Origin of the sequence: Massilia sp. METH4 (assembly GCF_037094685.1) — a bacterium.
Taxonomy (GTDB): domain Bacteria; phylum Pseudomonadota; class Gammaproteobacteria; order Burkholderiales; family Burkholderiaceae_D; genus Rugamonas.
Genome location: NZ_CP146614.1, coordinates 1019595 through 1134937, shown reverse-complemented (window position 1 = coordinate 1134937; position 115343 = coordinate 1019595). Strand labels below are relative to the sequence as shown.

Below are 115343 nucleotides of genomic sequence, written 5' to 3'. Positions count from 1 at the left end.
AACGCGCGTCTCGTCGACCGAGGGCGTGGTGTAGGAGCGCATCAGGATGTGCGGCAGCGCTGCCGTGCCCAGCATCAGGCAGAACGCCAGCGCGATGAAGTTGCGGCGCTTGATGTCCGACTGTTCCTCGGTGGCGCCGGGGAAGGGCACGGCATGCGGCGTGAGGGGGCGGGCGCGGCGCAGGTTCTCGTCGCGCGCGGCGGTCCACTTGGCCACCGCTTCCTCGGCATTCTTCGGATAGGCGATCAGCGCCCGCTCGGCCGCGCGGATATCGAGCAGCGAGGCGTTGCGCAGGCGGACATTGTCCAGGTGGTGCTGCAATTGCGCGCGGCCCGATTCCCACGACGCCGGCAAGCCGTCGAGGCGCTGCTGGTATTGCGCGGCGCGCGCGCGGAACACGTCACGCACGGCCGTTTCCTTGCCGTCGGCTGCCAGCGCCGCCTCGCGCGCCGAGAGCTGGGGGAGGAGCTTGCCATAGGCCACCTGCGGGATGGGGTTGCCGCTGTGCTTGGCCGACAGCCACATGGCCGGGATCAGGAAGGCGACCACGATGATGATGTACTGCGCCACCTGCGTCCACGTGATGGCGCGCATGCCGCCCAGGAACGAGGAGACGAGGATGCTCGCCAGGCCAAGGAAGATGCCGACCGAGAAATCGACGCCCGTGAAGCGCGAGGCGATCAGGCCCACCGCGTAGATCTGCGCCACCACATAGGTGAACGAAATGAGGATGGTGGCCGCCACGCCGCACAGCCGCACCGCGCGACCGTTGGCCGGGCCGCCGTAGCGCTCGGCGAGGAAGTCGGGAATCGTGTACTGGCCGAACTTGCGCAGGTAGGGCGCGATCAGCAGGGCCACCAGGCAGTAGCCGCCGGTCCAGCCCATCACGAACGCCAGGCCGTCGAAGCCGTTCAGGTACAGCGTGCCGGCCAGGCTGATGAAGCTGGCCGCCGAGATCCAGTCGGCCGCCGTGGCCATGCCGTTGAACAGCGCGGGCACGCGCCGCCCCGCCACGTAGTACTCGGACACGTTCGAGGTGCGCGACACCAGCCCGATCGACGCATACAGCACGATGGTGGCGAACAGGAACATGTAGCCGATCCACACGCGCGGCATGCCTTCGCTTTCCAGCACGGCCAGCGCGAGCAGGAACGCGGCGAAGCACGCGGCAAAGGCTAGGTAGTAGCGCGTGAGGCGCTGTTTGAACGACCGTTTCAAGCACGCCCCCGGTGCCGGCGGTCCAGCCGGCGCATGCGCCAGGCATAGATGCCGGTGATGGCGAGGTAGACCAGCGAGGCGCCCTGCGCGGCCATGTAGAACGACAGCGGCCAGCCGAACAGCGTGAGGTCCGCCAGTTCGCGCGCGAAGTACACGGCGAGGAAGCCGGTGGCGATCCAGGCCAGCAGCAGCGCCACCGTCAGGCGCCGCGTGCGGCGCCAGTAGTCGTCCGGATGGTCGTCCGGGTGGTCGTCTCGGTGATCGTCGTGGTCAGCCATAGTGCGGCGTTTCCTCTTCCTCGTCGGGTTCGGCCGGCCGGGCCGGGAAGGTCAGCCGGAACAGGCTGCCGGGGTATTTCGGGTTGGTGGCGCGCGGGTTGCCGAGGATGTCCACTTCGGCGCCGTGCTGCTGGGCGATCTCGCGCACGATCGCCAGCCCGAGGCCGCTGCCCTCGGCGCTGCTGCCCAGGATGCGGTAGAAGCGCTCGAACACGTGCACCCGCTCGGCCGGCGGGATGCCGGGGCCGGTATCTTCCACTTCCAGCGTGGGCGCCGCGCCCTCGTTCACGCGCACCGTCACGCTGCCGCCTATCGGCGTGTAGCGCAGCGCATTGTCGATCAGGTTCGACAGCAGCTCGCGCAGCATCACCGGATCGCCCTCGATGAGAACGGGTGCCTCGGGCCCTTCGTAGCCCAGGTCGATCCGGTAATTGAACGAGGCGGGCACCCAGTCGCGCACGGCATTGCGCGCCAGCTCGGCCAGGTCGAGCGGCGCGAACGCCATGCCGGCCTGCGGCTGGTTTTCCGCCCGCGCCAGGGCCAGCAGCTGGTTGACGAGGCGCGTTGCCGCCTCCGAGCTCTTGGCCAACTGCTCGAGCGAGCGGTGGATCTCGTTCTGATCGGTCTGGCGCAGCGCCAGCTCGGATTGCATGCGCATGCCGGCCAGCGGCGTCTTCATCTGGTGGGCGGCGTCGGCGATGAAGCGCTTTTGCATGTCGATCGATTGCGACAGCCGCGCCAGCATTTCGTTGAGCGAGCTGACCAGCGGCGTGATCTCTTCCGGCACCTGCTTCGGCGGGATCGGCGACAGGTCGTCGCTGCGCCGGGCGCGGATGCGTTCCTGCAGCTCGGCCAGCGGCAGCAGCCCGCGCGACAGAGCGAACCACACGAGCGCCAGTACCACGGGCAGGATGATGAACTGCGGCAGGATCACGCCCTTGATGATCTCGTTGGCCAGCTTGGCGCGCTTTTCCAGCGTCTCGGCCATCTGCACCAGGGCCAGGCGGGGCGGATGCTCGCTGTTCTCTTCCAGGTTAACGTAGGCGTAGGCCACTCGGATGGGCGTGCCGTGCAGCGTGGCGTTGCGAAAGCGCACCGCGCCGGCGGAATCCATCTCGTCGTCGGGTTCCGGCTGGGGGCGGGGCAGGTCGCGGTCGCCGTCCACGTAGCGGCCTTGCGGGCCCAGGATCTGGTAATACACGCTGTCGACGTCGTCGGCGCGAAGGATGTCCCGCGCGGCTCCGGGCAGTTGCTGCTGGAGCTTGCCGTCCACCTCGCGCACCTGCTGCGACAGCACGGTGAGGGAATCTTCCAGCGCATGGTCGAACGGCTGGTTGGCGATCGACTTGGCCACCAGGTACGTGATGGCGATGCTCATCGGCCACAGCAGCAGCAGCGGGGCCAGCATCCAGTCCAGGATCTCGCCGAACAGCGAGTGCTGGATCTCGCCTTCTTCCTCGAGGGCGGGGCTCCAGGCGGCTTCCGCCTGGGCCTGGTCGACCGGCTGGGTCACTTCACGTCGGCCGCCGCGCCGGGGAATTTCTCGAGGCAGTAGCCGAGGCCGCGCACGGTGGCGATGCGTACGCCGCCCACCTCGATCTTCTTGCGCAACCGGTGCACGTAGACTTCGATGGCGTTGTTGGAGACTTCCTCGCCCCATTCGCACAGGTGGTCCACCAGCTGTTCCTTGGAGACGAGGCGGCCGGCGCGGGCCAGCAGGATCTCGAGCAGGCCCAGCTCGCGGGCGGACAGGTCCAGCATCTGCTCGTTGATGTAGGCGCTGCGGCCCACCTGGTCGTAGGTGAGCGGGCCGTGCTTGACGATGGCGGAGCCGCCGCCCTGGCCGCGGCGGGTGAGCGCGCGCACGCGCGCCTCGAGCTCGGAGAGCGCGAAGGGCTTGGCCATGTAGTCGTCCGCGCCCAGGTCCAGCCCCGTCACGCGCTGCTCCACGGAATCGGCGGCGGTGAGGATCAGCACCGGCAGCAGCGAGCCGCGCGAGCGCAGGCGGCGCAGCACTTCGAGGCCGGGCAGCTTCGGCAGGCCCAGGTCCAGGATCAGGAGGTCGAATTCCTGGGTGGAAAGGGCGGTATCCGCTTCCTGCCCGTTTTTTACGCAGTCGATGGCATAGCCGGACTGGCGCAGCGAGCGCGTGAGTCCGTCCGCCAGGACGCTGTCATCTTCGGCTAGTAAAATACGCATGTTGGCTATCGGGCATGGTGGCTGTTTCATTGTACTCAATGTGCGGCGCCCGATGGAAAGGCGTAGATTCCGCTTGCATAAACCACTGGATGCATATACAGTACTGTTTGTACCGGAGAGGTACGTGTACTTAAACAGGAATCCCCTAGGAATCATTCGGAATCACTGAAACGTAAAGGTTAAGGAAATCATGGACGACAAGAAAGCGGCAGTACCTGCATCCGAAAAAGCCAAAGCGCTCGCCGCGGCGCTGGCTCAGATTGAAAAGCAGTTCGGCAAGGGCTCCGTCATGCGCATGGACGCTAGCGCCCCGCTGGAAGAAGTCCAAACTGTTTCCACCGGCTCCCTGGGGCTGGATATCGCACTGGGCGTCGGCGGCTTGCCGCGCGGCCGCGTCGTGGAAATCTACGGCCCGGAATCGTCCGGTAAAACCACGCTGACCTTGCAGACCATCGCCGAAATGCAAAAGATCGGCGGCACCTGCGCGTTCATCGACGCGGAACACGCGCTGGACGTGACCTATGCGCAGAAGCTGGGCGTGAACCTGCACGAATTGCTGATTTCGCAGCCGGACACGGGCGAACAGGCACTGGAAATCTGCGACGCGCTGGTGCGCTCCGGTTCGGTGGACATGATCGTCGTCGACTCCGTGGCCGCGCTGACGCCGCGCGCCGAGATCGAGGGCGACATGGGCGATTCGCTGCCGGGCCTGCAGGCACGACTGATGTCGCAGGCGCTGCGCAAGCTGACCGGCACGATCAACCGCACCAACACGCTGGTCATCTTCATCAACCAGATCCGCATGAAGATCGGCGTGATGTTCGGTTCGCCGGAAACCACCACGGGCGGTAACGCGCTGAAGTTCTACGCGTCGGTGCGCTTGGATATCCGCCGCACGGGCTCGATCAAGTCCGGCGACGAGGTGATCGGTAACGAAACGAAGGTCAAGGTCGTCAAGAACAAGATCGCGCCGCCGTTCAAGGAAGCACACTTCGACATCCTGTATGGCGAAGGCACGTCCCGCGAAGGCGAGATCATCGACCTGGGCGTGGAAGCGAAGATCGTCGAGAAGTCCGGCTCGTGGTACAGCTACGGCGGCGACCGTATCGGCCAGGGCAAGGACAATGCCCGTACGTTCCTGAAAGAGCGCCCGACGCTGGCCCGCGAAATCGAGAACAAGGTCCGCGCTTCGCTGGGCGTGCGCGAACTGCCGCCGGCCGAAGGCGACGCACCGGCACCGAAGCTGAAGGCCGTCGACTGATGGCCAATGGCGGGAGACCCCGGTCTTTCGCCTTGCCGCGCGAGAAGCGCGGCACGTATCGATCGATCCTGGGCTTGTAGAAGCTCTTCGTCGCCACCAGCCGCTTTGCGGCGGTGGCGATGTTTTTTTATACTGCTCATTTCTCCTTTTTCATCCTTTATCCCGCTAGTCGCCGATGCCCGCACCACCCGTCAGCCTGAAAGCCCGTGCCCTGCGCCTGCTGTCCACCCGCGAGCACAGCCGCATGGAGCTGGCCCGCAAGCTGGCCCGCCATGCGGAAGAGGGCGACGACGTCGACGCACTGCTCGACTGGCTCGAGAAAAACAGGTGGCTGTCCGAGGAACGCTTTTCCGAATCGCTGATCCACCGCCGCTCGGCCCGCTACGGCAACAGCCGCATCCTCGCCGAGCTGCAAAGCCACGGTGTGAAAGGCGAAGCCTTGCAGGAGCTGAAGGCCGGGCTCGTCGAAGACGAAGTGGCGCGCTGCTGCGATGTCTGGCGCCGCAAGTTCCGCGGCAAGGTCGCCGAGGATGCCGAAGAGCGCAGCAAGCAGATGCGCTTTCTCATCGGCCGCGGCTTCTCCCAGAAAGCCGTGCGCGCCGCGATGAAGGGCGCGGACCTGGATGACGAGTTCTGAAATATCTGATATTCACAACGCTTAGAGCAGCCCGCGGGCTGCTTTTTTTACGCCGCATGTTTCCTGAAAAATGGGGACGTACCCCATTTTTCGAGCAATATTTCCCGAAATTCGGGGCCTGTCACCGGTTTTTTGTCTTGGCGGCGCTCTGGGCGCTCCCAAAGTCGTACGATCACTTTGCTATCCAGCCCCTGATCGGTGTGCTACACTTTTGTAGTTTTATGCAGCACCGCGGGTGCGGTGGTTGTCCGTAGAAGCTGCGGCAACGTACGAAATCAGTACATGGCTGCTTACTAATTTGGCCGCGCAAGCGGCATCGGTGTTATGTTCCTGTCAAATTCTTTCCGAAGTGCGCTTTCCCCACTGCGCGCCATGGACATCCGGGCGATCGCGCCTGGCGGTGAACCATGGGATTTGACCAGTCATCACGCCGACATCTCAGTCAACGACACCCTGCTGGCTTCCAAGATTCCGGTTGCCGCCAGCGCCACGCACCCGCATGTAACACGTTTCAACCCGACACCTGTCGCGCCATCGTCGAAGGGGGCGCGCCATTCGTCGGGTCTCGACCCACGCTGGGGGGCTCATGCCGCCACCACAGCCCAGGTGCCGCAAGACTGAAGCAGCAAAACATTTCAAACCCCATTTCATATTCAGCATCAGAAGGGAAGCCAGCATGAAGATCCATGAGTATCAAGGCAAAGAAATCCTCCGGAAGTTCGGAGTGACGGTTCCGCGCGGCATTCCGTGCATGTCCGTGGAAGAAGCAGTGAAAGCTGCCGAAACCCTGGGCGGCCCGGTCTGGGTGGTCAAGGCGCAGATCCACGCCGGTGGCCGTGGCAAAGGCGGCGGCGTGAAGGTCGCCAAGTCTTTGGCCCAGGTCAAGGAATACTCCGAACAGATCATGGGCATGCAGCTGGTGACCCACCAGACCGGTCCTGAAGGCCAGAAAGTACGCCGCCTGCTGATCGAAGAAGGCGCGGACATCAAGAAGGAACTGTACGTTTCGCTCGTGACCGACCGCGTTTCGCAGCGCGTGGTGCTGATGGCTTCCTCCGAAGGCGGCATGGACATCGAAGAAGTGGCTGAATCGCACCCGGAAAAGATCCACAACGTGATCATCGATCCGGCCGTGGGCCTGACCGACGCGGAAGCCGACGACGTCGCCCGCAAGATCGGCGTGCCGGAAGGTTCGATCGCCGACGCGCGCGCCAACCTGCAAGGCCTGTACAAGGCCTACTGGGAAACCGACGCATCGCTGGCTGAAATCAACCCGCTGATCCTGACCGGCGACGGCAAAGTGATCGCCCTGGACGCCAAGTTCAACTTCGACTCCAACGCCCTGTTCCGTCATCCGGAAATCGTCGCCTACCGCGACCTGGACGAAGAAGATCCGGCCGAAGTCGAAGCATCGAAGTTCGACCTGGCCTACATCTCCCTGGACGGCAACATCGGCTGCCTGGTGAACGGCGCCGGCCTGGCCATGGCCACGATGGACACCATCAAGCTGTTCGGCGGCGAGCCGGCCAACTTCCTGGACGTGGGCGGTGGCGCCACGGCCGAGAAAGTGACCGAAGCCTTCAAGATCATGCTGAAGAACCCGGGCCTGAAGGCGATCCTGGTGAACATCTTCGGCGGCATCATGCGTTGCGACGTGATCGCCGAAGGCGTGATCACCGCATCGAAGGCCGTTTCGCTGCAGGTACCGCTGGTCGTGCGCATGAAGGGCACCAACGAAGATCTGGGCAAGAAGATGCTGGCCGACTCCGGCCTGCCGATCATCGCCGCCGACACCATGGAAGACGCAGCCAAGAGCGTTGTTGCCGCTGCAGCCGGTCAAGCTTAATTAAGGAACCAACATGTCTATTCTGATCAATAAAGACACCAAAGTCATCACCCAGGGCATCACCGGCAAGACCGGCCAGTTCCACACCCGCATGTGCCGCGACTACGCGAACGGCAAGAACGCTTTCGTGGCAGGCGTGAACCCGAAGAAAGCCGGCGAAGACTTCGAAGGCATCCCAATCTTCGGTTCCGTGAAGGAAGCTGCTTCGGAAACCGGTGCAACCGTTTCCGTGATCTACGTGCCGCCCGCAGGCGCCGCCGCCGCGATCTGGGAAGCGGTCGAAGCCGAGCTGGAACTGGCGATTTGCATCACCGAAGGCATCCCTGTCCGTGACATGATGGAAATCAAGGATCGCATGGCCAAGGCCGGTTCGAAGACCCTGCTGCTGGGCCCGAACTGCCCAGGCCTGATCACCCCGGACGAAATCAAGATCGGCATCATGCCTGGCCACATCCACCGCAAGGGCCGTATCGGCGTCGTGTCCCGTTCGGGCACGCTGACCTATGAAGCCGTGGGCCAGCTGACCGCGCTGGGCCTGGGCCAATCGTCGGCAGTCGGCATCGGCGGCGACCCGATCAACGGCCTGAAGCACATCGACATCATGAAGATGTTCAACGACGATCCGGAAACGGACGCCGTGATCATGATCGGCGAGATCGGCGGTCCGGACGAAGCCAACGCCGCGCGTTGGGTCAAGGACAACATGAAGAAGCCGGTCGTCGGCTTCATCGCTGGCGTGACCGCGCCTCCGGGCAAGCGCATGGGCCACGCCGGCGCGCTGATCTCCGGCGGCGCCGACACGGCTGAAGCCAAGCTCGCCATCATGGAAGAATGCGGCATCAAAGCGACGAAGAACCCGTCGGAAATGGCTCGCCTGCTGAAGGCAATGCTGTAATTTCGGACGTTGTTCGATAATGACGGGGGCTGCGGCCCCCGTTCTTTTTTGTGGCTGGGGTGAGCTCCCTGCTGAGCTGGTCGCAATACAACACAGGGGCTGCCGGAGCGCCGTACCGCCCCGATTTTTACAACAGGGACAGTCCCCGAATTTTTACAACAGGGACAGCCGGAGCGCCGTACCGCCCCGAATTTTTACAACGCCGGGGTGCGGGACCGCCGTACCGTCCCGGACCTCGCAAACAGTTGGCTTCCGGAGGTGGTTGGTTGGCAAAAATCCTGATTTCCCGCGACGGGGTGCTGGAAAAGACCGTGCAGCTCACGAAGGAGCGCATGACGATCGGCCGCCACCCGCACAACGACATCGTGCTCGAACATCCGACCGTCAGCGGCGACCATGCCGCGATCACGACCATCCTCGACGATTCCTTCCTGGAAGACCTGTATTCCACGAATGGCACGTTCGTGAACGGCCAGCGGGTAAGCAAGCATCACCTGCGCCATGGCGACACGGTCAAGCTGGCGAAATACAGCATCGAATTCGTGGCGGACGGCATCCGCCCCATCAGCGGCCTTCCCGCTACGCCGGCCACGCTGCCGACGGCCCGCATCGAGGTGCTGAACGGCAGCAATGCCGGCCGGGTACTGGAATTGACCAAGATGCAGACCAGCCTGGGCCGCGCCGGCGTGCAGGTCGTGGTCATCAACCGCACGGAAGCAGGCTACGCCGCTGTCCATGCCGAGGGCGAGCGCATTCCGCTGCTGAACGATGCGCCGCTCGGCAAGTTGCCGCAGGCACTGGCGGACGGCGACGTGCTGGACCTGTCCGGCACCCGGATGGCGTTCCGGTTGGTCTGACGAAAATCGTCAGATGACGCTTTTTGCAGGTCCATGTGACAATCTACGAACATGCAAGTGACGAAAAATGTCACTGTTTCCTAACGGAACTGCCACAAACGGCGGATTTCGGGTAGGAAGCGGCGCAAACCGGGCTGGCACGCGGATTGCTCTACATCAATCATCCCAACCCGTTACGTTTCTTTTGAAGGAGCAACACCATGAAATCCATGAACCAGAAAGCCCAAGGCGGTTTCACCCTGATCGAACTGATGATCGTCGTGGCGATCATCGGCATCCTGGCTGCCGTGGCAATTCCGCAGTACAGCAACTACTCGACGAAGGCCAAGCTGGGTAACGCCGTGACCGCCGCCGATTCCCTGAAGTCTTCCGTTGCCCTGTGCATCCAGGAAGCTGGCGGTACCACGACCGATTGCGACACCGGCGCAAACGGCATCCCGACCTTCGCCGCCACCAAGGAAGTCGCTTCGGCCGCCGTGACCGACGGCACCATCGTGCTGACGCTGGCAACCGGCATCCACACCGATGTCGACAGCCGCACGATCACCTTCGCACCTGCAGTCACCGCCACCGCAGTGGGCTGGACCGTGACGACGAACATCGCCAACACCACCTTCGCCAGCGCACTGACGAAGAACAGCGCTCCGGCCGCTCAGCAGGCTCAGCAACAGGCACAGCAGTAATCTGCCTCCAGCAGTACAAGAAACCGGGCTATCGAGCCCGGTTTTTTTTACGGCTTCTTACACGATCTTTTGCCGATCCGCGATCATCGCCTGGTACGTCAGGTTCTGCAGCATCATGTAATGCCCCGGATCGACATCGATGAATTGCATGCCGTAGGCATACCTTGGCCGCCCATCCGCCGCCGCTTCCGCCGCACTGACATTCTTGATCGACGCCTTGACGGTGACGATCACCTGCCGCTTGTCCGGCTCCGTGAGCAGCGTGAACTGCACGACGACGGGTTCCGGCGCCTCGGGAATGGGCCGCTTCGTATGCATCAGCGCCCCCGAAACGCTCAGGTTGACGAGGAAGCCGACCTGCTCGTGCCCGCTCGCCGTCTTCACCTGCGCCGGAATATCGACCTTGACGCGCATCGCCATCCGCAGGCTGGTACCCTGGATCTGCTTGGGGAAGGCCACGTGCGCATACAGCAGCGGCCTGCCGAAGATGCGTTCGACGATGGTATCGAACGAGCACACGTTCACGCCGGAGAACACCCGCAAGGTCAGCTTGTCGCCCTCGTACAGCGCGATCGGCGCCCCTTGTTCGAACGGGATCTTGATGATCAGGTACTCATCCTTGACCCACCCGATCACGCTGGAAAAATTCTGCGCGGGGCGCAGTGCCCGGTGGGTGATGACCTGCAGCCGCATGCCGACTTGCAGGTTCATCTGGTCGAAAGTGTACTGTTGAGGTGTAAGGTCGCGCTGCGTGGGGCCTGACATTGCTTGTCCTGGTCAAGGTAACAGGACGATTATAAGATTAATTGCCAGAAGGGAATGACTTTCTGGCATAAAATAAAGTGTCCGGACCGAGCCAGCGTACGGCCTCGGGGGCGCGGTTCACGTGCGGCGACTGGTGGCCAGTTCACCCAAGACGAAAAAAACCGGCAAGCTCCGGCGTGAACGACACATTCGCTTCGCCCACCGAACCCACGATCCCCTTTCGGACGGCATCATTGGGCGTTCCATATACTTCCATGCTGCGAACCACGCAGTACTTCATGACCTCCGCAATGTTCGCATCCGATATTTGCCAGTGACGAAGAATCGCATCCGAATCCTGGTACAACTGAAAGCTGTAGCAGAGACCCTTCTCATCATCGATATACGTCTGGACCATCAGCTGTGGAGCGTGCTTCTGCGCAAACGCGACTGCGTCGACGACCGCTTTCTTGAAGTCATCCGCATGCTGGCGATCGAACGCCATCGTATTGCGCAGCAGAATCGGCCCAGTTGTCTTGTCGTTGCTCATTCGAACCTCTACTCTGTCAACAGTGGAGGAACTGCGTTGATCGATCTCGAACGGAATCCTTATGCCGGCTCATGGATCAAGCCGACCAATCCCCGCTCTTCCCACCATGCTTTTCCCGCACGCGGATCTCGCTCATCACCATCCCGCGATCCACGGCCTTGCACATATCATAAATGGTCAGCAACCCGACCTGCACGGCCGTCAGCGCCTCCATCTCGACCCCGGTCTTCCCATACGTCTCCACCTGCGCCCGGCAATGCACGGACGAATTGGCCTCGTCGGTCTCGAAATCCACGGTCACCCGGGTCAATGCCAGCGGATGGCACAGCGGAATCAGATCGCTGGTACGCTTGGCACCCATGATTGCCGCGATGCGGGCAATGCCCAGCACGTCCCCCTTCTTGGCGGTTCCCGATAGAATGATGGCCAGCGTTTCCGGTTTCATCCGGATGCTGCCGGTGGCGATGGCGATGCGGTGGGTTTCGGCCTTGGCGCCGACGTCGACCATGTGGGCTTGGCCGGTGGTATCGAAGTGAGTAAGTTCGTGGGTGAGCTCGGACATACGCGGCATACTTAGTGACTGAATGAACAGGTATCATAGCACCGTGAACGCCACCCGATTCCCCCGCCGCCTGCTGGCCTCCCTCGCCGTTTCGCTCGCCGTTTCGTCCTTTGCACCCGCCGTGCAGGCACAAGCGCCCACCAACGTGCCGAGCCTGCCGAGCCTGGGCGATACCTCGCGCGAGGCGCTGTCGCCCGTCATCGAGCGCAAGCTGGGCGAGGAAATCATGCGCGATATCCGCTTCAACCGCGATTACCTCGACGATCCACCGATCATCGATTACCTGAACACCCTGGGCAACACGCTGGTATCGGCGCGGCCGGGGGCGCGCGGCGAGGCGAACTACGATTACTTCTTCTTCGCCGTGCGCGACCCGCAGCTGAACGCCTTCGCGCTGCCGGGCGGCTTCATCGGCGTGCACTCGGCGCTGCTGCTCGCCGCGCAATCGGAGTCCGAGCTGGCGTCGGTGCTGTCGCACGAGATCGGGCACGTGGCGCAGCGGCACATCGCCCGCCAGCTGGGCGAGCAAAAGACCGATGCGCTGATTCCGCTGGCGGCGATGATCCTCGCGGCGCTCGTCGCCAAGGATAGCCCGGACGCGGCGATGGGCGTGATGATGGGCGGGCAGGGCGTGGCGATCCAGCGCCAGCTGAACTTCGGCCGCGAGGCCGAGCGCGAGGCGGATCGGGTGGGCTTCCAGATCATGGGCGCGGCCGGCTTTGAAACGAACGGCATGGTGGCGTTCTTCCAGCGCATGCAGAACGCCACGAAGATGTACGACACGTCGATGCCCTGGCTGATGAGCCACCCGCTGACGACGGAGCGCATCGCCGACATCCAGGCGCGCATCCGCGAAGCGCCTTACCGGCAGCGCGTGGATTCGCTGGACTTCTTCCTGGTCCGCTCGCGCGCCCGCGTGTTGCAGGACAAGTCCACCAAGGGCTACGCGGAATCGGAAGAATTCTTCCGCAACCAGATGGCGCAGCAAAGCCGCCACCAGATCGCGGCCGGCCAGTACGGCATGGCCTTCCTGGCCTTGCAGCGCGACGATTACAAGGGTGCCGAGAACTGGCTCGCCAAGGCGAAGGAAACGATCGAGCGCCCGCCGGCACCCGGCGCATTCAGTTCGCCGCTGCCGAAGGGGCTGTCGGAAAGCATCCTCGCCTACACGTCGCTGGAGATCAAGGTCGACCAGGAAAAGAATCCCGAGGTACTGGCGCAGGCGATCGCCGAGGGGGCGGCCGCGCATGCCAAGTTCCCGCTCTCGCGCGGCATCGTCTGGCAGTATGCCGACGCGCTGATCAAGGGCGGCAAGCCGGAACAGGCCGAACGCTTCCTGCGCGACCAGCTGCAGTCCTACCGCAGCGAGGCGGAATTGCAGGACCTGCTGGCCCAGGCTTATTCGAAGATGGGCAAGCTCGCCTTGCAGCATATCGCGCTGGCCGAATCGTATGCGCTGCTGGGCGGCACGATGGCCGCGCTCGACCAGCTGCAACTGGCGCGCAAGGCGCCCGACGCCTCTTTCTACGAGCACGCCGTGATCGACGCGCGCGAGCGTGAATGGCAGGCCAAGCGCCGCGAAGCGATGGGCGAGAAGGGCAAGGACAAGGATTTCGGCAGTGCCTCGTTGCGCGTCAGCGCCGGTTCCACTAGCAGCGCGGCGAAGGACGACCCGTTCAAGCGCCAAAGCTTGACCGATGAGGACAAGGAATGCGACGTCGCCCGGCCGGGCTGGGCGTTCTCCGGAAGCCGAATCGATCCGCTACAACGGCCCGATCCATTCGCTGCAACGGCACGGAACTGCCGCTGACGTGCAGGGCAGGGGCCAACCGGGCGTTCCCTTCGAGCCAGGCCAGCAGCGCTTCATCGCTCACACGCTGGCCATCGGCTTCCAAGGCGCTCAGGGCCTCGGCCACGTCCCGGTCGTCCAGCTGGGCGACGATCTCTCCGCTTTTCAAAATCAGTTCGCCAGCTTCGGTGATGAAGGCCGCGTCGACCTTCTCCAATGGCGCGCCCGTGTGCAGCACGAAGCCGTGGGCCGGATCGGTGCGGGCAACGAAGGGCGTGGTTTCCAGGTTCACGTACACACGCTGCGGACCGTTCTGGAAATACCAGTTGCCCTGTTCGTCCCGCTGGTAATTGCGGGCAATGAAGGCCACCAGCGCGGCATTGGTCAGCTTGTCGCCGGGGAGGGCATTGCGCTGTGCGTGTTCATCGCGCATGCGCCAGTTGCCGCGCGCATCGAGCGCAAGCCAGCCGTAGCAGTAGGGCACGTTCGGCCACTTGGCCATGGCCTGTTTGACGATATCATCCATGCGCCGAAGCTTCCCATAACGGTGCCGATTGCGGCGCGCCGATGCTGTGGCCGCCTTCCAGGAAATGGATCATCCGCCGGGGCAGCCACATCAGGTTGCCCGGCAGCCGGCCGGTGGCGAAGCCCACGTGGCCGCCTTCCTCCGGATAATCGAGCACTACATGCTTCGACGCATGGCGCGGCAGATGGATGCCCGGCAGGAAAGGGTCGTTCAGCGCGTTCAGCACGAGCGTGGGCACGGTAATGTCCGGCAGCACGTGCCTGGCGCTGGCGCGGTTCCAGTAATCGTCCGTGTCGCGGTAGCCGTGCAGCGGGGCCGTCACCACGTTATCGAACGAATAAAGGTCGCGCGCCGCCAGCAGCGCGTCCAGGTCGAACAGGCCGGGGAACTGCTTCAGCTTGGCCGCGGACTTGGGCTTGAGCGTTTGCAGGAACATACGCTGGTACAGGCGGTTGAAGCCGCGCGACAGCGCTTCGCCGCCCCGCGCCAGGTCCAGCGGCGCGGACACCGCGACGGCCGCCTCCACGAATTCCGCCTGATGCTGGGACTCCCCCAGCCAGCGCAGCAGCGCATTGCCGCCCAGCGAAACACCGCACGCGTAGAACTTGCCGGTCGCGCGCGGATGCAGGCGGCGCAGTACCCAGTCCACCTCGGCCGCGTCGCCCGAATGGTAGAAGCGGGGTGCCAGGTTCGGTTCGCCCGAGCAGCCGCGGAAATGGGGAATGGCGCCGGACCAGCCGCGGTCCATCAATTCCTTGCCGAGGGCGCGGCAGTAGTGGCTGTCCGACGAACCTTCCAGCCCGTGGAACAGCACCACGAAGGGCTTGCCCGGTGCGCCGTCGACAAAGTCGACGTCGACGAAGTCGCCATCCGGGGTATCCCAGCGCTCGCGGCGGAAGGGCACGGCCGGCTTGGGCAGGCAGGTGGCGGGGTAGATCGTCTGGAAATGGCCGTTGGGGAGCCAGAGGGGAGCTGGGTAGTTCATGGTGCTGGGCGTCGGTGAGGAAAACCGGTGTCCAACACTATTTTTCTGCGAAAAATAGTGTTGGACACCAAGCGCAAGCCGCTTAGTGAAGCACCTGGCTGTGTGTATCGCTGGGCGTGGGGCCCGGCGCGACCGACACGTGGTGCGCGACGATGCGCCAGCCTTTCGGCGTCTTCAGGTAGACATTGGTGGCGACCAGGTGACCCTGGTCGCCCCGCAGCACGGTGGTGCCTTCGACCACGGTGTGCACGGCGCTCATCAGATTATGCATCTCGTGCAGTTGCGTTGGCTGGATGTGTACGCCGCCATGCTCCAGCAGCATCTCGTACGACTCGCGGATGGCACGGTGGCCGAGCAGCCGCAGGCCGTTCGGCTGGATGCAGACGATTTCCTCGTCGTCCGCCCACAGCGCCATCAGCGCGTCCACGTCGGCGCGGCTCATCGCGTCGTAGAAGGCCGCTTCCACCTCGGCGGGGCTGCCGTTGTGCTGTTTCTTTGGCATGACGCCTCCGCCTCGTTCAGTGCATCAGATCAGTGGTGGCCGACCACGGTGCCCGGCTTCAGGCGATACGTGGTACCGCAGTAAGGGCACTTCGCTTCCTGGTTCTTGGCGAAATCCAGGAACACGCGCGGGTGCGAGGACCACAGCGGCATGGCCGGGTTCGGGCAGTATGCCGGCAGGTCCTTACCTTCGAGTTCGACTGGCGTGGTGGCTTGGGTCATCTTCTGGTGCTCCGGAGTTCAAAAAACACGATTTTAACGGATTAACACGTGCAACAAGAATCGCCAGTACAATGGCCGGCTGTTTACCGTACCGCACGTGTTTCCCGATGTGTGGCAACCGCACCACATGAACGACCAGGACCTTGCCACCCACGATGAAGCCGCCTGGCGCGATGGCGTCCGCACCGGCTTGCCCACGCTGTTCGGCATCGGTGCCTGGGGCGTTGTCGTGGGCGTTGCCATGATCAAGTCGGGCCTGACGCTGCCGCAGGCGCTGGGCATGACCCTGCTCGTGTTCGCGGGATCGGCCCAGTTGGCGTCGCTGCCGCTGATCGCCGCCAATGCGCCGGTCTGGGTGATTTTTGTCACCGCCCTCGTCATCAACCTGCGTTTCGTGATCTTTTCCGCGCTGCTCGCGCCCCATTTCGCCGCGCTGCCGTGGCGCAAGCGCCTGGGCCTGGGTTTCGTTTCCGGCGACATTTCCGTGGCGCTATACCTGCAACGCTATCCCGATCCCGAGCCTGCTCCCGGCAAGGTCTCGTTCCTGAAAGGGCTGCTGTATCCGAACTGGGCGGCGTGGCAGGCCGGCTCCGTCGTCGGCATCCTGGCGGGCAACGCCGTGCCTACGGAATGGGGCCTGGGCTTTGCCGGCACCCTGGCCATCATCTGCGTGCTGGTGCCGATGGTGGCGAGCCGCCCCGCGCTGTGCGGCGTGCTCGTGGCGGCCGGCGTGTCCGTGCTCGCCGCCGGCCTGCCTTATAAACTGGGTTTGCTGGCGGCCGTGCTGGTGGGTATGGCGACGGCGATGATCGTCGAGGAAACGGGCGACAAGCTGCGCCTGAAGAAGAAGGAAAGCCGTGTCTGACCTGGAAATCTGGATCGTCATCGGGTCGCTGGCGGTGGCCACCGCGATCACGCGCAGCGGCTTCTGGCTGGTCGGGCACAAGATCACGATCCCCCAGCGCGTGCAGGAAATGCTGCGCTACGCGCCGTCGTGCGCGCTGGCCGCGATCATCGGACCGGACTTGCTCACGGATGGCGGCGTGATGAACCTCGATCCACTCAACGCCAGGCTTCTCGCCGGCCTGGCGTCGGTGGCCTGGTTCGCCTGGCGCCGCCGCATGCTCGAGACCATCGTGTTCGGCATGCTGGTGTTCACGGCGCTGCGCTTATTTCACTAGCTGTTGCATATATGCTAATAAGGCCGGGCGCCCCCGGGCATGCGGTAAAATAGTGATTTTTCTACCACTTGTCCCTTTGGAAGCCATGTCCTTCATTCGTCTCCAGGATTTGATCGCGCAGAATGCGCTGCAAGGCAAGCGGGTGTTCATCCGCGCCGACCTCAACGTGCCGCAGGATGATGCCGGCAATATCACCGAGGATACGCGCATTCGCGCATCCGTCCCGGCCATCCGGGATGCCGTGAAGGCTGGCGCGAAGGTGATGGTCACCTCCCACCTGGGCCGCCCGACCGAGGGCGAGTTCAAGCAGGAAGACAGCTTGGCCCCGGTGGCGGCCCGCCTGTCCGAGCTGCTCGGCCAGCCGGTGGAACTGAAACAGAACTGGGTCGACGGTGCCGGCCTGGAAAACCTGCAGGATGGCCAGGTCGTGCTGCTGGAAAACGTGCGCGTCAACAAGGGCGAGAAGAAGAATGCCGACGAACTGGCGCAGAAGATGGCCAAGCTGTGCGACGTGTACGTGAACGACGCCTTCGGCACCGCCCACCGCGCCGAAGCGTCCACGCACGGCATCGCGAAATTCGCGCCCGTCGCCGCCGCCGGCCCGCTGCTGGCCGCCGAACTGGATGCACTGGGCAAGGCGCTGGGTGCGCCGGCCCGTCCGCTGCTGGCCATCGTCGCCGGCTCGAAAGTCTCCACCAAGCTGTCCATCCTGAAATCCCTGGCCGACAAGGTCGACAACCTGATCGTGGGCGGCGGCATCGCCAATACCTTCATGCTGGCCGCCGGCCTGAAGATCGGCAAGTCGCTGGCCGAACCGGATCTGCTGGAAGAAGCCAAGGCCATTATCGAGCTGATGTCCAAGCGCGGCGCGCAAGTGCCGATCCCGGTGGACGTGGTGTGCGCCAAGGAGTTCTCGCCGACCGCCGCCGCCACCGTCAAGGACGTGGCGGACGTGGCCGACGACGACATGATCCTCGACATCGGCCCGAAAACGGCCGAGCAATTGGCCGAGCAGATTGCCGCCGCTGGCACGATCGTGTGGAACGGCCCGGTGGGCGTGTTCGAGTTCGACCAGTTCGGCGAAGGCACGAAGACGCTGGCGCTGGCGATTGCCGAATCGAAAGCCTTCTCCATTGCTGGGGGTGGCGATACTTTGGCGGCGATTGCAAAATACGCCATTACCGATAAAATTGGTTATATCTCCACCGGCGGCGGGGCCTTCCTGGAATTCCTGGAAGGCAAGACCCTGCCGGCAGTGGAAGTGCTTGCCCAGCGTAGTGGGCAGTAATTAGAAAGAAGCGCAGCGCACCATCGCTGCGCTTTTCTCTTTCAACGACACGAGCTTCAACCACCTACTTCGAGGAACCCTCAATGTCCCGTGGCACCAAAATCGTTGCAACCATCGGCCCCGCTTCCACCGACCTGAACGTTCTGATCCGCATGATCCGCGCCGGCGTGGACGTGGTGCGGCTGAACTTCTCGCACGGCAAGGCGCAAGATCATATCGATCGCGCCAACCTCGTGCGGCAGGCGGCGGCGGAGTGCGGGCGGGAAGTGGCGATCATGGCCGACATGCAGGGTCCGAAAATCCGCGTCGGCAAGTTCGAAGGCGGCAAGATCGACCTGGCCAACGGCGACAAGTTCATCCTCGATGCGAAGTGGGGCGAGAACGGCGAACTGGGCAACCAGGAGCGCGTGGGTCTCGACTACAAGGCGCTGCCGAACGACCTGCGCGGCAATGACGTGCTGCTGCTGAACGACGGCCTGATCGTGCTGGTGGTCGACAAGGTCGTCGGCCATGAGATCTACACCACGGTGAAGATCGGCGGCGAGCTGTCGAACAACAAGGGCATCAACCGCCAGGGCGGCGGCCTGACGGCGCCGGCGCTGACGGCGAAGGACATGGAAGACATCAAGACGGCGATGAGCTTCCAGGCCGACTATCTCGCCATCTCGTTCCCGAAAAGCGCCACCGATATGGCGATGGCGCGCCAGTTGGCCAATATTGCCGGCGAGCCGTACGGCCACAAGCCGCAGATGATCGCCAAGATCGAACGCGCGGAAGCCATTCCTGCGCTGCAGGAAATCCTCAATGCCTCCGACGGCATCATGGTCGCCCGCGGCGACCTGGCCGTGGAAGTGGGCAATGCCGCCGTGCCCGCGCTGCAAAAGCGCATGATCCGCATGGCGCGCGAATCGAACAAGTTCGCCATCACCGCCACGCAGATGATGGAATCGATGATCTTCAACGCGGTTCCCACGCGCGCCGAAGTGTCCGACGTGGCCAACGCCGTGCTCGATGGCACGGACGCCGTGATGACTTCCGCCGAAACCGCGTCCGGCCGCTACCCGGTCGAAACGGTGGAAATGATGGCCGCCGTGTGCGTGGATGCCGAACAATCCGAATACAACAAGCTGGACGCCGACTTCCTCAATGCGCGCTTCACCCGCATCGACCAGTCGATCGCCTACGGCGCCCTGTTCACCGCGCACCACCTGCGCGTGAAGGCGATCGTGGCGCTGACCGAATCGGGCTCCACGCCTCTGTGGATGAGCCGGCACAATATCGACACGCCGATCTTCGCGCTGACGCCTAGCGTGTCCACGCAGCGCAAGGTATCGTTGTACCGCAATGTGCGCGCGCACTACCTGGTGCAGCAGGGCACCAGCCGCGAAGTATTGAAACAGGCCGAAGACCTGCTGGTCGAATACGGCATCGCCAAGAAGGGCGACATGATCGTCGTAACCTGGGGCGAGCCGATGGGCAAGGTCGGCGGCACGAATGCACTGAAGATCGTCAAGATAGGCGAATTCTCATAAAAAATTCTGGCCGGCGCGCTGGAGCCAAAGGGAGCTCGCGTACTGGCCGCATCGGTTTTTATTTGATTGGAGTACTACCATGTCCCTCGTATCCATGCGTCAACTGCTGGACCACGCCGCCGAACACGGCTATGGCTTGCCGGCATTCAACGTCAACAATCTGGAACAGGTGCAGGCCATCATGGCTGCCGCCGACGCCGTCAACAGCCCGGTGATCATGCAGGCTTCGGCCGGCGCCCGCAAATATGCCGGCGAAGCCTTCCTGCGCCACCTGATCGACGCGGCGGTGGAAGCCTACCCGCACATCCCCGTGGTGATGCACCAGGACCACGGCCAGTCGCCTGCCGTCTGCATGGCCGCGATCCGTTCCGGCTTCTCGTCCGTGATGATGGACGGCTCGCTGGAAGCGGACGGCAAGTCCGTCGCTTCCTATGAATACAACGTGGAAGTGTCGCGCGAAGTCGTGAAGTTCGCCCACTCGATCGGCGTGACCGTCGAAGCGGAACTGGGCGTGCTGGGCTCGCTCGAAACGATGAAGGGCGACAAGGAAGACGGCCACGGCGCGGATGGCACGATGACCCGCGAACAGCTGCTGACCGACGTGAACCAGGCTGCCGACTTCGTCCAGCGTACCCAGTGCGACGCGCTGGCGATCGCCATCGGCACCTCGCACGGCGCCTACAAGTTCACCCGCAAGCCCACCGGCGACATCCTGGCGATCGACCGCATCAAGGAAATCCACGCGCGCATCCCGAACACGCACCTGGTGATGCACGGTTCCTCGTCCGTACCGCAGGAACTGCTGGCGATCATCCGCGAATTCGGCGGCGACATGAAGGAAACCTATGGCGTGCCGGTAGAAGAGATCCAGGAAGGCATCCGCCACGGCGTTCGCAAGATCAATATCGACACCGACATCCGCCTGGCGATGACGGCGGCGATCCGCAAGTTCATGTTCCAGAACCCGTCCAAGTTCGACCCGCGCGACTACCTGAAGCCGGCCCGCCTGGCCGCGGAAGAAGTCGTGAAGGCCCGTTTCCTGGCATTCGGCTGCGAAGGCCGCGCCTCGCAAATCAAGCCGATCCCGCTGGAAAAGATGGCGGAACGCTACAAGGCCGGTGAATTGGCGCAGATTGTGCAGTAAAATCCTGTCTTTCGGGCGGAATTCGAACGAATTCGCGCCCGGAGACTCTCGATCGGCGGGCGGGAGATTTCTCCTCCCCGCCGATTTCGCTTTAGCTTTGTCAAGATCGCCCCCTCTATGAAAAGCCTCTACCAATCCTCCATTTCCTCCCTGCCACTGTTGGGTCACGGCAAGGTCCGCGATAACTATGCCGTCGGCGACGACAAGATCCTGATCGTCACCACCGACCGCCTGTCCGCCTTCGACGTCGTGATGAACGAGCCGATCCCCGGCAAGGGCATGGTGCTGAACCAGATGAGCGACTTCTGGTTCGAGAAGCTCGGCCACATCGTGCCGAACCACCTGACCGGCGTGGCGCCGGAATCGGTCGTGGCACCGGAAGAAGTGGAACAGGTAAAGGGCCGCGCCGTGGTCGCCAAGCGGCTGAAACCGATCCTGGTGGAAGCCGTGGTGCGCGGCTACATCATCGGTTCGGGCTGGAAGGATTACCAGGCCACGGGCAGCGTGTGCGGCATCGAACTGCCGGCCGGCCTGCGCCAGGCCGATAAACTGCCGGAACCGCTGTTCACGCCGGCCGCCAAGGCCGACCTGGGCGAGCACGACGAGAACATCAGCTTCGCCGAGATGGAAAGCCGCATCGGTGCCGAACTGGCCGCCAAGATGCGCGACATCTCCATTCAACTGTACAAAACCGCTGCCGATTACGCGGCAACGCGCGGCATCATCATCGCCGACACCAAGTTCGAGTTCGGTCTGGATGAAAATGGCGTGATGCACCTGATGGATGAAGTGCTGACGGCCGATTCCTCGCGCTTCTGGCCGGCCGATTCGTATGCGCCGGACATGTCGCCGCCGTCGTTCGACAAGCAGTTCGTGCGCGACTACCTGGAAACGCTGACGGAATGGAAGAAGACCCCGCCGGCGCCGCCGCTGCCCGCCGAAGTCATCGAGAAAACGCAGGCCAAGTACTTCGAAGCGATCGAACGCCTGACCGGCGAGAAGCTGAAGGTGGAATAATGGCCGACGTCCAGACTCAAAAGGCAAACGTGAAGCCGCTGGTCGGCGTGATCATGGGGTCGTCGTCGGACTGGGATGTGATGCAGCATGCCGTTTCGATGCTCAAGCAATTCAACATTCCGTTCGAAGCGCAGGTGATTTCCGCGCACCGCATGCCGGACGAGATGTTCACCTATGCCGAAACCGCCCGGTCGCGCGGCCTGCGCGCGATCATCGCCGGTGCCGGTGGTGCCGCCCACCTGCCGGGCATGGTCGCCGCGAAGACCGTGGTGCCCGTGCTGGGCGTGCCGGTGCCGTCGAAATACCTGCGCGGCGAGGATTCGCTGCTGTCCATCGTGCAGATGCCGAAGGGCGTGCCCGTGTCGACGTTCGCCATCGGCGAAGCCGGCGCCGCCAATGCCGCGCTCACCGCCATCGCCATCATCGCCACGGTCGACGATGCCCTGGCCGCCCAGCTGGAAGCGTTCCGCGCCCAGCAGACGGCCGCCGCGAAAGCCATGATCCTGCCAGTCAATGAGTAAAGAGAAGTCCTTCCTTCCTACCGCGAACCCGGCCGCCTGGCTGGGCGTGATGGGTGGCGGCCAGTTGGGCCGCATGTTTGCGCAAGCGGCCCAGAGCATGGGCTACCAGGTGGCGGTGCTGGAACCGTCCGACGACTGCCCCGCCGGCCAGGTTGCGCAGCGGCTGGTCAATGCCCAGTACGAAGACCATGCCGGCCTCGACGCACTGGCCGCTCAGTGCGTGGCCGTCACCACCGAGTTCGAGAACGTGCCGGCGGACAGCCTGTCGCGGCTGGCGCAATACGTGTTCGTGGCGCCGAATGCACACGGTGTGTCCGTCGCGCAGGACCGCATCGCGGAAAAGTCGTTCTTCGTGTCGTGCGCGCCGAAGTCCGGCGTGATGCCGGCGCCGCACAAGGTGATCGCCTCGTTCGAGGATATCGACGCGATCGCCGACGATCTGCTGCCGGGCATCCTGAAGACCGTGCGCATGGGCTACGACGGCAAGGGCCAGGTGCGGGTGAAATCCCGCGACGAAGTGCGCGCCGCCTTCGAAGGCATGGGTGAAGTCACCTGCCTGCTGGAGAAGATGCTGCCGCTGGCGTATGAAGTGTCGGTGCTGACCGCGCGCGGCGCCGATGGCGAATCGGTCGTCTACCCGATCGCCGAGAACGTGCACCGCGACGGCATCCTGTTCACGACCACCGTGCCGGGACCGAATGTGTCCGCGGATAGCGCTCGCAAGGCGCAGGACGCGGCGCGCGCGATCGTGGCCGAACTGGGCTACGTGGGCGTGCTGTGCATCGAGTTCTTCGTGCTCACCGACGGCACGCTGGTCGTCAACGAAATGGCGCCGCGGCCGCATAACAGCGGGCACTACACGATCGATGCCTGCGTCACCAGCCAGTTCGCGCAGCAGGTGCGGGCAATGGCGAAGCTGCCGCTGGGCGATTGTCGCCAGCATTCGCCGGCCGTGATGCTGAACATCCTGGGCGATGTGTGGTTCGATGGCGAGTCCCAGAGCGAACCGCCGTGGGACCGCATCGCTGCGCTGCCGGGTGCCTGCCTGCACCTGTACGGCAAGGACGATCCGCGACCGGGCCGCAAGATGGGCCACGTCACCTTCGTCGCGCCCACGCTCGACGAGGCGCAGCGCCAGCTGGCGGCGGCCTGCGCCATCCTGGGAATTCCACTGTGACGGACCAGGCAATCCTCGACGCCGCCGCGCGCCTGGAGGCGGGCGAGCTGGTGGCCTTTCCGACCGAGACCGTATACGGCCTCGGCGCGGATGCGGAAAACCCCGCCGCCGTCGCCGCGATCTATGCGGCGAAGGGCCGGCCGCAGGACCACCCGGTGATCGTGCACGTGGCGCCCGGCGCCGACCTCGATTACTGGGCGGCCGATGTACCGGAAGAAGCGCGCAAGCTGGCGCAAGCTTTCTGGCCCGGGCCGCTGACGATGATCGTCAGGCGCAATGCCCACATCCCCGATGCCGTTTCCGGCGGCCAGGATACGGTGGGCATCCGCTGCCCGTCGCATCCCGTGGCAATGGCGCTGCTGGGCGCGTTCAAGGGCGGCAAGGGCGGTGTCGCGGCACCGTCGGCGAACAAGTTCGGCAACGTCAGCCCGACCACGGCGCAGCATGTTCGCGATGAATTTGGCGATGGCACGTTGACGGTGCTCGATGGCGGTTCCAGCCAGGTCGGCATCGAATCGACGATCGTCGACCTGTCGCGGCTGGACACGCACGGCCCCGTGCTGCTGCGCCCCGGCCATATCGGTGCCGCCGAGATCGCCGCGGTGATCGGCTCCATGCCGGCCGCGCCCGACGCCGCCGCGCCCCGCGCATCGGGCACGCTGGAATCGCATTACGCGCCGAAGGCGCCGGTGGCGCTGGCCGACACGGCCAGGCTGCCGGGCCTCTTGACGACGCTGGCCGGCCGAGGCCGCCGCGTGGCCGTCATCCGCTATTCGCCCATGCTCGTGCAGGCCAGCGCGCAGGAGCTGCTGCCGAACGATCCGGCCGGCTATGCCTTCGGCCTGTACGCCGCGCTGCGCACGATGGACCGTGCCGACGTGGAATTGATCCTCGTGGAAACTCCGCCGCAGGACGATGCGTGGCTGGGGATCAATGACCGGCTGCGGCGTGCCGCGTTTGGCTCGGCCGGCGTGATCGACCGTTTCCTGACTGCCTAGCAACCGGGCTCGTATCGGCGTCGGCACCGAGGTAGAGCGCCTGACAGCACCCCCATGGCTGCGTTGCAGCGTCCCCCCGTACCGGTGGACTGTCTTCGACGCCGCGCCTTGCCCTGAGGATTTTGTCAGGCGCTCTTATACGAGCTCAGCCACAATTTGCCTGCGCACAGTTTGATCCGCGCCACACCCCGGCCTGCTTTATCTCCTACCATGGTTGCATCATGCCCTGGAGGTCGCCATGTCCCGTCTGCCGCTTGCCGCACTGCTGCTCTGGATTGCCCTGTTGACGTCATGTGGCGGCGGCAGCGATGGCGGCGACGATACTCCTCCGTACACGCCGCCGCCGCCCGGCCGGGGCACGGTGGTGACGGCGGCGGCGGCGGTGCCCGTCACGCTGCCTGATGGCAGCCGCGTGCAGACCGTTACCGCCGCCCAGCTGGCGGCGCTGATGAGCGACGAAGTCGAGGCCGTTACGGGCGAGCCGCGCTGCAGCGTTACCATGTGGTCGGTCCGCTACCGCACGGCAGCGCCCCGCGATGCGCTGACCGAGAGCTCGGCCGCCATCATGGTGCCTGGAGGCACGAATACCGCCTGCAGCGGCACCCGCCCGGTGCTCGTTTACGCCCATGGCACCGCGCTCGACAAGCGTGCGACGATGTGGGACGTCGCGACGACCGAAGTGCAGCTCGTCGCGGCCATGTTCGCGGCACAGGGCTATATCGTGGTGGCGCCGAACTACCAGGGCTACGAAGGCTCGACGCTCGATTACCATCCTTATGTCGACGAGCAGTTGCAGGGTGCCGACATGGTCGATGCGTTGCGCGCGGCGCGCGCGTCGTTCGCGGCGGTGGGCGCGAATCCATCGAGCCGCCTGTTCGTCACCGGCTATTCGCAGGGCGGCCACGTGGCGCTCGCCGCCCAGAAGGCCATGCAGGCATTGCCGGCAGAATTCACCGTTACCGCCGTCGCCGGGCTGTCCGGCCCGTATGCGCTGGTCAGGTTCGCCGACCAGGCGATGGCCGGCTACCTCACGCGCGACATCACGATTTTCCTGCCGATGGTTACGACGGCCGGCCAGCGCGCCGGCGCCGGGATCTATGCCGCGCCGGGGGACCTGTACGAGGCGCGCTATGCGCCCACGATCGAGAACCTGTTGCCGAGCCTGCTGTCCGGGGAAGAGCTGGTCGGCCAGGGCAAGCTGCCCGCCAGCGCGATGTTCGCCCGCGACTCGCAACCACAGCCGCAAGGCCCGAACGCCTTCTTCGGCGACAATCCGCTGGTGCGCACGAGCTACCGGAATGCCTACCTCGCCGACGTCGCGGCGCGCCCCTGCGCGGGCGACCCGCAAGCCTGCGCGCCAGAGAACGGCTTGCGCAAATGGCTGGCCCGCAACGACCTGCGCCGCTATCGGCCGGCGTCGCCGCTGCTGCTCTGCGGCGGCAATGAAGATCCTACCGTCCCGTTCTTCAACTCCACGGCCGCGAGCGAGTACTACACGGCGCAGGGCAGCGCGCCCACCTTGCTCGACCTGGACGGCGACCCCTTCAGCAACGATGGCTGGCGCAGCCAGCGCCTTGGCTTTGCGGCGGCCAAGCAATCGGTGCAGCTGGAGGCGCAGGAAGATGGCGAGGATCCGGACGTTGCCGTCGCGGAGCGTTATCACCGCCTGCTGGTGGCGCCGTTCTGCCTCTCCGCCGCGCGGCAATTCTTCAACGACCGCCTGCCGTGACCCGCCGGGTAAACCGGTAGTGTTGTTTTCAGCAAATTTTTCTTGTATCGGAGCGGACAGAGCTGGCATATTGGCTGGGTTGTAAATAGTACACATGTGCTATTACAAAAAGAACATCAACCCAGGAGACCCCATGCGAACCACAAAACTCGCGCTGGCCGTGATGGCCGGCGCCATCCTTGCCGCTTGTGGCGGCGGCGACAGCGGCAAACCCCAATCGGGCGCGCAAGTCAACAAGGTGCAGTTCGCATCGCAGGTGAGCTTCGGCGACAGCCTGTCCGACCTCGGCACCTACAATGTCGGCACCGTGAAGGCCATGGGTGGCGGCAAGTACACCATCAACGGCGACAGCACGGCCATCAACGCGACTTTCACCGGCAAGAACTGGACCGAGCTGATGGCCGCCCAGTTCGGCCTGCCGGCACCGTGCCCGGCCCAGACCGGCCTCGATGGCGACGCCTCGAAAGGCTTTTCGGTCCCGGTCGTCGATCACGCCCAGTGCTTCAGCTATGCGCAGGGCGGCGCGCGCGTCACCGATCCGATCGGCGCGGGCCACAAGCTGACGGGCAGCGCCCTTGGCGCATTGACCGTTCCGGTCGTGACGCAGGTGAAGAACCACCTGGCCAAGACGGGCGGCAAGTTCAAGGGCGATGAAGTGGTGTTCGTGATGGCCGGCGGGAACGACGTGCTGGTCAACCTGGCCCAGCTTTCCGCCGGTGCCACCGCGGCCGGCAACACGGCCGGCCAGCAGGCGTTCGCCACCAGCCTGGCCACGCAACTGGCGGCCGGCGCCACCAATCCCGCCACCGCCGCGCCGGCGATCGGCCTGGCCATCGCCACCGAGAGCGCGCGCAGCGGCAGCACGCAAACGTCGATCGTGCAGGCGGCCGTGACGGCGGCCGTCATGGCCGGCAACACGACGGCTCCCGCCAATGTGACGGCGATCGTCGACACCGCGACCAAGGGTGCGACCGCGGCTGGCACCAAGGCCGGCGCCGACTACGTGACGGCGCAAGCCCCGGCCATGGTGGCGGCACTGACCACGGCCGGTGCCGAGCTGGCCGCGCTGGTCAAGTCGCAGATCGTCGGCAACGGCGCGAACTACGTGGTCGTCAACAACCTGCCGGACGTGGCCAGCACGCCGGCCGGCCGGTCGCGCGACGCGAACGTGCGCGCGCTGATCGACAAGATGGTGCAGGCGTTCAATGCGCAGCTCACGTCCGCCTTGTCTTCCGAGAGCAAAGTCGTGATCGTCGACGTATACGCCGTCAGCCACGACCAGGCTACCAATCCGGGGCCGTATGGCTTGACCAACGTGAGCGAACCGGCCTGCGATCTCGGCGCCGCGAAGAACCCGCTGGGCAGCTCGCTGGGATGTACGGCCGCGAACCTGAAGTCCGGCGACGTGAGCCATTACTCGTATGCCGATGAAGTGCATCCGACGCCGTTCAACAACCTGCTGCTGGCCCGCTACGTCTCGCGCTCGCTGGTCACCAAGGGCTGGCTGTAAGCGAAGAAGAACAAGGAGAACCTCATGAAGAACAAGACGATGGTAAAGCTGCTGGCCATGGCTGTGGCGCTGGGTGCCGGCCTGGGCACGGCGACGGGCGCCGCCGCGCAGGCGCGGGGCGACTGGACCGTGAAGGTCGGCGTCAACAAGATCACGCCGAAGGTGGAAAGCGGCAATGTGTCCGCCCCGGCGCTGCCGAACACGAAGGCCGATGTGGGCACGGACACGAAGCCGATCCTGAACCTGGCTTACTTCATCACCGACAATATCGCCGCCGAGCTGGACCTGGGCGCGCCTTACCGCCACAAGCTGTTCGGCGCGGACGCGATCGCCGGCACGGGGCAGCTGGGCACGGTGGACGTGCTGCCGCCCACGCTGTTCGCGCAATACCGCTTCTTCGGGCCCGACGCCGTGTTCCGCCCCTATGTCGGCCTGGGCGTCACGTATGCGTATTTCCGCCGCGAGCGTGGCTCGGCGCAGTTGACGGCGGTGCTGAACACGGGCGGCCCGGCTTCCACGTTCTCGCTGGAATCGAAGTGGGCGGCCAGCGCCCAGCTGGGCGCCAGCTTCCGGCTGAACGAGCGCTGGTCGGTGGACGGGGGCGTGATCAAGACCCGGCTGCGCACCACGGCCACGTATTCGACCGGCCAGACCCAGGCGATGAAGCTCGACCCGGTGGCGATCAACCTGGGACTGACGTTCAAGTTCTGATCCGCCACCGCCCCCTGGAAAAGCTGGCCGCCGGCCAGCTTTTCTTTATTGGAAGAGCGGCGCCGCCGGGCGCGCCCCTTCGCTATACTCGGCCCACCCGGAGCGAACAGGAGAGCTTGCAGCATGCCGCGTAATCCCGCAGCGTTTTTGACCGAAGGCGGAACGATGGGTGCGATGATGCGCGGCCATGACTGGTCGACGTCCCCGCTTGGCGCGCCCGCGGGGTGGCCTGCGGCACTGCGCACAGTCGTCGGGCTCATGCTCAATTCGAAATTCCCCATGTTCGCAGCCTGGGGGCCGGAGCTGGCTTTCCTGTACAACGACGCGTATGTGGACATCCTCGGCCGCAAGCACCCGCAGGCGCTGGGCCGGCCATTTCGCGATGTGTGGGCCGATATCTGGCACGATATCTCGCCCATCGTCGACGAGGCGATGCAGGGCCGCGCCACGTACCACAAGAACCTGCTGTTGACGATGCACCGCCACGGCTACGACGAGGAGACCTGGTTTACCTTTTCGTATTCGCCGATGCGCGACGAGGAGGGGCGCGTGCATGGCGTGTTCTGTGCCTGCACGGAAACGACCGAGCAGGTGCTGTCGGCGCGCCACCGCGCGGAGGAAGTCGAGCGCATGCGCCTGTTGTTCCAGCAGGCCCCCGGCATCCTCGCCGTCGTGCGCGGGCCGGAGCACGTGTTCGAGATCGCCAACGACGCCTACCTGCGGCTGGTGGGGCGCGACGACATCGTGGGCCATGCGGTGGCCGAGGTGTTGCCGGAAGTGCGCGACCAGGGCTTCATCGCGCTGCTGGACGAGGTTTTCCGCACCGGCGAGCCCCATGTGGGCCATGAAATGCCCGTGCTGCTGCGGCGCGGGGCGGACAGCGAGCTCGAAGAGCGTTTCGTCAACTTCATCTACCAGCCGATCCGGGACCATCGCGGCGCGGTCTACGGCATCTTCGTCGAAGGCAGCGACGTCACCGAGGCCGTGCAGGCGATGCGGGCGCTGCAGGAAGCCAATTCGCGCAAGGACGAATTCCTGGCCATGCTGGCCCACGAGCTGCGCAACCCGCTGGCGCCGATCGCCGCGGCCGCCGAGCTGCTGCGGCTGGGCATGCCGGACGCGGGGCGCATCGAGAAGACGGGTGCCGTCATCACGCGGCAGGTCGAGCACATGCGCAAGCTCGTGGACGACCTGCTGGACGTCTCGCGCGTCACGCGCGGCCTCGTCACGCTGCGCCGCGAAACGCTCGACCTGTGCGCCATCGTGGGCGAAGCCGTCGAGCAGGGGGCCGCGCTCATGCAGGCCAAGCGACACCGCGTGCACGTGGAACTGCCGGACCAGCGGCCGTGGGTCAACGGCGACCGCACGCGGTTGATCCAGGTGCTGTCGAACCTGCTGAACAATGCGGCCCGCTATACGCTCGATGGCGGGCAGGTCACGGTGGGCGTGGCGGTGGAAGGAAACGATGTGCGGGTCACCGTCGAGGACACCGGCATCGGCATCCCGCCCAGCCTGCTGCCCCATGTGTTCGACCTGTTCACGCAGGCGGAACGTTCGCCGGACCGCTCCCAGGGTGGCCTGGGCCTCGGGCTGGCATTGGTGAAGTCCCTCGTCGAATTGCAGGGCGGCCGCGTGAGTGCGCACAGTGCCGGGATGGGGCAGGGCAGCCGCTTCACGATCTGCCTGCCGCGCGTGGAGCGACCGGAAGGGGCCGCGCGCGAGCAGGCCGAGGGCGAGCAAATACGCGGCACGCTGCGGCGCCACCTGGTGGTGGTGGACGACAATGCCGATGCGGCGCAGATGCTGGCGCTGCTGCTGGAAACGGCCGGGCATTCGGTGAACGTCTGCAACGATGCGCGGCAGGCGCTCGATGCCGTGGTGACGAGCCCGCCTGCACTGCTGTTCGTGGACATCGGCCTGCCCGGGATGGATGGCTATGAACTGGTGCACCGCCTGCGGCGCATGCCGGAAACGGCCAAGGCATGCATCGTCGCCATCACTGGTTACGGTACACCGCAGGACCGCGCCAGGGCGCTGGACGCCGGGTTCGACGAGCACCTCGTCAAGCCCGTGGACCCGAAGGCGCTGTATGGGATTCTCGCCCGGCTGAGCGGGCAATAAAGGGGTCAGCCCGGTACGTGCAGCCCGCCCAGCTTACCCGCGTGGAACAGCAGCGGCTCGCGCGGGGAGCATTCGCAATGCTCCACCTCGCCCACGAAGATCACGTGGTCCCCCTCCGGATAGCGGCTGCGGTTGTGGCACTCGAACCAGGCCGTGCAACCCTTCAGCACCGGGTGGCCGGTGCGCGATAGTTCGAACTCGACCTGACCGAACGGATTTTCGGTGCGCGTTGAAAACAGCTTGGCCAGGTGCGCCTGGTCGGCCGCCAGGATATTGATCACGTAGTGCGAGTTGCCCGAGAAGATGGGCATGCTGGACGCCTGCGATTTCAGGCTCCACAGCACCAGCGGCGGGTCGAGCGACACCGAATTGAAGGAGCTGGCCGTGAGGCCGCGATAGCTGCCGTCCGCCAGCCGGGTGGTGATGACGGTGACGCCGGTGGCGAACTGCGACAGCGCCTGCCGGAAATGCACGCTGTCGAACGCGGGCGTGGCGGTGCGTGGAGAACTGGTATTCATGCGGGCATTATGCCAAAGTTTCCCAGCGCCGAGCGCGGCGCCGGAAAAACGATTACCCGTGCGCACCACCATCGCCGATGGGGGCGAAGTTCGGCAGCGCGGCGGCAACTTCGTTGAGATTGAATAAAGCCATTTTTCCTCCTGTCAGGTTCCAGTATATGGCCCCTGGCACGCGAACTGCATAGCCTCGTCATTTGCGTTACAGTAGGCCTTGACGAATGACAGCGAGGATCGTATGGCACAAGCCGAGATCGCCGTGCTGGGCGGCGGGTGTTTCTGGTGCACGGAAGCCGTGTACCTCGAAGTGAAGGGCGTGAACAAGGTGGAGTCGGGTTACACGGGCGGCCAGCAGCCGGACCCGACGTACGAGCAGGTGTGCGCCGGCACGACCGGCCATGCGGAAGTGGTGCGCCTGGAATTCGATCCCGGCGTGATCAGCTACCGCGACATCCTGGAAATCTTCTTCACGATCCACGATCCCACCACGCTCAACCGCCAGGGCAACGACGTGGGCACGCAGTACCGTTCGGTGATCTATTACCAGTCGCCGGAGCAGGAAGCGACGGCGCGCCAGGTGATGGCTGAAATGGCGCACGTGTGGGATGCGCCGATCGTCACCGAAATCTCGCCGGCCCAGCCGTTCTTCAAGGCCGAGGAGTATCACCAGAATTATTTTGCCCAGCACCCGCTGCAGGGCTATTGCGCTTTCGTGGTGGGGCCGAAGGTGGCCAAGTTCCGCAAGATGCACGGCGCGCGCCTGAAGTAAACGCGGCACCAGCACGAGTAAACGCGGCACCAGCACGACGAGGTGCTGCCAGCGGCACCGCCTTGTTCATCTCTTCTCGTACATATAGTTCCTCGACCAGGGCAGCCCGCGCGGATGGCGGCCCCCCTTGCCGCACACGATCTGGTACAGGCTGATCCAGTCCTGGTCGAACGCATACGAGCAGCCGGCCAGGTACACGTGCCAGATCCGGAAGCGCTTTTCTCCCGCCAGCTCCTTGACCCGCTCGGCCCTGGCCTCGAAGTTGTCGGTCCAGATCGACGTGGTGCGGGCGTAGTGGCGGCGCAGGTTTTCCACGTCATACGCTTCCAGGTTCCCCTGCTGCATCGCCCGCAGTACGGTGCCGATATGGGCCAGCTCGCCGTGCGGGAACACGTATTTCTGGATGAACTCGCCGCCGCCATACGGTGTCTCGCCATTGTCCGGATCGGTCGACGTGATGCCGTGGTTCATCGCCACGCCATCGTCGGCCAGCAGCCGGGACATGATGCCGAAATACTCCGGCAGGTGCTTGATGCCCACGTGCTCGAACATGCCCACGCTGGTGATGCGGTCGAAGGTGCCGCGCACGTCGCGGTAATCCTGCAGCCGGATCTCCACGCGGTCGGCAAGGCCGGCGGCCTTCACGCGCTCGACGGCCAGCGCATGCTGGTTCTCCGACAGCGTGATGCCCACGCAGCGCGCGCCGAAGCGCTCGGCGGCGCGGATCACCAGCGCGCCCCAGCCGCAACCGATGTCGAGCAGCGTCTGGCCGGGCTGCACGCGGATCTTGGCGAGGATGTGGTCGATCTTCTTCAGCTGCGCGGTGGCCAGGTCTTCGTCGCCGTTCTCGAAATAGGCGCACGAGTACACCATGTTCGGATCGAGGAACTGCTGGTAGAACTCGTTGGAGACGTCGTAGTGATAGCGGATCGCTTCCGCATCCTTGCCGCGGTCGTGCGTGAACGTGCGCACGATGCGGGCCAGCTTGCCGTCCATCGACAGCGAGCTCCTGGCCAGCGCGTTGACGATGGCGATCATGTCGTGGGCGGCGCCCCTCACCTCGATATCGCCTTCGACATAGGCGGTGCCGAGGTTCGACAGCGAAGGCTGCAGCAGGTAGCGCGCCGCCGATGCCTTGGGCAGGCGGATCGTGACGCGCGGCGTTTCGCCGGAAAAGTCGATCTTCTGGCCGTTCCACAGCTCCAGCCGGAGCGGGAGCTCCACCTTGCCGGTCACGCCTTCCACCCAATTGCTCAGGCGGTGCTGCACACTCAAATGATGTTGTACGAACAAGATAGCCTCCGGTCGGTACGTCAAGATTTCGACTGTGCTGCCGGGGCGGGGGTTCGTCCCGGGTTACGGCTGGATTCTTCCCTTCGTCCAGCTCCCGTCCGCCTGCAGCGAATAAACGATGCGGTCATGGAAGCGCGATGCGCGCCCCTGCCAGAATTCCACCCGCTCGGGCACCAGGCGGTAGCCGCCCCAGTGCGCCGGCCGTTGCGGCTTGCTGCCTGCCGCCGGGTCATTGGCCCGTTCGACGGCTGCGTAATTCTCTTCCATCTCGCCCCGGCTGCCGATCGGCGCGCTCTGTTGCGAGGCGATCGCGGCAAGCTGGCTCTTCACGGGACGGCTGTAGAAATACGTGTCGCTTTCCTCGGCCGACGTGCGTTCCACGCGGCCTTCGATGCGCACCTGGCGCTCCAGCTCCGGCCAGAAGAACAGCAGGGCGGCATGCGGGTTCTGCGCGAGCTGGCGGCCCTTCTGGCTGTCGTAGTTCGTGTACCAGGTGAAGCCGCGCGCATCGAATTGCTTGATCAGCACGATGCGCGACGCCGGCCTGCCGTCGCTGCCCACCGTGGCCACGCTCATCGCATTCGGCTCGTTCACCTGGGCCTTCATTGCCTCGTCAAACCATTTGCCGAATTGCGCGATCGGGTCGCCCAGCGTGTCTTCCTCGGAGAGGCTGGCACGCCCGTAGTCCATGCGCAGGTCGGCCAGCGCGATGCCACCCACGGTATTGTCGTTGCTGGTGCCGCCGGCAGGCGCGATGCCGCGGCGGCGCTGCATCGCTTCGCCCAGAACCTGCATCTGGTGCGCATTGAAGAGGCGCTTGGCCATCGGCGCGATATGGCCTTCCTCGATCTCCATGTGCGCCGTGTACATCTGCACGAAGGTATTCACCGCGTCCGGCGCGAGCTCGCTGCCGGTGCCGTTGGAAATCTTGTCAAGTTGTGCATCGATTATATGCCAGGCATCGTCCATGCGCTTGTGTTGTAAAAGGATATCCGGGCGCAACCGGCGCACCGTTTCCAGGTCCGCGCCCGTGGCCGTCGCGTCCAGCATCGGCAGCAGGTCGATCTCCTCGTCCGCATGGTGGATGTGGGCAGCCGTGTTGAAGTACTTCTGCACCGCCTGCGCCGCCTGTTGCGCCGACGCGTCCGCCCCGTGCCGCGGCAGGTGTTCCAGCAGCTTTTGCAGGGTAGCCAGCTGCTTGCGGATCTTGTCGTGGCAATGCTTGAGCATCGCGATCGGCTGGTCGAAGCCGGGGGCGGGAGCGAGGAGGGAATCTGTCATGGCGGCATCCTTGGTTCTGATCGACGGATTGTAGAATAATCCTTCGGGCCGCGTCCGTTAAAATGGCCGGATGAACGACACCACCGCACTTTCTTCCGACGACGCCGGGCACGACGTCGACTTCGACCGCCGTTTCGGCGGCATCGCCCGGCTGTATGGCGAGCCGGCCCTGGCGCGCTTTCGCGGCGCGCATATCTGCGTGATCGGCGTCGGCGGCGTCGGTTCCTGGATCGTCGAGGCGCTGGCCCGCAGCGCCGTCGGCCGCCTCACGCTGATCGACCTGGACAACGTGGCCGAATCGAACATCAACCGCCAGATCCAGGCGCTGTCCGGCACCGTCGGCATGGCCAAGGTGACGGCGCTGCGCGAGCGCATCGCCCAGATCAATCCCTATTGCCAGGTCACCGAAATCGAGGATTTCGTCACCCCCGACAATCTCGAGGAAATGATCGGCGGCCACGATTACGACTATGTGATCGACGCCATGGACAACACCCAGGCCAAGACGGCCCTGGTGCACTACTGCCGCACGCGCGGCATCCGCCTGATCCTGATCGGCAGCGCCGGCGGCCAGACCGACCCCACCAAGATCGAGGTGCGCGACCTGGCCCGCACCGAACAGGAGCCGCTGCTGAAGAAGGTTCGCCGGCGCCTGCGCACCCAGTACAACTATCCGCCGAACGGCAAGAACAAGCTGGGCGTGGATGCCGTGTTCTCGATGGAGCCGCTGAAGTTCCCGGACACGGGCGATGTCTGCGAAGTCGATCCGGACGACGCACCGCCCGCGAAGGCCGGCCTTACCGGCATCAATTGCGCGGGGTTCGGGTCGGCGATGGTGGTGACGGCCACCTTCGGGATGGTGGCGGCGGGGCATGTGCTGATGAAGCTGGCGGAGGAAGTGGCTGAACAGGCCGGGTAGGCGAGACGCAGGGGAAAAGTGTCAGGCACCTGCGGCATCGACAGCCACGTAGCGCCCGCCCGGCAGCGACTCCACCAGCACCACGCTATCCACGTCCCACACCACCGGCGTCCCTGGCGCGTCCGGCGGCGCATGCCTTGCCTCGCGCGCCAGGGTCACGTGCGGCTTGAACGAGCCGTGCGTGGCGGCGGAAAAGCCGGCCGCATCGAGCTCCCGCACCAGCTCCTCGTGCAGCGCCACGAGTCCGGCCGGCACCTGCGTCATGCCGGCCCAGGCGATGCGCGGCCGCGCGAAGTAGCCGTAGCAGTCGATCACGAGCCGCAGCGGCGGCACGGCGAGGCGGTCGCGGACGGCGAGCAGCGCCGGTACCCGGTCCGCCGGCACGTGGCCCAGGAAGGCCAGCGTGAGGTGCAGCTTGGCCGCCGCCGTTAGGCGCCCGGCCACGGGAGCCTGCAGCGTGGCCAGCGCGGCGCGCGACGCCGCATCGGGCCACAGCGCGAAGAACAGCTTGCGCCCCGGCGCCGCCGGCTGCTGCTCCGCCGTTTGCTGCTCCGCCGTTTGCTGCCCCGCCGTTTGCTGCCCCGCCGTTTGCTGCCCGTTTGGCATCTCTTCAGGTTCGTTTGCTATCATGTTGCCGCCTCAACACCCAGTACAGAAAGAATACATGATGACCCGTCTGTCCGCTCCAGTGCTGTCCCTCCTGCTGTGCGCCGCCGCGTTCGCGCACGCCCAGTCCCCAAGCCAACCGGCGCCGCAAGAAGCGCAGCCGCCGGTCCAGCAAGCCGCGCCGGCCCAGCCGGCCGCCCAGGCGGAAGCGCCGGCCGCGCCCGTGGTGCCCGGCTCCGCCACGATCGGCCCCGCCGCCGACAAGCTGATCGTCAACGATACCAAGGCCGGCACCGGCACCGAAGCGACCCCCGGCAGCACGGTGTCCGTGCATTACACGGGCTGGCTGTACCGTCCGATGGCCAAGAACCACAAGGGCCGCAAGTTCGACTCGTCGCGCGACCGCGGCGACCCGCTCGAGTTCCGCCTCGGCTCCGGCCAGGTCATCAAGGGCTGGGAGCAGGGCGTGGCCGGCATGAAGGTGGGCGGCAAGCGCACGCTGATCATTCCGTCCGAGCTGGCCTACGGCTCGCGGGCCATGCCCGGCATTCCGGCGAACTCGGCACTGATTTTCGACGTCGAACTGCTCGACGTGAAATAAGCCGCGGCGTTACACTGGTCTCCCATTCCTCGTGCGGAGACCTCGATGAACGTTGCGAATGATGTCACGGCGCTGATCGGCAATACCCCGCTGGTCCGCATCAATCGATTGACTCAAGGCGGCTTGAGCCAGGGCGCGCCCGCGCAACTCCTGGCCAAGCTGGAGTTCTACAATCCGGCCCACAGCGTGAAGGACCGGATCGGCCTGTCGATGATCGCCGCGGCCGAACAGGCCGGGCAGATCAAGCCCGACACGATCATCCTCGAACCGACCAGCGGCAATACCGGCATCGCGCTGGCGATGGTGTGCGCGGCGCGCGGCTACAAGTGCACGCTGGTGATGCCGGAAACGATGAGCCGCGAACGCCGCATGCTGCTGCGCGCGTATGGCGCCGAGCTGGTGCTCACGCCCGGCAGCGAAGGCATGGTGGGAGCGATCCGCCGCGCCGAGGAAATGGCGCAGTCCGACAGCCGCTACCTGATGCCCCAGCAGTTCAACAATCCCGCCAACCCCGAGATCCACCGCCGCACCACCGCCGAGGAAATCTGGCGCGACACGGACGGCAAGGTGGACATCCTCGTGGCCGGCGTGGGCACGGGCGGCACGATCACGGGCGTGGGCGAGGTGATCAAGGAACGCAAGCCGTCGTTCCAGTGCATCGCCGTGGAACCCGAGGCGTCGCCCATGCTGTCCAAGGGTACCAAGGGACCGCACCCGATCCAGGGCATCGGCGCCGGCTTCGTGCCGGGCGTGCTGAACACCCATGTCTACAGCGAAGTGGTGGCGGTGAAGAACGACGACGCGTTCGACTACGCACGCCGGGCGGCGCGCGAGGAGGGCCTGCTGGTGGGCATCTCGGCCGGTGCCGCGCTGTGGGCCGCCGTACAGGTGGCGCGCCGGCCGGAAAACGAGGGCAAGCTGATCGTAACGATCATCCCATCGTTCGGCGAACGCTACCTGAGCACGCAGCTGTTCGCCGGGCTGGCCGATCAGTGATGCTGGGCATGGCCATGTGAATGGCCGTGCTGGTGGCCATGATCGTCATGGTCATGGTCGTGGTCATGCGCCTGCTCCTCTGCTTGCTCTTGCCCGTTCCCCGCGAGGCAGCAGGCATGTTCCGTAGTGCCCATTTCCGTCTGCAGCGTGCTGTGATGAATGGCGAACTGCTCGCGCAGGCTGCGCGCGATCTCGTCCATCGCAACGTCGCCGGGGTAACCGCCCGGCATCACCAGGTGCGCAGTCAGCGCCGTTTCCGTCGTGCTCATCGACCAGATGTGCATGTCGTGCACGTCGGTCACACCCGGCCGGGCGCGCAGGAACTGCTCCACTTCGCGCGAATCCACATTGCCCGGCACGGCGGCCAACATCATCCGCAGCGAAGTCTTCAGCAGCGACCACGTGCCGGCCACGATCATGACCACGATGCCCAGGCTGACCACCGGGTCGAGCCAGCTCCAGCCCGTGAACATCACGACCAGGCCGGACACCAGCACGCCCAGCGAGATCGCGGCGTCCGCCGCCAGGTGCAGGTAGGCGCCGCGGATGTTCAGGTCGTCCTTGCTGCCCTTCATGAACAGCCAGGCCGAGAAGCCGTTGACGAGGATGCCGATGCCGGCCACCGCCGAGACCGTGACGCCGTGCACGGGCACCGGGTGGATCAGTTGCAGCACCGCTTCCCAGGCGATGGCGCCGCAGGCGGCCATCAGCAGCATGCCGTTGAACAGTGCGGCGAGCATCGAACTGCTGCGCCAGCCGTAGGTATAGCGGCGCGACGGTTCGCGCTTGGCCAGGATGGCGGCGCCCCACGCCAGCATCAGGCCCAGCACGTCGGACAGGTTATGGCCCGCATCGGCCATCAGCGCCGTGGAATTGGCCAGGAAACCGTAGCCGAATTCGACGGCCACGAAGACCGCGTTCAGCGCGATCGCGATCGCGAACGCGCGCCCATGGTCGGCCGGATCGCCATGATGGTGGTGGTGGCCATGGTGTCCATGGTCGTGCCCGTGGTGGTGGTGGCCGCTCATACGTCGTTACCTGGAGTGGAGGGTTCGGCGATATGCTCGAGCATGTCGCGCAGGACACCGCTGATATGCGCATCGGCGGTCGAATAGAACACCTGCTTGCCCTGCCGCTCGGCCTTGACGATGCGGGCCGCGCGCAGCAGGCGCAAGTGGTGGCTCACCAGCGAGCTGGATAGCTCGAGCGTGGCGGCGATGTCGCTGACGGCGATCGGCGCGGCCACGCACGCGAGCACGATGCGCAGGCGGGTCGGGTCGCCCAGCAGGTGGAACAGATCGGCTAGCTGGGCGACCGATTCCTCGTGGATGGAGGCGGGCAAGTTCATCTCATCTATAACATTTGAATAGCTGTTCACATATTAGACTCATGTGGACGAGGACGCAAGCCGGCCGAGGCCGGAAGTTGATGAGGGATAAGTTTCGGGAAGGGAATGCGGATGCGGGAGAGCAAAGGCGCTCGGGCAGGCCGAGCGCCCAGGACGTCGGGTTACGTCGCTTAATTGATGAAACGCAGCAAGCCCTGGAGCGCGTGGACCACGGTCTGCTCGCGCACCGCGCGGCGGTCGCCGGAAAACACCAGGCGTTCCGTATGCACGGTATCGCCGTTGGCCCAGCCGAAACAGACCGTGCCGACCGGCTTGCCCGGCACGGCGCCGGTGGGGCCGGCGATGCCGGTGGTGGATACGGCCACATGCGCGTTGCTGTTGGCCAGCGCGCCCTGGGCCATCGCGGCCGCCACTTCCTCGCTGACGCTGCCGAACTGGGCGATCATCGCGGCCGGCACTTCGAGCAGTTCGGTCTTCGACGCATTCGAATAGCAGACGAAACCGCAATCGAACCAGCCGGTCGACCCGGCGATCTCCGTGATCGCCTGCGACACGCCGCCCCCGGTGCACGATTCGGCGGTAGCCAGAAGCAATTCCTTGTCCTGCAAGGCGCGGCCCACCTGGGCGGCCAGTTCGTTGATGTCCGTACTCACTTGTGTCTCCTTCGGCAAAGAATGTCCGGTTCCATTCTAGCGCGGGGCTCTGGCCGCTGGCCACGCGTGCGGAAAAAATTGTCGGGATCGGGTGCGCCGCGCCAAGCTGGCGGCGCGCGCCCAAACTGAACGATAGAATAAGGGTGTTCAAGCTACGCGGGCCGCCAACTTGGAACCTCGAAAGATCACCCGGAGGCATTGGCTCGCCGCAACCCTTGCCGCGGGCTTCGTTCCCGGGCGGGCGGACGGCGGCCGCGAACGCCCAATTGCGGCGGCGTTCCCGCATGGGCAAGCCGGCGCGGGACGGCGGAGGGGCGCGCCATGATCAAGCTGCGCTCGCTGCGCAACAAGCTGCTCGGCGTGATCGCGCTGGTGATGCTGCCGGCCGTGCTGGTATCGATCGGCACGATCGTCGTGTACGACCTGCACATCTACGAGCAGACGATCACCGACGACATGACGACCCAGGCGGAGCTGATCGGCCACATGAGCGCGCCGGCCCTCTCATTCGACGACGACCGGCTGGCTCACGAGAACCTGGCGCTGCTGCGCCTGCGCCCGAAGGTGAATGCGGGCGCCATCTACGACGCCGGCGGCCGCCTGGTCGCGCAATACGCCGCGCCCGGCGACAAGGCGGGCGTGCCGCGGGCGCCGGGGCGCGAAGGGTTCCGCATCGAGGATGGCAAGCTCTACCTGTTCAAGCCCATCCGCGACAACGGAGAAATGCTGGGCACGGTCTACCTGCGCGCCGACTATGAAGTGCTGGCGCGCTTCCTCGACTACATCGTGATCGGCATCGTGGCCGGCCTGCTGGCGCTGATGTGCGCGTGGCTCGTCAGCCGGCGCCTGAACGACGTCATCACGCGGCCCATCCTGTCGATCGCCGACGTGGCGCGCGAGGTGATCGCCACCGGCGACGTGTCGCGCCGCGCCGAGCGGCTGGGCGAGGACGAGGTGGCCGAGCTGGCCGGCTCGTTCAACAAGATGCTGGCCGATATCGAAAGCCGCAAGCGCGAGCTGGAAACGTCGAACCGCGAGATCGCCCGCGAATCGGAGCGCCGGCGCGAGGCGCAGCAGGAAGTGATGCGGCTGAACCAGGAGCTGGAGCAGCGCGTGCACGAGCGCACGCTGCAGCTGGAAATGGCGAACCGCGAGCTGGCCATGGCGATGGAAGAGGCGAAAAGCGCCAACCAGGCCAAGTCGGCATTCCTGTCGTCGATGAGCCATGAATTGCGCACGCCGCTCAACGCCATCCTCGGTTTCGCGCAGATTCTCACTTCCGACAAGCTGCCTTCCACGCTGGCGCAGAAGAAGGAGTTCGCCCAGCACATCCTCAAGTCCGGCCGCCACCTGCTCACGCTGATCAACGAGATCCTCGACCTGGCCAAGATCGAATCGGGCGCCGTCGCCTTGTCGATGGAACCGGTGGCGCTACCGGAGATCCTGGAGGAGTGCGAGGCGATGATGGCGCCGCTGGCCACCGCGCGCGGCATCCGGCTGCTGTTCCCGGAACGCTGCACGACGAACGTGACGGCCGATCGCACGCGCCTCAAGCAGGTGTTGCTCAACCTGCTCTCGAACGCCATCAAGTACAACCGCGAGGGCGGCGCCGTGGTGATCGACTGCACCCCATCCGGCCCGGGCCTGGTGCGCGTCTCTGTGCAGGATACCGGCATGGGCCTGCGGCCGGAGCAGGTACGCATGCTGTTCCAGCCGTTCAACCGCCTGGGACAGGAAGCGGGCGTGGAAGAGGGCAGCGGTATCGGCCTCGTCGTCACCAAGCGCCTCGTCGAGCTGATGGGCGGCACCATCGGCGTCACCAGCAGCCCCGGCGTGGGCAGCATGTTCTGGGTCGAGCTGAAGACGACCGAGCCGGTGCCGCTGCCGCCGCCGCGCATGCTGGCGCCAGCCGGTGCCGGCATGCCGGCACCCGCACGCGACAGCATCACGCTGCTGTACGTGGAAGACAATCCAGCCAACCTGAAACTGGTGCAGGAGATCATCCGTTTCCGCCCCGAGCTGCGCCTGCTGTCGGCGCCCGACGGCCAGCTGGGCCTGGAGCTGGCGCGCGCCCATTTGCCGGACGTGGTGCTGCTCGACATCAACCTGCCCGGCATGAGCGGTTTCGAGGTGCTGCGCCAGTTGCGCGCCGATCCCCGCACGGCCGGGATCCCCGCGATCGCCCTGACTGCCAACGCGATGCCGCGCGACGTGGAACGGGGAATTGCGGCAGGATTCTTCCGTTACCTGATCAAGCCGATTAACATCGACGAGTTTACCGAGGCGATCAACGCCACGATCACCGCGGTCGGTACCACTGGTAACGAAGAAAATGCTACCGCCGAGCGGCAGGCCCAGCCGCTGACGGAGAAGAAGGAGGAGTCATGATCAGCCGGGCCGATATCCAGAATGCGAGCATCCTGATCGTGGACGACCAGCCCGTCAATGTGCAATTGCTGGAGTATCTGCTGCAATCGACGGGGTATGCGCACGTGAGTTCCACCACCGATCCGCGCGTGGTGGCGCCCTGGCACGAGCAGTACAACTACGACATCATCATCCTCGACCTGCAAATGCCGGGCATGGACGGCTTTGCCGTGATGCAGGCGTTGCGCCCGCTGGAGCCGGAAGGTTACCTGCCGGTGCTGGTGGTGACGGCCGAGCCGGACAAGAAGCAGGCCGCGCTCGATGCCGGTGCGCGCGACTTCGTCAGCAAGCCGTTCGACCCGGTCGAGGTGCTCACGCGCATCCGCAACCTGATCGAGGTGCGGCTGATGCAGCGCGAGGCGAAGTTCCACAATATCGTGCTGGAGCGCACGGTGCGCGAGCGCACCGCCGACCTGCAGCGCTTTCGCACGGCGATGGATGCGACGGCCGACGGGATCTTCCTGATCGATGCGCAAACGATGCGCCTGGTGGACGTCAACGACGGCGCCTGCCGCATGCTGGGCTATACGCGCGCGCAACTGATGGCGCAGGAGCCGGCGCGCATCGGCCTTGGGGGGCACGAATCCCTGCGCCAGCATGCCGACGCGGCGCTGGCGGCCGGTGGCGATGCCCGCGCGCCCATGCTGCTGGAAATGGAATTGCTGCGGCACGACCACGCCACGGTGCCGGTGGAGATCTACTGGCAGCTGCAGCACGGCGGTCCGGACGCCGAAGCGCAGCGCACGCTGATCTGCGTGGCGCGCGACATTTCCGAGCGCCGCGTGGCCGAGGAGCGGCTGCGGCACGCGGCCCATTACGACAGCCTCACGGGCCTGCCCAACCGCACGCTGTTCTACCGCACGCTGGGCGATGCGATCGACCTGGCGCGCGACAAGGAGTGGCGCATCGTGGTGCTGTTCATCGGCCTGGACCGCTTCAAGAACATCAACGATTCGCTGGGCGCCGCGATGGGCGACGAGATGCTGCGCGAATTCGCCAGCCGGCTGGTGCAGTCGGCGCGCATCCGCGATACCGTGGGCCGCCTGGGCGGCGACGAGTTCGGCCTGATCCTCACGATGACGCGCGACCAGCAGGATGCGGTACTGGTGGCGAACGAAGTGCGCGACGCGCTGCGTGCGCCGTTCCAGCTGGGCGAGCACCAGGCCACGATGACGGCGTCGATCGGCATCGCCGTCTACCCGGACGACGCGGCCGATCCGGAAACCCTGGTCAAGTACGCCAACACGGCGATGGGCCAGGCCAAGGAGGCGGGCAGCGACGCCTACCGCTTCTTCACGGCCGGCATGAACGTGCAGGTGCTGGCGCGGCTCGACCTCGAAATGGCGCTGCGCCGCGCGCTCGATCACAACGAACTGGAGCTGCACTTCCAGCCGAAGGTGAACCTGCTGACGGGCCGCGTGTCCGGCGCGGAGGCGCTGCTGCGCTGGAACCGGCCTGGGCAGGGCATGGTGTACCCGGCGGAATTCGTCGGCGTGCTGGAGGACACGGGCTTGATCGTCCGCACCGGCAACTGGATCATCGATGCCGCCTGCCGGCAGATCGCCGAATGGATGGCCTCGCCGGTCGGCCCCGTGCAGGTGGCCGTCAACGTGGCATCGCGCCAGTTCGCCGAGGGCGACCTGGAGAAGGAAGTGAAGGACGCGCTCGAACGCCACCACGTGCCGCCCGACCTGCTGGAACTGGAACTGACGGAGACGGCGTTGATGTCGAACGCCGAGCGCACGATCGACGTGCTCACCAAGCTGCGCCTGCTGGGCGTGAAGGTGGCGATCGACGACTTCGGCACCGGGTATTCATCGCTGGCCTACCTGCAGCGCTTCCCGATCGACAAGCTCAAAATCGACATCGCCTTCGTGCGCAATATCGTCACCAATCCGAACGACGCGGCGATCGCGCTCGCCATCATCAGCATGGCGCACAGCCTGAAGCTGCGCGTGGTGGCCGAGGGCGTGGAAACGCGGCCGCAGCTCGAATTCCTGCGCCGCAACCGCTGCGACGAGGTGCAGGGCTTCTACTTCAGCCGCCCGTTGAACGCGGCCGGCTTCGCCCAGCTGGCGTCGAGCGGCAAGGCGCTGCCGCCCGACCCGAACCTGGCCACCGAGCCGCCGCAAACGCTGCTGATCGTGGACGACGACGTCAACGTGCTGTCCTCGCTGCACCGGCTGTTCCGGCGCGACGGCTATCGCATCCTCACCGCCTCGTCGCCGGCCGAAGGCTTCGACCTGCTGGCGCTGCACCCGGTGCAGGTGATCGTGTGCGACCAGCGCATGCCGGTGATGAGCGGGACCGAATTCCTCAGCAAGGTGAAGGACATGTATCCGGACACGATACGCATCATCCTCTCCGGCTATACGGGGCTCGAGGCAATGCTCGATTCGATCAACCGGGGCGCGATCTACCGCTTCTACACGAAGCCATGGGATGACGTGCAGCTGCGCGACAACATCCGCCTCGCCTTCCACCACTACTGGCTGATGCATGGCAGCGGCAAGCAGGCCGGCCAGCCGGGCGAGGATCACACGGCGCTGCCGGGCCGGTAGGCGGCGCTTGAACAGCTGGTGTCGGACCGCTGGGGCGGACCGACCTTCAGGTGTCCGGCACCAGGAACATCCGGCATCTCGGCCGCTTAGAGCGAGACAGCCGTCCTGGGGCCGGGTAATGCTTGCGTTGTCGGCCCGCCAGCAAGCCGCGCGACACGCCGCGGGAAAAAACGCTTACTGTCCGCTGCCGAAATGATCGAACCCGGCCAGCCGCAATTCCAGCGGCCGGCCCTGCCCATCCGTCAAGTGCAGGCCTGGCGCCGCGTCGATGCGGCCCACGCGCGTGACCGGCGTGTTGCTGGCGGCGCCCGCCGCCAGGATCGCCGCGCGCTGCGCCGGGGCGGCCGTGAAGCACAGTTCGTAATCGTCGCCGCCGGCGGCACTCCAGGCGCGGCGCAGGGCGATGGGCTGGGTAGCCAGCATGGGGCCGGCGGGGAGGGCGTCGACATCGAGCGTAGCGCCCACGCCGGAACGGTCGAGGATGTGGCCGAGGTCGCCCACCAGGCCGTCCGAGATATCGATCGCCGCATGGGCCAGGCCGCCCTCGGCAAGCAGGCGGCCCAACGCCACGCGCGGTGTCGGCGTGTGCAGCCGAACCCCCGCTTGCAGTTGCGCCTCGGCCGGCAGGCTGGCTTCGCCGCGGATGGCGGCCAGCGCCAGGCGCGCGTCGCCCAGCGTGCCCGAGATCCACACATCGTCGCCCGGCCGGGCAGCGTCGCGCCGCAACGCTGCTTCCGGCGCGACTTCGCCGAATACCGTGATGCAGATGTTGAGCGGCCCCTTGGTCGTGTCGCCGCCGATCAGTTCGCATTCGTGCTCGTCGGCCAGCGCGAACAGCCCGGCGGAAAAGCCGGCCAGCCAGTCGCGGTCGGCCGCCGGCAGGGCCAGGGCCAGCGTGAAGCCTACCGGGCGCGCGCCCATCGCCGCCAGGTCGGAGAGGTTCACGGCAAGGCTCTTGTGCCCCAGCCTGCGCGGGTCTTCGCCGGGGAAGAAGTGGCGGCCTTCCACCAGCATGTCGGAGGAAATGGCGAACGAACGGCCGGGGGCCATGCCCAGCAGCGCGCAATCGTCGCCGATGCCCAGTTGCGCCTTGGCCGGGCGCGCGGGCCGGATGAAATACTGCTTGATCAGGTCGAATTCGGAGAGCATGCGCCCATTGTAGCGGCAGCCGCGCGGCTCAGCGGCGGCGCAGCGCCCGCGCCATGATCCGGCGCGGCCGGCCGCGCGCATAGATCCAGGCACCGCCCGCGGTGACGGCGGTGGCCGACAGCGCCAGTTCCCACTTCGAGTCGTGCGGCGTGAAGAACAGGGCCACCGTCGAAACCGGGAACACCACGCCCGTTACGCGGGAGCACGTACGCCAGAAGATCGCACGCATGCCAGGCCCTTTCGGCAGTTGAGATGCATGTAGTCTAGGAGGACGTTTGTTTAATGTAAAGAAATTATTAAAATTATGTTAAGGCGCTGTTCGCCAATGCTATGGGAACTTCCTCCGCGCAACGCTGTCTGACCTCCTGTTGAGCTACTTCATGCATATCAGGAGGCCGAAATGGGGACTGCGGATTTCCAATTTTTGTTCAAGGCACTGGTCCAGCTACAGCTGGGGCCGGACGAAGTCGCAGCTTTGCGCGAATACCTGGCCACCGTCACGCATCCTGGCCAATGCCTTGCCTTGATCGAAGCGGCGGCGGGAAGGCCGCCGTGTCCGCACTGCGCCTGCTCCCATTGCCACCGCAGCGGCAAGGCCAACGGCCTGCAACGCTATCGGTGCACGGGATGCGGCAGCACTTATAACGCGCTGACCGGCACCCCGCTGGCCCACCTCAAGCGGCGCGACAAATGGCTGGCGTACCTGCAATGCCTGATCGAATCGACGACGGTGCGCACGGCGGCCAAACGCGTGGCGGTGGCGAAGTCGACCAGTTTTCGATGGCGGCACCGGTTGATTGCCGCCGTCCGGCGGGAGCGGCGCGCCGAGTTGTCAACGGTGGTGGAGGCCGACGAAACCTATCACCTGGAATCGCAGAAGGGATCGCACCACTTGGATCGCCCGGCCCGCAAGCGCGGCGGCAAGGCGACCCGGCGCGGCATCAGCCGCGAGCTCGACTGTATCCTCGTCGCCCGCGACCGCAACAAGCTCACGTACGACTTCGTGACCGGGCGCGGACCGGTCAGCGCGGGGCAACTGGCCAAGCACCTGCTGCCCGTATTGGCGCAAGACGTCATTCTCATCAGCGATGGCGCCAATGCCTACCAGGCGTTCGCGCGGCAGGCCGGCATCACGCACGAATCAGTCAACGTGCAGCGCGGCGAGAGGGTTCGAGAGGCCATCCACATTCAAAATGTTAACGGATGGCATGGGCGCTTCAAGACGTGGCTGCGCCGGTTCAACGGTGTGGCCAGCCGCTACCTGGCCAATTACACCGGCTGGCAACGCGTGCTGGACGCTGCCGCGCTCACCACGCCGTCGCACTGGCTGCGCGTCGGGGTGGCGCCGGGCAAGCAAGGCTCAGGCCGCTACTGACAGCGACCCGATCTGAAAGTTCCGTGATTAGGGGAAAGCCTAGCGTCCGCGAACAGCGCCTATGTTAATTCCACGTTGCCAGCCGGCCCGGCCGGCGACCCTGCCCGCTGATATTTTCTGAACGTACTTATCGTAAATACGAAGTCGCAGCGGGGCCGGCTAGCACGGGAAAACCGATAGCAGCAGGTAATTGCAGGTATATGAACCATACAAAATTCGGTCTTGACGGATGCGTTGGTAAAAATACCTACTTTGGGCCCGAATCCTGTCTGCTAGAATCAAAGGATTTCAGACAGCACAGGAAGGCAGCAGGCAATGGATTCGTCATCTGACAAGAAAGAAGAATTGCGGCAACAACTGCGTCTGGCGGCGCTCGAGTACCATGAGTACCCGCGCCCAGGCAAGATCAGTGTGACTCCGACCAAGCAACTGACGAACCAGCGCGACCTGGCCCTGGCCTACTCGCCCGGCGTTGCCGCTCCCTGCGAAGAAATCGTCGTCGACCCGGCTGCCGCCTACAAGTACACGGCGCGCGGCAACCTCGTGGCCGTGATCTCGAACGGTACCGCCGTGCTGGGCCTGGGCAATATCGGCGCGCTGGCTTCCAAGCCCGTCATGGAAGGCAAGGGCGTGCTGTTCAAGAAATTCGCCGGCATCGATGTGTTCGACATCGAGATCAACGAGCAGGACCCGGACAAGCTGATCGACGTGATCGCCGCCCTGGAACCCACGTTCGGCGGCGTGAACCTGGAAGACATCAAGGCGCCCGAGTGCTTCTACATCGAGCGCGAGCTGCGCAAGCGGATGAAGATCCCCGTCTTCCACGACGACCAGCATGGCACCGCGATCATCGTCGGCGCCGCGATCCTGAACGGCATTTCGCTGGTCGGCAAGAACATCAAGGAATGCAAGCTGGTCGTCTCCGGCGCCGGCGCGGCCGCGCTGGCCTGCCTGGACCTGATCGTCGACCTGGGCTTCCCGATCGAGAACATCTTCGTGACCGACCTGGCCGGCGTGGTCTACAAAGGCCGCACCGAGTTGATGGACCCGGACAAGGAACGCTTCGCCCGCGACACGCCGGCGCGCACGCTGGCCGAAGTGATCGGCGATGCCGACATCTTCCTGGGCCTCTCCGCCGGCGGCGTGCTGAAGCAGGAGATGGTCAAGCGCATGGCACCGCGCCCGATCATCCTGGCCCTGGCCAATCCGAACCCGGAAATCCTGCCGGAAGACGTGAAGGCCGTGCGCGAAGACGCCGTCATCTGCACCGGCCGTTCGGACTATCCGAACCAGGTCAACAACGTGCTGTGCTTCCCGTACATCTTCCGCGGCGCGCTCGATTGCGGCGCCAGCACGATCACACGCGAAATGGAAATCGCCGTCGTGCACGCGATCGCCGAACTGGCGCACGCCGAACAGTCCGACGTGGTCGCGACCACCTACGGCTTCACCAACCTGTCGTTCGGCCCCGAGTACCTGATCCCGATGCCGTTCGACCCGCGCCTCCTGATCAAGATCGCGCCGGCCGTGGCCAAGGCCGCCGAGGATTCCGGCGTCGCCACGCGCCCGATCAAGGACCTGGAAGCGTATGCCGACAGCCTGCAGCAATTCGTCTACCGCAGCGGCACCTTCATGAAGCCGCTGTTCGCGCAGGCCAAGATCACCCATCCGGACCTGAAGCGCATCGTCTACGCCGAGGGCGAAGAGGAACGCGTGCTGCGCGCCGTGCAGGTGGTGGTCGACGAGCGCCTGGCGCGCCCGATCCTGGTCGGCCGCCCGGCCGTGCTGGAATCGCGCATCCAGAAGTTCGGCCTGCGCCTGAAGCAGGGCGTGGACTTCGACGTGATCAATCCGGACTACGACGATCGCTACCGCGATTACTGGACCTCGTACTACGAACTCGCCAAGCGCAAGGGCGTGACCGAGGAATACGCCAAGCTGGAAATGCGCCGCCGCCACAGCCTGATCGGCGCGATGATGATCAAGAAGGGCGATGCCGACGGCATGATCTGCGGCACCTTCGGCACCACGCAGCTGCATCTGCACTATATCGACCAGGTGCTGGGCAAGCGCGCCGGCGCCAACGTGTACGCTGCGATGAACGTGCTGGTGCTGCCGGAGCGGCAGCTGGTGATGGTCGACACGCACGTGAACGAAAACCCGAACGCCGACCAGCTGGCCGAGATCACGATCATGGCCGCCGAGGAAATGCGCCGCTTCGGCCTCTCGCCGGCCGCCGCACTGCTGTCGCACTCGAACTTCGGCTCGTCCAACAACGAGTCCGCGCAGAAGATGCGCGCCGCGCTGGCCCTGATCAAGGAACGCGCGCCCGACCTGGAAGTCGACGGCGAAATGCACGGCGACACGGCACTCGATTCGAAATTGCGCAAGAAGCTGATGCCGAGTTCCTTCCTCGAACGCGACGCGAACCTGCTGGTGATGCCGAACATCGAATCGGCCAACATCGCCTACAACCTGGTCAAGACGGCGGCCGGCAACGGCATCGCCATCGGTCCGATCCTGCTGGGCTGCGCCGCGCCGGTGCACATCCTGACCCCATCGGCCACCGTGCGCCGCATCGTCAACATGACCGCGCTGTGCGTGGTCGACGTGGTCGCCCAGCGCAACAGCAAGTAATCCCGCTTCGCCCCCGAAAAGCCGCCGCAAGGCGGCTTTTTTTCGCCCCAAGTGTTGTAAAAATTCGGGGACAGTCCCCGAATTTTTACAACACTTCGCAGAGTGGTGACAGGCATCGGGTTTTCTGCAATATTTCGAGGTATGACCGACCTCATCCTTGCCATCCTCCACCACCTGATCGTGTTCGGTATCGCCGCCGTGCTGGCGGCGGAGCTGGCGCTGCTCAGGCCAACGTCGATGTCGCCGCACACGGTGAAGATACTGGGGCGTTTCGATGCGTTCTACGGCTTGCTGGCGCTGGCCATCCTCGTGGTCGGTTTCGGCCGCGTCTTCCACGGGCCCAAGGGAGCCGACTTTTATCTCGACAATCCCGCGTTCTGGGTGAAGGTCGGTGCGTTCGCCGTGGTCGGCCTGCTGTCGATCAAGCCGACCGTGCGCATCCTGGCCTGGCAGAAAGCGCTGAAGGCCGATGCCGGGTTCGTGCCCCCGGCCGACGAGTTGCAGGCGCTGCGCCGCCGCAAGCTGGCGGAAATCCATGTGTTCGTGGTGATTCCCATCGCCGCCGCCGTGATGGCGCGGGGCATTGGATTGGGTTGAATATATTGCTCGGAAAATAGGGACTGTCCCTATTTTTGGAGCAATATATGCGTGGTAACAAGATGTAAACGATGTAATCGAGGTGCTTGCAACGGGCGGGATGTTGTCATTCCTCTGTTACAATATCGGGCTTCTTCGTCAACTTTCTCGAACACCCGATCACTATGCAAAATTCGAAACGCGCCCTGGTCACGGGCATTTCCGGTCAGGACGGTGCTTACCTTGCACAGCTGCTCCTCGAAAAAGGTTACGAAGTCACCGGCACGTTCCGCCGCACCAGCTCGGTCAACTTCTGGCGCATCGAAGAACTGGGCATCCAGAACCACCCGAACCTGAAGCTGGTCGAGCACGACCTGACCGACCTGTCGTCGTCGATCCGCCTGCTGCAGAACGGCCAGTTCCACGAGATCTACAACCTGGCGGCGCAAAGCTTCGTGGGCGTGTCGTTCGAGCAACCGGTCACCACGGCCGAGATCACCGGCATCGGCGCCGTCAACCTGCTCGAGGCGATCCGCATCGTCGACCCGAAGATCCGCTTCTACCAGGCATCGACCTCGGAAATGTTCGGCAAGGTGCAGGCGATCCCGCAGAAGGAAGACACGCCGTTCTACCCGCGCAGCCCGTATGGCGTGGCCAAGCTGTATGCGCACTGGATGACGGTGAACTACCGCGAGTCGTACGGCATCTTCGGTTCCTCGGGCATCCTGTTCAACCACGAGTCGCCGCTGCGCGGCCGCGAGTTCGTCACGCGCAAGATCACCGACTCGGTGGCCAAGATCAAGCTGGGCAAGCTCGAGGTGCTGGAACTGGGCAACCTGGACGCCAAGCGCGACTGGGGCTTCGCCAAGGAATACGTGGAAGGCATGTGGCGCATCCTGCAGGCCGACCAGCCGGACACCTATGTGCTGGCCACCAACCGCACCGAGACCGTGCGCGATTTCGTGACGATGGCCTTCAAGGCGGCCGGCATCGCGATCGAATGGCAGGGCAGCGGCGAGAATGAAACGGGCCACGACGCACAGACCGGCAAGGTGCTGGTGCGCATCAGCCCGAAATACTATCGTCCTGCCGAAGTGGACCTCCTGATCGGCGACCCGGGCAAGGCGAAGAAGGAACTGGGCTGGGAACCGAAGACCACGCTGGAAGAGCTGTGCCAGATGATGGTCGAGGCCGACCTGCGCCGCAACACCGCCGGCTTCTCGTTCTAAGATGGCCGCAACCTTGCAGCTGTTGTCCGCGGCGCGCGAAGGCGCCGGCAAGCGCGCGCTGGTCACCGGCGTCAGCGGCTTCACCGGGCGCTACGTCGCGCAGGAACTGCGCGCCGCCGGCTACGAGGTGTTCGGCCTGGCCAGTCCCGGCGGCCAGCACAGCCCGGAGACCGTGGCGGTCGACCTGACCGACCGCGCGGCACTCGCCGCCGCCGTGCACTCGCTGCAACCCGATGTGGTGGTGCACCTGGCCGCCATCGCCTTCGTCGCGCACAGCGACATCGACCAGATGTACCGCGTCAACGTGACCGGCACGCGCCACCTGCTCGAAGCACTGGCCACGTCGCCGAAGAAGCCGTCGGCCGTGCTGCTGGCCTCCTCGGCAAACATCTATGGCAATGCCGACGCCGGCGTGATCGGCGAGGACGTGCCGGCCGCTCCCGCCAACGACTACGCCGTATCCAAGCTGGCCATGGAATACATGGCGCGGCTGTGGATGGACAAGCTGCCGCTCATCGTCGTGCGGCCGTTCAACTACACGGGCGTGGGCCAGGCCGAGAACTTCCTGCTGCCGAAGATCGTGGCGCACTTCAAGCGCCGCGAGCCCCGCATCGAGCTGGGCAACCTGCACGTGTGGCGCGATTTCTCCGACGTGCGCGTGGTGGCCGCGAGCTATCGCCACGTGATCGCCGCTGGCGATTCGGCGATCGGCAAGACCTTCAACGTCTGCTCCGGCAAGGCGTATTCGCTGGGCGAGGCACTCGACATGATGGCCGCCATTGCCGGCTACAAGATCGACGTTCACGTCAACCCGGCCTTCGTGCGCGCCAACGAAGTGGTGCGCCTCACGGGCGACAACACCCGCCTGCAAGGTGTCGTGGGCGCCATCGAGCCGCCGCCGCTGGAGCAGACCTTGCGCTGGATGTACGAGGCGTGACACTGAGAGTCGGCATTTCCGCGACCACGACTGAACCCGGCCTCACTGGCGGCCACCTCGACGGGATCGGCGTCTACAGCCGCGCGCTGCTGCGCGAGCTGCCGCATGCCGGTGTCGCCGCCGAGGCCTGGTCCTTCGGCCCGCCCGCCCGGCTGTCGGTCGGCCGGCCGATGCCCCGCCCGCTCGCGCTGGCGACCGTGCGCGACCTGGTGTTGCCGGGTGCGCGCGAACACATCGACGCCGACCTGTTCCACGCCACCGATTACCGCATCGTGCGCATGGACCGCCCGATCGTCGCCACGCTGCACGACGCGCTGCCGATCGCCCACCCGGAGTGGTGCAACCCGAAGCTGCGCGGCCTGAAGAACTGGCTGCAGGCCAGGGCCGCGCGCAAGGCCAACCACGTGATTGCCGTGAGCTGTTATGCCATCCCGGAGCTGGTGCGCCACTTCGGCGTGGACGAGCGCCGCATCAGCGTGGTCCCGAACGGCGTCGACGAGGAGTGGCTCGACGCCCCCGAGCCCGGCCAGGCCGCCGCCACGCTGGCGCGCCACGGCCTGCGGCCCGGTTACTTCCTCACGGTGGGCACGCTGCAGCCGCGCAAGAACATCGGCGCGCTGTTGCAGGCCTTCCTCGGCCTGCCTGCCAGCGTGCGCGCGCAGCGCCAGCTCGTGATCGTCGGCGCCGCCGGCGCCCGCAGCGAAGCGCTGGTGGCGCAGATCGGGGCCGCGCGGCAGAACGGCGAGAATGTCGTGTGGCTCAGCCGCCTGACCAGCGCCGAGGAGCTGCGCCACGTGTATGCCGGCGCCGGCGTGTTCGTCTTTCCCTCGCTGTACGAAGGCTTCGGCATCCCGGTGGTGGAAGCCTTCGCCTCCGGCGTGCCGGTGGTGGCGTCGAACACGACCTCGCTGCCCGAAGTGACGGCCGGCGCGGCCATCGACGTCGACCCGCTGTCGGTCGGCGCGATCGGCTCGGCCATGCTGGAGCTGGCGCGCGACGAGGCGCTGCGCCGCCGTTGCATCGCCGCCGGCAAGGTGCGCGCCGTGCAGCTGACGTGGCGCGAAACGGCGCGCAAGACGGCCGCCGTGTACCGCTCGGTACTGCAGGGGTGACATGCGCGTTCTGCACTTCTACAAGACGTATTACCCCGATTCGTGGGGCGGCGTGGAACAGGCGATCCGCCAGATCTGCATGGGCACCGCACGCCTGGGCATCACCAACGAGGTGCTCACGCTGACCCGCCACGGCGGGCCCGCCACGATGGAGATCGACGGCCACGTGGTGCACCGCGTGCCGCAGGATATCGAGATCGCGTCGAACACGATGTCGCTCGCATCCATCCGCAAGCTGGCGCAGCTGGCCGACATGGCGGACGTGGTGCATTACCACTTCCCCTGGCCGTTCGGCGACCTGGCGCATTTCCTGGCCCGGGTGAAGAAGCCGTCGGTCGTCACCTACCATTCCGACATCGTGCGCCAGAAGGCGCTGCTGAAGCTGTATTCGCCGCTGATGCACCGCTTCCTGGCCGACGTGGATGGCATCGTCGCCACGTCGCCGAATTACTTCGCTTCGTCCGACGTGCTGCGCCGCTACGGCGACAAGGTGCGCGCAATCCCGTTCGGCCTGGACCGCAACACGTATCCGCAACCGTCGCCCGAGCGGCTGGCGCACTGGCGCGCCGAAGTGGGCGAGCGCTTCTTCCTGTTCGTGGGCGTGCTGCGCTACTACAAGGGCTTGCACATCCTGCTCGACGCGCTGGCGAGGCGCGATTACCCGGTGGTCATCGTGGGCGCCGGGCCGATCGAGAACGAGTTGAAGGAACATGCGCGACGCCTGGGCCTGGCGCACGTGCGCTTCGTGGGCGCCGTGGACGAGCAGGACAAGGTGGCGCTGCTCACGCTGTGCTACGCGATGGCGTTCCCGTCGCACCTGCGCTCGGAGGCATTCGGTATTTCCCTGCTGGAAGGGGCGATGTACGGCAAGCCGATGATCTCCAGCGAGATCGGCACCGGCACCAGCTACATCAATATCGATGGCGACACGGGCCTGGTGGTGCCGCCCAGCGACCCTGCCGCGTTCGGGGACGCCATGCGCACCTTGTGGGAAGATCCGGCGCTGGCCACCGCGATGGGGCAGCGGGCCGGCGAGCGCTACCGCGCCCTGTTCACGTCGGAAAAGATGGCCTCGCAGTATGCGGCACTGTATCGCGACGTTGCGAAAAGTTCCGCATAGGCTTGCATGTTTTGACTTAAATCAAGGCAGCGACCTGATGCGTCGCTAACATGGGAACCGGACTCCCTGCCGTCATCACGGTCTGCAAATTCCCGAACGTGCAGCGCAACAACGGGTTGGCGGTGGGAGTTCACCAGATTCCTGGTAAAACAATGCCTTCGAGCGCCTAACAAAACCCGCAGGGCAAGGCGCGGCGTCGAAGACAGTACACCTGTACGGCGAGACGCTGCAACGCAGCCATGGGGGTTTTGTTAGGCGCTCTAAGCCGCCGGCGCCAGCGGGCTCTCCGCCCACTTCTCCCTGATCGCGCAAATGGCCGGCAACTGCGCCACGAACAGGTCCACCAGCCGCGGGTCGAAATGCGCGCCGCGCTGCTTCTGAAGGAATTCCACCGCTTCCTGCACCGGCCAGGCCTTCTTGTACGGCCGCTCCGAGGTGAGGGCGTCGAACACGTCGGCGATGGCGCAGATGCGGCCTTCGAGCGGGATCGCTTCGCCGGCCAGGCCGTTCGGATAGCCGCTGCCATCCCATTTCTCGTGGTGCGACAGGGCGATGTTGCGGGCCAGCTTCAGCATCCCGTGCGGGTGCTCGCCGATGATGTCGGCGCCGATGGTGGCATGCGATTTCATGATGGCCCATTCGTCCGGGTCGAGCGGCCCGGGTTTTTGCAGGATGCGGTCGGGGATGCCGATCTTGCCCACGTCGTGCATGGGCGCCGCGTGCAGCAGGTCGTCCGCCTCCGCTTCGCTCATGCCCGCCGCCAGGCCCAGCACACGCGCGAAGTGGCTCATGCGGATCACGTGCATGCCGGTCTCGTTGTCCTTGTATTCGGAAGCCAGGCCCAGGCGCTGCACGATCTGCAGCCGGCTTTCCTTCAGCTCGTCCATGCGTACCAGCGACAGGTGGGTGCGCACGCGCGCCCGCACGATCGGCGCGCTGACCGGCTTGGTGATGTAGTCGACGGCGCCCGCCTCGAAGCCGCGCACCTCGTCTTCCGGGTCGGACAGTGCCGTCACGAAGATGATGGGGATCGCCGCCGTGGCGGGATCGGCCTTCAGCGTGCGGCAGGCTTCGTGCCCCGTCATGCCCGGCATCATCACGTCGAGCAGGATCAGGGCAGGGTGTTCCTGGCGCGCCAGTTCCAGCGCGCGGGCGCCGTCCTTGGCGAACAGCAGCCGGTAATGGTCCTGCAGGATCTGGCGCAGCAGTTGCAGGTTGCTGGCCTCGTCGTCCACGACGAGGATCAGCGGCAGGTGGGAAGAGGGATTCATTGCGTCGCTTCCGTATCGGTGCCGAGAACCGTTTCCAAAACCGCTTCGAGCCTTGTCTCGGCCAAGGTGAAGTCGAAGTCGTCGATCGCCATCTGCAGCGGCGCCAGCGTGGCGGGCGGCACGTGGCCCTGCAGGGCTTGCGAGAGGCTGGCCAGCGCATCGTCATCCAGCGCGCCGCGCGTGAGCGAGTGGCGCAGCGCCTCGGCCGCGGTCCGCACGGCCGCGGTGTCGAAGGGCCCCGCCGGCGAGGCGCAGGTGGCGCCCGCCCGTTCCGGGCAGGGCTGGGAGCGCACCGCTTCCAGCGCCGCCGCCAGGTCTGTCTCGTAGCGTTTCAGCAGCGGGAGCAGCGTTGCCATCGCACCATCGGCCGCGCTTTTCTCGATTCCGCCCAGCGTGAGCGCCAGTTGTTCGAGGCCGAGATTGGCGGCCACGCCGCGCACGCGGTGCGCCTGCGCCTGCAGGGCCACGCCGTCGCCGGCTTCCCACAGCGTTTCCAGGTGCAGGGCGCTCAGCGCATGGTCCGCATTGAAGCGGCACAGTGCCAGCTGGTATTCTTCGGCGCTGCCGCCCCAGCGCTGTGCGCCGGCCACGCGATTGAGCACCAGCGGGCCGGCCGCTTTCTGGCTGGCCGTGATCGCACCGACCGGCTGCAAGCCGAGCACGCGGGCGATCTCGTGCGACAGGGCATACCAGTCCACCGGCTTGGAGGCGAAACCATCCATGCCGGCCGCCGTGCTGGCCTTGCGGTGCGCTTCCAGCACGCTGGCCGTCATCGCCACCACGGGCACGCGCGGCCGGCCATTGCGCGCCGCTTCCTCGCGGATCATGCGCGTGGCGGCCAGGCCGTCCACGGTCGGCATCTGCACGTCCATCAGGATCACATCGAAGTCGTGCGCCGCCGCCAGTTCGGCCGCCTGGGCGCCATCGCGCGCCGGCATCAGCGTATGGCCGCGCCTGGTCATCAGCAGCGACAGCAGCTCGAGGTTCTGCGCCACGTCGTCCGCCGCCAGCACGCGCAGCGGCGGCAGCTCACAGGCCACGCGCTGGCGCTGGCGCGGCTGGCACGCCTGCCGCGGTTCGACGACAGGCGTGAATGGCAGCACCACGTGGAAGGTGGTGCCTTCGCCCGGCGTGCTCTCGGCCCAGATGCGGCCGCCCATCAGCTCCACCAGCTGCTTGCTGATCGTGGTGCCCAGGCCCGTGCCGCCGAAGCGGCGCGTCATCGAGGCGTCGGCCTGGGTGAACGGGTCGAAGATCGCGGCGAGGCGGTCCGGCGCGATGCCGATGCCGGTATCGCGCACGGCGATGCGCAACTCCTCGCCCTCGCGGGCAACCGCGAGCGTGACGCTGCCGGCTGCCGTGAACTTGATCGCATTGTCCAGCAGGTTGGTCAGCACCTGGCGCATGCGCAGCTCGTCGCCGTGCAGCCAGGGCGAGAGCTCCGGCGCGAAGGCGATGTTCAGCGCCAGGCCCTTGGCGCGTGCCGTCGTGTTATAGGTCGACGACAGCTCGTCGATCAAGCCCAGCAGGTTGAAGTCGGCCAGCTCCAGCTCGACCGCGCCCTTTTCCAGCTTGGCCGTGTCGAGGATCTCGTTCAGCAGGCGCAGCAGCGAGCGGCCGGCGTTGCGCACGGTGTCGAGGTGGCCGCGCTGGTCCGGCTTCAGTTCGGTATCGAGCAGCACGTCGGTAAAGCCGAGGATGGAATTCATCGGCGTGCGGATCTCGTGGCTCATGTTGGCGACGAAGCTGGCCCGCGCGGCGGCAGCCTGTTCCGCCTTTTCCTTCGCCTGCCGCAGGTCCTCTTCCATCTGGCGCCGCTCGGTGGTGTCGAGCACCACGCCGTCGAGCCAGCGCGCGGTGCCGTCTTCGTTGCGCACCAGCGCGCCGTGTGCCCAGACCCAGCGCCACGTGCCGTCGGCATGCTGTATGCGGTGTTCCACCGTGAACGGCACGCCGTTCGATGCGCACAGGTTGAGGACGGCGAGCACGCGCTGCTTGTCGGCGGGGGCCACCAGCTCGCCGAACGTGCGGCACTTGGCCGGTCCGATGAAGTCGCCGACCGGGTAGCCGGTGATCCACTCGACACCCTCGCTGATGAACTCGAGCGGATAGTCGTCCGCGGCGCGGCAGCGGAAGGCGATGCCGGGGATGCTGCCGATGAGCGAACGCAGTTGTTCCTCGCTGTCGCGCAGCGCCTGCGTCATGCGGCGCCGCTCGGTGATGTCGGTAATGAACAGCACGTACAGCGTGCGGTCGATCAGCTGCGCATGGCCCAGTGCCGTGCGGATCGGCACCTCGGAGCCATCCTTGCGGCGGCCCATCACTTCCTCGCCGGCGCGCGCCATGCGCATGTCGCCGGTGCGGATACGGCGCAGCACACCGTGCTGCTCGGACGTTTCGGGGTCCGCCATCAGCACCGCCGCGGGCTCGCCCACGACCTCGTGGCGTTCCCAGCCGAATATGCGCTCGGCCGAGGCATTGAATTCGCGGATGATGCCCTGCTGGTCGATCGTCACCACGCCATCGACGGTCGTCGTCAGCAGCGCGCGCATCGATCGCTCGCTGCGCAGCAGGTTGCGGTACATGTCGCGGTAGCGCAGCAGGCCGTGCACGGCCATCACCGCGAGCGTGAACAGCACGGTGATCGCGGAAACGGAAATGGCCATCACGTCGGTGTCGTCGGGCAGCGGCACGGCTGGCGGCGTGCCCACGAAACGCGCGGCGGCCATGCCGGTGTAGTGCATGCCCGCAATCGCGCAGCCCATCACCACGGCGCTGATGGCCAGCCGCTTGCGCGCCGACAGGTGGCGGGCCCGCTCGCGCAAGCCGAAGCGCACGCCCAGCGCGAGCGTTGCCAGCACCACGGCCACCACGATCGACAGTGCGAACATCAGCGGATCGTAATATAGCGTCAACGCCGTTTCCATGGCCGCCATGCCGCTGTAGTGCATGGCGCCGATGCCGGCACCGACCAGCACGCCGCCCAGCAGCAGGCCGCCGCGGCTGAGGCGGTCGCGCCGCGCGATCGACAGGGCCACGGCCGACGCGGCCAGCCCGGGCAGCAGCGACAGCGCGGTGATGACGGGTTCGTATTGCGTGCCCGTGCACACGTCGAACGCCAGCATGCCGATGAAGTGCATCGCCCAGATGCCGGCGCCCAGTGCCATGCTGCCGGACAGCAGGGCGGCCATGCGCAGGCCCCTGGTCTGGGCCGTGCGATGATGGCCGGCGATGTGCAGGCCCATCCAGGAGGCGAAGATGGCGATCAGCACCGACAGGGCGACGAGCCGGAAGTCGTAGATGCCGTACTGCAGCAGCGACGGATCGTCCGGGGGCGAAAACAGCTTGGCCAGTACGGTGGGATTCATGAGGCGGAAAAACGGAGGGTAGTGGCCGAACAGTAGCATACTTTCCGCTTGGAAATTAAGGACTTGCGTGCACCGTGCAACCTTTTTGACCCCTTGTCCGGGCCGTTGGCGTTGCTCCGTCGCGACACCATTGCATTGCCATTATCGGCGCGGATATCTTGTCGTCACCGGTTGACTGGTTTTCCGGGCCCCATGCACAGGCGCCGGCCATGGGCAACCATGAGCCATGGCGTAAAAACTGGTCAGGCCAATGAGCGGGTTTTTCTTGCTTATCGCCCTGTTCGGTTGTACGATGACATACAACTAAGGCTACGCCCTGGTGCTGCTGATCTCGCTGGAGACCGAGAGATCAAACGATAACCAACACAAGTGATCCTATGAAGCTGAACGAGCCCGTAAGCCAGCAAGGTGCTGGGCAGCGCGCCGTCGCACCCGCCGGTAAATACCGGTGGACGATCTGCGCCCTGCTGTTCTTTGCCACCACCGTCAACTATCTCGATCGCCAGGTGCTCTCGCTGCTGGCGCCGCAGCTTTCCCAGGAATTCAACTGGTCCAACTCCGACTACGCCAACATTACCGCCGCGTTCCAGTTCGTGTACGCGCTGTCGATGGTGTTCGCCGGCCCGATCGTCGACAAGCTCGGCACCAAGCGCGCCTACCTGTGGGCAATCGCCGTCTGGTCCGGCGGCGCGATCCTGCATGCTTATGCAGTGCCGATGGGTAACGCGGTCGGTACCGCAATGGGGGCGCTGGGCATGGTGGCGGCACCGGCCTCCATCGTGGGCTTCATCATTTCGCGCGCCGTACTGGCGGTGGGCGAGGCGGGCAACTTCCCCGCCGCGATCAAGGCGACCGCCGAGTTCTTCCCGAAGAAGGAGCGCGCGTTCGCCACCGGCATCTTCAACTCGGGCGCCAACGTGGGCGCGATCCTGGCGCCGCTGACGGTGCCGCTGATCGCCATTCACTGGGGCTGGCAAGCCGCCTTCATCGCCATCGGTGCCATCGGCTTCGTCTGGATGATCTTCTGGCACCTGATGTTCGATACGCCGGAAAAGAAACTGTCGGCGGCCGAGCTGGCCTACGTGCGCAGCGATTCCAGCGCGGCGGCGACCGCGTCCGCCTCGGCGGGGCCGAAGGTGTCGTGGGTCAAGCTGCTGACCTACCGCCAGACCTGGGCCTTCGCCGGTGGCAAGTTCCTGACCGACGGCATCTGGTGGTTCTTCCTGTTCTGGCTGCCGAAATACCTGGCGTCCGAATACCAGATGGGCCCGGCGGACATCGTGCTGCCGCTGGCCGTGCTGTACTCGATGACGATGTTCGGCAGTATCGGTGGCGGTTATTTCCCAGCCTACTTCATGAACCGCGGCTATTCGCCGTATGACGGCCGCATGAAGGCGATGTTCGTGATCGCGCTGTTCCCGCTGGTGGTGCTGGCGGCCCAGCCGCTGGGCTCGATCAGCTACTGGGTGCCCGTGCTCCTGATCGGCATCGGCGCCTCCGCGCACCAGGCCTGGTCGGCGAACCTGTTCACCACCGTGTCCGACATGTTCCCGCAGCGCACCGTCGCTTCCGTGGTCGGCATCGGCGGCATGGCCGGCGGCCTGGGCGGCGTGGCCGTCTCCAAGCTGGGCGGCTACCTGTTCGACTACTACGGCGCGCTGGGCAAGCTGTCCACCGGCTACATGATCATGTTCACGCTGTGCGCCGTGGCTTACCTGCTGGCCTGGTTCCTGATGAAGAGCCTGGTGCCGCGCCACAAGGAAATCACCGACCTGTGATCCGTTCATCCACCACCATGGCGGCGCTGGCGCTGGCGCTGGTCTTGGCCGGCGCCGCGGCCGACGGGGGCTGCACGGGGACGCATTCGCCTATCCTCGTGCGGCCCTTCGGCGTTCTGAAGACCGGCCAGCCGATCGAGCACGTCACGCTGACGAACGATCGCGGCATGACGCTCTCCTACATCGACTACGGCGCCACGATCACCGGCGCCACGGTGGCCGACCGCGCCGGCAAGCGCGCCAACGTGATCCTCGACCTGCCCGACCTCGCCACCTACGAGAGCTCGACATCGAAGCACGCGGCGATCATCGGCCGCTTCGCCGGCCGCATCGCCAATGCCCGCTACACGCTGGACGGCAAGACGGTCGAACTGATCCCGAACGCACGCGGCATGACGATCCACGGCGGGCCGGACGGCTATGAAAAACGCGTGTGGAAGCGCCGCGATTTCGCCGACAAGGGCTCGATCGGTTCCGTCTACACGCTGGTGAGCCCGGATGGCGACCAGCGCTTCCCGGGCACGCTGACCATCGACGTCACCTATCGCCTCCAGCGCGCGAGCGACGAATTCTCGATCGAGTACGCCGCCCGCACCGACAAGCCCACCGTCCTCAACCTCACGAACCACGGCTACTTCAACCTGGCCGGCGCCGGCAGCGGGGGATTGCAGACGCACCGCTTCTGCATCGCCGCCGAACGCTATGCGGTGACGGACGACCAGCGCCTGCCGAGCGGCGAACTGGCACCGGTGGCGGGCACGCCGCTGGACCTGCGGCGGCCCACCGACATCACGCCGCTGCTGGCGCAGCCGACGGGCACGCTGGCGCCGCCGCGCGGGTTCGATCACAGCTATGTGTTCGGCCAGCCGCCGGGCACGCTGGCGCGGGTGGCCGTGATCGACGACACGGCCAGCGGCCGGCGCCTGGAAATCCTCACCACGGAGCCTTCCGCCCAGTTCTACACGGGCAACGGCTTCAACGGCAAGGAGCGCGGCAGCAGCGGCAAGCACTACGAGAAGCACGACGGCTTCGCCTTCGAGACGCAGCACCTGCCGGACAGCCCGAACCAGCCGTCGTTCCCGAGCACGGCGCTGTATCCGGGACAGGAGTTCAAGTCGGTGACGACGTTCCGGTTCTCCACCGCCAAGCCCGGCTCCTCCGGCGCCTGCATGTAGCACCGGCGACAGGCTCTGGTTTTCCAGAGATGGAGCCTGTCAGGAACGGAGCCTGGCACCGGTTCCTGTTACTTGCGCGCCGCGCGGCAAGGCATCATGAAGCATTGGTGTCGAACACCATTTTCGGTACGAAAATGGTGTTCGACACCGGTTTTCCCCCGAAGCATCCGTAACTCTCCCGTTAATCGTTTAACCCAAGCGGCCCGGGCAATTGCCATCTTCGCAGGCACCGGGTTAAGATCGCCGGCACCCCGTGCCGATCCGATCATGAAAAAACCCGTCCCCACCATCCGCGACGTGGCGGCTGCCGCCGGCGTCTCGACCGCGACGATCTCGAAGTTCATCAACGGCACGCAGCGCTTTTCGCCGGCCGTGGAAGCGCGTATCACCGAGGTAATCGCACAACTGGGCTACCGCTCGAACCCGCTGGCGCAGTCGATGATCACGGGGAAGACCAAGACGGTGGGCCTGTCGGTACTGGATGTGACGAACCCCCACTTCACCAGCATCGTCAAGGGCGCGAACCGGGTCGCGCAAGCTCACGGCTACACGGTGCTGCTGGTCGATACGGAAGAAAACCCTGGCCGCGAACGGGCGCTGCTCGAAGCATTGTCGCGGCGCGTCGACGGCCTGATCATCTTTTCCCGCATGCCGGACGCCGAACTGGAATGGCTGGCCGCCCTCGACAAGCCGCTGGTGTTCTTCGGCCGCCTGCCGAAGCTGACCCTGCCCACGGTAGCGAGCGACGATCACCGCGGCGCTTACATGATGACGCGCCACCTCGTCACCCTGGGGCACAGGCGCTTCGCCTATATGGGCTTTTCGAAGTCGCGGCGCGACGAGGAGCGCATGGGCGGCGTGAAGGAATGCCTGGCCGCCCATGGGCTGGAGCTAGCCGTCCACGACGCCGCGTCGCCCTCCGCGCAGGAAGGCGAGCGGCTGTGTTCAGAAATGATGCTGGGCGCCCGGCACCCGGACGCGCTGGTCTGCTACAACGACCTGATGGCGCTCGGCTTCATGAAGGCGGCGCAGTCGCTGGGCTTTCGCATCCCGGCCGACATCTCGGTGGCCGGCGTCGACAACATCGTCTACGGCAACTACACATCGCCGCCGCTGACCACCGTCGACCTGCACAGCGAACGCATGGGCGTGGCGGCGATGGAAAAGCTGCTCGATACCATCAATGGCCGTCCCACCGAACCGTTCACGCTGATCGAGCCGCAGCTGATCCTGCGCGGGTCGACGATGCACCGGAATTAAGCGCGGGCTTTCACCCGCGGCGGCGGCGCGCCGGTGCCGCCATGCCAGCCAGGCCGATTGTCAGCATGCCGTATTGCGCTGGCTCCTGCACGGGGCTGACCTGCTTGATGGTGGTGGTCGTCGTATCCGTCCACTGCCACGTGTAGTCGACCTGGAAACAGTTTTTGTGTGGAGCGTGAGCTGATCGGTAGGCGGCTGGTCCGACAAGCCGCCGATGAGAGCCGTGAGGTCTGCTGCAAGGAACGCTCGCCACAAAATAGAAGAGCCCGTGTCCCACGGTGCCTGGCACCGGGAGACACGGGCTCTGCCTTTACAGCGTGTACTACCTCAGAACGCGCAGGAAGCGTCGGCAAGACCCTGCACGCCTGGATTCAGCAGGATCACGCTGCCGCCCCACTCGGCGTCTTCCGGCTTGCCGGAGACGATCGAGGTAACGATCATCGTGCGCAGGTCCGGGCCGCCGAACGTGCACATCGACGGTTTCGCGAACGGCACGTCGATGCGGCGGTCCAGCTTGCCCTGCGGGGTGAAGCGGAGCAGGGCGCCGGCATCGTTGGCGCACGACCAGTAGCAGCCATCGGCATCGACCACGGCGCCATCGGGACGGCCCACGTGGTCGGCCAGGTTGGCAAAGACGCGGCGGTTCGACGGGATACCGGTCTCGACGTCGTAGTCGAAGGCCCATATCAAGCGGCTTTTCGGGTGCGAATCGGACAGGTACATCGTCTTGCCATCGGGCGACCACGACAGGCCGTTCTGCGTCAGCAGGCCGGACACGACGGGTTGCGACAGGCCCTTGCCATCGTAGCGGTACAGCTGCCCGATATCCTTCGCGGCACTCATGTCCATGAACATGGTGCCGGCCCAGAAGCGGCCCTGGCGGTCGGTGCGGCCATCGTTGAAGCGCATGCCGGCGCCGAGGTCGGACGGCTTGCCCAGCAAGGCAGTGGATACCGTGCCATTGTCGAACAGGTCGACGTCGTACATCCCCGTTTCCATGCCGGCGATCAGGCCGCCGCGGGCACGAGGTGCCACGCAGCCGGCCATTTCGGGCAGGTCCCACGAGCGCGCCTTGCCGGCGGCGTCGAGCCGCCAGACGCGTTTCGCGGGAATGTCGACCCAGTACCACGCCCGGGCGGCGGCGTCCCACGCCGGGCTTTCGCCCGTCGCGCAACGCACGCCGTCGATACGCTCGATCGACGGGTTCGCCATTACTTCAGCACCAGCTCGCCGTCGACGACGCGCGGGATGCCCAGCGAATTGGCGCTGTCCAGCGCGGCCGGCAGCAGCTCGGCCGGCACGTCCTGGTACGAGACCGGGCGCAGGAAGCGGTCGATTGCCGAAGCGCCCACCGACGTGGTGCGGCTGTCGGAGGTGGACGGGAACGGGCCGCCGTGGACCATGGCATGTGCCACTTCCACACCCGTGCCGAAGCCGTTGAACAGGATGCGGCCAGCCTTGCGTTCCAGCGTCGGCAGCAGTTTTTTCGCCAGCGGCAGGTCGGCGGCGGTGGCGTGCACGGCCGCCGTCAGCTGGCCTTCCACGTGTTCTGCTACCGCTACCAGTTCTGCCTCGTCTTTCGCGCGGATGAGCAGCGAGGTCGGGCCGAAGATTTCGCCTTCCAGGTCCGGATTCGCCAGGAAGTGTTCACCGGAGGTTTCGTACAGGCCAGCAACGGCGCCACACGGCACTTCGCTCGTCTTGCCCAGGCCGACCAGCTTCACGCCTTCGATGGCGGCCAGCTGGGCCACGCCCTTGTTGTAGGCCGAGTGGATGCCCGGGGTCAGCATCGTGGCGGCGCCCTTGGCGGCCAGGGCGACCTTGGTGCCTTCCAGGAACTTGTCCAGTGCCGGGGAATCGATTGCGATCAACAGGCCCGGGTTGGTGCAGAACTGGCCTGCGCCCAGGGTCAGCGAGTCGGCGAATTGCTGCGGCAGCTTTTCATTGCTGCTCAAAGCGCCTTCCAGCATGAACACCGGGTTGATCGAGCTCATTTCCGCGTACACGGGGATCGGCTCCGGACGTGCGGCAGCCGTCTTCATCAGCGACACGCCGCCGGCGCGCGAACCGGTGAAGCCCACGGCCTTGATCGCTGGGTGCGCTACCAGATTCTGGCCGATGGTCTGGCCGGAACCGATCAGCATCGAGAACACGCCTTCTGGCATGTCGCACTCGATCGCCGCCTGCTGCACGGCCTTGCCGACCAGCTCGGAGGTGCCCAGGTGGGCCGAGTGGGCCTTGACCACGACCGGGCAGCCGGCCGCCAGGGCGGAGGCAGTGTCGCCACCGGCCACGGAGAAGGCCAGCGGGAAGTTACTTGCGCCGAACACGGCCACAGGGCCCAGGCCGATCTTGCGCAGGCGCAGGTCGGGGCGCGGTGCCGGGGCGCGGTCCGGCAGTGCGGAGTCGAGCGTGGCGGTCAGGTAGCGGCCGTCGCGCACGACCTTGGCGAACAGGCGCAGCTGATTGCAGGTGCGGCCACGCTCGCCTTCCAGGCGGGCCTGGGGCAGGCCCGTTTCCTGCATCGCACGCTCGATCAGCGTGGAACCCAGGTCCATGATGCGGTCGGCGATCGTTTCCAGGAACTTGGCCCGCTGTTCCGGCGTCGTTTCGCGGTAGCGATCGAATGCCTCGCCTGCCAGCTTGCAGGCCAGGTCCAGCTCGGCCTGGGAAGCCAGGCCGAAGGCCGGTTCGATCTGCTCGTTGCGAGACGGATCGATGGCCTTGACGGAGCCTTCCTTGCCGCTCACGACGGAGCGGCCAATGATCATTTCACCCTTAATCTGCTGCATGTGTTCTCCTTTTATTGCGGGCCTTGCGCTCGCATCAGTTGTTCCAGCATCTCGAATTCTTCCGGCGTGAGGTCGGTCAGCGGTGCGCGCACCGGACCGGCGTCGTAGCCTGCAATCTTCGCACCGGCCTTGACGATGGACACGGCGTAGCCGGCCTTGCGGTTGCGGATGGCCAGGTACGGCAGGAAGAACTCGTCGATCAGACGGTTCTGCGTCGCGCGGTCGTCGTTGGCGATCGCGTGATAGAAGTCCATCGCCAGCTTCGGCATGAAGTTGAAGACAGCGGACGAGTATACAGGCACTCCGAGGGCTTTGTACGCGGCGGCATAAATCTCCGCCGTCGGCAGGCCGCCCAGGTAGCTGAAGCGGTCGCCCATGCGGCGCCAGATCGACATCATCAGTTCGATGTCGCCGATGCCGTCCTTGAAGCCGATCAGGTTCGGGTTGCGGTCGGCCAGCTTTTCCAGCGAATCGGCCGTCAGGCGGCAGGCGCCGCGGTTGTACACGACCACGCCGAAATCGACGGATTTGCAGACTTCTTCCACGTGGCGGATCAGGCCGTCCTGGCTCGCTTCGGTCAGGTAGTGCGGCAGCAGCAGGATGCCTTGCGCGCCGATCTTTTCCGCTTCCTGGGCATAGGAGATGGCTTGACGGGTCGGGCCGCCGGCGCCGGCCAGGATCGGCACCACGCCGCGGCAGGTGTCCACGGCGGTCTTGATCACGTCGCCGTATTCGTTCGGAGTCAGCGAGAAGAACTCACCCGTGCCGCCGGCCGCGAACAGGGCCGAGGCGCCGTACGGAGCCAGCCATTCGAGGCGCTTCGCGTACGTATCGGCGCGGAAATTGCCTTCCTGGTCGAAGTCGGTCACCGGGAACGACAGCAGGCCATGGTTCAGGATTTTTTGGAGTTCTAACGGTTGCATGAGTGTCTCGCTTCTTGATGAGTGGAACAACAGTGAAGGGTTCTGATGGCTAGCCATCGTTGTATGACATCGTACAACTGAATCGAAGCGGGGGCAAGCGTTTTAAAAAGCAGAGTTATGCGACTGAAAGATCTGTTGCTCGGAAAATGGGGACAGACCCCGTTTTTTAAGCAATATTGCCTGGAAAATGGGTCTGTCCCCATTTTCGAAGCAACATTGCTGGGGGAGGGGTCAGCCGCCGGCGCTTTCTTCCTGCGCCTTGCGGAGCCGCTCGCGGCTGTTGGAGAGATGGGTACGCATGGCGGCGCGGGCACCCTCGGGGTCGCGCCGTTCGATGGCGTGGAAGATGTCCTCGTGCTCGCGGTTCACGCGCTGCAGGTAGGCCGACGGCTCGTCGTGCGACAGCTGTGCCGAGTTCAGGCGGGCACGCGGGATGATCGTGGTGCCCAGGTGGGTGAGGATGTCGACGAAATAGCGGTTGCCCGTCGCCTGCGCGATCAGCATGTGGAACTGCATGTCGGCTTCGATCGAGCCCTCTTGCAGGATGCGCTGCAGCGCCACGCCCATTTCGCGCACTTGCGCGTCCGTGCGGCGCGCCGCGGCCAGCCAGGCCGCTTCCGTTTCCAGGCTGATGCGCAGCTCGAGGATGGCCAGCACGTCTTCGATGGTGCGGATCGTGTCCGGCGAGATCAGCAGGGCCGGGGCCGGCGGTTCCAGCACGAAGGTGCCGATGCCGTGGCGCGTTTCCACCAGGCCGGCGGCCTGCAGGTGCGAAATGGCTTCGCGCACCACCGTGCGGCTCACGCCATGCATTTCCATGATCACCGATTCCGTCGGCAGCTTCTCGCCCGGCTTCAGCACGCCCTCGCGGATGCTCGCGCCAATGCTCTCCACCACCCCCTGAGCAAGGTTGCGGTGGCGCTTTTTCGGCGCGGCAGGGGTGGCGGTAAGGTCAGTCATGCGCATGGGATTCCTCGAGAAGTGGCGATTATACCAGCCCGCAGGCGCTGCCTGCCTGGTTGTATGATGACTGGGCGGTCCCTTTGAATTGTCGCGAAATTGTATTTTATGCATCACAACTGGACGCAGGCTGACGTCGCGGTGCTACGCTGGCAGGCTCGACAACAAGGAGGATTCCATGAGATACGCCATCCTGACCACCGCCGCCTTGCTGACCGCATGCGCGGCACCCGCTCCCGGCGGCCAAGTCAATACCTTCAGCGAAGAAAACAGCTACGTTCCCACCGGCAGCAATATCCCGCGCAAGAAGGTGGAAAAAGACGCCAAGACGCTGGTGATGTCGCGCGACGACGCCGGCAAGATGGTGCATGACCTCCAGCAGCAGAGCAACGCCATGGGCAGCGGAAGGTAAGCGGCCATGAAGGCCATCATGCCGGCCATCGTGCTGGCTGCGTTGCTGTGCGCTTGCGCGGCGTCTGATCCCGCAGACGAGGAACCGGTCTTCGAGGATGCCTATACCCCCACCGGCAGCCTCATCCCCCGCAAGAACGCCGACCGCGACGGCAAGCGCGTGATCCTCTCGAAAGAGAATGCGCAGAAGGCTATGGATGAAGTACAGCGGCTGGGTGGTGGCACCGTCCTTCCCTGAACCGCAACCCTGGCGTGGCTTGCAAGCCGCGGTCCTGGTCAAAAAAACGGCCCGCTTGCCGGCTACTGATATACTGTATAAAAACACAGTATATTTTCTGGTGGGCAAGCATGAGAATCAAGATGGTCAAATTGCGGATGGGCGGTGTCTCGCTGCCCAGCCGCGTGCTGGGCGACCGGGCCGCCCCCCGCTTCGGCGACCTGCGCATCCTCGATACGGATGACCAGGGCCTGCGCCGCCCCGTCAAGCTGGCGCGGCTGATGGAGCACAATTCCCAAGTCATCCGCGAAACCCTGATCGATCCCCGCATCCTGTGGTGCGGCAACAACCGTTTTACGCTGACAGGGTTCGAGCGCATCCGCAACCGCCACGGCGAAACGGTCGAATACGCCCAATCGTGGCTGTGCGAGATCGACACCAGTCCTCCCGAACCTCTTCCCGATACCTTGCGCGCCGCGCCTTATAAAGACCGCTGAAAAATCGCTGATGCATGTTTGTGCGTTTTTGTTGCTTGTTTTTGCGTGTTTACGATAGTATGACGCAAAACTTGGAGGAAACATGCAATTTGCAGAAGAGCGACGCCGCCTTATCGTCGAGGCGGTCGAAAGCGAAGGAAAGGTATTGGCGGCGGAGCTCGTGCGCCGATTCGATACTTCGGAAGACACGATCCGGCGCGACCTGCGCGACCTGGACCTGGCAGGTCTCTTGCGGCGGGTACACGGCGGTGCCGTGCGCCGTACCGGCGAGGCGAGCTTCGCCCAGCGCGAGGGAGCGGACCAGCAGCGCAAGGCGTTGCTGGCCCAGGCGCTGCGGCCGCTGATCCGGCCCACCGACACGGTGCTGGTCGATGCCGGTTCCACCAACCTGGCGCTGGCCCGGCAGCTCGACGATGGCTGCGCGGCGGCGATCGTCACCAACAGCCCGCAGATCGCCCTCGCGTTGGGCGAATTCCGCCGCACGCGGGTAATCCTGTTGGGCGGTACTTATTCCGCCCCGTGCGGCGCCGTGCTCGGCGCCCGCACGCTGGCCGATATCCAGGCGCTGCGTGCCGACCTGTGCATCGTGGGCGTGTGCAGCGTGGCGCCGGACCGGCTGGGCGCCAGCGATGGCGAGGAAGCGGAGCTGAAGCGGGCGATGATCGCCGGCAGCGCGCGCCGCGCCGCCGCCGTGCTCAACGACCGCCTGGGGGCCCCGGCGCCGTTCACCATCGGTACCGTGGCCGACCTCGATCACCTTGTACTCGAGGCGGACGTTCCCGCCGACCTGCTCGAACCCTTGCGCCGCGCCGGCGCACCCAACCTCATCCTTGCCGAAAGATAAGCCATGACCGACCGTTCCATCGCCCGGGCACGCTGGGCCATTTCCACGATCTTCCTGCTCAACGGCACCGGCATCGGCCTGTGGGCCGCGCACGTGCCGGTCGTGCAGGCGCGCGCCGGGCTCGATACCGGCGTGCTGGGTATGCTGCTGCTCACGATCGCCGCCGGTGCCATGGCTTCGATGCCGGTGGCCGGCTGGTTCTCCACGCGCTGGGGTTCGCGCCGCGCCACGCTGGCCTCCGCCTTTGCCTTCGCCGCCATGACGGCCGTGCTGGTTTGCACCAGCCACCCGGTGGGCGTGTTCCTCGCCGCCTTCGCGTTCGGCGCCACGAACGGCGCGCTGGACGTGTCGATGAACGCCAACGCCAGCGAGGTGGAAATCGCCCGCGGGGTGCCCACCATGTCGTCGTTCCACGCGTTCTTCAGCCTGGGGGGCCTGGTGGGCGCCGCGCTGGGCGGCCTGCTGATCCAGGGCGGCTACGGCAACGGTTCCGGCGCGCTCGTGACGAGCGCCGTCATCGCCCTGGTCACGCTGGCCGTGATGCCGCGCGTGATGGCGGGCCAGGCATCGGCCGCGCACGCCTCGCACTTCGCGCTGCCGCGCGGCCCGGCGCTGTTCCTCGGCTTGTTGGCCCTGCTGTGCATGGCGGTGGAGGGGGCGCTGGTCGACTGGAGCGCGCTGCTGCTGACGGAACGCACGGGCGCCACGCCCGCCTCGGCGGCGATCGGCTATTCCGCCTTCTCGATCGCCATGGCGGCCTGCCGCTTCGCCGGCGACCGGCTCACGATCCGCTTCGGTGCCGCCAGCGTGATGGTGTGCGGCGGCGTGGCCATCCTGCTGGGCCTGTTGACCGCGGTGCTGGGCACGCACTACGCGGTGGCCGCCGTCGGCTTCGCGCTGGTGGGCCTCGGCGCGGCCAATGTGGTGCCGCTGATCTTCGCCGCGGCGGCCCGCACGCCGGGCATGTCCGCCGGCGGCGGCGTTGCCACGGCCGCGACGGTGGGCTACACGGGTTTCCTGATGGGGCCGCCCGTGATCGGCTGGGTGGCGTCGCACACGAATATCGCCGTGGCGCTGGGGCTGCTGTCGCTGGCCGGTGCCGTAATTGCCCTGAATGCCCGCGTGGTAGTGCGGCAGGCGCAAGCCGCGCGCTGACCGCGTGACCGCCCAGGCCGCTCAGCGCCAGGCGCAGCGCCGGTCAGGGCACGTCCGGCGCGGCAAGCGTGATCTCGGCGATCATCTCCCCTCGTCGTCCAGGCCCGTTTCCCGGAAACCCAGCGAAGCATAGAAGCGCTGGCCCACCGCATTGTCCGGCTTGTAACAGATCCAGATCCGCCGCGCATCGGGGCGTGCGCGCAAATCCTCCAGCAGCAATTCCATTGCGCGGCGGCCGATGCCGCGCTTCTGCAACGCCGGATCGACCATCAGCCGGTAGATGCCGTAGTGGCCGGGCGCCCCCTGCTCGGGCAGGCCAAACAGCAGGAATCCGACCGGCTTGCCGCCCTCGCAGATGGCGCACGGCTGGAGTTCCGGGTAGTAGTGCGCCTGCGCGATCGAATAAGCGTTCGATGCCACGTAGTGCGCCTGTCCGGGCGGCAGTTCGATATCCATCACCGCCTCGAAGTTGGCGCGGGTGACCGGTTCCAGGGTGATGTTCAATGCGATCTCCTGTGCGATGCGCCGCAAGCCCGACGGGGGCGGCAAGAGACCATACTGTACAGCCTGGCGCAGAACAGGCTGGAAAACGATCGGGCGCGAACTGCCGATCACTTCGCCAGGGTGACCAGCGGCTTCGCCTTGTCCACGATGTAGGTGGCCAGCTCCTTCGACTCGCCGCCATGCACGTTCTTCGCCGAGTGCACCGCGCCGGCCGGGATGAACAGCGCCTGCCCCGCCTTCAGCGTGACGGGCGGCTGGCCGTCGATCGTGTATTCGAGCGTGCCTTCCAGCACGAAGGCCACTTCTTCGCCCGGGTGCGCATGGCGAGGCGCCGTTACGCCAGGGGCGAAGTCCACGCGCACCTGCACCAGTTCCTTGCCGGGCGTGGCGAGATTTTCCTTCAGCAGGTCGGTGCGGCCCAGGCCTGCCACCTGCGCATGGGCGCCAGTGGAGGCGACGATGGCGACGAAGGTGGCGGCGATCAGGGAGCGGATGGTTTTCATGGCGTTTCCTTTGCAGTGAGTGGGTGAGACCACAGTAGGCCAGCGCCATGTATTGGTGGAATGTCGGCGTGTATCCGGAACGGCGGCGAACTTGTCGCGAGCGCCACCGGATACATGAAGGTACAAAGTCAGCGTGCCCCAGCGAAGTCCATCGTGTCCGGATCGTGATCGGCCGGATCGCGCGCACCCATCGTCCTGAGCCACGTGTAACCGATGATACCGGCCGTCAGCGACGCAAGCAGGATCGCCAGCTTCGAATTGTCGACCGCCGCCGGCTGGCCCGTGAATGCGAGGTTGGCGATGAAGATCGACATCGTGAAGCCGATCCCGCCCAGCAGCCCCGCGCCCAGCACGTGGCGCCATGTCAGGTCGAGCGGCAGGCGGCACAGGCCGAGCGACACGGCCATGAAGGTGAACAGGAAGATGCCGATCGGCTTGCCCACGACGAGCCCGAGCAAGATGCCGAGGCTGTTGGAGGTGAGCAGGCCCGCCGCCCAGCCGGCTCCGATCACGATTCCCGTATTGGCCAGCGCGAACAGCGGCAGGATCAGGAAGGTGACAGGCTTGTGCAGCGCGTGTTCGAGCCGGTGCGAGGGCGACGCCACGTCATCCTGCCGGGAGGAAAACGGGATGGCGAAGGCCAGCAGCACGCCCGCGATGGTGGCATGCACGCCCGATTTGAGCATGAGGAACCACATCACCGCGCCACCCAGCAGGTAGGGCAGCAGTGCCATCACGCGCAGCACGCGATTCATCGCCACCAGGGCGCCGAACACGGCCAGTGCGCCGAGCAGGTAGGCGAACGACACGTCGGCCGTATAGAACAGGGCGATCACCACGATCGCGCCCAGGTCGTCCATCACCGCCAGCGCCGTCAGGAAGATTTTCAGCGACGCGGGCACCGACTTCCCCAGCATGGCGAGCACGCCGAGCGCAAAGGCGATGTCGGTGGCCATCGGAATGCCGGCGCCGGCCTGCATGGGCGTGCCGTGATTCAAGCCGAAGTGGATCAGCGCGGGAACCACGATGCCGCCGGCGGCGGCCAGGACGGGCAGCAGGGCGTTCCTGAAGTCCGACAGTTCGCCGTTGTACAGCTCGCGTTCGAGCTCCAGGCCGACCAGCAGGAAGAACACGGCCATCAGCGCATCGTTGATCCACAGTTCGATCGAGAGGCCGGCCACGACCGTGTGCCAGAAGCCGAGGTAGGGCGCGGCCAGCGGCGAGTTGGCGATCGCCAGCGACGCGAGCGTGCAGAGGATGAGGACGATGCCGCCGGCCTTGCTCGATGAGGCGAAAGCCTTGAAGGTGTCGGAGAGGCGGCGCTCGATGCGGATAACGGTCGGGGTATGGGGCATGTGATGTGATACGGACGCGAAAAAACCGCGTGGCGGCCCGACCATCGCGCAATCCTGTCGTGCTCATGGCACGATCACCCTTGAGGCAGCATTATATATCTCTGCCATCGCCCCAGGGGCCGCTGCCTACTGCGCGTCGGGCTGGCGCTCCGGTCGCGCGGCATCGAACGCCGGTAGCGCCTCGCAGCGCTCGGCGATCGCCGCGAGCGTGGGATACGGCGCCAGCTCGCAATCGAAGCGGCGCGCGTTGTAGAGCTGCGGCACGAGGCAACAGTCGGCGATCGTCGGCGTATCGCCATGGCAGAAAAGGCCTGTCTCGGGCGAGCCGGCGAGCTGCCGCTCCATTGCCTGCAGGCCCAGCGCCACCCAGTGCCGGTACCACTCGTTCTTCTGCTCGGGCGAAACGCCCAGTCTCTCGCTCAGGTATTTCAAGACCCGCAGGTTGTCGATCGGGTGGATGTCGCAGGCGATCACCTGTGCCAGCGCGCGCACGCGGGCCCGGCCGCGCGGATCGGCGGGGAGCAGCGGCGGCTGCGGGTGCGTTTCGTCCAGGTATTCCATGATCGCCAGCGATTGCGCCAGCACCAGGCCGTCGTGTTCCAGCACCGGCACCAGGTGCTGAGGATTGAGCACGTCGTAGGCCGCCGCGAACTGCTCGCCGCCATCCTTCAACAGGTGGACGGGAACCAGCTCGGCCGCGATGCCTTTCAGGTTGAGGGCGATGCGCACGCGGTAGGCGGCGGAGCTGCGGAAGTAGGTGTGGAGCTTCATGGCGGTTTTCCTGTTCGACCTGGCGTTTGCCAATGTAAAGCAGGGCGGCCGATTGCGCGACACGGATGTGGAAATGGACAGTATTTACGGCGTGAATGGAAGAGCAGGCGGAAGATTTGCATGCGCCTGTCGATTTCGTGGCGCGCCGAACGTCGCCCTATCGCAGCACCCGCTCGCAGTACCGCTTCCAACCACGTTCGCCATGGAGACTTCATATGAACAAGCAGATCATTCTCAACCTGCCCGTCAGGGACCTGGAAAAATCCCGGGCTTTCTTTGCCGCGCTCGGCTTTGGCTTCGACCCACGAGTGTCGGGCGACAACGCGGCCATGGTGGTCATCGTGCAGGACGCCATCCACGCCATGCTGACGACCGAAGCCTTCTTCAAGACGCTGATCGACAAGCCCGTCGTGCAGGCGAAGGAAGCCAACGAGCTCGTCATCTGCCTGAGTTGCGAAAGCCGGGAAGAGGTGGACAGCCTGATCGCGAAGGCGGTAGCGGCCGGCGGACGCACGCCGCATCCGCCCGAGGATCACGGGTTCATGTATGACCAGGGGTTCGAGGATATCGATGGGCACCTGTGGAACCTGGTGTGGACGGCACCGCAGGAGGGATGAAAGACCCCGCTACCCCAGCCACGGGTGGGCGGCAAGCCAGCGGCCAAGCTCGTTGTCGTTGGCGCATTGCAGCTTGTGAAAGATATTGGCGCGATGGGTTTCGACCGAGCGCGGGCCGCAGGGTGGCACCAGCACGCGGGCGATCTCCTTGTTGGGCTGCCCCAGGCCGACCAGGCGGGCCACTTCGCGTTCCCGCGGCGTGAGCTCGTCCCACAGCCTGCTGGCCTGGCCGCGTGCCCGTGCCTCGCCGATGGCGGCGGGAAGCTTGTCCAGCAATTGCTGGGTATCGGGCTTGGTCACCCAATCGTAGGCGCCGCGCCGCACCGCCTCCAGCGCAGTGGGAATGTCGCCATGGCCGGACAGGAACAGGGTGACAAGCGGGCTGTGCTCGGCCAGCAGCCGGTCGAACACGCCCAGGCCGCTCATGCCGCCCATGCGCAAGTCCAGGATCACGCAGCCGGGCTGGCGCGTATCCACGGCTTCGAGGAATGCCTCGCCGGATGCGAACGCCTGCACCGCGAGCCCCTGCGCGAACAGCAGGAGCAGCATGGAACGGCGCAGGGCTTCGTCGTCGTCGACGACATAGAGCGTCAATGGCAGGTCTTTCATGACACGATTGGCAGAGTGAAGGAAAAAACGGCGCCGCCATCGGTGCCGTTCTCGACGGCCATGCAACCGCCATGCGCTTCGACGATGGTGCGGCAGATGTTCAGGCCCAGTCCCAGGCCATCTGGCTTGGTGGTGAAGAACGGCGCGAAGATCTGTTCGAGCTGGTCGCCTGCAATGCCCGGCCCCTGGTCGGTCACCGCGATGCGCACGCCCTGGGAAACGCGCTCGCTGCCCAGCACGATGCGGCGGCGCTGGCGCGGCAGCTCCTGCATGGCTTGCATGGCATTATGGATCAGGTTGACCAGAACCTGCTCGAGCAAGACCCTGTCGCCGCGAACCTGCACGCCGGTATCGGCCAATGCCAGGCGCAGCGTCATGCCGTGCCGGTCCAGCTCCGGCTTGAGCAGCGTGCCGGCGTGGGCCAGCACGTCGTCGATGGTGAAATTGCAGTAATCGGCCCGTTGCGGGTTGATCATGGCGCGAACGCGCTTGACGATTTCGCTGGCCCGCGCGGATTGTTCCACGATTTCATCCAGCGCTCCGGTGAGCAGTTCCGGCTCTCCGCGGGCGACGAGCGCCCGCGCCGCCATGGCGAAGTTGGAAAGGGCCATCAAGGGCTGGTTGAGCTCATGCGCCAGTGTCGAGGCCATCTCGCCGGCACTCGCCAAGCGCGCACTGCGCTGCAGCCGCAATTCCTGGTCGCGTTGCCGTGCCTCGGCCTGCTTCTGGTCGGTAATATCCAGGACTGAACTCATCCAGCCGCGGTGCACGCCCTGGGCGTCGATCAGCGGTGCGGTGTAGACCATGGTGATCACATCGCGGCCATCCTTGTGCCGGATCCGCGACTCGAAACCATGCGGCGCGGCGCGGCCTTGCAGGGCTTCATCGCTTTCCCGCGCTTGCTTGGCCAGGTCGTCCGGGTGCCAGTACGGGTAGGGCGGCCGGCAGCCCAGCAATTCCTCGGGGCCGTAGCCCACCATGGCGCACAGCGCGGGGTTGACGTAGATGATCGTGCCCTCCGGGTCGCGGGCACGCATGCCGATCAACAGGGAATCCTCCATCGCCTTGCGGAACGCATGGGCTTCCTGGAGATCCCGGGTGCGCTCCTCGACCCGCCGTTCCAGCTCGATGCGGGCGGACTGCTGTTCGGCATAGCGCCTTTCCCGCAGCCTCCAATACAGCACACCGAGCAGCAGCAGGGCTGCCGCCAGCGTGGCCAGGGCAAGTGCCAGCCGGCGCGCCTGGCGGACTTCGCGCATGTCCTCGGTCACCGTCACGGTCCACCCCAGCTCCGGCAGCGGCGTATCCAGGGCCAGCCATTCCATCTTGCGGCCGTTCACGGTTGCCCGCATGGTGAAGCCGGGAGCGGCTTCGCTCGGCGCGGTTTTCCAGGGCAGGACGTTGAAATGGTCACGGTTGCCATACTGGCCGTGTTCGACGACCCATTTCAGGTCGGCAGCGGAAACGGGCCCGATACTGTGGAACAGCCATTCCGGTACGCCGCTCAGGAAGACGATGCCGCGGCTGTCCCTGAGCGCGACAGGATTGGCGCCGCGCCGCCACGTGCCTTCCAGCGGTTCCAGGCTGATCTTCACCACCATCACGCCCAGCACGTCGCTGCCCATGCGCACCGGCTCCGCGATGAAGAGGCCTGATTGCCCGGTCGTCAGGCCAAGGCCGAAGAACAGCCCCCGGCGGCCCTCGAGCGCATCCTCGAAATACGGGCGCCGCCGGTAGGAGTGGCCGATGAAGCTCGATGGAGCGTTCCAGTTGCTGGCTGCCAGTGTCAAGCCTGTCCGGTCGATCAGGAACAGGGCGGCGGCACCGGTAGTCTTTTGCAGGTCGGCAAAGTAGGCATTGACGCGCGCGCGCAGTGCCGGATCGCCGGGATCGCGCAGCAAGGCTCGCACGTCGGGATGCCGCGCCGTGGCATGCGGCAGGAAATCGTGCTTCTCGACCAGGCCGCGCAGCCCCAGCACATGGGCCGCCGTCGCCTGGCGCAGCGCCGCCATCTTGGCCTGCAGTTCGCGCTCCCCGGCCCAGTTCCCCGTGGCCACGATCAGGACCAGCGCACCGGCCAGCATGAGCACGCGGCGCCATGGCCGTGATCCGAACAACGATGGCATGCAAGTTCCCCTGCCAAAATCGGCAACGATAGCAGGTGCGCGGCGCCGATGGGTGGCTCTCCGTAGTTTTACGGAGGCGGTAGCGCCAGAGTTGCGGATGTGCCAGGGCCGGCCGATCGGGACAATGGGGCTCTTGATAAAGGAGACAACCCATGAACACAGTCATCGGCAAGCCGGTCGCCGGCACACGGCCGCAAGGCGGCGAGCGCATTTCCGGCGCGCGGCTGCGCGCGATCTTCGTTGGTTCGGCAGGCAACCTGGTCGAATGGTTCGATTTTTACTGCTATGCTGCCTTCGCCCTCTACTTCGCGAATTCGTTCTTCCCCGCCCAGGACCCGACGGCACAGATGATGTCGACGGCGGGCATCTTCGCGCTGGGCTTCTTCGTGCGCCCGCTCGGCGGCATCCTGTTCGGCCATCTCGGCGACCGGCACGGCCGCAAGGTAGCCCTGATGGCGTCGGTGCTGCTGATGTGCGTCGGCTCGCTGCTGATCGCCTGCGCGCCAACGTATGCCACGGCGGGGATCCTGTCGCCCTGCATCCTGCTCCTGGCGCGCCTGCTGCAAGGCCTGAGCCTGGGCGGTGAATACGGCGCCAGCGCCACCTATCTGTCGGAAATGGCGGACTCGAAGCGAAGGGGGTTCTATGCCAGTTTCCAGTACGTTACGCTGATCGGCGGCCAGCTGCTGGCGCTGGTGCTGCTGCTGGTCCTCCAGAACTTCGTGCTCGACGACCAGCAACTGCGTGACTGGGGCTGGCGCATTCCGTTCGTGATCGGCGCATTGCTCGCGCTGGTGGCATTGATGATGCGTCACGACATGCCGGAAACGCAATCGTTCGAGGCAGCCCGCAAGAAAGCCAAGCCGATGGGCGGGCTCAAGCAGCTCGCCCAGCATCCGAAGGAAGTGCTGCTGGTGATCGGCCTCACCATGGGCGGCACGCTGGCGTTCTACGTGTACACCGTCTACATGCAGAAGTTCCTGCGCCTTTCCGTGGGCCTCACCGATGCGCAGACCACCGCCGTCTCGGCCGGCTCCCTGCTCTTCGCCATGTGCCTGCAGCCGCTGTACGGCGCGCTGTCCGACCGGATCGGCCGCCGTCCGCTGCTCGTGGCGTTCGCGCTGCTCGGCACGATCTTCACCGTACCCCTGCTGACCGCCATCCGCAACGCCAGCGGCCCATGGGAGGCGTTCGGCCTGATCGCCTGTGCGTGGATCATCGTTTCCGGCTACACCTCGATCAACGCCCTGGTGAAGGCCGAGCTCTTCCCGGCGAGCATCCGCGCCACCGGCGTGGGCGTGCCGTATGCAGTGGCGGTATCGGTATTTGGCGGCACGGCCGAGTACCTTGGGCTGTGGTTCAAGTCGATCAACCTGGAAAGCGGCTTTTACTGGTACACCACCGGCGTGATTGCCTGCACGCTGATCGTCTGCTGCTTCATGCGCGATACTGCGGCGAATTCGAGGATCGATGCGGAGGCGCGCGACCAATGACGCATGGCGCTGCGACGCATGAGACCGCGTCGCAGCGCCCCGTATCCGGTCCAATCTCGACAACCGCAAGCTCCGAGCTTGCGGTTTTTTGTTGCCTCGAGCTTTTTCCAGCCAGACCCACGGACATCGTTGCAAAGACTGGCATCCCGTTCTCCAGGCAGAAAAAGGCTGCAGGTCGCAAGAAGCGCTTTCCACTCCTGCCAAGTCCATTCGACTCCAGCTCAAGTGAAATGCCGCATTACATTTACTGATGAGTAACTTCATTCGCGCTGAAAATCAGTTGCCAGATCGAACTGATTCCACGGGGCTCTTTTAATTGCGGAATAAAAGGTGGTGAGGAATAATATATTTATTTGTGGCTTGTTCAGGATTAAAGGCGCATAGTGTCCCTCGTCGCACGCCTCAACGTGATTCTGCAGAAGCGGCCGATCTTCTTCTGCCCTCCAAACAAATAAAGGTTTCCATGTTCCCATATTCGCAAGAAGTTGCTCCATCCCTTCGTTCGCACCTTGAATCGCAAGCCGCATTCTTTAATGAGTTCTCGAATTCGTTGGCGACGGCATTCCAGAATATTTGCACCGCAAATCTCAAGCTTGGCCAGTCGATGCTGGAAGAAACGACAACCGTCGGGCAGCGTCTTCTCACAACGAAGGATACGACGGAAGCCCTGGAAATCGTCGCTGCCTCCGCCCAGCCGGCATCCAACAAGATTCGCGCCTATCAGCAGCATCTGTCGCATCTGGCAGCAAATACCCAGGTGGATCTCTCCCGTGTCACGCAGCAGCATGTACAGGAAACGTCCCGTACCGCTAACGACCTGGCCAGCGAGGTAAAGCGCACCGTGACGGAACAAACGGAAAACAATCTCAGGAAGCAGCGTGAAGCAGTGGAAAAGGCAGCGCAGCCTTTCCAGTCCGGTGCCGCATGGGATAACGATAACCGCGCCAAGTCCACGCAGGGTGCCCAGGGCAAGGCGAACGGTAACGGCGCGAGCATGCAGGTCGATGCACAAGTGGGCGGTTCATCCATCCATGGCAGCGCCCACGGGCAGGATTCCAATGCTGCCCAGCCCCAAGGGAATAAAAAGTCCAGCTAGGCCGCATGACAAGCAAGGCCTTACGGGCTGCTCCTGGTAGCCGGACTGTCCTAATGCCCGAAAGCCGTGATATGCACCCGAAATGGCTGCATATCACGGCTTTCTTTTTGTCGGTAGATTTCTGTCATGACAGCTTCGGAAACGCTGATTTAGAGCGCCTAACAAAACCCGCAGGGCAAGGCGCGGCGTCGAAGACAGTACACCTGTACGGCGAGACGCCGCAACGCAGCCATGGGGGTTTTGTTAGGCGCTCTTATTCGTGGCGGCGATCTTGGCCCACGTTTCAAGGCCTGATCTCATCCACCAGCAATAAATCAATGCGTCCCTTGATGGGCTGAAAAACCTGGATCGCTCGGCAGATTCGACAACCAGGATAAGTTGAACGAGGTGAATTCCAGAATCACGGTCTATCACCGGGGATGACCGGGCATGTAAATGGAGAAAACCGTGCCCATCAGGGGCAGGGCTGCGGACATCAAGCTGGCCGGCCGCAGCCGCCGCGATCGGGACGCCAGTAGCGGGACGGCGCCATCTGCGCCACTTGGCAACAACTCGACGCGGAGCCTGGCGATGTTTGCAGTCGGGCGACGTACCACCAACAGCGCTACCAAACTACTGAGCTGTGATGCTCCTTTGTGAGACAGCTTGAGGCAACAAAAAACCCGCAATGCCTTGAAAACATGCGGGTTTGAGCTTTGATGATGCAGCGTGATGCAAGAGGGTGGTGCCGGGAACCGGAATCGAACCGGTACGCCTTGCGGCGCGGGATTTTGAGTCCCGTGCGTCTACCTATTCCGCCATCCCGGCGACGCGCCGTGCATTATCACTGATTTGCCCAGCGGGAGCAACCCTGGTCATCCGTGGCGACGTGTTGCCCGTCTGATAACGGGTCCGGAAGTCGATTGGCGTATCATCTCGCCTGTTTCGACAACAGCCGGCCCGCACCGGCCGGGCAGACATGAAGAACAATAAGATCCGCGAAATCATCCTGGGCAAGCCGCTCGACCCGCTCGCGAAGGAAACCCGCCACTCGATGGCGCTGGTGGCCTTCCTGGCGTGGGTGGGACTGGGGGCGGACGGCCTCTCGTCCTCCGCCTACGGGCCGGAAGAAACCTTCAAGGCGCTGGGCGCGCACACGCACCTTGGCCTGTACATGGCACTGGCCACGGCCGTCACCGTGTTCATCATCGCGCTGGCATACAACCAGGTCATCGAACTGTTCCCCACCGGCGGCGGCGGCTACCGCGTGGCGACGAAGCTGGTGGGGCCGTATCTCGGCCTGATCGCCGGCTGCGCGCTGATCCTCGACTATGTGCTGACGATCGCGATCTCGATCGCTTCCGGCGTCGACGCGCTGGCGTCCTTCCTGCCGCTCTGGTTCCAGCCCTATAAGTTATGGGCCGAGGCGTTCTTCATCGGCCTGTTGATCGTGATGAACCTGCGCGGCCTGAAGGAAGCGATCCAGATCCTGCTGCCGATCTTCATCGGCTTCGTGATCACGCACCTGGTGCTGATCGTGTATGGCATCGCCGCTCACGCATCGTACCTGCCGGACCTGGTGCCGAGCACCATCGACGAGACCCAGGCGCTGGCCGGCACCGTGGGCTGGGCCGGCGTGGCCGGCATGCTGCTGCTTGCGTACTCGCATGGCGGCGGCACCTACACGGGGCTGGAGGCCGTGTCCAACAACATCAACCTGCTGGCCGAGCCGCGTGTGCGCACCGGCAAGGTGACGATGCTCTACATGGCCCTGTCGCTGGCGTTCACGGCCAGCGGCATCATCCTGCTCTACCTGCTGTGGGATGCTACGCCGATCACGGGCGAAACGCTCAACGCTTCCACCTTCCGCAGCATCATCGACAACGCGATACCAAACGGCGGGGTACTGAACCAGGTCTTGCTGGCCGTGGTGCTGGCCTTCGAGGCGGGGCTGCTGTTCGTCGCCGCCAATACCGGTTTCCTCGGCGGCCCATCGGTGCTGGCGAACATGGCCGGCGATTCGTGGGTGCCGCACAAGTTCCGCTACCTCTCCACGCGGCTGGTCACGCAGAACGGCATCCTCGTGATGGGCCTGGGCGCGCTGGCGATCCTGTTCTGGACCGGCGGCAGCGTCACCCTGCTGGTGGTGCTGTATTCGATTTCCGTGTTCCTCACGTTCGCGATCTCGCTGCTCGGCCTGGTGCTGTACTGGACGCGCAACCGGAAGAAGGGCACCCACTGGCTGCGCCGGCTGCTGCTGTCGCTGGTCGGCTTCGTGATCTGCGCCGGCATCCTGATCGTGCTGCTGGTCGAGCGCTTCATGGAGGGCGGCTGGGCCACGGTCCTGATCATCGGCGTCATGGCCGCGATGTGCATCTGGGTGCGCAATCACTACCGCGGCACCAAGCAGGCGATCCACTCGGTGGACGAGGTATTCGCCACGCAGCCCTTCGGCCCGAACCGCGAGCCGATCGAGCCGAAGGCGGACGACCAGACGGCCGTCTTCATCGTCGGCACGTCGCGCGGCGGCGGCTTGCACGCGCTGCTGTGGGTGCAGCGCATGTTCCCCGGCCACTTCAAGAACTTCATCTTCGTGAACGCCCGCACCGTGGACTCGCATGTGTACGGCGGCGAAGGCGCCATGGACCGCATGCGCGACGAGGCGGCCGAAACGCTCGAGTACTTCGTCGACTTCTGCCACAGCCACGGCATGGCGTCTTCTTCGTATCTGGGCTTCGGCACGGACGCGGTGGAAGAGGTGAGCCGGCTGTGCGAAGAGATCAGCCGCGAATTCCCGCATTCGATCTTCTTCACCAGCAAGCTCATCTTCGCCAGCGATAACTGGCTGATTCGCATGCTGCATAATCAGGCGTCGCTCGCCGTGCAGCGCAGGTTGCATCTGGAGGGGTTGCAGATGGTGATTCTGCCGATGAAGGTGTAGCGCCATCGTGAATAGTTGCGATAGCGCATCGTCGTCAAGGAAACGTCGCTCTACGATGCCTGCTCCAGGCAAAAAAGTTCGGAGGCGGTATGAAAAGCGTAGAGGCTTTGAAGACGGAGGCGAGACGACAGACGAAGTATGAACAGTGGCAGAACACTATTGACGAAGCTATCAATGATTCACGATGGCACAGGTACGACTGCGACATTCGACGTACCGTAAATATATTCAATAGCCACCTGAGTGGCAACGGTTACACGTCCCTCGACTGGCAATACGTTAAAGCCATGATTTGGACCGAAAGCGGTGGTCCCGATAACCCGGCGTGGAGAGAGAATCCCATGCAAATCGGGAACGAGGGGGATCCTGGGTTACGTGCGCTTCTTGTCGGGAATGAAGGTGGAGAGCTCATCATGCCAACTTCGTTACGGCAACGGTTAACCATCGCGTCCGTTACGACCAATCTTCGCCACAACATCGAGGCAGGCGTAGCATACCTTCTGATGCGCCATGCCCGTTATGATATCCAGACAGTGAAGGATGCTAACGACAAACGGATCCATTCCGTCATGGTCAAAGCTGGTGATAGTCTTGATCGGATCGCCCGAAAAAATGACACGACGGTCGAGATTCTGAAGACAAGCAATGGTGCCCATGTTTTCCTGCGGCCCGGGCAGACATTGCAGTATCAGAAGGCTGCCTTGCGTAAAGTCATTATTGGCTGGGAATTGATAACACCAGCCAGCATCGCCAAACGCTATAACGTTGGTGATCCTAGTTACAGTCGGAAGATCAGCTACTGCCTGGAAGTCATCCGTCGAAGTAAGGTTGGTGGTGAGACATGCGATTGATTCTTCCACTAGCCTTTGCCGGCATTGGGCTGGTTGCCGTCCTTAGTTCGACCGTAGCAGGGCCGAAAACAGAGCGCTTTCTTGGGACGGGCAGGGCCTGCCATGGCGCATTGACGATTACACCCAGTACAATCTCATGGATGACACCGTTCAGTCGTTGTGAGCCGGGAGACTTCCGCATCATCGATCAAGCGATCGGGCGAACCACGTTCCGACTGGCGGCGATTGGCTCGGAATGCCGTTATCAAGTGATTTCGCTTACTCATCATACGAATGATCCCAACAAGGGTTGGAACGCAACTGGCTATCACGACGAAGTTAGCTATCGTGAGCATAAGGCTACTACGTTCACTAAGCGGCAGCCAAAAACACTGTCCTGCTACCTGATTCGCGATCCAGACCCGACCGGCCCGCTGGACTGGTAATGATGTTGCCCCTGATCTTTCCCCTGATCTTTCCCCTGATATTTCCCATGTATTACCCGACATAGCCTATTGCTAAACCCCACCGAACTGAGCCCGGCGGGCCAGCTCTTTTCAGTACATGCGCGGCGCCCGGTAGCCCAATGCAGAGTGCGAATGGACTTCGTTGAAGATAGCTCATCTATTCTGCCGATGAAGGTATGACGTATCCCTGCCGTAGCCTTGCTTGACCGCGCTCGCGCCCGCCTACTTGCCTTTGAATTGCAGGGCGGTCTTCAGCACGTCGTACACGGCCGGGCTCACCTTCCCGCCCACGGCAATGGCGTTGCGCAAGCGCAGGCCGAAGCGGCGAAGGTTCACTTCTGTCCAGCTGCGCTCCTGCGCGGCGAGGTAGTGGAAGCTGCGCAGCCAGAACCAGATCAGCTCGGGCGCCACGCCGGAAAGATCTTCCTGAAGGCGCGCGCCAGCGTCGCCGGCGCGCAGCGGTACCAGCGAGGAAATCAGGAAGGGGCCGCTGCTGTCCTCGATGCCGGCTTTGCGGAGCAGTATCTGCGCGGCGGCGTAGTCATAGCGTTCCAGAATGTCCTTCGCCATCGCCTCGACCGAAGCACCTTCCTGATACGCCGATTTCAGCGGCATGTAGGTGACGTTCAATTCCTTCGCCGCGATGTGCCGCGACAGGAAGGCGTCCACATCGGAGAAGACCGAGAGGTAGGCTTCAATTGCCTTCAAGTACCGCGCTGTGGATTCGGGGTCGCGGGGCGGCGTGGCGAACAGGAGATAGCTGTAAAGGCCGAAGCCATCGGCTTCCTGCTGGGTGGGTAGAAGGTTGCGCCGTGCCGGGAGCAGCGGCGCCGGCTTGACCTCGCCGCGAATGGGCAGATCGGCTTCTTTCCGAGCCACGATCACTTCGACTGTGCATGTGTACGTCTTGCCTGCCGACTGGACGGATGCCGTCGCAAGCGCTCGTGTGGGCACCGTCTCGGAGCCGGCGCGTACAGCCGACAAGTCCCATACCTCGCTGCCACGAGTGATCTTTCCGACGTTCGCGGTCCAGGTGATCTGCTGATTCGCGGCACCGCGTTCGGGGATGTAGGGGTCGCTGCCGAACCATGCATAAACGTTTGCGTTACTCCCTTCCACGATGGCCGGGCGGTCGGTCGCGCAACTGAAGATGGGGGGATTGCCCTGCTGAGAGAACGATGCACTCGACCAAAGGGCAATGGGCAGTGCCCAAGCAAAGCGGATCGATGCGCGCACGTTACCTCCGGGGCTTGCGATACAACCGGGTCAACAGCTCGCCGAACCAGGTCAATCCATAAACGCAGGCAAACACGAAGGTTACCTCGCCGGGATTGAGCTGCGCTCCGGTTTCATAGGCAATGATCGCCGCGATCATCGTGATCACGGTCGATACAAGCGTGCGACTCAGGCTGAACCAGTTGTTGCCCTGGCCTGATCGCGGCGGCGACGCGTCCATCGACTTTCGCTTCTTCATCGCGGGGTCCGATACTTGAGATTCGGGTACGAAAATCCTAGCAAGCAGCACCCGCAATTGCAATCGCATTTGCGCGGCAGCGTCGCGTCGTTGCGAAAGCGCGTGATCGTGGGTGGACACGTTGCACGGTTGTGCAGCCATGGCAGGTGGAAACCAGCCATTGGCCAGCTCGACAGCAGCATGATTTGCCAGGAATAGAAACTGTTGTTTATTGGCGCTTCGTGCAAATTCTTGTGCCATTCGTTTGAAAGCCTCGGATAATGAACAGCATCGGGCGCGAAAACGCCGCTGGCAGATGCCCCTACATAGCTGCTCATTGTTGCCTTGTAGTCGAAAGGAGAGAAAGAATGCGCGCCCACGCAAAGTCCGTCTTTTTCGACCTCGATCCTTTCAAAGCCTGTTGTCCTTCACGTGCTCATGCCAGCGCACCCAACACTCTTCCTGTTCCATGCCGCGGGCTGCCTGGCGCGGTCTGGCCCCCATTTCCGGGGCCGCTGACCACGCACCCGGGACGAAAGCGAAAACCTGTGCGCCGATTGCAAGCGCCGCGATAACGCTTCAACGCTCGTCCACTTGACACCATTACCGCCGGCTCCGGAGGCGTTGCGCCGCGCCTGGCGGGTTATCGCCGTATCCTCACTCCATCGGAGGCTGCGTTGAACCAGAAAACCCGTGTGCTTGGCATTGTGTTCGCGCTGACCGGCGCCTGGGAGGTTGGCCATGCGCAAACCGTTCCTCCCGCGGTGCTGCCAGGCCGGATCGAGCAGGACATCAAGAAGGAACCGGTGCCGACTACGCGTAACGAATCCATCCAGATCGACCGTTCGCGCTTCCCGGAACAGATGCCCGCCGGCGCGCAGGAGACACGCCTCGTACTCTCGGGCATTGCGCTGAGCGGCAACTCGGTGTTGACCAGTGCGCAGTTGCAGCCTTTGTGGGCGCCGCTCGTTGGCAGGGAGGTGACGTTGGCGGACGTGTTCCAGGTTGCCGCGCGCATCTCGGCCGCCTATCGCGAACGCGGCTATGTCCTGTCGCAAGCCATCGTGCCGCAACAGGACCTGCAAGCGGCCGGGGCGACCGTGCGCATCGACGTACTCGAAGGCTATATCGACGGCGTGTCATTTGTCGGCATCGAGGAACCGCGCTTGCGCGCTTTCTTCGAGCCGGTGCTTGCCGAGAAGCCATTGCGCCTTGCGACACTCGAGCGAAGCCTGCTGCTCGTGAACGAGCTCGCGGGGGTTACCGTGCAGGCAAACCTGAAAGCGGGCGCATTGCCCAATGCCTCGAGCCTCACAGTGGTGGCGGCCAGGACGCCTGCCACCTTTTCCCTGTCCGTCCACAATCGCAGCACACCCGCGCTGGGCCGGGTCCGGATCGAAGCCGGCGCCGATCTCTTCGGCCTGGTGGGGCGCCTGGACCATCACGGTCTGCGGGCCATCAGCTCCGGCGACGAGCGCCTCAAGTACATCGGCTATGCGTTCGACATGCCGCTTGGCGCGCGCGGATTGAAGCTGCAGTTCAATGCCTCGGCATCGCGCTCGAAGCCCACGTCCACGCTCGGCAATATCGACACCAGCAGCGACAACCTCGGCATCGGCCTGACGTACCCGATCGTTCGCAGCCGCCAGGCCAACCTTACTGCGCGTGCCGGTTTTGCCGGCTACAACAACAGTTACGACAGTGTGCTCACGACCGCCAGCCGCGAGGACCGGATACGCAGCCTGCGAGTCGGCGTGTCGGCCGATTATGCCGATGCGGCGGCCGGTATTTCGGTACTGGACGCCGAGCTGTCGAAAGGCTTGTCGATGCTGGGTGCATCCCGGTCCCGGCCGGACGAACTGGCTGATCCACAGTTCTCGAAACTGTCGCTCTACCTGGCCCGCTTGCAGCACCTCGGCGGCGAATGGTCGCTGCTGCTGGCGGCGACCGCGCAGTACAGCCGCGATCCCCTGCCCACCGCGGAACAGCTCGGGCTGGGCGGCGATACGTTCCTGCGGGCCTACGATCCCTCCGAAGTCATCGGCGAGAAGGGCGCTGCCGGCAAGGCCGAGATCCGTTACAACGCCGTGCTCGGCCCCGTCCAGTCGACGCTGTACGGGTACTACGACGGCGGGTCGGTGCGGCGCCGTCAGGTCGCCGGGCCCGACCTGAAAGGTTCGCTGCGTGCGGCCGGCATCGGCCTGCGCTTCAGCGGCGCGGCACGCCTCAAGGGTTATGTCGAAGTGGCCAAGCCATTGCGCACGGTGGTGGCCAGCCGGGGCAACAAGGACGTGCGCGTGTTCGGTGGAATCGGCATCGATTTCTGAGCGAGGTAGACGACATGAAAACGAAGATGCAAGAGGTGGTCACGGTACCGGTCCAGCGTCCGCTCGCACGCGCCATCGCCCGGGCGTGCAATGCCAGGGCCGCGGGTCTGGCGATGGTATTGACGATGGGGGCGCCAGTGGCGGGTGCCGGCCCGCGCGACGGCGTTGTGCAGGCCGGCGCGGCGACGATCCGCCAGGCCGGTGCCGTCACCACGGTCGACCAGGCTTCCCAGCGTGCCGCCATTAACTGGCAATCGTTCAATGTGGGCCGGCACGAAAGCGTCAATTTCAACCAGCCCAATGCGCAGGCCGTGATCCTCAATCGCGTCGTCGGCAACGATGCCTCGGCCATCTACGGCAGGATCAATGCCAACGGCCAGGTGTATCTGGTCAATCCGAACGGGATCCTCTTCGGGCGCGGCGCGCGGGTCGATGTCGGCGGGCTGGTGGCGTCGACTGCCAATATCAGCAATGCCGATTTCATGTCCGGAAAGCTCGACTTCAACCAGCCCGGCAAGCCCGGCGCGACCGTCCGCAATCTCGGCGAAATCAGTGTCGCTGACGGCGGCCTCGCTGCCTTGGTCGGACGCGGCGTCGAAAACAGCGGCGTGATCAATGCCCGGCTGGGCAAGGTGGCCCTCGCCGCGGGCGAGGGTTTCGTACTCGACCTGTATGGGGACAAGCTGGTCAACCTGGTCGTCGATCCCACGGCGCTGGAACAGCTGCGCGATGCGCAGGGAAGGCCGCTGTCGGCCTACGTCGATCATGCGGGAACGATCCGCGCCGAGGGCGGGGTGGTACAGCTGACGGTCGCCACCGCTAAATCCGTGGTCGATAGCCTGATCAATGTCAGCGGGGTGATCCGGGCAACGGCGGTGGATTCGCGCGCCGGCCTGATCTCGCTGCGCGGCGACGCCGGCACCATCCTGAAGGTGGGCGGTACGCTCGATGCATCGGGCCAGATAGGCGGCCGGATCGAAGCGACGGCTGGCGGCGTGCAGCTCTCGGGCCATGCGCTGGCCGATGCATCCGGGCGCGATGGCGGGGGCAGCATCGCTATCGGCGGCGACTGGCAGGGGCGCGGCGCGCTCGCCAACGCCGCAAGCACCAGCGTTGCGCGCGGTGCCGTGCTGAGGGCGAATGCCACGGGTTCCGGGAATGGAGGCGTGGTTTCGGTCTGGTCCGACGGCGACACCCGCTTCGCGGGCGCGATCGAGGCGCGCGGGGGCACGGTGGCCGGGAACGGCGGGCAGGTCGAAGTCTCCGGTAAGCTGCGCCTGGGCTTCGACGGCGACGTCGATACTGCCGCCCTGGCGGGCAGGGCCGGCTCGTTACTGCTCGATCCTGGATCGCTGGTGGTCAGCCAGGGCGGCGGCGACGCCACACTGCCGGGCGCCGGCGCGGCTGGCGACTTCACGATCAATGCGCTGGCCATCAATCGCCAACTGGTGCGCGGCACGAATGTCGCGCTGCAGGCCGACCAGGACATCACGGTGCAGGCCGATGCGCGCATCGATGGCCGCGCTACGGCGGGAGGCACGCCAGGCGGCGGGCTGGCACTGAGCGCGGGCCGCAATGTGACGATCGACGGCTATATCGTCCTCGATAACGGCAACTTCGGCGCCAGCGCGGGCGGCGCGTTCACGCAGGGGGCGGCCAGTGTCATCGCCACCGGCAACGGCGCTGTCGACATTGCCGGCGCGACCGGAGTCAGCGTCGGCAACCTGCTCACCACCGGAAGGGTCGCGCTGGCCAGCGGTGCGGGCGCGGTCCATGCGAGCCAGGCCCTGTCCGGCGGTGCGGCACTGCCGCTCGCGTCGCTCGAGGTGCGCGGGCGCGATGGGGTCAGGCTCGCGCAAGGGGCACTGGTGGCGGGGGCGACCACCCTCGCTTCGCTCGCCGGCAAGGTGGAGCTGGGTGCGCCGTTGGCATCCGGGGGCCCCGTACTGCTCGATGGCGGAGCCGGAGTGCAGGCCGGGTCCATCGTGACCCCAGGCGCGGTGTCGGTGACCAGCACGGGCGGCGACGTGGTGCTCGCTGGCGCGATCGGCGGCGCCCCTGGCGAGGTTGGCGCCGCCAGCGCTCGCGCCGCCTCGCTGACTGTCAGGACGGATGGCGCGGTCACCCTGTCCGGCGCCGCGCTCGGGGACGGTGGCCTCGCGGTTGGCGGCGTTGCCGACGGGGCGCGGGCCGGGTCGGCCACGTTCGGCGGCGGCAGCGTGTTCTCCGACGGCCGGGTGAACGTCGCCACGGTCAACGACATCAGCCTGGCCGGTGCCGGCATCACGAGTGGCGCCGCCCTCGCCCTCGATTCGAGCGCGGGCGCGGTACATACCGGAGCGGAACGGATCGCAGCGGCCGGTGCCCTGCGCATCGCCGCCGGCACCACAGCCAGCATCGGGCCTGGGGGGGCCAGTGGCGGTGCAGGCGGACTGGCGATCCAGGCCGGCGGCGGCATGACCGTCGACGGCACCCTCGATGGCGCGGATGACGGTGTCGTGCTCGCCAGCGGCGGCGCGCTGACGGTCAATGGCGACATCGCCGGCGGCACGGTCGACGCCACGGCGGGCGGCCGCTTCGCGCAGGGGCCGGAGAGCGTGATTTCGGCAGGGCACATCGCCATCCGCGGCACCGGCGGTATCGACGCGACCAATCTCCAGACGCCTGGCCAATTGCTTCTGTCGAGCACCGGGGGCGCGGTCTCGGTGGCGCAAGCGATCTCCGGCGGCGGCACGGCGCGTACGGCGGCCCTGGATGCGGATGGCCGTGACGGCGTCCGGCTGGCCCAGGGAGCGCTGGTCGCGGGCACGACTACCCTGGTCTCGGCTGCCGGGCTGGTCGACACGGGCGGTGCGACGCTGGCGTCGGATGGTGCCGTGACCCTCAGCGGACAGGCCGGGGTGACGACGGGCCCGATCGTCACGCCGGCCGCCGTGCTGCTCACCAGTGGCGCCGGCAACGTGATACTGGGCGGCGCGGTGAGTGGCGCGCCGGGTGCCGTCGACGGCGCCGCGCGCGCCAGCTCGCTCACCATCCGCAGCGGTGGCGCGGTGTCGGTCAACGGCGCAGCCCTGGGCGCGGGTGGCTTGACCGTTGGCGGCGCAGCGGACGGTACAGCGGCCGCGTCCGCCAGCTTCGGCCCGGCCAGCGTGATCAGCCAGGGAAGGGTGGCCGTACTGGCCACGGGCGATATCGTGGCCGGTGACGGCGGTATCGACAGCGACGCAGGCATCGAGTTCGAGGCGCGCAACGGGGCGGTGCGGACCGGTGCCGGTCTGCTGGCCAGCGACGGCGGCGTTGTCCTGAAGGCGGGGACCGGCCTCACCGTCGGCGGAAACGGCATCGACCAGGGCGGCATCCAGGCCGGCGGCGATCTCACGCTCGAGGCGGCCGGTGGCGACCTGCTGAGTACCGGGCTGTTGCAGACTGCCGGCGGCACCATCCTGGCGCGGGCATCGGACGCGCATCGTGTCACCCTGAACGATGTCATCACCTGGCAAACGGGCCTGGTCAGCAGCGGCGCCCTCGTGGTGGAGGGCGGGCAGGTGGTGCTGGCCAAGCCGCTCGGGCAAACCCGGACCAACGGCCCCGCCGACACACAGACGCCTGCCGCGACGGGCTACACCACTCTTGCCGCGCGCTACCAGCCGCAGAACCGTCCTCCGGTCGGCCGCGTGCGTATCGTCGCGGCACGCGACGTGGAATTGAACGGCTTGAACCTCGATGGCTTGAGCGAGGGCGGCGATACAAGCGCGAGCGACTCCAATCCGGGGCTGGAAGTCCTTGCCGGGAACCGTATCGTCAGCAACGGGCTGATCGGGGTCAACAAGGGCAATATCATTCTGCGGGCCACCGGTACTGGCCCGCTCGATGGTATCTATCTCGGCAACTCCGTGTATTCGCGGGGGCTGGATTTGGCCGATGGCAAGACCGGATATGCGGTGACCGTGGGCGGGACAGGGGATGTGGGCACCCGCAGCGCAATCTACCTGTTCGATAACACGGACGATAACGCATTCCTGCCTGGTGATCGCGAAATTGCAAAGGTCGTGATCGCCAACAATGTGAAAAACTACAGCGATCAGTCGACACTGGTCGCGGCGACCAATTCGACGCCGCACAAAGTGACGGTAGGGGCCGACCGCTTGCTGGCGCTCCGGACGCTTCCTGGTCCATTGCGGCTGGGGTCTATGCCGGCCGTCTCCGATGTCCTCGATGATCTCGGCCTGGCCTCGATCCTGCGCGCACCCGACGCCCAGGGTAACCGATATGGCGGATCTGGCATTGGCTTGAAGGTGCAGGTTTTTCACACCAGTGGAGCGGACCGGGAGACGACGATCTCCGAAATGAAAGGCCCAATATGGCCAAATCAGGAAACGGACGAGACCTATTGCGGTGACGGTACGTACGCCGAATGCGGCATATTACAGGTCGAAGGTAACATATATTTACCGCCCAATACCGAGACTTGCAAATCCACGGAACCGTGCTTTCTGGCGATCACGTCCCAGAGCAGTGTCGCTCCGCTCAGCAGCATAGCCGGTTTCAAGTTCCTCCCCGGTAACGAAGGCAGGGCTGCGGGATTCACCAACTTGGTTGTCGGGCGAGAGGCGCCGTCGTTGACCACGGAGTTAGTAGCGTTCGAATGGGTGAAACGCGAGGACGATTGGCAACAGCCCTTCCCGGGAGGCTCGCTTGGATACCGGCTCGAACGTAGCCTTGTGCAGGTAGACGCCGGGCAACGGGTCACCCGTATTCTGTTTGGTCCAGGCACCCTGCAAACCAAGGAATTTGAAGCCAGCTTCGATACCAATGGCATTCTCGTTGGAGGTTCCAACGAAACAGTGGGAAATAGCACGACAAATTCCGGCGCCAACAGCAATCCCGGCTTCGCGAGCATCGGCGGCTTTGGCACCGCGCCTGCAGGCAATGCGCCCATCGCGATTGGCAATCTTGCCGCCCTGCAAGGGCAGTTCGGCCCGCTGCCGGTGGGGGCGGTCGGCGGTGTCAGCGGTAACAACTTTGTCCTGCCCGCGCCGGGCGCTTTGCCTCCGGAAGTGCCGTCTCCGGTACCACCGGATGGCACGCCGGCCGACACGGAGGCGGCCCTGGCCGGACCAGACACCGCCATTCCGTCGCCAGTCGACCAGGGGCCGGACGACGGCTGGCTGGCCGAGCAGGTAGCGGACCTGGCGCTCGGCCGGCGCCCGGCCGCCGATGCCGACCTTGGACGTATCAGCGCTGCCAGCGGCGCCACGCCCAATGTGTTCAGGCTGCGCTACCGGATCGCCCGGAATCAGGACGCGTCGCTGTGCGCCCCGGACGACGTGGCGACGTTGGCGCAGCGCAGCGCCGGCGACAAAGGCGGACGTTCGTGTCCTTCGGGGCAGTAGGCGCCCGCTGGCTGTACGCGGCCGTCATGGCCGCCGCGATGGCGACCGCGGCGGCTCAGTCGTCGCAACCCCAGCCGCGCGTTTCCTATGCCATGCACAGCGCGCGGATCAACCAGATCCGCGCCACGCCCGACTACACGCGGCTGGTGTCCGTCAGCCAGGACAAGACCGTGCGCGTGTGGCGCATGGCGGATCTGCGGCTGGTACGCACCCTCCATGTGCCGAGCGAACCGGGCGAGGAAGGGGCGCTGCGCTCGCTGGCGATCACGCCCGATGGGCGCGAAGCCATCGTCGCTGGCTGGACCGGGATCAGCTGGGGCGGGAAAGGCCAACTGTACCGCTTCGACCTGGCCACGGGGCGCCTGCTGCAGACGCTGCGCGGATTGCCCGGCATCGTCGAATCGCTGGCAATATCAGCTGACGGGCGCCGCCTGGCGGTCGGCCTGGGCGGTACCGCCGGCCTGCGCGTCCTCGAACTGCCCTCGGGGCGCGAACTCGTCAAGGACAGCGACTATGGCGAACGGGTGAGCTTCGCCGACTTTTCCCGCGACGGTACGCTCGCCACCACCTCGCAGGACGGCTGCGTGCGCTTGTACGACCCGCAGGGCAAGCTGACCTTTCGCGCGCAATACCCGGTGCGCCCTGCCGCCGACGGGCGCGCCTGCCGGGGCGGCGAACTGGGCGGCATCCGCTTTTCGCCGGATGGGCGCCAGCTCGCATTCGGGCTGCAGGACCAGGCCGAGATGGTGGTGATGGATGCCGCCAGCCGCCAGCTGCGCCGGGTGCTGAAGGTGGACGACCCCCGGCAACGCTCGCTGTGCTGCCTGAACTGGAGCGCCGACAGCAAGCGCCTGTTCATGAACGGCGTGTACGAGGGAGAAGGCGCGACGCCGATGTATGTGGTCGACCTGGCCAGTGGAGAAATCAAGCGCATGGACATCGGCCGCCAGCGCTTCACCAACATCCTGCCGCTTCCCAACGGCCAGTTGGCGTTCTCCACTTCGGCTCCCAGCCTCGGTCTCGTCGACGCGAACGGACGCAAGCTGGCCGAAGCGCTGCCCCCGAACGGCGACTTTCGCTTCGACGCGAAGCAGTTCCAGCTAAGCGCCGACGGCGCACGGATCACCCTGCCGATGCAGGCCGACGGCGGCGACAGGCGTACCCTCGACATCAGGGACCGCAACGCGCAGGCGTACCGCCGTGCCACCGAGGCCGATCTGGCTGCGGGAGGCGGACCACGACGCGATGGCACGCTGCGCATCGAGGGCGACTTCGGAGAATACGGCTACAAGAAGCCGGTGACGATCGGTGGCACGCCGATACCGCTGAAAAGCTTCCAGTCGGTGCGCAGCTGGGCGCAAGTGCCGGGGCGCGAGCTTGTCGCCTTGGGCACCCAGTGGTCAGTGCTGGTGGTCGACAAGCATGGCAAGCCGGTCTGGGAACGCAATCTCCCGGCGCCGGCCTACCAGGTCAATGTGAGCGCCGACGGACGCTGGGTGGTCGCGGCGGCCGGCGACGGCTCGCTGCGCTGGTATTCACTCGAGCAGGGCACCGAGACGCTCGGCGCTTTCCTGCATGCCAATGGCGAGGACTGGGTGGTGTGGCGCGCCGATGGCTTCTACAAGTCCTCTCCCGGCGGTGACAATTACTTTGGGTGGCTGACGAATGCCGGTGATGGCACGGCGCCGCGCTTCGTGCGCGCGGTCCAGGTCGAGCGCAAGCTGTACCGCCCGGATCTGGTCGAGCCAACGTTGGCCCAACCCGGCAGCGAGAGTTTGTCGGCATCGCTCGCATCGACACTTGCCCAGCTGGCCGCGCCGGAGGTGACGATCGAATCGATCCGCCCCGGTGCCAGGCCGGGATCGATGGACATCCGCTATTCAGCCAGGGCGGCCGGGCAACCGATCCGTGAACTGGGGGTCTATGTCGACGGCATTCCCGTGTTGCGCCCGGCCGAAAGACAGGTGGCGGTCCCGGAGTCGTCCTCGCTCGAGCGGGTGTACACCATTCCCGTCTTCGGGCCGGTCCAGACAATACGCGTCGAGGCCGAGACGACGACCGCGATCGGCCTGGACGAAACGGCACCGCTGGTGCAGCCGCCGGCGCTGCCGCGCCGTTCCGGCAAGCTTTGGGTGGTCGCCGCCGGTGTCGACGAATTCGACAGCATCTCCAGTTGTCGGGCGACAGGCTCATGCCGCGTCAGCTTGGCCCCACTGCCCAATACCGCCAGCGATGTGCGTGTCCTGGCCAATGAACTGGCGCTTCAGAAAGGCCTCGCGTTCTCGGGTGTCGAGATCTCCGTGCTTGCGGGAACAGGGCCCGATGCGCCCACCAAGCACAATCTCCTGGCCCGTCTGAAGGCCTTGGAGAGCGCGCAGCCTGAGGATACCGTGATCGTCTTCCTTGCCTCGCACGGCTTCGCCTCCAATAACGGCGTCGAGTATTACTTTGTCCCGAAAGATGGCACGCAACAGGACATTCTCGCTGTGGTCGATCCCGCCCCGGGGGCTGCCCCCGTGCCGGGCGCCCCGATGTCGCTGGTGAGCGGCAGCGAGCTTTCCGGGCTTCTGCGCCGCGTCCCGGGAAGGCGCATCCTGCTGCTCGATACCTGTCATTCCGGGGCGGCGGATGGGCGTAACGATCCATATACCCTCTACAAGCGCAGCGCCTCCGCGCAGGTTGCGGTCCTGTCGGCGTCGCGCGGCGACGAAAAGTCGTGGGAAGACTACGATGCCGCCCACGGGGCATTCACGCTCGCCGTGCTCGAAGCGCTGCGGGGGCGTGCAGGCGGTGCCAAACAAGCCGTAACCCTGCGGGACGTGTATGACTATTCCAGGCCACGGGTCATCGAAAACGCGCGGCGCATGAGTGCGCGGTGGGGGAGACCCTATCCGCAGACCCCGACCCTGACGTCGCCTGATGGCTTGCGCGAAACTGTGCTGGCGTTGCGCAGCCCGTGAGGCGCACGCTGTCGTTTTGCCGGTGACACTTGCTGCGGCCGCTATCAATCGCGGGCAGAGCATTGAAACAGATGGGGAGGATAGAACGTGAACTTCGATTGGGAAGAAAATGGATTTGCAGCACCCCCTGCTCGTGATCTTGCAAAAGGATACGAGAAACTCTATCGCGCGTGGGGCGGACATCCGGGAAGAAAATGGGGGAACAAGGACTTGCCCGGCGTTTGCTTTTCACTGGATCGTGCGGAATCGAGGTGGGAGGCCGAGATGCTGTACTCAGTGATGGAGTATCAAAATCCAGTGTGGCGTCTTACCGAGTTCAGGATACCCAAAGATACGCCGCTCTGGATTGGCAAAGTCCACCCGGGCGATTCAAGGGCTGTGTTCGGGAACATCTCGGGAAGCCAGGTATTCGTCGAGCGCGCCTATGTTCACCTTGTCAAAGAATTGAATACGACGACGCTGAGGAATGATCTGGGGTCATCGGCTGTTCACATGGGCAAGATGCCAAGGGCTTGACGCCTGATGATCATTCTTCGGGCGCATTCACGCATCTGCATCTTTGCTGCAAGCGCATTCCCATCGGATGAGCAGGGTGGCACGCCCGAAGCCGCCAGCCGCCGGATGTCCGACTGGACCTGGCGGCCCGTCTCGTCGGAGCGATGCCGCACGTCAAGCACATGCGCCGGGGCGAATTCGGCATTCGCGTCGTCAGCCCGGCGTTGAACCGGAAATAAAGGCCGGTTGCCACGGTCGGGAGCGAGTTACCTGGCACGCCGCCCTATTGACGCGAGCCCAGCGGTTCCGTGCAGCAGGCCGATACCGGCGCCGCATGCAATTCATCCCGCATTTTCGACACTTCATCGCTTCCCGCTGTCCCGGCAAGGTTGTCTTTGTTACCTTGCATCCGTCGCCGCACATTACATGAGAGGCCGCGACAAACCGGCATACCACTTTGGAGTCTGAAATGAACAAATCGTTTATCGGCGCAGCAGCCATTGCCATCGGCGTGCTGGCCTCGTTCGCAGCACAAGCGCATTCCGACAAGGCCAGCGTTCCCGTGACGGCGGCGCGCCAGGCCTACACGCCGGGCGCCGGCGAGTTCACCGAATTCGCCAACACCTATGCGCTCGCCAACGGCCAGGTCGTCCAGTTCACGCAGCGCGGCAACCACTATTACGTGCAGCTGAAAAGCGCGTACCGGCCGCTGCACCGGGAAGATGGCACCGGCCAGAAGTTCCTGTCGACCCGGCTGCGTCCCGTCGGGCCCGGCGCATTCGTCACCGACGGTGGCGCCCAGCTGACCTTCCGCGACGGTGGCGACGAAGTACGCATCGACGGCTTCGAGCGGCTGCCCGAAGCGCGCGTGGCCGCCAACGAACGCAATGTGCAGATGATCGCCCGCCGCTGATTGCAAGGAACCTCCACGTCGCGCCTGGTATCAAGTCAGCACGGCCTCGCTGCGCTTGTTGCGCTGCGCCGCCGCGATCCGGCCCTGCCGTTTGCGCCGCCAGATGACGACCCCGGTCACGGACAGCATCGCCACCGCAAGGCCCAGCATCGTCATGAACAGCTTGAACGGCACGCCCCACAGCGCGGCCAGGTGCAGGCTCGTGATCCACGTACGGATCGTATCCCCGCTGGCAGCGCCGGTGGGCCACCAGTACGAGTACGGCAGGCCGGTGCCGGCATCGAACACCACGGCCGTCGCACCGTAGCGGTCGCGGACGTCGGCCGTGCTCCTGACGATGTAGCGGAACGTGGCCGTGCGCGGGTCGTAGCGCATCATCGTCTCCTCCAGCACCCGTTCGCCGCGCTCGCGGCAGGCTTCGGCCATCAGGCGCCGCCCCGTTTCGCGCGCCGCCTGCCATGACATGCCCGGCAACGGCTGCGGCGCGTCCCGCCGTGGCAGCAGTTCCTCGGCCGGCTGGTGCGCGAAGAACGCGCGCATCACCGGGTGGTACACGGCGCCGAGGTTGAACGCCACGCTGCTCCACGCGATCACGAACAGCATCGCCCACGGCCACAGGCCGCCGGCGCGGTGCAGGTCCACGTTCAGCTTGTACGTGCCGCCGCCGCGCCGCACCTTCCATGCCGGCCACCAGCGCGCCAGCCAGCTCTTGCCCGCGCCACGGCGCATGGGCGGCAGCGTGAGCCACGCGCTGGCGAGGCAGTCGATCGTCCACAGCAGTGCGACGATGCCGAGCAGGGTGGTGCCCACCGCATCGAGGGCCAGGGAGTAATGCAGGCGGTAGATGAACGGCATCAGGTTCTTCGTGCCTTGGCCGATGTCGCCCCAGCGGCGGCTGCCGAGGATGTCGCCCGTCCATGGATGCACGAAGACCTGGTCGTCGCCATCCGGCGTGGCGGGATCGATCAGGAAGTACGTCGCCCCGTGCGGGGTGCGCGCGAACGGCACGAAGTTCACCCGCGCGGCCGGATGGCGTGCCGCCACGATCTCGCGGAGCTCCGCTGCGTCGAGCGGCTGTGCCCCCGGCGCCGGCGGCACCGCGTGGAACAGCGTTGGGTTCAGCGCGGCGTCGAGTTCCTCGTTCCAGGCCAGCAGGCTGCCGGTCACGCCGGCCAGCAGCAGGAAGCCGGCCAGCACCAGGCCCGTATAGCGGTGCAGCGTGACGACGGCGGCGCGCATCGCTTACCAGAGGTAGCCGAGGGTGGCCGTCACGCGGCGGCCTTCGCCGTACAGGCAGCTGCCGTAGCTGCAGGCGAGCGTGTCCCGGTCGGCCAGGTTGGCGAAGTTCAGGGAGGCGCGCCACTGGCGCGCTTCCCAGGCCAGCAGGGCATCGAATGTGGTCGAGGAAGGCACGCGGGCATTGGTGCCGCGCACATCGGTCATCGACCCCGTGAAGCGGGCGCCCAGGCCGGCGCGCAAGCCCGGCCACCCGAAGGCGCCCAGGCCAACGTCGCCCCACAGCGCGGCCTGCTGGCGCGGCACGGAGGGCTGGCGCACGCCGATGTCGGCCGGCCGCAGACTGCGCGTCGTGCGCGCGTCGGTATAGGCCCAGGAGGCGATCAGGTCCACATGCTTGCCGACGCGGCCCTTCGCCTCGAACTCGGCGCCCTCGGACTTCACTTCGCCGGTCTGCATGCGCACGGCCGGCGTGCGCGGGTCGCTCGTCACCACGTTCTGCTGCGTGAGCGTGTACACGGTGGCGGAGAGCAGCAGGCCGGTCGATGGTATCTCCCAGCGCAGGCCCAGTTCCGCCTGTTCGCCGCGGGTGGGCTTGAAGCGGTTCCCGGCCGTGTCCACGCCGCTCTGCGGCTCGAAGGACTGGCTGAAGCTGAAGAACGGCGCCAGCCCGTTGCCGGCCTGGTAGACGGCGCCGGCGCGGCCGGTGGTGGCTTCGGTGCGCTCGGTCGACCAGCGCGGCGTGCCCGCCAGCGGCGAGCGCGCGTCGCTGGCCCAGTCGTGGCGGGCCCCCAGCAGGAAGATCCAGCGCTCGCCCAGCCTGGCCTGGTCCTGGACGTACAGGCCCTTGCGCGTTGCGATCGCGCGCGTGCTGTAGGAAGGCACCTGCGTCATTTCCTCCGGCCGGGCACCGTAGGCCGGGGCGAACAGGTCGAGCGGGGCCACCGCGGCCAGCGCCCACTGGCTTTCCGGCTTGTGGCGCGCGTAGTCGAAGCCGGCCAGCGCGGTATGCGCCATGCCCAGGCCGTTCCAGCGCTGCTCGATGGACGTGTCGCTGGAGAAGCCGCGCGTGCGTTCCCATTCGTCGTAGGCGCTGCGCCATTGGCGGCGCGGATCGTCGTCGAGCGGGCCGTCCAGGCCGATGAATTGCACGTGGTTCTCCGAATTCAGGTAGCGCGTGCCGTGCCGCAGGCGCGTGCTGCTTGAAAAGGCATGCTCGAACAGCAGGGCGCCGCCATACTGCCGGGCATCCTGGCGGTCGAAGTCCGGCTCGCCCACGAAGCGGCCGCGCGGCAGCTTGCCGTACGGCGAGGCGATCAGCGTGCCTTCGGCCGGCAGCGAATACTGGTAGGCCGTGCGCCGGTCGTGGACGTGGGCGAGCAGGGTCAGCGAGGTGGCGGGCGTCGGCTGCCATTTCAGCGCCGGCGCGAAGTAGCGGCTGTTGTTGGGAATATGGTCGATCTGCGTCTCGTCGTTGCGGGCCAGGGCCGTCACGCGCCAGCTCCACGCCGGCCCCAGCGCACCGCCGACATCGGCGGCGGCCTCGCGGCGCCCATGCGAGCCCACGGCGGCGCGCAATTCGTTGACCATGTCCGCCGTCGGCCGCTTCGTCACCGTGTTCAGCACGCCGCCGGGCGCCGCGGCGCCGTACAGCACCGAGGCCGCCCCCTTGATCAGTTCCAGCCGTTCCAGGCCGTACACTTCCTGCTGGCCCGAAGCCCAGCCCGCGCCGCCGAATTTCAATCCGTCGCGGTAGATGCCGCCGCTCGTGTCGGACAGGGGAAAGCCGCGGCTGTAGAACACGTCGAACGAGTTGGTGTAGCCGGGGTCGGCGACGATGCCGGGCGTGTACGCCAGCGCCTCGCCCAGGCTCACGGGTTTCAGCGTGGCCAGCTGGTCGGGCGTGACGATCGAGATCGATTGCGGGATTTCCGTCACGGGGACATCGAACTTGGTGGCGCCGGCGCTGCGCCGCGCGGCGTAGCCGCTGCCGGGGCCGTCTTCGCCTTCGCGCACGCCGTCGACGATCACGCTGGGCATGACATGGGCTGCGCCGCCTTCCTGCGCGCCGCCGGCGGCGCGTTGCCGGGCCAGCGTGTAGCCGCCGTCGGCTTTCGGTACCGCCACGATGCCGGTGTTGCGCAGCAGCCGGGCCAGCGCCTCGGCAACCGTGTAGGCACCGCGCGCGCCCTCGCTCCGCACGCCGGTGGTCAGGTCGGCGGGATAGGCCAGCAGGATGCCCGCCTCGCGGCCGAGGCGGTTCAGGGCCGGCTCGAGCGGGCCGGCCGGGATATCGTAGTGGCGCCGCGCCTGCGCCTGCGCCGGCGTATCGAGGGCGAGGGCGGCGCCGGCGGGCGCCAGCAGGCCCAGGGCCAGCGCCTGCGCCAGGGTGGTGAGGTTCAGGCGCGCGCGCGCCGGACGGGAAAGGTCATGCATGGTGGTCTCGGGTGGATTGTTCAAGGGTTTTCATCTCCTTGACACGCGAGATGGCGGAATGGATCACCTTCCGGTGAAATGTCGTTCGGACGCACGCGGGGGAGCGATGTCGGGCGCTTCAGGTGCATGCCCGTGCGGCGAACCGGTTGGGTTTCCTGGACGAGTTGGCGAGATGTGGCGAACCGGAGTTGACTGGGGTCGGGGAAAACCGGTGTCGGACACCGAAGAGCCGGTGTCCGACACCAGTGCGCAGCCGCCGATGGCCGGTGCGGCGGACACCAGTGTGCGGCTGCCGATGGGTATCTCGACTCTTGCCATGCGCTCAGCCGCGCGGCCGCACCGCCACGTAGTAGCGGGTGAAGTAGCGTACCTCCACGGGCAGCACGGCGGCGATGGCGCGCAGCACGCGGTCGGTATCGGCCAGCGGGTAGGTGCCGGCCACGCGCAGGCCGGCCACGGCCGGGTCGCAGGCGATGGTGCCGCGGCGGTAGCGGGCCACTTCGGCCAGGAATTCGTCCAGCCGCATGCCGGCGCCGATCAGCATGCCATCCGCCCAGGCCGTGGTGGCCTCGTCGGCAGCCACGGGCACGGCGATGCCGCCGGGCGTTACATCGGTGCGGCGGCCGGCCGCGAGACGCAGGTAGGCGCCGCTGCCGGCCAGCACGTCCACCGCGCCGTCGAAGGCCGAGACGCGGGTGGCACCGTCCAGCAGGCGCACCGCGAAGCGCGCGCCGAGGGCGCGCAGCGTGGCGTGCGGCGTTTCCACGGTGAGCGGCAGCAGGCGTGCGCCGCGCATCGTCACGAGCATTTCGCCTTCGGCCAGCCGCACGCGGTGCAGGCTGGTGTCGATGTCGAGCGCACTGTCGCCGTTCAGGGTGACGGCGCTGCCGTCCGCCAGCCTGAGCGTGCGGCGCTCGCCGATGCCGGTGCGCTCGTCCGCCAGCCAGGTATCCCAGGGCAGGGCGGTGCCGCCGGCGGCGAGGCCGCCACCGGTGAACACGAGCAGGGCCAGCGCCTTGACGGCCTGGCGGCGCCCGGCCGAACCGGGCCGGGACAGCACCGCCTGGGCCGCGGCCGCCGCGACGGGGGAGCCCAGGCCGCGCCAGTGCGCATGGGTGCTTTCCACGTGGCGCCATGCCCGTTCATGGTCCGGATGGGCGGCGCGCCAGCGTTGCCATGCCTCGCGCAGCTCGGCGCTGGGCTGGCCCGCCTGCAGCTCGACGAGCCACTCGACGGCGCGGCGCGCGATCGCAGGGGCGACCTGGGGCGGGGCGGGCACGCCGGCGGCCATCACGCCCCCGCGCCGGCGAAGTAGCATTGCGTCATGGCACGCACCAGGTAGCGCTTTACGGTCGTGTGCGAGACCCCGAGCCGTTGCGCGATCTCGGCCTGCGGCATGCCGTCCAGCTGCGCATACAGGAAGGCGCGCCGCACCGGCGCGGGCAGGCCATCGAGCAGCCGGTCGATTTCGCACAGGGCTTCCAGGACCAGCGCGCGCTCTTCCGGCGACGGCGCGAGCGGTTCGGGCAGCGCCGCCAGCGCATCGAGCCACGCGCGTTCGAGCTGTTCGCGGCGGTAATGGTTCAGCAGCAGGCGCCTGGCGATCGTGACGAGGAAGGCACGCGGCTCGTCGATCGCCACCGTGCGGTCGGCGCACAGCAGGCGCACGAAGGTATCGTGCGCCAGGTCGGCGGCATGGAAGGCGCAGCCGAGCTTGCGGGACAGCCAGCCGTGCAGCCACTGGTGGTGCCCGGCATACAGCTGCTGTACCTGCGCGGGCAGCGGAGCGGGCGCGTCAGCGGTGGAGGCGGGAGGCATGGAGGCTCCGTGAGCGATGGTTGCGGGTATGAAGTAACCTTCATTATAGATGAGAATAAATCTCATTAACAACCGGTTCATGCCGTTTCGGCAATGCCGAGTTGGGCGCGATGCGGGCCTGTCATGACCCTCCCGCAGTCGCTTTGCAGTGGTTATCTAGACAACTTGCCCGCATTTGCGCGCTATTTGCGTTCCAGCGGGGTGCCAGGCAGTTCATCCCCCTTTTTCTACGCTTCGTCGCTTCCCGCTGCCTTCGCGAAGTTGTCTTTGTTACCTTGTACCCGTCGCCGCACATTACACAAGAGGCGGTGACCACCTGGCAAACCACTTCGGAGATTTACATGAACAAATCGTTTATCGGCGCGGCAGCAGTCGTCCTCGGCCTCCTGGCTCCTTTCGCCGCCCAGGCACAAACTCAGGCACAACGCCAGGCGCAGGCCGACCAGGCCAGCGTTTCCGTGACGGCGCCGCGCCAGTCGTACACGCCGGGCGTGGGCGAGTTCAACGAGTTCGCCAACACCTATGTGCTGACCAATGGCCAGGCCGCGCAGTTCGTCCAGCGCGGCAACCACTACTATGTGCAACTGAAGGATTCCGTGCGGTCGATGCAGCGTTCCGAACACAATGGCTTGAAGATCGTTTCGACCCGGCTGCGCCCGGTCGGTCCTGGCGCATTCGTTACCGACAGCGGTGCCGAGCTGACCTTCCACGACCATGGCGACGAGGTGCGCATCAGCAGCTTCGAGCGCCTGCCCGCCGCCCGCGTAGCCGCGAACGAAACGAAGGTGCAGATGATCGCCCGGCGCTGATGACGCTGTGGTCATGCTGCCCCAACGACAAAAGGCCCGCATCAGCGGGCCTTTGTCGTATCGAAGGTGAACCTTATGCTGCCAGGCGCAGCGGAGCCGGGTCGAGGCGTTCTTCCAGCAGTTCGAACACGTCGTCCTTGGTCAGCACGTAGCGTTCCATCAGCACGTCCTTCAGCGATTCCATCACGTCGCGGTAGTCGGCGATCGATTTCAGCGTTTCGCTGTACAGCTCGTCCGCCTTCGCTTCCACCTGCACCAGCGTGTGCTCGCCGCTCATCTCGTTCTTGAACTGGCTGTAGTCAAGCTTCGAGCGCGAATACATCGACAGGCTGTTGACCATCGTATGCAGCATCGAGGTCGCCTTCTGGATGTCGTTCTGGCTGCCCACCGAGATACCGCGGGCACCGTAGAACAGTTCTTCCGCCGCCACGCCGCCGTACAGCTGCATCACGTCGCGTTCCAGTTCTTCCAGCGTGCGCAGCGACATGTCGTCACCGGCGGAGAGCACGTAGCCCAGCGCGTTCAGCTTCGACACCGATTCCGTGCTGATCTTCAGCAGGTGCGATTTTTCCTTCACCTCGGCCAGCGACATGCCGGCGCGCAGGTGCGGGTCGATCTGCATGAAGAAGTGGCCCAGTTCGTGCAGGGCGATGCGCTCGCGCTGGCGGGTCTTCTCGGCCGTCGTGGCACGGTCGGTCAGGCCGATCGTGGCGCGTTCGAAGGCGCGGAACATCAGGTCGGTATTGATCACCTGCTTGTCCTGGATCGACAGCAGCGAGGCGCGGTCGACCACGGTTTCCAGCAGGGCCGGCGACAGGTTCTGCGTGATTTCCGCCACCTGGTCCAGGTCCATGTCGTTCCAGTCCACCAGGCCTTCTTCCTTGCGGGCCAGGAAGGAGCGCAGCAGTTCCTTGCGTTCCAGCTTGTTCGGCAGGCGGAAGTTGATCTTCACCGAGAAGCGGCGCAGCATCGCCTCGTCCATCTGCGAGTTGTTGTCGTCGAAGTTCGACGCCACCACCCAGATCACGCCCTTGCCTTCGTCGCTCTTCACGCCGTCCAGCAGGCCCAGCAGGGTGTTTGCCGTATCGTCTTCCCATTTCTTCTCGCCGCGGCCGCGTGGCATGAACAGCGCCTGTGCCTCGTCGAGGAAGATGATGCAGTTGCCGCGGGCGGCAGCCTTGCGGTACAGGGCGTTCAGCGATTTCGAACCGCCGCCGATGTAGCCGGATTCCAGCGCCGAGCCCGAAGCCGAGATCAGCGGGTAGCCCAGGCGCTTGGCCAGGTAGCCGGCCAGCTTCGTCTTGCCGGTGCCGGCGGGGCCCGTCAGCATCACGTTGAACGGCTTGTCGATATTGTGCTGCTTGTAGACTTCGCGGTTGCGGATCATGTCTTCCAGGTGCAGCACTTCCTGCTTGATGTCTTCCATGCCGATCAGGTCATCCATGGAACCCTTCAGCTTGTCCGGGGTGATCACGGCGGCCGACGCGCCACCCATGCCGGGCAGGCCGAACTTCAGCACGAACAGCAGCAGGGCGATGACCACGATGTCGAAGGCGTGGCGCTGCACGAAGGCGGTCACGCCGGCCATCGTGCTGCCGTCGTCCAGCAGCACGGCCTTGTGCTTGGACAGGTAATCCTCCTTGGCGATCGCGTACGGCAGGCCATTGCGCAGCAGGACTTCGCGCTCCAGGCTCAGGTGGGAGGTGCTCGGCACCTTCACCACGTGCAGCTGCGGCGTATCCTTGAACTTGTAGATATAGCGGGGCGAGTCCGACAGCGGGCGGGCGATGAGCAGGTAATCGAGCCGCTCCCGCTGGCTCACGAGGGCCGTGATTTCCGAGATGTTCTGCGAGCGGACGACCGGGCTGGTGTCCTGCACGACTTCGGTACGGATGACGGCGAAAACAACCGCTACGATAGCGAGCACGACCAGGGCGAGGCGCACCCAGGTGTTCTTGAGCGCGAGCTGAAGTTTATAGAAATTGAACATGTGGCAGACTCAACAATTACTGATACACGGATGATTGTCGTTCGCAAAGTACCCGAAGCGCGGTTGCGGGGCGCGTCAGTACTAGCTGGAAATTCCGGCACGCGAATGGGGCACTGCCGGGTGTGTCGTTGAGCGAGGCACGGGCGCTGCCTGGGTGGCAGCTTGTATGGTATGACCTGTGGGCGGTCTTTAATGCCGAGCGGCAACGTAGCGTATATGTGGACTATACCGGGCTGCGCAAGCTTTGTCTTTAGTTTCCTGAAGAAAAAATCTTGATCCGCAACAGGTTTTGCAATGGTTAATTACGGTCTGTCTACAATGATTTATAACGTTTATTGCCGGCCTGTTTTTTCTTCATCGTAGCGGCGGTCGATGCGGCCCAGCGACCCATCGCGACGCATTGTATCGAACATCGCATTCATGCGCTCGACGAGCCGGTCAGGCACGGTGGGATGGCAGGCGAGGTACAGGCCAACGCGGTTGAACACCAGTACCGGCACGAGCTGGCCATTGCGCCCGATCCGCGCCGTACCGTCCAAGTCCGGGCGCGCCGCCACGGCCCACAGGTCGATCCGGTTCAGCAGCAGCTTTTCCGGATTGAGTGCGTCGTTCGCCACCGCGTCCACCTTGAAGCCGCGGCTGCGCAGGAATTCGTCGCGCGCGTCGCCGGCATAGGTGCCGATGCGCAAGGGGCGGGCATCCTCGAGCGTGCGCAGCCGTAGCGGGCGGTCGGCGCGCGCCATCAGCACCCAGTCCGATTCCACGATCGGGCCCACCCACTTGAAGTGCTTTTCCCGCGCAACGGTGCGGGTGGTGGAATACACGCACGTGTTTGCGTCGCGCTGCGCCATCATGAACGCGCGCTTCCAGGGCAGGATGTCGATCGAATACGGCACGCCCACGCGCTCGAGCATTTCACGCACCTTGTCGGTCTGACGGCCGGCGGGCTTGCCGTCGACGAGCATGCTGGTCGGCGGCGTGTTCTCGCCCGTGATCGCGAGGCGTGGCCAGGCTGTTGCCGATGCGACAACGGCCTGGGCCGCGGCCACCGGCCAGCTGGCGCAGAGCGCGGCGGCCAGCACGGCGGCTCTGGATATACCGCTGCGCATCACGGGGCCGTCCGGCGGAACAGGCGGAAGCGCTCGCTGCGTTCGCTTACGCGGCGGCCTTCCCACAGCAGCGCCCAGTCGCCCGGCGGGTCGCGCCGTTCACCGCGCGTGTAGTCCTGCCACAGCAGCACGCGGCATTGGGCGGTGTCCACGCTGTTGAACGGCAGCTTGCCGAAATAGGCGAACGAGGCGCGCTGCGCCGGGCCGGCATTGCTCGCCACGCAATCCGTGTCGGCGGGCAGCACGGCGGCGGCCTGGCGCGCCACCGTGGCATAGCTCTTGTTGTAGTTGGTCAGCGGCAGGTACAGCGTCATCCACAGGATCCAGATCAGGATCACGCCGCCCGAGGAGAGCACCACCGCGCGCCACAGCACCGAGGGCCGGCGCGAGACGCGCCAGCGCACCAGCAGGAACCAGCCGAGCGTGGCGGCAATGGCCACCAGCAGGGCGAGCCAGTTCAGTTCGGGCACGTAGCCGGGCACCAGCCGCAGCACGTTGTGGGCCGGCTTCGGCGGCCAGCCCGTCAGTTGGGCATACCAGAACAGCCACAGTACTGCGGCGCCCAGCGTGAGCACCATCACGGAGAACCAGTCGATCGCGTTGATCGCGCCCCGCTGCACCGTCAGCAGGCCGAACGCGGCCATGATCGCCAGCGGCGGCACCAGCATCAGCAGCTGGGCGTGTTCCGGCGCCGGATTCATCAGCAACATGGCAATGGCCACGATGACGAAGGTAGTCGGCACCACGATGTGCAGCAGGTTGTTCTGCCGGCGCCAGGCATAGGCGGCCCACAGCGCAAAAGGCCAGGCGGGCCAGAAGAACCAGACGCCATCGCGGAAGAAGATTTGCAGGGGGCGCAGGCTCGGCAGCGCCAGCTGCGCCATGTTCCACGTGTTCCAGGCCACCAGCGGCGCCTGGCCGTACGGCCGGGTGGCGAAGGCGGGCACCAGCCACGGCAGCGTGACGGCGAACGCCACGCCCAGCGAGGCCAGCAGGTGGGGCAGCGCCTTGCCGGCAGGGATCGCCAGGAAGCGCGTGCAGATGAACAGGGCCGCCAGCACGAAGGCGGGCGGCACCCAGCCTCGGGTCAGCGTCATCAGGCCCAGCGCCACGCCGATCAGCGCTGCATTGCGCCAGCATGGCTTTTCCATATAGCGCACCGAGCGGTACAGGGTCAGCGCCAGCAGGGCCGTCAGCAGCGGTTCGGAGGTGGTTTCATGGCTGTGCTGGAGGAAACCCAGGCAGCCGAGGTAGATCAGCAGCGCGGCATCGGCCAGCGTGCGGCCGAAGTCGTCCGGCTCGGGCTGGCCGCCGAAGGCCAGCTTGAGCGGCTGCGCCTCGGGCCGCCGGCCCAGGTTGAAGGTGGCGTACCATAGCGACAGCGCGCCCAGCAGGAACACACCGATGGTGGCGATGCGGGCGGCGAGCACGTCGCCGAGCAGCCATCCGAACAGCTTGATGCACAGCGCGCCCAGCCAGAACATGAGCGGGCCTTCCTGCGGCACCGACATGCCCACGATATTGGGCCACAGCCAATCCTGCCAGCTGCCGTGTGCCATCGTCCACATGACGCCGAAGCTGGCGGCATCGTCGTTCTTCCATGGTTCGCGGCCGATCACGCCGGGCAGGATATACAGCATGGCCAGGGCAAACAGGGCCCAGCGGGGCAGGGCAAGGACGGCGGAGGCGGGGAGGCGTACGGGCTTCATTCACTCAAGGGCTGACGTCGGAAACAGGAGTATCGGCGAAAACAATAAAAAAAGGCAGCCGCAGCTGCCTTTCTTCAAGCGCAAAAGGCTGATCAGCCTTGCGAGACGGCGGTCTTGGAACCGACCTTGCCGAACTTCTGGCGGAACTTTTCCACGCGACCGGCGGTGTCGACGATCTTGTGCTGGCCCGTGAAGAACGGGTGCGATTCCGACGAGACTTCGATCTTCACCAGCGGGTACTCCACGCCTTCGTGGGTCGCTTTTTCGCGGGTCTGGATCGTGGAGCGGGTCACGAACTTGAAGTCGCAGGACAGGTCGTGGAACAGGACTTCACGGTAATCGGGATGGATATCGGCTTTCATGTGCTTCTCTCTCAAAGTTTGGTAGCCAAACAGCACTTCGTCGGTCCAACAGCTTCTCGACCCGATTGCTGATCACTTGCCAGGGTTAAAAACAGCCGGGGATTATACACCAACCGTTGACTGGAAAATGGGGACAGACCCCATTTTCCAGGAAATGTTTCCCGAAAAATGGGGTCTGTCCCCATTTTGAAGCAATTTTTGAATGAAAGAACCGGAGCGCCTGGCTCCGGTTCTTGGGCGGTTCTTAGCCGCCGCGGCGCATCATGTCGAAGAACTCGGTATTGGTCTTCGTGGCGCGCATCTTGTCGAGGATGAACTCCATCGCCTCGATCTCGTCCATCGAGTACAGCAGCTTGCGCAGGATCCAGATCTTCTGCAGCTGGTCGGGCTTGATCAGCAGTTCCTCGCGGCGGGTGCCGGACTTGTTCAGGTTGATCGCCGGGTACACGCGCTTCTCGGCCAGGCGGCGTTCCAGGTGCACTTCCATGTTGCCGGTGCCCTTGAATTCCTCGTAGATCACGTCGTCCATGCGCGAGCCCGTTTCGATCAGCGCCGTGGCGATGATGGTCAGCGAGCCGCCTTCCTCGATATTGCGGGCGGCGCCGAAGAAGCGTTTCGGGCGCTGCAGCGCGTTGGCGTCCACACCGCCGGTCAGCACCTTGCCCGAGGCCGGGATCACGGTGTTGTAGGCGCGGGCCAGGCGGGTGATCGAGTCCAGCAGGATGACCACATCCTTCTTCATCTCGACGAGGCGCTTGGCCTTTTCCATGACCATCTCGGCAACCTGCACGTGGCGGGTGGCCGGTTCGTCGAAGGTGGAAGCGACGACTTCGCCGCGCACCGAGCGCTGCATTTCCGTCACTTCTTCCGGACGTTCGTCGATCAGCAGCACGATCAGCGTCACGTCCGGGTGGTTGGCCGTGATGGCGTGGGCGATATGCTGCAGCATCACGGATTTACCCGATTTCGGCGATGCCACCAGCAGGCCGCGCTGGCCCTTGCCGATCGGCGCGATCAGGTCGACGATGCGGCCGGTGATGTTCTCGGCGCCGTTCATCTCGCGCTCCAGGCGCAGCGGCTCGTTCGGGTGCAGCGGCGTCAGGTTCTCAAACAGGATGCGGTGCTTCGAGGCTTCCGGCGATTCGCCGTTGACCTTGTCCACCTTGACCAGGGCGAAGTAGCGTTCGCCATCCTTCGGCGTGCGCACTTCCCCTTCGATCGAATCACCCGTATGCAGGTTGAAGCGCCGGATCTGCGACGGCGAAATGTAGATGTCGTCGGTCGACGCCATGTAGCTGGCGTCCGGCGAGCGCAGGAAGCCGAAGCCGTCCGGCAGCACTTCCAGGGCGCCGTCGCCGAAGATCTGCTCGCCGGCCTTGGCGCGCTTCTTCAGGATCGCGAACATGAGCTCCTGCTTGCGCAGGCGGGCAGCATTGTCGATATCCAGACTGATGGCCATTTCCAGCAACGCCGAAACGTGCAAGGCCTTTAATTCAGATAGATGCATAGATGTTTGAGTGTCCCGTGACGGGAAAGTAAGGTAGGGGAGGGAACTGCGTTGGACTTATTGTTCTCGGGGGGCTGGTGCCTCGGTCCCGGCCAGGCAGGTGGTGCTGCGGGCGCAACACCACCTATATTACTCAAATATTGCTGTCGATGAAAGAGGTCAGTTGGCCTTTTGCCATCGCGCCAACCTTTTGCGCCGCCGGCACGCCGTTCTTGAACAGGATCAGCGTGGGAATGCCGCGGATGCCGAACTTGCCCGGCACCGTCTGGTTCGAATCCACGTCCAGCTTGGCGATCGTCAGCTTGCCGTCATATTCCTTGGCGACTTCTTCCAGGATCGGGGCGATGCTCTTGCACGGACCGCACCACTCGGCCCAGAAGTCCACGAGCACGGGACGGTCGGATTTGAGCACGTCGGCTTCGAACGACGCGTCGGTAATGTGTTTGATGTTTTCGCTCATGTTGTTTTCCCCTTTCGGGATCAGATTAAGTTCGCCTGGCGCGCCCTTTGCCGCCAGCTCGTTGCTGCCAGATGGAGGCCGGTGCCCATGAATTCAATGACAAGCACAATGTCAAGGCAGACTCAACGAAGGAAGCTTGCAAGAAGGAATCAGGCGGGGATGGAACAAATAATAACCTATTTTCCGTTACCGTGTGCCGCCAGCGGGGCTGCCGCCCGCTACCTCCAGCAGGTCGGCCAGCGCGGCGCGGGACAGCGGCTTGCTGCACGCGCCCACGATGGTCAGGCCCTGCGCCATCGCCAGTGTTTCCGCGGCGCGCAGGATGCCGCTGTCCATGCCGGAAAGCAGGATCACGCCGCCGGCAAAACCCCGCTCGGCCACGGCGCGCAGGAACTCGATGCCATCCATTTCCGGCATCGACAGGTCGCAGACCAGCAGGTCCGGTTTGAAGGTGGGCAAGACCTTCAGCGCGCTGCGCGCGTCCGTGGCGGCATGGACGTTGGCGTAGCCCAGGCCGGCGATCATGTCGGACAGCATGTCCAGCATGAAGGCGTCGTCGTCCAGCAGCAGGATGCGCAAGGCGTAGTTCATGTCAGTGCTCGCCGATGGTCGTGTGATTCATGATGTGTTCCCTGATCTGATCGAGCAGCGGGCGGTATTGCCCGATCAGTGCGCCGGCACCGCGTTCCGCCGCGGGGCCGGCCGGTGGCAATTGTTCCATGCGCTCGCACAGTTCGCCCATGCCGATCGCCCCCACCGTGCGGGCGGCCGCCTTCAGGCGGTGGCCCAGTTCGCGGATGCGCGCGATGTCGCCGGCGGCCATGGCTTCGTCCAGTTCGGCCAGGCCGGCCTCCGCCGATTGCAGGAATTTCTGCGCGAAATTGCGGATCTTTTCCGGCTGGTAGCCCAGCACCTGCGCCAGCACGGAGAGGTCGATCACGGCCGGGTCGCCCACCAGCGCGACATGCGGCCGCCGCCCAGTGCCGTCGCGTCCCGCGCCGCCGTGGCCGCCGCGATTGGCGCGGCGCTCGGGCAACCAGGCGGCGATGGTGCGCACGAGCAAGGCCGGCTGGATCGGCTTGGCGATGAAGTCATCCATGCCCACCGCCAGGCAGCGTTCCCGCTCGTCGCTGGTCGCCGTGGCCGTCATCGCCAGCACGCGCAGGCCGGTCAGGCGCGCGTCGGCGCGGATGCGGCGCGTTGCCTCCAGCCCGTCCATCACCGGCATCTGCACGTCCATCAGCACGCAATCGAAGCGCTCCTCCTCCAGCCGCGCCAGCGCTTCGGCGCCATTGCCGGCCAGCTGCACCGTGGCACCCGCCTCTTCCAGCATCTCCAGGCCGATCTGCTGGTTGAACGCATTGTCCTCCACCAGCAGGATATGGGCACCCTTGAGGGATGCCGGCTCCGGGGCCGGCAGCGGCGGCGACGTGTCCACCGGCGCCGCGCCCCCGGCGCCGGAAATGCCCAGCCGGGCCGTGAACCAGAACGTGCTGCCGGCCCCCGGCGCGCTGGTGACGCCGACTTCGCCGCCCATCAGGTGTGCCAGCTCCTTGCAGATGGCAAGTCCCAGCCCGGTCCCGCCGTAGGCGCGCGTGGTGGAGGCGTCAGCCTGCTGGAACGACTGGAACAGCTTGCCCATTTCCTGTTCCGTCATGCCGATGCCCTCGTCGCTGACCTCGAAGCGCAGCAGGCAGTGCGCATCGGCGACCGCCTCGCAGCGGACGCGCACGCCGATTCGACCCCGTTCGCTGAACTTGATGGCGTTGTTCGCATAGTTGATCAACACCTGCCCCAGCCGCAGCGGATCGCCGCGCAGCACCGGTGGCACTTCCGGCCCGATGTCGATGTCCAGGTGCAGTTCCTTCGCGGCCGCCTTCGGCACCACCACCGTCGTCAGGGTCTCCACCACCTGGGCCAGCTGGAATTGGACCTCTTCGATCTCCAGCTTGCCCGCCTCGATCTTCGAGATATCGAGGATATCGTCGATGATGCCCAGCAGGTGCTCGCCGGCGAAGCGGATCTTTTCCAGGTAATCGCGCTGGCGCGGATCGCGCTCGGTCTTGAGCGCCAGGTGCGCCATGCCGATCACGCCGTTCATCGGCGTGCGGATCTCGTGGCTCATATTGGCCAGGAACTGGCCCTTGGCCTGGCTGGCTTCCTCGGCGATCTTCTTCGCCTGGCCGAGCTGCTCGGTGCGCTGCACCACCCGTTCTTCCAGGTGCTCGTTCAGTTCGCGCAGCGCCTGTTCCTGGCGCTTCGCCTCGGTGATGTCGAGCGACATGCAGATCAGGTACACCGGCTTGCCCTGTTCGTCGAAGACCGGCTTCTTGAACGTGCGCAGCGTGAGCTGCTGGCGCAGCACGGGGTTGAACAGCGTTTCCTCGTAGTCGATCTGCTCGCCGCGCGTGAACGCGTCACGGTCGCGCCGCGCAAACTCGGCCACCTCGGCAGGCGAGTGCAGGTGCGCGTAGCTGCCATTGTGCAGGTCCGCCATCGTGTAGCCGAACTGCTGCTCGCAGGCGGGATTCATCAGCAGCATGCGGCCGTCCGGCCCTTTCAGGAACAGGCCGATCGGCATCATCTTGATGATTTCCTGCAGGCGCTGCTCGCCGCGCCGCAGCGCGTCCGCGCTGTTCTTGCGCTCGGTGATGTCGGTAAGGCTGGCCACGGCCATGGTCGCGGCGCCCAGCTCGTCGCGCATCGGCTCGGCGTTCACCGACAGCCAGCAGATGCCGCCGCTGGCGCTCGTCACGCCCATCACCACGTCGCGTACCGAGCGGCCGGTGGCCAGCGCGCGCTGTACCGGATGCTCGTCGCCGGCCAGCTGCCGGCCGTCCTCGTGCATGCCGGGCCACAGCCGCGCGCCGCTGGCCGCGGCCGGGCCCAGCATGCCGGCCGCCGCCGCATTGCATTCGAGGATCACGCCTTCGCCGTTCAGCACCACCAGGCCGTTCGTCACGGCGTTGAACACGGATGCCATGCGCTGGCTGGAATTGCGCAGGGCCACCTCGGCCAGGCGGCGGTCCGTGATGTCGGTGATCATCGCCAGCGTGCCGGTGTAGCCGCCGTTGTCGTCGTGGATCTGCGTAGTCGACACCAGGCCCCACATCGACGAGCCATCCTTGCGGTAGAAGCGCGCGTCGCCCTGCTCGGCCTCGCCGGGCCGGCGCCGCTGGTTCTGGCGCATCAGCTGGGCCACGCTTTCGGCGTCCATGAAGTCCTTCATCGGGCGGCCCATCATGTCGTCGGGTTCATAGCCCAGCATGCGCGCCATCGTGGGGTTGACGAACGTGGTGCGGTCGCCCGCGTCGAGCATCCAGATGCCCTCGGTGGCCGTCTGCACGATCAGCCGGTAGCGCTCGGAGCTGGCGTGCAGGGCCTGCTCGGTGCGCTGGCGCTGCGTCATGTCGCGCACCGACACCACCGACAGGCCCTGGCCCGCCATCTCTATCGGCGCCAGGTGCACCATGGCCGGGAAATGGGCGCCGTCGGCGCGCCGCGCCGTCAGCACGCGGCCCGGCAGGTTGGGGCGCGAGAACAGTTCGCGCGGCAGGCCGGGCGCGCTGCGCATCACTTCCGGCACCAGCAATTCCATCGACAGGCCAGCCATGTCGCCCGGCTGGTAGCCGAAGCAG

Annotated in this window: 98 protein-coding genes, 1 tRNA gene and 1 pseudogene (2 of these 100 cut by a window edge); 53 read left to right on the top strand and 47 right to left on the bottom strand. The window is 65.5% G+C overall.

What is annotated here, in order from left to right; all coding sequences use genetic code 11:
- The 4 genes in view from V6Z91_RS05050 to V6Z91_RS05035 are tightly spaced (each overlapping or abutting the next) and all read right to left on the bottom strand, a layout consistent with a single transcriptional unit that may run on beyond the window.
- Window positions 1–1218 carry the 5' portion of a sodium:solute symporter family protein gene (locus tag V6Z91_RS05050; protein WP_338767472.1) on the bottom strand. It extends 834 nt beyond the left edge of the window, so the window shows 1218 of its 2052 coding nt (coding positions 1–1218); its start codon is at window positions 1216–1218; its stop codon lies beyond the left edge, outside the window.
- On the bottom strand, window positions 1215–1496 hold the full coding sequence (locus V6Z91_RS05045) for a sodium/substrate symporter small subunit (protein WP_338767470.1): 282 nt from the start codon (window positions 1494–1496) through the stop codon (window positions 1215–1217). The genes V6Z91_RS05050 and V6Z91_RS05045 overlap by 4 nt, the downstream gene beginning before the upstream one ends.
- A complete protein-coding gene (locus V6Z91_RS05040) occupies window positions 1489–3009 on the bottom strand; it encodes a sensor histidine kinase N-terminal domain-containing protein (RefSeq protein ID WP_338767468.1) in 1521 nt (506 codons plus the stop codon). Before V6Z91_RS05040 ends, V6Z91_RS05045 begins: the two co-directional genes overlap by 8 nt.
- A complete protein-coding gene (locus tag V6Z91_RS05035; RefSeq protein WP_338767466.1) occupies window positions 3006–3695 on the bottom strand; it encodes a response regulator transcription factor in 690 nt (229 codons plus the stop codon). The genes V6Z91_RS05040 and V6Z91_RS05035 overlap by 4 nt, the downstream gene beginning before the upstream one ends.
- A 190-nt stretch (window positions 3696–3885) precedes the next feature.
- On the opposite strand from V6Z91_RS05035, the gene recA reads away from it, so the two are divergent.
- From recA to V6Z91_RS05005, 6 genes are all read left to right on the top strand, one after another.
- Complete coding sequence (gene recA, locus V6Z91_RS05030) at window positions 3886–4956, top strand: recombinase RecA (RefSeq protein WP_338767462.1); 1071 nt, start codon at window positions 3886–3888, stop codon at window positions 4954–4956.
- A gap of 175 nt (window positions 4957–5131) precedes the next feature.
- Window positions 5132–5593 (top strand): recombination regulator RecX, encoded by a 462-nt coding sequence (gene recX, locus V6Z91_RS05025; RefSeq protein ID WP_338767459.1) that lies wholly within the window; start codon window positions 5132–5134, stop codon window positions 5591–5593.
- Between the two features lie 676 nt (window positions 5594–6269).
- Window positions 6270–7439, top strand: a complete 1170-nt coding sequence (gene sucC, locus V6Z91_RS05020; RefSeq protein WP_338767456.1) for an ADP-forming succinate--CoA ligase subunit beta — start codon at window positions 6270–6272, stop codon at window positions 7437–7439.
- 13 nt (window positions 7440–7452) lie between these two features.
- Window positions 7453–8334, top strand: a complete 882-nt coding sequence (gene sucD, locus V6Z91_RS05015; protein ID WP_338767453.1) for a succinate--CoA ligase subunit alpha — start codon at window positions 7453–7455, stop codon at window positions 8332–8334.
- Between the two features lie 266 nt (window positions 8335–8600).
- Window positions 8601–9191 (top strand): FHA domain-containing protein, encoded by a 591-nt coding sequence (locus V6Z91_RS05010; protein WP_338767450.1) that lies wholly within the window; start codon window positions 8601–8603, stop codon window positions 9189–9191.
- Between the two features lie 200 nt (window positions 9192–9391).
- The gene (locus V6Z91_RS05005; RefSeq protein ID WP_338767447.1) at window positions 9392–9874 is read left to right on the top strand and encodes a pilin; all 483 of its coding nucleotides are present in this window, start codon (window positions 9392–9394) and stop codon (window positions 9872–9874) included.
- Window positions 9875–9931: 57 nt separating this feature from the next.
- Here V6Z91_RS05005 and V6Z91_RS05000 read toward each other — a convergent pair whose 3' ends face one another.
- The 3 genes from V6Z91_RS05000 to moaC all read right to left on the bottom strand — a co-directional run bounded on the left by V6Z91_RS05000 (window position 9932) and on the right by moaC (window position 11730).
- The gene (locus tag V6Z91_RS05000; RefSeq protein ID WP_338767444.1) at window positions 9932–10639 is read right to left on the bottom strand and encodes a flagellar brake protein; all 708 of its coding nucleotides are present in this window, start codon (window positions 10637–10639) and stop codon (window positions 9932–9934) included.
- A 142-nt stretch (window positions 10640–10781) separates the two neighbouring features.
- Window positions 10782–11168 (bottom strand): hypothetical protein, encoded by a 387-nt coding sequence (locus V6Z91_RS04995; protein ID WP_338767442.1) that lies wholly within the window; start codon window positions 11166–11168, stop codon window positions 10782–10784.
- A gap of 76 nt (window positions 11169–11244) precedes the next feature.
- On the bottom strand, window positions 11245–11730 hold the full coding sequence (gene moaC, locus V6Z91_RS04990) for a cyclic pyranopterin monophosphate synthase MoaC (RefSeq protein WP_338767440.1): 486 nt from the start codon (window positions 11728–11730) through the stop codon (window positions 11245–11247).
- A 22-nt stretch (window positions 11731–11752) separates the two neighbouring features.
- Here moaC and V6Z91_RS04985 point away from each other — a divergent pair.
- Window positions 11753–12517 (top strand): annotated as a pseudogene (locus V6Z91_RS04985) (M48 family metalloprotease); the annotation flags it as partial.
- 889 nt (window positions 12518–13406) lie between these two features.
- Here the strand turns inward: V6Z91_RS04985 and V6Z91_RS04980 are convergent.
- From V6Z91_RS04980 to V6Z91_RS04965, 4 genes are all read right to left on the bottom strand, one after another.
- Window positions 13407–14045 (bottom strand): DUF2946 family protein, encoded by a 639-nt coding sequence (locus V6Z91_RS04980; protein WP_338767438.1) that lies wholly within the window; start codon window positions 14043–14045, stop codon window positions 13407–13409.
- Window positions 14038–15030 carry an alpha/beta fold hydrolase gene (locus V6Z91_RS04975; RefSeq protein WP_338767435.1) on the bottom strand — a complete coding sequence of 331 codons (993 nt, stop codon included), beginning with the start codon at window positions 15028–15030 and terminating at the stop codon, window positions 14038–14040. The genes V6Z91_RS04980 and V6Z91_RS04975 overlap by 8 nt, the downstream gene beginning before the upstream one ends.
- A gap of 82 nt (window positions 15031–15112) precedes the next feature.
- A complete protein-coding gene (locus V6Z91_RS04970; protein ID WP_338767432.1) occupies window positions 15113–15532 on the bottom strand; it encodes a nuclear transport factor 2 family protein in 420 nt (139 codons plus the stop codon).
- Window positions 15533–15561: 29 nt separating this feature from the next.
- A complete protein-coding gene (locus V6Z91_RS04965) occupies window positions 15562–15753 on the bottom strand; it encodes a zinc-finger domain-containing protein (protein WP_130187406.1) in 192 nt (63 codons plus the stop codon).
- Window positions 15754–15880: 127 nt separating this feature from the next.
- On the opposite strand from V6Z91_RS04965, the gene V6Z91_RS04960 reads away from it, so the two are divergent.
- From V6Z91_RS04960 to V6Z91_RS04900, 13 genes are all read left to right on the top strand, one after another.
- Complete coding sequence (locus tag V6Z91_RS04960) at window positions 15881–16618, top strand: AzlC family ABC transporter permease (RefSeq protein WP_338767417.1); 738 nt, start codon at window positions 15881–15883, stop codon at window positions 16616–16618.
- Window positions 16611–16934, top strand: coding sequence for an AzlD domain-containing protein (locus V6Z91_RS04955; RefSeq protein ID WP_338767414.1), 324 nt, complete (start codon window positions 16611–16613; stop codon window positions 16932–16934). Before V6Z91_RS04960 ends, V6Z91_RS04955 begins: the two co-directional genes overlap by 8 nt.
- 85 nt (window positions 16935–17019) lie before the next feature.
- On the top strand, window positions 17020–18222 hold the full coding sequence (locus tag V6Z91_RS04950) for a phosphoglycerate kinase (protein WP_338767410.1): 1203 nt from the start codon (window positions 17020–17022) through the stop codon (window positions 18220–18222).
- An 83-nt stretch (window positions 18223–18305) separates the two neighbouring features.
- A complete protein-coding gene (gene pyk / locus V6Z91_RS04945; protein ID WP_338767407.1) occupies window positions 18306–19754 on the top strand; it encodes a pyruvate kinase in 1449 nt (482 codons plus the stop codon).
- Between the two features lie 79 nt (window positions 19755–19833).
- Window positions 19834–20898 (top strand): class II fructose-bisphosphate aldolase, encoded by a 1065-nt coding sequence (gene fba, locus V6Z91_RS04940; RefSeq protein ID WP_338767404.1) that lies wholly within the window; start codon window positions 19834–19836, stop codon window positions 20896–20898.
- Window positions 20899–21015: 117 nt separating this feature from the next.
- On the top strand, window positions 21016–21915 hold the full coding sequence (locus tag V6Z91_RS04935; protein WP_338767401.1) for a phosphoribosylaminoimidazolesuccinocarboxamide synthase: 900 nt from the start codon (window positions 21016–21018) through the stop codon (window positions 21913–21915).
- Window positions 21915–22436: a 5-(carboxyamino)imidazole ribonucleotide mutase gene (purE, locus tag V6Z91_RS04930; protein WP_338767398.1), complete on the top strand. Its 522-nt coding sequence runs from the start codon at window positions 21915–21917 to the stop codon at window positions 22434–22436. The genes V6Z91_RS04935 and purE overlap by 1 nt, the downstream gene beginning before the upstream one ends.
- Complete coding sequence (locus V6Z91_RS04925) at window positions 22429–23613, top strand: 5-(carboxyamino)imidazole ribonucleotide synthase (RefSeq protein WP_338767396.1); 1185 nt, start codon at window positions 22429–22431, stop codon at window positions 23611–23613. Before purE ends, V6Z91_RS04925 begins: the two co-directional genes overlap by 8 nt.
- Window positions 23610–24611 carry an L-threonylcarbamoyladenylate synthase gene (locus V6Z91_RS04920; RefSeq protein WP_338767393.1) on the top strand — a complete coding sequence of 334 codons (1002 nt, stop codon included), beginning with the start codon at window positions 23610–23612 and terminating at the stop codon, window positions 24609–24611. The genes V6Z91_RS04925 and V6Z91_RS04920 overlap by 4 nt, the downstream gene beginning before the upstream one ends.
- A 238-nt stretch (window positions 24612–24849) precedes the next feature.
- On the top strand, window positions 24850–26340 hold the full coding sequence (locus tag V6Z91_RS04915) for an alpha/beta hydrolase (RefSeq protein ID WP_338767390.1): 1491 nt from the start codon (window positions 24850–24852) through the stop codon (window positions 26338–26340).
- 133 nt (window positions 26341–26473) lie between these two features.
- Entirely contained in the window at window positions 26474–27850 is a 1377-nt protein-coding gene (locus V6Z91_RS04910) for an SGNH/GDSL hydrolase family protein (protein ID WP_338767387.1), read from the top strand.
- Window positions 27851–27874: 24 nt separating this feature from the next.
- Window positions 27875–28561 carry an OmpW family outer membrane protein gene (locus tag V6Z91_RS04905; protein ID WP_338767384.1) on the top strand — a complete coding sequence of 229 codons (687 nt, stop codon included), beginning with the start codon at window positions 27875–27877 and terminating at the stop codon, window positions 28559–28561.
- Window positions 28562–28840: 279 nt separating this feature from the next.
- A complete protein-coding gene (locus V6Z91_RS04900; protein ID WP_338767381.1) occupies window positions 28841–30682 on the top strand; it encodes an ATP-binding protein in 1842 nt (613 codons plus the stop codon).
- 5 nt (window positions 30683–30687) lie between these two features.
- Here V6Z91_RS04900 and V6Z91_RS04895 read toward each other — a convergent pair whose 3' ends face one another.
- Window positions 30688–31200, bottom strand: coding sequence for a flavin reductase family protein (locus V6Z91_RS04895; protein WP_338767379.1), 513 nt, complete (start codon window positions 31198–31200; stop codon window positions 30688–30690).
- Window positions 31201–31435: 235 nt separating this feature from the next.
- Here V6Z91_RS04895 and msrA point away from each other — a divergent pair, with 235 nt between their 5' ends.
- The gene (gene msrA / locus V6Z91_RS04890) at window positions 31436–31966 is read left to right on the top strand and encodes a peptide-methionine (S)-S-oxide reductase MsrA (protein WP_338767376.1); all 531 of its coding nucleotides are present in this window, start codon (window positions 31436–31438) and stop codon (window positions 31964–31966) included.
- Between the two features lie 66 nt (window positions 31967–32032).
- Here the strand turns inward: msrA and V6Z91_RS04885 are convergent, their stop codons facing one another.
- A complete protein-coding gene (locus tag V6Z91_RS04885) occupies window positions 32033–33241 on the bottom strand; it encodes a cyclopropane-fatty-acyl-phospholipid synthase family protein (protein ID WP_338771731.1) in 1209 nt (402 codons plus the stop codon).
- Window positions 33242–33322: 81 nt separating this feature from the next.
- On the bottom strand, window positions 33323–34540 hold the full coding sequence (gene pdxH, locus V6Z91_RS04880; protein ID WP_338767374.1) for a pyridoxamine 5'-phosphate oxidase: 1218 nt from the start codon (window positions 34538–34540) through the stop codon (window positions 33323–33325).
- A gap of 70 nt (window positions 34541–34610) precedes the next feature.
- Between pdxH and tcdA the strand changes: the two genes are divergently transcribed.
- Window positions 34611–35459: a tRNA cyclic N6-threonylcarbamoyladenosine(37) synthase TcdA gene (tcdA, locus tag V6Z91_RS04875; protein ID WP_338767372.1), complete on the top strand. Its 849-nt coding sequence runs from the start codon at window positions 34611–34613 to the stop codon at window positions 35457–35459.
- 21 nt (window positions 35460–35480) lie between these two features.
- Here the strand turns inward: tcdA and thpR are convergent, their stop codons facing one another.
- Window positions 35481–36089 (bottom strand): RNA 2',3'-cyclic phosphodiesterase, encoded by a 609-nt coding sequence (gene thpR, locus V6Z91_RS04870; RefSeq protein WP_338767369.1) that lies wholly within the window; start codon window positions 36087–36089, stop codon window positions 35481–35483.
- 37 nt (window positions 36090–36126) lie between these two features.
- Here thpR and V6Z91_RS04865 point away from each other — a divergent pair, with 37 nt between their 5' ends.
- The gene (locus V6Z91_RS04865; RefSeq protein ID WP_338771728.1) at window positions 36127–36666 is read left to right on the top strand and encodes an FKBP-type peptidyl-prolyl cis-trans isomerase; all 540 of its coding nucleotides are present in this window, start codon (window positions 36127–36129) and stop codon (window positions 36664–36666) included.
- A 45-nt stretch (window positions 36667–36711) separates the two neighbouring features.
- A complete protein-coding gene (cysK, locus tag V6Z91_RS04860) occupies window positions 36712–37662 on the top strand; it encodes a cysteine synthase A (protein ID WP_338767368.1) in 951 nt (316 codons plus the stop codon).
- On the opposite strand, the gene V6Z91_RS04855 is transcribed toward cysK, so the two are convergent.
- The 3 genes from V6Z91_RS04855 to V6Z91_RS04845 all read right to left on the bottom strand — a co-directional run bounded on the left by V6Z91_RS04855 (window position 37656) and on the right by V6Z91_RS04845 (window position 39663).
- Window positions 37656–38690: a cation diffusion facilitator family transporter gene (locus V6Z91_RS04855; protein WP_338767365.1), complete on the bottom strand. Its 1035-nt coding sequence runs from the start codon at window positions 38688–38690 to the stop codon at window positions 37656–37658. The two genes, cysK and V6Z91_RS04855, sit on opposite strands and share 7 nt — an antisense overlap.
- Window positions 38687–39010, bottom strand: a complete 324-nt coding sequence (locus tag V6Z91_RS04850) for a metalloregulator ArsR/SmtB family transcription factor (RefSeq protein ID WP_338767362.1) — start codon at window positions 39008–39010, stop codon at window positions 38687–38689. Before V6Z91_RS04850 ends, V6Z91_RS04855 begins: the two co-directional genes overlap by 4 nt.
- A gap of 170 nt (window positions 39011–39180) precedes the next feature.
- Window positions 39181–39663, bottom strand: a complete 483-nt coding sequence (locus V6Z91_RS04845) for a CinA family protein (RefSeq protein ID WP_338767359.1) — start codon at window positions 39661–39663, stop codon at window positions 39181–39183.
- 321 nt (window positions 39664–39984) lie between these two features.
- Between V6Z91_RS04845 and V6Z91_RS04840 the strand changes: the two genes are divergently transcribed.
- Complete coding sequence (locus V6Z91_RS04840) at window positions 39985–42051, top strand: ATP-binding protein (RefSeq protein WP_338767356.1); 2067 nt, start codon at window positions 39985–39987, stop codon at window positions 42049–42051.
- Complete coding sequence (locus V6Z91_RS04835) at window positions 42048–44651, top strand: EAL domain-containing protein (protein ID WP_338767354.1); 2604 nt, start codon at window positions 42048–42050, stop codon at window positions 44649–44651. The genes V6Z91_RS04840 and V6Z91_RS04835 overlap by 4 nt, the downstream gene beginning before the upstream one ends.
- Window positions 44652–44825: 174 nt before the next feature.
- On the opposite strand, the gene thiL is transcribed toward V6Z91_RS04835, so the two are convergent.
- Entirely contained in the window at window positions 44826–45800 is a 975-nt protein-coding gene (gene thiL / locus V6Z91_RS04830) for a thiamine-phosphate kinase (protein WP_338767352.1), read from the bottom strand.
- A 28-nt stretch (window positions 45801–45828) separates the two neighbouring features.
- Window positions 45829–46029 (bottom strand): hypothetical protein, encoded by a 201-nt coding sequence (locus V6Z91_RS04825; protein ID WP_338767349.1) that lies wholly within the window; start codon window positions 46027–46029, stop codon window positions 45829–45831.
- Window positions 46030–46200: 171 nt separating this feature from the next.
- Between V6Z91_RS04825 and V6Z91_RS04820 the strand changes: the two genes are divergently transcribed.
- The 7 genes from V6Z91_RS04820 to V6Z91_RS04790 all read left to right on the top strand — a co-directional run bounded on the left by V6Z91_RS04820 (window position 46201) and on the right by V6Z91_RS04790 (window position 54786).
- Complete coding sequence (locus tag V6Z91_RS04820; protein ID WP_338767347.1) at window positions 46201–47175, top strand: IS1595 family transposase; 975 nt, start codon at window positions 46201–46203, stop codon at window positions 47173–47175.
- A gap of 315 nt (window positions 47176–47490) precedes the next feature.
- Window positions 47491–49812 (top strand): NADP-dependent malic enzyme, encoded by a 2322-nt coding sequence (locus tag V6Z91_RS04815; protein ID WP_338767344.1) that lies wholly within the window; start codon window positions 47491–47493, stop codon window positions 49810–49812.
- Between the two features lie 141 nt (window positions 49813–49953).
- Entirely contained in the window at window positions 49954–50409 is a 456-nt protein-coding gene (locus V6Z91_RS04810) for a DUF2214 family protein (protein ID WP_338767341.1), read from the top strand.
- Window positions 50410–50573: 164 nt separating this feature from the next.
- Window positions 50574–51617 carry a GDP-mannose 4,6-dehydratase gene (gmd, locus tag V6Z91_RS04805; protein WP_338767338.1) on the top strand — a complete coding sequence of 348 codons (1044 nt, stop codon included), beginning with the start codon at window positions 50574–50576 and terminating at the stop codon, window positions 51615–51617.
- A gap of 1 nt (window position 51618) precedes the next feature.
- Window positions 51619–52554 carry an NAD-dependent epimerase/dehydratase family protein gene (locus tag V6Z91_RS04800; protein WP_338767335.1) on the top strand — a complete coding sequence of 312 codons (936 nt, stop codon included), beginning with the start codon at window positions 51619–51621 and terminating at the stop codon, window positions 52552–52554.
- Window positions 52551–53666, top strand: coding sequence for a glycosyltransferase family 1 protein (locus V6Z91_RS04795; protein ID WP_338767332.1), 1116 nt, complete (start codon window positions 52551–52553; stop codon window positions 53664–53666). The genes V6Z91_RS04800 and V6Z91_RS04795 overlap by 4 nt, the downstream gene beginning before the upstream one ends.
- A gap of 1 nt (window position 53667) precedes the next feature.
- Complete coding sequence (locus V6Z91_RS04790) at window positions 53668–54786, top strand: glycosyltransferase family 4 protein (RefSeq protein WP_338767329.1); 1119 nt, start codon at window positions 53668–53670, stop codon at window positions 54784–54786.
- 260 nt (window positions 54787–55046) lie between these two features.
- On the opposite strand, the gene V6Z91_RS04785 is transcribed toward V6Z91_RS04790, so the two are convergent.
- Both V6Z91_RS04785 and V6Z91_RS04780 read right to left on the bottom strand, forming a co-directional pair.
- A complete protein-coding gene (locus V6Z91_RS04785; protein ID WP_338767326.1) occupies window positions 55047–56057 on the bottom strand; it encodes a two-component system response regulator in 1011 nt (336 codons plus the stop codon).
- The gene (locus V6Z91_RS04780) at window positions 56054–59425 is read right to left on the bottom strand and encodes an MHYT domain-containing protein (protein ID WP_338767323.1); all 3372 of its coding nucleotides are present in this window, start codon (window positions 59423–59425) and stop codon (window positions 56054–56056) included. The genes V6Z91_RS04785 and V6Z91_RS04780 overlap by 4 nt, the downstream gene beginning before the upstream one ends.
- A gap of 377 nt (window positions 59426–59802) precedes the next feature.
- Between V6Z91_RS04780 and V6Z91_RS04775 the strand changes: the two genes are divergently transcribed.
- The 3 genes from V6Z91_RS04775 (at window position 59803) to V6Z91_RS04765 (ending at window position 63638) form a co-directional block, all read left to right on the top strand.
- Window positions 59803–61203: an MFS transporter gene (locus tag V6Z91_RS04775; RefSeq protein WP_338767321.1), complete on the top strand. Its 1401-nt coding sequence runs from the start codon at window positions 59803–59805 to the stop codon at window positions 61201–61203.
- Window positions 61200–62378 carry an aldose epimerase family protein gene (locus V6Z91_RS04770; RefSeq protein ID WP_338767319.1) on the top strand — a complete coding sequence of 393 codons (1179 nt, stop codon included), beginning with the start codon at window positions 61200–61202 and terminating at the stop codon, window positions 62376–62378. Before V6Z91_RS04775 ends, V6Z91_RS04770 begins: the two co-directional genes overlap by 4 nt.
- A gap of 267 nt (window positions 62379–62645) precedes the next feature.
- On the top strand, window positions 62646–63638 hold the full coding sequence (locus V6Z91_RS04765) for a LacI family DNA-binding transcriptional regulator (RefSeq protein WP_338767316.1): 993 nt from the start codon (window positions 62646–62648) through the stop codon (window positions 63636–63638).
- Window positions 63639–63965: 327 nt separating this feature from the next.
- Here the strand turns inward: V6Z91_RS04765 and V6Z91_RS04760 are convergent, their stop codons facing one another.
- From V6Z91_RS04760 to V6Z91_RS04745, 4 genes are all read right to left on the bottom strand, one after another.
- Entirely contained in the window at window positions 63966–64850 is an 885-nt protein-coding gene (locus tag V6Z91_RS04760; protein WP_338767313.1) for an SMP-30/gluconolactonase/LRE family protein, read from the bottom strand.
- Window positions 64850–66430 carry an aldehyde dehydrogenase (NADP(+)) gene (locus V6Z91_RS04755; RefSeq protein WP_338767310.1) on the bottom strand — a complete coding sequence of 527 codons (1581 nt, stop codon included), beginning with the start codon at window positions 66428–66430 and terminating at the stop codon, window positions 64850–64852. Before V6Z91_RS04755 ends, V6Z91_RS04760 begins: the two co-directional genes overlap by 1 nt.
- A gap of 11 nt (window positions 66431–66441) precedes the next feature.
- Window positions 66442–67353: a 5-dehydro-4-deoxyglucarate dehydratase gene (gene kdgD, locus V6Z91_RS04750; protein WP_338767307.1), complete on the bottom strand. Its 912-nt coding sequence runs from the start codon at window positions 67351–67353 to the stop codon at window positions 66442–66444.
- A 231-nt stretch (window positions 67354–67584) separates the two neighbouring features.
- Window positions 67585–68313, bottom strand: coding sequence for a FadR/GntR family transcriptional regulator (locus V6Z91_RS04745; RefSeq protein ID WP_338767305.1), 729 nt, complete (start codon window positions 68311–68313; stop codon window positions 67585–67587).
- Between the two features lie 178 nt (window positions 68314–68491).
- Here V6Z91_RS04745 and V6Z91_RS04740 point away from each other — a divergent pair, with 178 nt between their 5' ends.
- The 5 genes from V6Z91_RS04740 (at window position 68492) to V6Z91_RS04720 (ending at window position 71437) form a co-directional block, all read left to right on the top strand.
- A complete protein-coding gene (locus tag V6Z91_RS04740; protein ID WP_338767303.1) occupies window positions 68492–68725 on the top strand; it encodes a hypothetical protein in 234 nt (77 codons plus the stop codon).
- Between the two features lie 6 nt (window positions 68726–68731).
- The gene (locus V6Z91_RS04735; RefSeq protein ID WP_338767301.1) at window positions 68732–68962 is read left to right on the top strand and encodes a hypothetical protein; all 231 of its coding nucleotides are present in this window, start codon (window positions 68732–68734) and stop codon (window positions 68960–68962) included.
- Window positions 68963–69072: 110 nt separating this feature from the next.
- The gene (locus V6Z91_RS04730; protein WP_338767298.1) at window positions 69073–69438 is read left to right on the top strand and encodes a hypothetical protein; all 366 of its coding nucleotides are present in this window, start codon (window positions 69073–69075) and stop codon (window positions 69436–69438) included.
- An 82-nt stretch (window positions 69439–69520) separates the two neighbouring features.
- Entirely contained in the window at window positions 69521–70282 is a 762-nt protein-coding gene (locus tag V6Z91_RS04725; RefSeq protein WP_338767295.1) for a DeoR/GlpR family DNA-binding transcription regulator, read from the top strand.
- 3 nt (window positions 70283–70285) lie between these two features.
- The gene (locus tag V6Z91_RS04720; protein ID WP_338767293.1) at window positions 70286–71437 is read left to right on the top strand and encodes an MFS transporter; all 1152 of its coding nucleotides are present in this window, start codon (window positions 70286–70288) and stop codon (window positions 71435–71437) included.
- A gap of 81 nt (window positions 71438–71518) precedes the next feature.
- On the opposite strand, the gene V6Z91_RS04715 is transcribed toward V6Z91_RS04720, so the two are convergent.
- From V6Z91_RS04715 to maiA, 4 genes are all read right to left on the bottom strand, one after another.
- Complete coding sequence (locus V6Z91_RS04715) at window positions 71519–71941, bottom strand: GNAT family N-acetyltransferase (RefSeq protein ID WP_338767290.1); 423 nt, start codon at window positions 71939–71941, stop codon at window positions 71519–71521.
- A 107-nt stretch (window positions 71942–72048) separates the two neighbouring features.
- Window positions 72049–72444 carry a cupin domain-containing protein gene (locus V6Z91_RS04710; RefSeq protein ID WP_338767288.1) on the bottom strand — a complete coding sequence of 132 codons (396 nt, stop codon included), beginning with the start codon at window positions 72442–72444 and terminating at the stop codon, window positions 72049–72051.
- 128 nt (window positions 72445–72572) lie between these two features.
- Complete coding sequence (gene nhaA / locus V6Z91_RS04705; protein ID WP_338767287.1) at window positions 72573–73799, bottom strand: Na+/H+ antiporter NhaA; 1227 nt, start codon at window positions 73797–73799, stop codon at window positions 72573–72575.
- Window positions 73800–73925: 126 nt separating this feature from the next.
- Window positions 73926–74570: a maleylacetoacetate isomerase gene (gene maiA, locus V6Z91_RS04700; protein WP_338767285.1), complete on the bottom strand. Its 645-nt coding sequence runs from the start codon at window positions 74568–74570 to the stop codon at window positions 73926–73928.
- A 215-nt stretch (window positions 74571–74785) separates the two neighbouring features.
- Here maiA and V6Z91_RS04695 point away from each other — a divergent pair, with 215 nt between their 5' ends.
- Window positions 74786–75187: a VOC family protein gene (locus tag V6Z91_RS04695; RefSeq protein WP_338767282.1), complete on the top strand. Its 402-nt coding sequence runs from the start codon at window positions 74786–74788 to the stop codon at window positions 75185–75187.
- 9 nt (window positions 75188–75196) lie between these two features.
- On the opposite strand, the gene V6Z91_RS04690 is transcribed toward V6Z91_RS04695, so the two are convergent.
- Together V6Z91_RS04690 and V6Z91_RS04685 are read right to left on the bottom strand one after the other, a co-directional pair.
- Window positions 75197–75796, bottom strand: a complete 600-nt coding sequence (locus V6Z91_RS04690) for a response regulator (RefSeq protein WP_338767280.1) — start codon at window positions 75794–75796, stop codon at window positions 75197–75199.
- Window positions 75793–77922 carry a PAS domain S-box protein gene (locus tag V6Z91_RS04685; protein WP_338767277.1) on the bottom strand — a complete coding sequence of 710 codons (2130 nt, stop codon included), beginning with the start codon at window positions 77920–77922 and terminating at the stop codon, window positions 75793–75795. Before V6Z91_RS04685 ends, V6Z91_RS04690 begins: the two co-directional genes overlap by 4 nt.
- A gap of 152 nt (window positions 77923–78074) precedes the next feature.
- On the opposite strand from V6Z91_RS04685, the gene V6Z91_RS04680 reads away from it, so the two are divergent.
- Both V6Z91_RS04680 and V6Z91_RS04675 read left to right on the top strand, forming a co-directional pair.
- Entirely contained in the window at window positions 78075–79415 is a 1341-nt protein-coding gene (locus tag V6Z91_RS04680) for an MFS transporter (RefSeq protein ID WP_338767276.1), read from the top strand.
- 463 nt (window positions 79416–79878) lie between these two features.
- A complete protein-coding gene (locus V6Z91_RS04675) occupies window positions 79879–80511 on the top strand; it encodes a phasin family protein (RefSeq protein ID WP_338767274.1) in 633 nt (210 codons plus the stop codon).
- A gap of 722 nt (window positions 80512–81233) precedes the next feature.
- On the opposite strand, the gene V6Z91_RS04670 is transcribed toward V6Z91_RS04675, so the two are convergent.
- Window positions 81234–81318, bottom strand: a tRNA-Leu gene (locus V6Z91_RS04670).
- A gap of 151 nt (window positions 81319–81469) precedes the next feature.
- Between V6Z91_RS04670 and V6Z91_RS04665 the strand changes: the two genes are divergently transcribed.
- The 3 genes from V6Z91_RS04665 to V6Z91_RS04655 all read left to right on the top strand — a co-directional run bounded on the left by V6Z91_RS04665 (window position 81470) and on the right by V6Z91_RS04655 (window position 84707).
- Window positions 81470–83431, top strand: coding sequence for an APC family permease (locus tag V6Z91_RS04665; RefSeq protein WP_338767272.1), 1962 nt, complete (start codon window positions 81470–81472; stop codon window positions 83429–83431).
- Between the two features lie 89 nt (window positions 83432–83520).
- A complete protein-coding gene (locus V6Z91_RS04660; RefSeq protein WP_338767270.1) occupies window positions 83521–84282 on the top strand; it encodes a LysM peptidoglycan-binding domain-containing protein in 762 nt (253 codons plus the stop codon).
- Complete coding sequence (locus tag V6Z91_RS04655; protein ID WP_338767268.1) at window positions 84273–84707, top strand: hypothetical protein; 435 nt, start codon at window positions 84273–84275, stop codon at window positions 84705–84707. Before V6Z91_RS04660 ends, V6Z91_RS04655 begins: the two co-directional genes overlap by 10 nt.
- Before the next feature lie 243 nt (window positions 84708–84950).
- Here V6Z91_RS04655 and V6Z91_RS04650 read toward each other — a convergent pair whose 3' ends face one another.
- Complete coding sequence (locus V6Z91_RS04650) at window positions 84951–85964, bottom strand: hypothetical protein (RefSeq protein WP_338767266.1); 1014 nt, start codon at window positions 85962–85964, stop codon at window positions 84951–84953.
- A gap of 1 nt (window position 85965) precedes the next feature.
- Window positions 85966–86442 (bottom strand): hypothetical protein, encoded by a 477-nt coding sequence (locus V6Z91_RS04645; RefSeq protein WP_338767264.1) that lies wholly within the window; start codon window positions 86440–86442, stop codon window positions 85966–85968.
- 416 nt (window positions 86443–86858) lie between these two features.
- Here V6Z91_RS04645 and V6Z91_RS04640 point away from each other — a divergent pair, with 416 nt between their 5' ends.
- The 5 genes from V6Z91_RS04640 (at window position 86859) to V6Z91_RS04620 (ending at window position 98269) form a co-directional block, all read left to right on the top strand.
- The gene (locus V6Z91_RS04640; RefSeq protein WP_338767263.1) at window positions 86859–88508 is read left to right on the top strand and encodes a ShlB/FhaC/HecB family hemolysin secretion/activation protein; all 1650 of its coding nucleotides are present in this window, start codon (window positions 86859–86861) and stop codon (window positions 88506–88508) included.
- 14 nt (window positions 88509–88522) lie between these two features.
- Window positions 88523–93901, top strand: a complete 5379-nt coding sequence (locus V6Z91_RS04635; RefSeq protein WP_338767261.1) for a filamentous hemagglutinin N-terminal domain-containing protein — start codon at window positions 88523–88525, stop codon at window positions 93899–93901.
- Between the two features lie 26 nt (window positions 93902–93927).
- A complete protein-coding gene (locus V6Z91_RS04630; protein ID WP_338767259.1) occupies window positions 93928–96861 on the top strand; it encodes a caspase family protein in 2934 nt (977 codons plus the stop codon).
- A gap of 87 nt (window positions 96862–96948) precedes the next feature.
- Complete coding sequence (locus V6Z91_RS04625) at window positions 96949–97377, top strand: hypothetical protein (RefSeq protein WP_338767257.1); 429 nt, start codon at window positions 96949–96951, stop codon at window positions 97375–97377.
- A 448-nt stretch (window positions 97378–97825) separates the two neighbouring features.
- Window positions 97826–98269: a hypothetical protein gene (locus V6Z91_RS04620; protein WP_338767255.1), complete on the top strand. Its 444-nt coding sequence runs from the start codon at window positions 97826–97828 to the stop codon at window positions 98267–98269.
- A 30-nt stretch (window positions 98270–98299) separates the two neighbouring features.
- Here V6Z91_RS04620 and V6Z91_RS04615 read toward each other — a convergent pair whose 3' ends face one another.
- The 4 genes from V6Z91_RS04615 to V6Z91_RS04600 form a co-directional block, all read right to left on the bottom strand.
- On the bottom strand, window positions 98300–99508 hold the full coding sequence (locus V6Z91_RS04615; protein ID WP_338767253.1) for a PepSY-associated TM helix domain-containing protein: 1209 nt from the start codon (window positions 99506–99508) through the stop codon (window positions 98300–98302).
- Window positions 99509–99511: 3 nt separating this feature from the next.
- Window positions 99512–101965 (bottom strand): TonB-dependent siderophore receptor, encoded by a 2454-nt coding sequence (locus V6Z91_RS04610; RefSeq protein ID WP_338767251.1) that lies wholly within the window; start codon window positions 101963–101965, stop codon window positions 99512–99514.
- Window positions 101966–102263: 298 nt separating this feature from the next.
- Entirely contained in the window at window positions 102264–103259 is a 996-nt protein-coding gene (locus V6Z91_RS04605; RefSeq protein ID WP_338767249.1) for a FecR domain-containing protein, read from the bottom strand.
- Window positions 103232–103759 (bottom strand): sigma-70 family RNA polymerase sigma factor, encoded by a 528-nt coding sequence (locus V6Z91_RS04600; protein ID WP_338767247.1) that lies wholly within the window; start codon window positions 103757–103759, stop codon window positions 103232–103234. The genes V6Z91_RS04605 and V6Z91_RS04600 overlap by 28 nt, the downstream gene beginning before the upstream one ends.
- 341 nt (window positions 103760–104100) lie before the next feature.
- Here V6Z91_RS04600 and V6Z91_RS04595 point away from each other — a divergent pair, with 341 nt between their 5' ends.
- A complete protein-coding gene (locus tag V6Z91_RS04595) occupies window positions 104101–104568 on the top strand; it encodes a hypothetical protein (RefSeq protein WP_338767246.1) in 468 nt (155 codons plus the stop codon).
- 73 nt (window positions 104569–104641) lie between these two features.
- Here the strand turns inward: V6Z91_RS04595 and V6Z91_RS04590 are convergent, their stop codons facing one another.
- The 8 genes from V6Z91_RS04590 to V6Z91_RS04555 all read right to left on the bottom strand — a co-directional run.
- Window positions 104642–106558: an AAA family ATPase gene (locus tag V6Z91_RS04590; protein WP_338767244.1), complete on the bottom strand. Its 1917-nt coding sequence runs from the start codon at window positions 106556–106558 to the stop codon at window positions 104642–104644.
- 332 nt (window positions 106559–106890) lie between these two features.
- A complete protein-coding gene (locus tag V6Z91_RS04585) occupies window positions 106891–107667 on the bottom strand; it encodes an ABC transporter substrate-binding protein (RefSeq protein ID WP_338767241.1) in 777 nt (258 codons plus the stop codon).
- Window positions 107667–109376: a glycosyltransferase family 39 protein gene (locus V6Z91_RS04580; RefSeq protein WP_338767238.1), complete on the bottom strand. Its 1710-nt coding sequence runs from the start codon at window positions 109374–109376 to the stop codon at window positions 107667–107669. The genes V6Z91_RS04585 and V6Z91_RS04580 overlap by 1 nt, the downstream gene beginning before the upstream one ends.
- A gap of 92 nt (window positions 109377–109468) precedes the next feature.
- Window positions 109469–109738, bottom strand: coding sequence for a type B 50S ribosomal protein L31 (locus V6Z91_RS04575; RefSeq protein WP_338767235.1), 270 nt, complete (start codon window positions 109736–109738; stop codon window positions 109469–109471).
- Between the two features lie 244 nt (window positions 109739–109982).
- Window positions 109983–111245 carry a transcription termination factor Rho gene (rho, locus tag V6Z91_RS04570; RefSeq protein ID WP_338767232.1) on the bottom strand — a complete coding sequence of 421 codons (1263 nt, stop codon included), beginning with the start codon at window positions 111243–111245 and terminating at the stop codon, window positions 109983–109985.
- Window positions 111246–111378: 133 nt separating this feature from the next.
- Entirely contained in the window at window positions 111379–111705 is a 327-nt protein-coding gene (gene trxA / locus V6Z91_RS04565; protein WP_155709880.1) for a thioredoxin TrxA, read from the bottom strand.
- A gap of 186 nt (window positions 111706–111891) precedes the next feature.
- On the bottom strand, window positions 111892–112296 hold the full coding sequence (locus V6Z91_RS04560) for a response regulator (RefSeq protein ID WP_338767222.1): 405 nt from the start codon (window positions 112294–112296) through the stop codon (window positions 111892–111894).
- Between the two features lies 1 nt (window position 112297).
- On the bottom strand, window positions 112298–115343 hold the 3' portion of the coding sequence (locus V6Z91_RS04555) for a PAS domain S-box protein (RefSeq protein WP_338767219.1). 1556 nt of this gene lie beyond the right edge of the window; the window shows 3046 of its 4602 coding nt (coding positions 1557–4602); its start codon lies beyond the right edge, outside the window; the stop codon is at window positions 112298–112300.

Excerpts from the sequence above, each read along its gene's own strand:
- V6Z91_RS04785 (WP_338767326.1), bottom strand. The coding sequence starts at position 56,057 with ATGAATCCCTCTTCCCACCTGCCGCTGATCCTCGTCGTGGACGACGAG.
- V6Z91_RS04815 (WP_338767344.1), top strand. The coding sequence starts at position 47,491 with ATGGATTCGTCATCTGACAAGAAAGAAGAATTGCGGCAACAACTGCGT.
- V6Z91_RS04965 (WP_130187406.1), bottom strand. The coding sequence starts at position 15,753 with ATGACCCAAGCCACCACGCCAGTCGAACTCGAAGGTAAGGACCTGCCG.
- V6Z91_RS04645 (WP_338767264.1), bottom strand. The coding sequence starts at position 86,442 with ATGGCACAAGAATTTGCACGAAGCGCCAATAAACAACAGTTTCTATTC.
- V6Z91_RS04720 (WP_338767293.1), top strand. The coding sequence starts at position 70,286 with ATGACCGACCGTTCCATCGCCCGGGCACGCTGGGCCATTTCCACGATC.
- V6Z91_RS04820 (WP_338767347.1), top strand. The coding sequence starts at position 46,201 with ATGGGGACTGCGGATTTCCAATTTTTGTTCAAGGCACTGGTCCAGCTA.
- V6Z91_RS04970 (WP_338767432.1), bottom strand. The coding sequence starts at position 15,532 with ATGCCAAAGAAACAGCACAACGGCAGCCCCGCCGAGGTGGAAGCGGCC.
- kdgD (WP_338767307.1), bottom strand. The coding sequence starts at position 67,353 with ATGCAACCGTTAGAACTCCAAAAAATCCTGAACCATGGCCTGCTGTCG.
- fba (WP_338767404.1), top strand. The coding sequence starts at position 19,834 with ATGTCCCTCGTATCCATGCGTCAACTGCTGGACCACGCCGCCGAACAC.
- V6Z91_RS04755 (WP_338767310.1), bottom strand. The coding sequence starts at position 66,430 with ATGCAGCAGATTAAGGGTGAAATGATCATTGGCCGCTCCGTCGTGAGC.
- V6Z91_RS04905 (WP_338767384.1), top strand. The coding sequence starts at position 27,875 with ATGAAGAACAAGACGATGGTAAAGCTGCTGGCCATGGCTGTGGCGCTG.
- recX (WP_338767459.1), top strand. The coding sequence starts at position 5,132 with ATGCCCGCACCACCCGTCAGCCTGAAAGCCCGTGCCCTGCGCCTGCTG.
- V6Z91_RS05005 (WP_338767447.1), top strand. The coding sequence starts at position 9,392 with ATGAAATCCATGAACCAGAAAGCCCAAGGCGGTTTCACCCTGATCGAA.
- V6Z91_RS04725 (WP_338767295.1), top strand. The coding sequence starts at position 69,521 with ATGCAATTTGCAGAAGAGCGACGCCGCCTTATCGTCGAGGCGGTCGAA.
- pyk (WP_338767407.1), top strand. The coding sequence starts at position 18,306 with ATGTCCCGTGGCACCAAAATCGTTGCAACCATCGGCCCCGCTTCCACC.
- V6Z91_RS04660 (WP_338767270.1), top strand. The coding sequence starts at position 83,521 with ATGAAAAGCGTAGAGGCTTTGAAGACGGAGGCGAGACGACAGACGAAG.
- V6Z91_RS04975 (WP_338767435.1), bottom strand. The coding sequence starts at position 15,030 with ATGAACTACCCAGCTCCCCTCTGGCTCCCCAACGGCCATTTCCAGACG.
- V6Z91_RS04730 (WP_338767298.1), top strand. The coding sequence starts at position 69,073 with ATGAGAATCAAGATGGTCAAATTGCGGATGGGCGGTGTCTCGCTGCCC.
- V6Z91_RS04600 (WP_338767247.1), bottom strand. The coding sequence starts at position 103,759 with ATGCCTCCCGCCTCCACCGCTGACGCGCCCGCTCCGCTGCCCGCGCAG.
- V6Z91_RS04595 (WP_338767246.1), top strand. The coding sequence starts at position 104,101 with ATGAACAAATCGTTTATCGGCGCGGCAGCAGTCGTCCTCGGCCTCCTG.
- V6Z91_RS04825 (WP_338767349.1), bottom strand. The coding sequence starts at position 46,029 with ATGCGTGCGATCTTCTGGCGTACGTGCTCCCGCGTAACGGGCGTGGTG.
- cysK (WP_338767368.1), top strand. The coding sequence starts at position 36,712 with ATGAACGTTGCGAATGATGTCACGGCGCTGATCGGCAATACCCCGCTG.
- V6Z91_RS04615 (WP_338767253.1), bottom strand. The coding sequence starts at position 99,508 with ATGCGCGCCGCCGTCGTCACGCTGCACCGCTATACGGGCCTGGTGCTG.
- V6Z91_RS05035 (WP_338767466.1), bottom strand. The coding sequence starts at position 3,695 with ATGCGTATTTTACTAGCCGAAGATGACAGCGTCCTGGCGGACGGACTC.
- V6Z91_RS04740 (WP_338767303.1), top strand. The coding sequence starts at position 68,492 with ATGAGATACGCCATCCTGACCACCGCCGCCTTGCTGACCGCATGCGCG.
- thpR (WP_338767369.1), bottom strand. The coding sequence starts at position 36,089 with ATGATAGCAAACGAACCTGAAGAGATGCCAAACGGGCAGCAAACGGCG.
- V6Z91_RS04900 (WP_338767381.1), top strand. The coding sequence starts at position 28,841 with ATGTTCGCAGCCTGGGGGCCGGAGCTGGCTTTCCTGTACAACGACGCG.
- V6Z91_RS04865 (WP_338771728.1), top strand. The coding sequence starts at position 36,127 with ATGACCCGTCTGTCCGCTCCAGTGCTGTCCCTCCTGCTGTGCGCCGCC.
- moaC (WP_338767440.1), bottom strand. The coding sequence starts at position 11,730 with ATGTCCGAGCTCACCCACGAACTTACTCACTTCGATACCACCGGCCAA.
- V6Z91_RS04680 (WP_338767276.1), top strand. The coding sequence starts at position 78,075 with ATGAACACAGTCATCGGCAAGCCGGTCGCCGGCACACGGCCGCAAGGC.
- V6Z91_RS04980 (WP_338767438.1), bottom strand. The coding sequence starts at position 14,045 with ATGGATGATATCGTCAAACAGGCCATGGCCAAGTGGCCGAACGTGCCC.
- V6Z91_RS04690 (WP_338767280.1), bottom strand. The coding sequence starts at position 75,796 with ATGAAAGACCTGCCATTGACGCTCTATGTCGTCGACGACGACGAAGCC.
- maiA (WP_338767285.1), bottom strand. The coding sequence starts at position 74,570 with ATGAAGCTCCACACCTACTTCCGCAGCTCCGCCGCCTACCGCGTGCGC.
- sucC (WP_338767456.1), top strand. The coding sequence starts at position 6,270 with ATGAAGATCCATGAGTATCAAGGCAAAGAAATCCTCCGGAAGTTCGGA.
- V6Z91_RS04850 (WP_338767362.1), bottom strand. The coding sequence starts at position 39,010 with ATGAACTTGCCCGCCTCCATCCACGAGGAATCGGTCGCCCAGCTAGCC.
- V6Z91_RS04935 (WP_338767401.1), top strand. The coding sequence starts at position 21,016 with ATGAAAAGCCTCTACCAATCCTCCATTTCCTCCCTGCCACTGTTGGGT.
- V6Z91_RS04590 (WP_338767244.1), bottom strand. The coding sequence starts at position 106,558 with ATGTTCAATTTCTATAAACTTCAGCTCGCGCTCAAGAACACCTGGGTG.
- V6Z91_RS04575 (WP_338767235.1), bottom strand. The coding sequence starts at position 109,738 with ATGAAAGCCGATATCCATCCCGATTACCGTGAAGTCCTGTTCCACGAC.
- V6Z91_RS05000 (WP_338767444.1), bottom strand. The coding sequence starts at position 10,639 with ATGTCAGGCCCCACGCAGCGCGACCTTACACCTCAACAGTACACTTTC.
- V6Z91_RS04710 (WP_338767288.1), bottom strand. The coding sequence starts at position 72,444 with ATGAAAACCATCCGCTCCCTGATCGCCGCCACCTTCGTCGCCATCGTC.
- V6Z91_RS04790 (WP_338767329.1), top strand. The coding sequence starts at position 53,668 with ATGCGCGTTCTGCACTTCTACAAGACGTATTACCCCGATTCGTGGGGC.
- V6Z91_RS04665 (WP_338767272.1), top strand. The coding sequence starts at position 81,470 with ATGAAGAACAATAAGATCCGCGAAATCATCCTGGGCAAGCCGCTCGAC.
- V6Z91_RS04675 (WP_338767274.1), top strand. The coding sequence starts at position 79,879 with ATGTTCCCATATTCGCAAGAAGTTGCTCCATCCCTTCGTTCGCACCTT.
- V6Z91_RS04960 (WP_338767417.1), top strand. The coding sequence starts at position 15,881 with ATGAACGACCAGGACCTTGCCACCCACGATGAAGCCGCCTGGCGCGAT.
- V6Z91_RS04605 (WP_338767249.1), bottom strand. The coding sequence starts at position 103,259 with ATGCTACTTCGCCGGCGCGGGGGCGTGATGGCCGCCGGCGTGCCCGCC.
- msrA (WP_338767376.1), top strand. The coding sequence starts at position 31,436 with ATGGCACAAGCCGAGATCGCCGTGCTGGGCGGCGGGTGTTTCTGGTGC.
- V6Z91_RS04855 (WP_338767365.1), bottom strand. The coding sequence starts at position 38,690 with ATGAGCGGCCACCACCACCACGGGCACGACCATGGACACCATGGCCAC.
- V6Z91_RS04780 (WP_338767323.1), bottom strand. The coding sequence starts at position 59,425 with ATGAATCCCACCGTACTGGCCAAGCTGTTTTCGCCCCCGGACGATCCG.
- recA (WP_338767462.1), top strand. The coding sequence starts at position 3,886 with ATGGACGACAAGAAAGCGGCAGTACCTGCATCCGAAAAAGCCAAAGCG.
- V6Z91_RS04925 (WP_338767396.1), top strand. The coding sequence starts at position 22,429 with ATGAGTAAAGAGAAGTCCTTCCTTCCTACCGCGAACCCGGCCGCCTGG.
- V6Z91_RS04895 (WP_338767379.1), bottom strand. The coding sequence starts at position 31,200 with ATGAATACCAGTTCTCCACGCACCGCCACGCCCGCGTTCGACAGCGTG.
- V6Z91_RS04635 (WP_338767261.1), top strand. The coding sequence starts at position 88,523 with ATGAAAACGAAGATGCAAGAGGTGGTCACGGTACCGGTCCAGCGTCCG.
- V6Z91_RS04580 (WP_338767238.1), bottom strand. The coding sequence starts at position 109,376 with ATGAAGCCCGTACGCCTCCCCGCCTCCGCCGTCCTTGCCCTGCCCCGC.
- thiL (WP_338767352.1), bottom strand. The coding sequence starts at position 45,800 with ATGCTCTCCGAATTCGACCTGATCAAGCAGTATTTCATCCGGCCCGCG.
- V6Z91_RS04910 (WP_338767387.1), top strand. The coding sequence starts at position 26,474 with ATGCGAACCACAAAACTCGCGCTGGCCGTGATGGCCGGCGCCATCCTT.
- V6Z91_RS04915 (WP_338767390.1), top strand. The coding sequence starts at position 24,850 with ATGTCCCGTCTGCCGCTTGCCGCACTGCTGCTCTGGATTGCCCTGTTG.
- V6Z91_RS04810 (WP_338767341.1), top strand. The coding sequence starts at position 49,954 with ATGACCGACCTCATCCTTGCCATCCTCCACCACCTGATCGTGTTCGGT.
- trxA (WP_155709880.1), bottom strand. The coding sequence starts at position 111,705 with ATGAGCGAAAACATCAAACACATTACCGACGCGTCGTTCGAAGCCGAC.
- nhaA (WP_338767287.1), bottom strand. The coding sequence starts at position 73,799 with ATGCCCCATACCCCGACCGTTATCCGCATCGAGCGCCGCCTCTCCGAC.
- V6Z91_RS05045 (WP_338767470.1), bottom strand. The coding sequence starts at position 1,496 with ATGGCTGACCACGACGATCACCGAGACGACCACCCGGACGACCATCCG.
- V6Z91_RS04630 (WP_338767259.1), top strand. The coding sequence starts at position 93,928 with ATGGCCGCCGCGATGGCGACCGCGGCGGCTCAGTCGTCGCAACCCCAG.
- tcdA (WP_338767372.1), top strand. The coding sequence starts at position 34,611 with ATGAACGACACCACCGCACTTTCTTCCGACGACGCCGGGCACGACGTC.
- V6Z91_RS04800 (WP_338767335.1), top strand. The coding sequence starts at position 51,619 with ATGGCCGCAACCTTGCAGCTGTTGTCCGCGGCGCGCGAAGGCGCCGGC.
- purE (WP_338767398.1), top strand. The coding sequence starts at position 21,915 with ATGGCCGACGTCCAGACTCAAAAGGCAAACGTGAAGCCGCTGGTCGGC.
- V6Z91_RS04840 (WP_338767356.1), top strand. The coding sequence starts at position 39,985 with ATGATCAAGCTGCGCTCGCTGCGCAACAAGCTGCTCGGCGTGATCGCG.
- rho (WP_338767232.1), bottom strand. The coding sequence starts at position 111,245 with ATGCATCTATCTGAATTAAAGGCCTTGCACGTTTCGGCGTTGCTGGAA.
- pdxH (WP_338767374.1), bottom strand. The coding sequence starts at position 34,540 with ATGACAGATTCCCTCCTCGCTCCCGCCCCCGGCTTCGACCAGCCGATC.
- V6Z91_RS04735 (WP_338767301.1), top strand. The coding sequence starts at position 68,732 with ATGAAGGCCATCATGCCGGCCATCGTGCTGGCTGCGTTGCTGTGCGCT.
- V6Z91_RS04775 (WP_338767321.1), top strand. The coding sequence starts at position 59,803 with ATGAAGCTGAACGAGCCCGTAAGCCAGCAAGGTGCTGGGCAGCGCGCC.
- gmd (WP_338767338.1), top strand. The coding sequence starts at position 50,574 with ATGCAAAATTCGAAACGCGCCCTGGTCACGGGCATTTCCGGTCAGGAC.
- V6Z91_RS04745 (WP_338767305.1), bottom strand. The coding sequence starts at position 68,313 with ATGACTGACCTTACCGCCACCCCTGCCGCGCCGAAAAAGCGCCACCGC.
- V6Z91_RS04655 (WP_338767268.1), top strand. The coding sequence starts at position 84,273 with ATGCGATTGATTCTTCCACTAGCCTTTGCCGGCATTGGGCTGGTTGCC.
- V6Z91_RS04560 (WP_338767222.1), bottom strand. The coding sequence starts at position 112,296 with ATGAACTACGCCTTGCGCATCCTGCTGCTGGACGACGACGCCTTCATG.
- V6Z91_RS04765 (WP_338767316.1), top strand. The coding sequence starts at position 62,646 with ATGAAAAAACCCGTCCCCACCATCCGCGACGTGGCGGCTGCCGCCGGC.
- V6Z91_RS04995 (WP_338767442.1), bottom strand. The coding sequence starts at position 11,168 with ATGAGCAACGACAAGACAACTGGGCCGATTCTGCTGCGCAATACGATG.
- V6Z91_RS04695 (WP_338767282.1), top strand. The coding sequence starts at position 74,786 with ATGAACAAGCAGATCATTCTCAACCTGCCCGTCAGGGACCTGGAAAAA.
- V6Z91_RS04585 (WP_338767241.1), bottom strand. The coding sequence starts at position 107,667 with ATGCGCAGCGGTATATCCAGAGCCGCCGTGCTGGCCGCCGCGCTCTGC.
- V6Z91_RS04760 (WP_338767313.1), bottom strand. The coding sequence starts at position 64,850 with ATGGCGAACCCGTCGATCGAGCGTATCGACGGCGTGCGTTGCGCGACG.
- sucD (WP_338767453.1), top strand. The coding sequence starts at position 7,453 with ATGTCTATTCTGATCAATAAAGACACCAAAGTCATCACCCAGGGCATC.
- V6Z91_RS04835 (WP_338767354.1), top strand. The coding sequence starts at position 42,048 with ATGATCAGCCGGGCCGATATCCAGAATGCGAGCATCCTGATCGTGGAC.
- V6Z91_RS04950 (WP_338767410.1), top strand. The coding sequence starts at position 17,020 with ATGTCCTTCATTCGTCTCCAGGATTTGATCGCGCAGAATGCGCTGCAA.
- V6Z91_RS04620 (WP_338767255.1), top strand. The coding sequence starts at position 97,826 with ATGAACAAATCGTTTATCGGCGCAGCAGCCATTGCCATCGGCGTGCTG.
- V6Z91_RS04685 (WP_338767277.1), bottom strand. The coding sequence starts at position 77,922 with ATGCCATCGTTGTTCGGATCACGGCCATGGCGCCGCGTGCTCATGCTG.